Origin of the sequence: Veillonella parvula (assembly GCF_018366295.1) — a bacterium.
Lineage (GTDB): Bacteria > Bacillota > Negativicutes > Veillonellales > Veillonellaceae > Veillonella > Veillonella parvula_P.
Genome location: NZ_JAGZIJ010000001.1, coordinates 288,358 through 403,700 on the forward strand (window position 1 = coordinate 288,358; position 115,343 = coordinate 403,700).

The 115,343-nt window shown below is 38.2% G+C and carries 115 protein-coding genes, 1 tRNA gene and 1 other annotated feature (2 of these 117 only partly in view); of the genes, 4 read left to right on the forward strand and 112 right to left on the reverse strand.

The features are described from left to right. The 16 genes from rnr to KHY58_RS01475 form a co-directional block, all read right to left on the reverse strand. On the reverse strand, window positions 1-1,187 hold the 5' portion of the coding sequence (gene rnr, locus KHY58_RS01400) for a ribonuclease R (protein ID WP_008714023.1). Its footprint begins 1,177 nt before the window's first position; only the first 1,187 of its 2,364 coding nucleotides appear in the window; the start codon lies at window positions 1,185-1,187; its stop codon lies off the left edge, out of view. Window positions 1,188-1,245: 58 nt separating this feature from the next. Then, on the reverse strand, window positions 1,246-1,482 hold the full coding sequence (secG, locus tag KHY58_RS01405; protein ID WP_004695991.1) for a preprotein translocase subunit SecG: 237 nt from the start codon (window positions 1,480-1,482) through the stop codon (window positions 1,246-1,248). A gap of 5 nt (window positions 1,483-1,487) precedes the next feature. After that, window positions 1,488-2,162, reverse strand: a complete 675-nt coding sequence (gene sigH / locus KHY58_RS01410; RefSeq protein ID WP_004695993.1) for an RNA polymerase sporulation sigma factor SigH — start codon at window positions 2,160-2,162, stop codon at window positions 1,488-1,490. Window positions 2,163-2,235: 73 nt separating this feature from the next. Beyond that, entirely contained in the window at window positions 2,236-2,769 is a 534-nt protein-coding gene (locus KHY58_RS01415) for an NYN domain-containing protein (protein WP_004695995.1), read from the reverse strand. Window positions 2,770-2,771: 2 nt separating this feature from the next. Then, window positions 2,772-3,503, reverse strand: a complete 732-nt coding sequence (rlmB, locus tag KHY58_RS01420; RefSeq protein WP_278471620.1) for a 23S rRNA (guanosine(2251)-2'-O)-methyltransferase RlmB — start codon at window positions 3,501-3,503, stop codon at window positions 2,772-2,774. Window position 3,504: 1 nt separating this feature from the next. Then, window positions 3,505-3,981: a Mini-ribonuclease 3 gene (locus KHY58_RS01425; RefSeq protein ID WP_101928324.1), complete on the reverse strand. Its 477-nt coding sequence runs from the start codon at window positions 3,979-3,981 to the stop codon at window positions 3,505-3,507. Further along, on the reverse strand, window positions 3,971-5,419 hold the full coding sequence (gene cysS, locus KHY58_RS01430) for a cysteine--tRNA ligase (RefSeq protein ID WP_004696001.1): 1,449 nt from the start codon (window positions 5,417-5,419) through the stop codon (window positions 3,971-3,973). Before cysS ends, KHY58_RS01425 begins: the two co-directional genes overlap by 11 nt. Before the next feature lie 49 nt (window positions 5,420-5,468). Then, window positions 5,469-5,675 (reverse strand) — a binding site (T-box leader). Between the two features lie 239 nt (window positions 5,676-5,914). Further along, on the reverse strand, window positions 5,915-6,868 hold the full coding sequence (locus tag KHY58_RS01435; protein ID WP_230949586.1) for a bile acid:sodium symporter family protein: 954 nt from the start codon (window positions 6,866-6,868) through the stop codon (window positions 5,915-5,917). A 136-nt stretch (window positions 6,869-7,004) separates the two neighbouring features. After that, on the reverse strand, window positions 7,005-8,474 hold the full coding sequence (gltX, locus tag KHY58_RS01440; protein ID WP_008714033.1) for a glutamate--tRNA ligase: 1,470 nt from the start codon (window positions 8,472-8,474) through the stop codon (window positions 7,005-7,007). 2 nt (window positions 8,475-8,476) lie between these two features. Continuing rightward, window positions 8,477-9,652 (reverse strand): 2-C-methyl-D-erythritol 4-phosphate cytidylyltransferase, encoded by a 1,176-nt coding sequence (ispD, locus tag KHY58_RS01445; protein WP_008714035.1) that lies wholly within the window; start codon window positions 9,650-9,652, stop codon window positions 8,477-8,479. After that, window positions 9,636-10,787, reverse strand: coding sequence for a PIN/TRAM domain-containing protein (locus KHY58_RS01450; protein WP_004696009.1), 1,152 nt, complete (start codon window positions 10,785-10,787; stop codon window positions 9,636-9,638). Before KHY58_RS01450 ends, ispD begins: the two co-directional genes overlap by 17 nt. Window positions 10,788-10,802: 15 nt before the next feature. Further along, window positions 10,803-12,176 (reverse strand): DNA repair protein RadA, encoded by a 1,374-nt coding sequence (radA, locus tag KHY58_RS01455; protein ID WP_278471622.1) that lies wholly within the window; start codon window positions 12,174-12,176, stop codon window positions 10,803-10,805. Between the two features lie 163 nt (window positions 12,177-12,339). Beyond that, entirely contained in the window at window positions 12,340-14,787 is a 2,448-nt protein-coding gene (locus KHY58_RS01460; protein ID WP_278471624.1) for an ATP-dependent Clp protease ATP-binding subunit, read from the reverse strand. Window positions 14,788-15,021: 234 nt separating this feature from the next. Then, window positions 15,022-16,083 carry a protein arginine kinase gene (locus KHY58_RS01465; protein WP_205112456.1) on the reverse strand — a complete coding sequence of 354 codons (1,062 nt, stop codon included), beginning with the start codon at window positions 16,081-16,083 and terminating at the stop codon, window positions 15,022-15,024. A gap of 9 nt (window positions 16,084-16,092) precedes the next feature. Further along, window positions 16,093-16,632 (reverse strand): UvrB/UvrC motif-containing protein, encoded by a 540-nt coding sequence (locus tag KHY58_RS01470; protein WP_038125381.1) that lies wholly within the window; start codon window positions 16,630-16,632, stop codon window positions 16,093-16,095. 6 nt (window positions 16,633-16,638) lie between these two features. Beyond that, the gene (locus KHY58_RS01475) at window positions 16,639-17,118 is read right to left on the reverse strand and encodes a CtsR family transcriptional regulator (RefSeq protein ID WP_004696020.1); all 480 of its coding nucleotides are present in this window, start codon (window positions 17,116-17,118) and stop codon (window positions 16,639-16,641) included. 213 nt (window positions 17,119-17,331) lie between these two features. On the opposite strand from KHY58_RS01475, the gene KHY58_RS01480 reads away from it, so the two are divergent. After that, window positions 17,332-17,838: an S-adenosylmethionine decarboxylase family protein gene (locus KHY58_RS01480; protein ID WP_004696023.1), complete on the forward strand. Its 507-nt coding sequence runs from the start codon at window positions 17,332-17,334 to the stop codon at window positions 17,836-17,838. Between the two features lie 80 nt (window positions 17,839-17,918). Here the strand turns inward: KHY58_RS01480 and KHY58_RS01485 are convergent, their stop codons facing one another. The 32 genes from KHY58_RS01485 to recG form a co-directional block, all read right to left on the reverse strand. Further along, a complete protein-coding gene (locus tag KHY58_RS01485) occupies window positions 17,919-18,602 on the reverse strand; it encodes an HAD hydrolase-like protein (RefSeq protein WP_004696982.1) in 684 nt (227 codons plus the stop codon). 1 nt (window position 18,603) lies between these two features. Then, window positions 18,604-19,029, reverse strand: coding sequence for a Fe-S cluster assembly sulfur transfer protein SufU (gene sufU / locus KHY58_RS01490; RefSeq protein ID WP_278471628.1), 426 nt, complete (start codon window positions 19,027-19,029; stop codon window positions 18,604-18,606). 14 nt (window positions 19,030-19,043) lie between these two features. After that, window positions 19,044-20,273 carry a SufS family cysteine desulfurase gene (locus KHY58_RS01495; protein ID WP_118091277.1) on the reverse strand — a complete coding sequence of 410 codons (1,230 nt, stop codon included), beginning with the start codon at window positions 20,271-20,273 and terminating at the stop codon, window positions 19,044-19,046. Window positions 20,274-20,285: 12 nt separating this feature from the next. Beyond that, on the reverse strand, window positions 20,286-21,332 hold the full coding sequence (locus KHY58_RS01500) for a SufB/SufD family protein (RefSeq protein WP_004696032.1): 1,047 nt from the start codon (window positions 21,330-21,332) through the stop codon (window positions 20,286-20,288). A gap of 9 nt (window positions 21,333-21,341) precedes the next feature. Then, the gene (gene sufB / locus KHY58_RS01505; RefSeq protein WP_004696034.1) at window positions 21,342-22,751 is read right to left on the reverse strand and encodes a Fe-S cluster assembly protein SufB; all 1,410 of its coding nucleotides are present in this window, start codon (window positions 22,749-22,751) and stop codon (window positions 21,342-21,344) included. Window positions 22,752-22,759: 8 nt separating this feature from the next. After that, window positions 22,760-23,503 carry a Fe-S cluster assembly ATPase SufC gene (sufC, locus tag KHY58_RS01510; RefSeq protein WP_004696035.1) on the reverse strand — a complete coding sequence of 248 codons (744 nt, stop codon included), beginning with the start codon at window positions 23,501-23,503 and terminating at the stop codon, window positions 22,760-22,762. A 294-nt stretch (window positions 23,504-23,797) separates the two neighbouring features. Beyond that, entirely contained in the window at window positions 23,798-25,054 is a 1,257-nt protein-coding gene (locus KHY58_RS01515; protein WP_004696038.1) for a diaminopimelate decarboxylase family protein, read from the reverse strand. A gap of 63 nt (window positions 25,055-25,117) precedes the next feature. Continuing rightward, complete coding sequence (locus KHY58_RS01520) at window positions 25,118-25,534, reverse strand: DoxX family protein (protein WP_004696040.1); 417 nt, start codon at window positions 25,532-25,534, stop codon at window positions 25,118-25,120. A 333-nt stretch (window positions 25,535-25,867) separates the two neighbouring features. Next, entirely contained in the window at window positions 25,868-27,493 is a 1,626-nt protein-coding gene (gene groL, locus KHY58_RS01525) for a chaperonin GroEL (RefSeq protein ID WP_278471632.1), read from the reverse strand. Window positions 27,494-27,605: 112 nt separating this feature from the next. Then, window positions 27,606-27,887: a co-chaperone GroES gene (groES, locus tag KHY58_RS01530; protein ID WP_118091279.1), complete on the reverse strand. Its 282-nt coding sequence runs from the start codon at window positions 27,885-27,887 to the stop codon at window positions 27,606-27,608. 131 nt (window positions 27,888-28,018) lie between these two features. Next, entirely contained in the window at window positions 28,019-28,597 is a 579-nt protein-coding gene (locus KHY58_RS01535) for an ANTAR domain-containing response regulator (RefSeq protein WP_004696048.1), read from the reverse strand. Further along, on the reverse strand, window positions 28,598-29,989 hold the full coding sequence (locus KHY58_RS01540) for a sensor histidine kinase (RefSeq protein ID WP_118091280.1): 1,392 nt from the start codon (window positions 29,987-29,989) through the stop codon (window positions 28,598-28,600). Between the two features lie 2 nt (window positions 29,990-29,991). Next, a complete protein-coding gene (gene tsaD / locus KHY58_RS01545; protein ID WP_118091281.1) occupies window positions 29,992-31,023 on the reverse strand; it encodes a tRNA (adenosine(37)-N6)-threonylcarbamoyltransferase complex transferase subunit TsaD in 1,032 nt (343 codons plus the stop codon). Further along, a complete protein-coding gene (gene rimI, locus KHY58_RS01550) occupies window positions 31,020-31,469 on the reverse strand; it encodes a ribosomal protein S18-alanine N-acetyltransferase (RefSeq protein ID WP_278471635.1) in 450 nt (149 codons plus the stop codon). Before rimI ends, tsaD begins: the two co-directional genes overlap by 4 nt. Continuing rightward, a complete protein-coding gene (gene tsaB, locus KHY58_RS01555) occupies window positions 31,469-32,227 on the reverse strand; it encodes a tRNA (adenosine(37)-N6)-threonylcarbamoyltransferase complex dimerization subunit type 1 TsaB (RefSeq protein ID WP_105086741.1) in 759 nt (252 codons plus the stop codon). Before tsaB ends, rimI begins: the two co-directional genes overlap by 1 nt. Further along, window positions 32,211-32,705, reverse strand: a complete 495-nt coding sequence (gene tsaE, locus KHY58_RS01560) for a tRNA (adenosine(37)-N6)-threonylcarbamoyltransferase complex ATPase subunit type 1 TsaE (protein ID WP_195395084.1) — start codon at window positions 32,703-32,705, stop codon at window positions 32,211-32,213. Before tsaE ends, tsaB begins: the two co-directional genes overlap by 17 nt. Then, the gene (gene thiL / locus KHY58_RS01565; protein ID WP_278471637.1) at window positions 32,695-33,675 is read right to left on the reverse strand and encodes a thiamine-phosphate kinase; all 981 of its coding nucleotides are present in this window, start codon (window positions 33,673-33,675) and stop codon (window positions 32,695-32,697) included. The genes tsaE and thiL overlap by 11 nt, the downstream gene beginning before the upstream one ends. A gap of 112 nt (window positions 33,676-33,787) precedes the next feature. Next, window positions 33,788-34,348 (reverse strand): GerMN domain-containing protein, encoded by a 561-nt coding sequence (locus KHY58_RS01570; RefSeq protein ID WP_105086743.1) that lies wholly within the window; start codon window positions 34,346-34,348, stop codon window positions 33,788-33,790. A gap of 3 nt (window positions 34,349-34,351) precedes the next feature. Beyond that, the gene (locus tag KHY58_RS01575) at window positions 34,352-35,449 is read right to left on the reverse strand and encodes an N-acetylmuramoyl-L-alanine amidase family protein (protein ID WP_278471640.1); all 1,098 of its coding nucleotides are present in this window, start codon (window positions 35,447-35,449) and stop codon (window positions 34,352-34,354) included. 245 nt (window positions 35,450-35,694) lie between these two features. Beyond that, window positions 35,695-36,639: a ComEC/Rec2 family competence protein gene (locus tag KHY58_RS01580; protein ID WP_105086745.1), complete on the reverse strand. Its 945-nt coding sequence runs from the start codon at window positions 36,637-36,639 to the stop codon at window positions 35,695-35,697. Next, entirely contained in the window at window positions 36,636-38,213 is a 1,578-nt protein-coding gene (locus KHY58_RS01585; RefSeq protein WP_105086746.1) for an NAD(P)H-hydrate dehydratase, read from the reverse strand. Before KHY58_RS01585 ends, KHY58_RS01580 begins: the two co-directional genes overlap by 4 nt. A 1-nt stretch (window position 38,214) precedes the next feature. Beyond that, on the reverse strand, window positions 38,215-38,586 hold the full coding sequence (gene acpS / locus KHY58_RS01590; RefSeq protein ID WP_105086747.1) for a holo-ACP synthase: 372 nt from the start codon (window positions 38,584-38,586) through the stop codon (window positions 38,215-38,217). 68 nt (window positions 38,587-38,654) lie between these two features. Further along, the gene (locus tag KHY58_RS01595) at window positions 38,655-39,446 is read right to left on the reverse strand and encodes a hypothetical protein (protein WP_105086748.1); all 792 of its coding nucleotides are present in this window, start codon (window positions 39,444-39,446) and stop codon (window positions 38,655-38,657) included. 94 nt (window positions 39,447-39,540) lie between these two features. Continuing rightward, window positions 39,541-39,624, reverse strand: a tRNA-Leu gene (locus KHY58_RS01600). 54 nt (window positions 39,625-39,678) lie between these two features. Then, window positions 39,679-40,440, reverse strand: a complete 762-nt coding sequence (surE, locus tag KHY58_RS01605) for a 5'/3'-nucleotidase SurE (RefSeq protein WP_004697320.1) — start codon at window positions 40,438-40,440, stop codon at window positions 39,679-39,681. Between the two features lie 17 nt (window positions 40,441-40,457). Beyond that, window positions 40,458-41,720: a glycosyltransferase family 2 protein gene (locus KHY58_RS01610; protein ID WP_004697272.1), complete on the reverse strand. Its 1,263-nt coding sequence runs from the start codon at window positions 41,718-41,720 to the stop codon at window positions 40,458-40,460. Between the two features lie 19 nt (window positions 41,721-41,739). Next, on the reverse strand, window positions 41,740-42,411 hold the full coding sequence (gene pssA / locus KHY58_RS01615; RefSeq protein WP_039964980.1) for a CDP-diacylglycerol--serine O-phosphatidyltransferase: 672 nt from the start codon (window positions 42,409-42,411) through the stop codon (window positions 41,740-41,742). Further along, window positions 42,404-43,045, reverse strand: coding sequence for a phosphatidylserine decarboxylase family protein (locus KHY58_RS01620; RefSeq protein WP_004696080.1), 642 nt, complete (start codon window positions 43,043-43,045; stop codon window positions 42,404-42,406). Before KHY58_RS01620 ends, pssA begins: the two co-directional genes overlap by 8 nt. Window positions 43,046-43,059: 14 nt before the next feature. After that, entirely contained in the window at window positions 43,060-43,782 is a 723-nt protein-coding gene (locus tag KHY58_RS01625; protein ID WP_008714075.1) for a WecB/TagA/CpsF family glycosyltransferase, read from the reverse strand. A gap of 15 nt (window positions 43,783-43,797) precedes the next feature. Next, window positions 43,798-45,252, reverse strand: coding sequence for an IMP dehydrogenase (gene guaB, locus KHY58_RS01630; RefSeq protein ID WP_004696085.1), 1,455 nt, complete (start codon window positions 45,250-45,252; stop codon window positions 43,798-43,800). Window positions 45,253-45,328: 76 nt separating this feature from the next. After that, complete coding sequence (locus KHY58_RS01635; protein ID WP_004696087.1) at window positions 45,329-45,514, reverse strand: 4-oxalocrotonate tautomerase; 186 nt, start codon at window positions 45,512-45,514, stop codon at window positions 45,329-45,331. Between the two features lie 132 nt (window positions 45,515-45,646). After that, window positions 45,647-47,689: an ATP-dependent DNA helicase RecG gene (recG, locus tag KHY58_RS01640; RefSeq protein ID WP_278471645.1), complete on the reverse strand. Its 2,043-nt coding sequence runs from the start codon at window positions 47,687-47,689 to the stop codon at window positions 45,647-45,649. A gap of 223 nt (window positions 47,690-47,912) precedes the next feature. Here recG and rpmB point away from each other — a divergent pair, with 223 nt between their 5' ends. Then, window positions 47,913-48,101: a 50S ribosomal protein L28 gene (gene rpmB / locus KHY58_RS01645; protein WP_008601135.1), complete on the forward strand. Its 189-nt coding sequence runs from the start codon at window positions 47,913-47,915 to the stop codon at window positions 48,099-48,101. Window positions 48,102-48,186: 85 nt separating this feature from the next. Here the strand turns inward: rpmB and KHY58_RS01650 are convergent, their stop codons facing one another. The 6 genes from KHY58_RS01650 to tyrS form a co-directional block, all read right to left on the reverse strand. Further along, window positions 48,187-49,176, reverse strand: a complete 990-nt coding sequence (locus KHY58_RS01650; RefSeq protein ID WP_024061865.1) for a deoxyguanosinetriphosphate triphosphohydrolase — start codon at window positions 49,174-49,176, stop codon at window positions 48,187-48,189. Continuing rightward, the gene (locus KHY58_RS01655) at window positions 49,173-49,994 is read right to left on the reverse strand and encodes a pyruvate, water dikinase regulatory protein (RefSeq protein WP_008601139.1); all 822 of its coding nucleotides are present in this window, start codon (window positions 49,992-49,994) and stop codon (window positions 49,173-49,175) included. The genes KHY58_RS01650 and KHY58_RS01655 overlap by 4 nt, the downstream gene beginning before the upstream one ends. 10 nt (window positions 49,995-50,004) lie before the next feature. Further along, entirely contained in the window at window positions 50,005-50,634 is a 630-nt protein-coding gene (locus tag KHY58_RS01660; protein ID WP_232191990.1) for a helix-turn-helix transcriptional regulator, read from the reverse strand. Window positions 50,635-50,732: 98 nt separating this feature from the next. Beyond that, on the reverse strand, window positions 50,733-53,114 hold the full coding sequence (gene ppsA / locus KHY58_RS01665; RefSeq protein ID WP_278471651.1) for a phosphoenolpyruvate synthase: 2,382 nt from the start codon (window positions 53,112-53,114) through the stop codon (window positions 50,733-50,735). 77 nt (window positions 53,115-53,191) lie between these two features. Further along, complete coding sequence (locus KHY58_RS01670) at window positions 53,192-53,833, reverse strand: NUDIX hydrolase (RefSeq protein WP_060918885.1); 642 nt, start codon at window positions 53,831-53,833, stop codon at window positions 53,192-53,194. A gap of 234 nt (window positions 53,834-54,067) precedes the next feature. After that, window positions 54,068-55,276 carry a tyrosine--tRNA ligase gene (tyrS, locus tag KHY58_RS01675; protein ID WP_278471655.1) on the reverse strand — a complete coding sequence of 403 codons (1,209 nt, stop codon included), beginning with the start codon at window positions 55,274-55,276 and terminating at the stop codon, window positions 54,068-54,070. A gap of 157 nt (window positions 55,277-55,433) precedes the next feature. On the opposite strand from tyrS, the gene KHY58_RS01680 reads away from it, so the two are divergent. After that, window positions 55,434-57,524, forward strand: coding sequence for a transglycosylase domain-containing protein (locus tag KHY58_RS01680; RefSeq protein ID WP_278471657.1), 2,091 nt, complete (start codon window positions 55,434-55,436; stop codon window positions 57,522-57,524). Between the two features lie 153 nt (window positions 57,525-57,677). Here KHY58_RS01680 and KHY58_RS01685 read toward each other — a convergent pair whose 3' ends face one another. The 40 genes from KHY58_RS01685 to nth form a co-directional block, all read right to left on the reverse strand. Then, a complete protein-coding gene (locus tag KHY58_RS01685; protein WP_101928421.1) occupies window positions 57,678-60,056 on the reverse strand; it encodes an endonuclease MutS2 in 2,379 nt (792 codons plus the stop codon). Window positions 60,057-60,069: 13 nt separating this feature from the next. Further along, a complete protein-coding gene (locus tag KHY58_RS01690) occupies window positions 60,070-62,493 on the reverse strand; it encodes a DUF3656 domain-containing U32 family peptidase (protein ID WP_278471661.1) in 2,424 nt (807 codons plus the stop codon). An 88-nt stretch (window positions 62,494-62,581) separates the two neighbouring features. Further along, window positions 62,582-65,026, reverse strand: a complete 2,445-nt coding sequence (gene pheT / locus KHY58_RS01695; protein WP_278471664.1) for a phenylalanine--tRNA ligase subunit beta — start codon at window positions 65,024-65,026, stop codon at window positions 62,582-62,584. Window positions 65,027-65,035: 9 nt separating this feature from the next. Further along, window positions 65,036-66,058, reverse strand: a complete 1,023-nt coding sequence (gene pheS / locus KHY58_RS01700) for a phenylalanine--tRNA ligase subunit alpha (protein ID WP_008601159.1) — start codon at window positions 66,056-66,058, stop codon at window positions 65,036-65,038. A gap of 36 nt (window positions 66,059-66,094) precedes the next feature. Continuing rightward, on the reverse strand, window positions 66,095-66,559 hold the full coding sequence (locus tag KHY58_RS01705) for a PaaI family thioesterase (protein ID WP_004696117.1): 465 nt from the start codon (window positions 66,557-66,559) through the stop codon (window positions 66,095-66,097). Window positions 66,560-66,784: 225 nt separating this feature from the next. Beyond that, window positions 66,785-67,996: an ABC transporter permease gene (locus KHY58_RS01710; protein ID WP_021148250.1), complete on the reverse strand. Its 1,212-nt coding sequence runs from the start codon at window positions 67,994-67,996 to the stop codon at window positions 66,785-66,787. Then, window positions 67,989-68,711 carry an ABC transporter ATP-binding protein gene (locus KHY58_RS01715; protein WP_278471667.1) on the reverse strand — a complete coding sequence of 241 codons (723 nt, stop codon included), beginning with the start codon at window positions 68,709-68,711 and terminating at the stop codon, window positions 67,989-67,991. Before KHY58_RS01715 ends, KHY58_RS01710 begins: the two co-directional genes overlap by 8 nt. Before the next feature lie 12 nt (window positions 68,712-68,723). Beyond that, the gene (locus KHY58_RS01720) at window positions 68,724-69,806 is read right to left on the reverse strand and encodes an efflux RND transporter periplasmic adaptor subunit (protein WP_004696124.1); all 1,083 of its coding nucleotides are present in this window, start codon (window positions 69,804-69,806) and stop codon (window positions 68,724-68,726) included. A 159-nt stretch (window positions 69,807-69,965) separates the two neighbouring features. Further along, window positions 69,966-70,880 (reverse strand): ATP-dependent 6-phosphofructokinase, encoded by a 915-nt coding sequence (locus tag KHY58_RS01725; protein ID WP_278471923.1) that lies wholly within the window; start codon window positions 70,878-70,880, stop codon window positions 69,966-69,968. Beyond that, window positions 70,852-71,694 carry a shikimate kinase gene (locus KHY58_RS01730; RefSeq protein WP_004696128.1) on the reverse strand — a complete coding sequence of 281 codons (843 nt, stop codon included), beginning with the start codon at window positions 71,692-71,694 and terminating at the stop codon, window positions 70,852-70,854. Before KHY58_RS01730 ends, KHY58_RS01725 begins: the two co-directional genes overlap by 29 nt. 119 nt (window positions 71,695-71,813) lie before the next feature. After that, window positions 71,814-72,221: a hypothetical protein gene (locus KHY58_RS01735; protein WP_042986426.1), complete on the reverse strand. Its 408-nt coding sequence runs from the start codon at window positions 72,219-72,221 to the stop codon at window positions 71,814-71,816. Then, on the reverse strand, window positions 72,211-72,621 hold the full coding sequence (locus tag KHY58_RS01740; RefSeq protein ID WP_227065274.1) for a fimbrial assembly protein: 411 nt from the start codon (window positions 72,619-72,621) through the stop codon (window positions 72,211-72,213). Before KHY58_RS01740 ends, KHY58_RS01735 begins: the two co-directional genes overlap by 11 nt. Window positions 72,622-72,790: 169 nt before the next feature. Further along, a complete protein-coding gene (locus KHY58_RS01745) occupies window positions 72,791-73,645 on the reverse strand; it encodes a hypothetical protein (RefSeq protein WP_278471671.1) in 855 nt (284 codons plus the stop codon). Window positions 73,646-73,654: 9 nt separating this feature from the next. After that, window positions 73,655-74,062 carry a hypothetical protein gene (locus KHY58_RS01750; protein ID WP_021148255.1) on the reverse strand — a complete coding sequence of 136 codons (408 nt, stop codon included), beginning with the start codon at window positions 74,060-74,062 and terminating at the stop codon, window positions 73,655-73,657. Next, a complete protein-coding gene (locus tag KHY58_RS01755; RefSeq protein ID WP_278471674.1) occupies window positions 74,043-74,687 on the reverse strand; it encodes a hypothetical protein in 645 nt (214 codons plus the stop codon). Before KHY58_RS01755 ends, KHY58_RS01750 begins: the two co-directional genes overlap by 20 nt. Continuing rightward, window positions 74,684-75,040 carry a hypothetical protein gene (locus KHY58_RS01760; protein ID WP_004697191.1) on the reverse strand — a complete coding sequence of 119 codons (357 nt, stop codon included), beginning with the start codon at window positions 75,038-75,040 and terminating at the stop codon, window positions 74,684-74,686. Before KHY58_RS01760 ends, KHY58_RS01755 begins: the two co-directional genes overlap by 4 nt. 7 nt (window positions 75,041-75,047) lie before the next feature. Beyond that, complete coding sequence (locus tag KHY58_RS01765) at window positions 75,048-75,509, reverse strand: hypothetical protein (protein WP_004697487.1); 462 nt, start codon at window positions 75,507-75,509, stop codon at window positions 75,048-75,050. Further along, window positions 75,488-76,030 carry a prepilin peptidase gene (locus tag KHY58_RS01770; protein WP_004697033.1) on the reverse strand — a complete coding sequence of 181 codons (543 nt, stop codon included), beginning with the start codon at window positions 76,028-76,030 and terminating at the stop codon, window positions 75,488-75,490. The genes KHY58_RS01765 and KHY58_RS01770 overlap by 22 nt, the downstream gene beginning before the upstream one ends. Before the next feature lie 53 nt (window positions 76,031-76,083). Further along, on the reverse strand, window positions 76,084-76,530 hold the full coding sequence (locus KHY58_RS01775; protein ID WP_004697182.1) for a competence type IV pilus major pilin ComGC: 447 nt from the start codon (window positions 76,528-76,530) through the stop codon (window positions 76,084-76,086). Window positions 76,531-76,566: 36 nt separating this feature from the next. Continuing rightward, the gene (locus KHY58_RS01780; RefSeq protein WP_004697121.1) at window positions 76,567-77,742 is read right to left on the reverse strand and encodes a type II secretion system F family protein; all 1,176 of its coding nucleotides are present in this window, start codon (window positions 77,740-77,742) and stop codon (window positions 76,567-76,569) included. A gap of 8 nt (window positions 77,743-77,750) precedes the next feature. Next, entirely contained in the window at window positions 77,751-78,770 is a 1,020-nt protein-coding gene (locus KHY58_RS01785; RefSeq protein WP_004697309.1) for a type IV pilus twitching motility protein PilT, read from the reverse strand. Continuing rightward, window positions 78,754-79,764, reverse strand: coding sequence for a GspE/PulE family protein (locus KHY58_RS01790; protein WP_004697265.1), 1,011 nt, complete (start codon window positions 79,762-79,764; stop codon window positions 78,754-78,756). Before KHY58_RS01790 ends, KHY58_RS01785 begins: the two co-directional genes overlap by 17 nt. Window positions 79,765-79,952: 188 nt before the next feature. Beyond that, the gene (eno, locus tag KHY58_RS01795; protein ID WP_008601191.1) at window positions 79,953-81,236 is read right to left on the reverse strand and encodes a phosphopyruvate hydratase; all 1,284 of its coding nucleotides are present in this window, start codon (window positions 81,234-81,236) and stop codon (window positions 79,953-79,955) included. 119 nt (window positions 81,237-81,355) lie between these two features. Next, the gene (gene gpmI / locus KHY58_RS01800) at window positions 81,356-82,882 is read right to left on the reverse strand and encodes a 2,3-bisphosphoglycerate-independent phosphoglycerate mutase (protein ID WP_278471678.1); all 1,527 of its coding nucleotides are present in this window, start codon (window positions 82,880-82,882) and stop codon (window positions 81,356-81,358) included. A 13-nt stretch (window positions 82,883-82,895) separates the two neighbouring features. After that, window positions 82,896-83,666, reverse strand: coding sequence for a triose-phosphate isomerase (tpiA, locus tag KHY58_RS01805; protein ID WP_278471680.1), 771 nt, complete (start codon window positions 83,664-83,666; stop codon window positions 82,896-82,898). Between the two features lies 1 nt (window position 83,667). Then, window positions 83,668-84,846 carry a phosphoglycerate kinase gene (locus KHY58_RS01810; RefSeq protein WP_278471682.1) on the reverse strand — a complete coding sequence of 393 codons (1,179 nt, stop codon included), beginning with the start codon at window positions 84,844-84,846 and terminating at the stop codon, window positions 83,668-83,670. Window positions 84,847-84,859: 13 nt separating this feature from the next. Next, the gene (gap, locus tag KHY58_RS01815) at window positions 84,860-85,870 is read right to left on the reverse strand and encodes a type I glyceraldehyde-3-phosphate dehydrogenase (RefSeq protein WP_004697289.1); all 1,011 of its coding nucleotides are present in this window, start codon (window positions 85,868-85,870) and stop codon (window positions 84,860-84,862) included. Window positions 85,871-85,937: 67 nt separating this feature from the next. Beyond that, window positions 85,938-86,963 (reverse strand): sugar-binding transcriptional regulator, encoded by a 1,026-nt coding sequence (locus KHY58_RS01820; protein WP_008714121.1) that lies wholly within the window; start codon window positions 86,961-86,963, stop codon window positions 85,938-85,940. 266 nt (window positions 86,964-87,229) lie between these two features. After that, complete coding sequence (gene upp / locus KHY58_RS01825; RefSeq protein ID WP_008601199.1) at window positions 87,230-87,856, reverse strand: uracil phosphoribosyltransferase; 627 nt, start codon at window positions 87,854-87,856, stop codon at window positions 87,230-87,232. Window positions 87,857-88,040: 184 nt separating this feature from the next. Next, complete coding sequence (glyA, locus tag KHY58_RS01830) at window positions 88,041-89,273, reverse strand: serine hydroxymethyltransferase (RefSeq protein ID WP_004697326.1); 1,233 nt, start codon at window positions 89,271-89,273, stop codon at window positions 88,041-88,043. 46 nt (window positions 89,274-89,319) lie between these two features. Then, window positions 89,320-89,757: a ribose 5-phosphate isomerase B gene (gene rpiB, locus KHY58_RS01835; RefSeq protein WP_278471684.1), complete on the reverse strand. Its 438-nt coding sequence runs from the start codon at window positions 89,755-89,757 to the stop codon at window positions 89,320-89,322. Between the two features lie 11 nt (window positions 89,758-89,768). Then, on the reverse strand, window positions 89,769-90,215 hold the full coding sequence (locus tag KHY58_RS01840; protein ID WP_118091298.1) for a low molecular weight protein arginine phosphatase: 447 nt from the start codon (window positions 90,213-90,215) through the stop codon (window positions 89,769-89,771). Between the two features lie 112 nt (window positions 90,216-90,327). Next, a complete protein-coding gene (locus KHY58_RS01845) occupies window positions 90,328-91,359 on the reverse strand; it encodes an L-threonylcarbamoyladenylate synthase (protein ID WP_278471690.1) in 1,032 nt (343 codons plus the stop codon). 1 nt (window position 91,360) lies between these two features. Continuing rightward, entirely contained in the window at window positions 91,361-92,230 is an 870-nt protein-coding gene (prmC, locus tag KHY58_RS01850; RefSeq protein WP_278471692.1) for a peptide chain release factor N(5)-glutamine methyltransferase, read from the reverse strand. Next, the gene (prfA, locus tag KHY58_RS01855) at window positions 92,223-93,305 is read right to left on the reverse strand and encodes a peptide chain release factor 1 (protein ID WP_004697261.1); all 1,083 of its coding nucleotides are present in this window, start codon (window positions 93,303-93,305) and stop codon (window positions 92,223-92,225) included. The genes prmC and prfA overlap by 8 nt, the downstream gene beginning before the upstream one ends. A 2-nt stretch (window positions 93,306-93,307) precedes the next feature. Continuing rightward, complete coding sequence (locus tag KHY58_RS01860) at window positions 93,308-94,213, reverse strand: DUF1385 domain-containing protein (RefSeq protein ID WP_278471924.1); 906 nt, start codon at window positions 94,211-94,213, stop codon at window positions 93,308-93,310. A 57-nt stretch (window positions 94,214-94,270) separates the two neighbouring features. Then, window positions 94,271-94,468 (reverse strand): 50S ribosomal protein L31, encoded by a 198-nt coding sequence (gene rpmE / locus KHY58_RS01865; RefSeq protein ID WP_004696185.1) that lies wholly within the window; start codon window positions 94,466-94,468, stop codon window positions 94,271-94,273. A gap of 79 nt (window positions 94,469-94,547) precedes the next feature. Beyond that, window positions 94,548-94,817, reverse strand: a complete 270-nt coding sequence (locus KHY58_RS01870) for a YdbC family protein (protein ID WP_004696187.1) — start codon at window positions 94,815-94,817, stop codon at window positions 94,548-94,550. Window positions 94,818-94,921: 104 nt separating this feature from the next. Then, entirely contained in the window at window positions 94,922-96,367 is a 1,446-nt protein-coding gene (locus tag KHY58_RS01875; protein WP_278471695.1) for a hypothetical protein, read from the reverse strand. 1 nt (window position 96,368) lies between these two features. Then, window positions 96,369-97,004 carry an endonuclease III gene (gene nth / locus KHY58_RS01880; protein ID WP_118091303.1) on the reverse strand — a complete coding sequence of 212 codons (636 nt, stop codon included), beginning with the start codon at window positions 97,002-97,004 and terminating at the stop codon, window positions 96,369-96,371. A gap of 123 nt (window positions 97,005-97,127) precedes the next feature. Here nth and KHY58_RS01885 point away from each other — a divergent pair, with 123 nt between their 5' ends. Further along, window positions 97,128-97,397 carry a DUF896 domain-containing protein gene (locus KHY58_RS01885; protein ID WP_278471697.1) on the forward strand — a complete coding sequence of 90 codons (270 nt, stop codon included), beginning with the start codon at window positions 97,128-97,130 and terminating at the stop codon, window positions 97,395-97,397. 116 nt (window positions 97,398-97,513) lie between these two features. Here the strand turns inward: KHY58_RS01885 and KHY58_RS01890 are convergent, their stop codons facing one another. The 18 genes from KHY58_RS01890 to rsmH form a co-directional block, all read right to left on the reverse strand. Further along, a complete protein-coding gene (locus KHY58_RS01890) occupies window positions 97,514-98,566 on the reverse strand; it encodes an ABC transporter substrate-binding protein (RefSeq protein WP_278471698.1) in 1,053 nt (350 codons plus the stop codon). Between the two features lie 227 nt (window positions 98,567-98,793). Beyond that, window positions 98,794-99,369, reverse strand: a complete 576-nt coding sequence (locus KHY58_RS01895; RefSeq protein ID WP_278471701.1) for an ABC transporter ATP-binding protein — start codon at window positions 99,367-99,369, stop codon at window positions 98,794-98,796. Beyond that, window positions 99,369-100,373 carry an iron ABC transporter permease gene (locus KHY58_RS01900; protein WP_341458535.1) on the reverse strand — a complete coding sequence of 335 codons (1,005 nt, stop codon included), beginning with the start codon at window positions 100,371-100,373 and terminating at the stop codon, window positions 99,369-99,371. The genes KHY58_RS01895 and KHY58_RS01900 overlap by 1 nt, the downstream gene beginning before the upstream one ends. Before the next feature lie 153 nt (window positions 100,374-100,526). Beyond that, the gene (locus KHY58_RS01905; RefSeq protein ID WP_024061906.1) at window positions 100,527-101,774 is read right to left on the reverse strand and encodes an aminotransferase class I/II-fold pyridoxal phosphate-dependent enzyme; all 1,248 of its coding nucleotides are present in this window, start codon (window positions 101,772-101,774) and stop codon (window positions 100,527-100,529) included. Window positions 101,775-102,025: 251 nt separating this feature from the next. Next, window positions 102,026-102,595 carry an outer membrane beta-barrel protein gene (locus tag KHY58_RS01910; RefSeq protein WP_004696198.1) on the reverse strand — a complete coding sequence of 190 codons (570 nt, stop codon included), beginning with the start codon at window positions 102,593-102,595 and terminating at the stop codon, window positions 102,026-102,028. A gap of 80 nt (window positions 102,596-102,675) precedes the next feature. Next, entirely contained in the window at window positions 102,676-103,716 is a 1,041-nt protein-coding gene (gene ftsZ / locus KHY58_RS01915) for a cell division protein FtsZ (RefSeq protein ID WP_004697140.1), read from the reverse strand. Window positions 103,717-103,854: 138 nt separating this feature from the next. Further along, window positions 103,855-104,199, reverse strand: a complete 345-nt coding sequence (locus KHY58_RS01920; RefSeq protein ID WP_004696202.1) for a small basic family protein — start codon at window positions 104,197-104,199, stop codon at window positions 103,855-103,857. Continuing rightward, complete coding sequence (locus tag KHY58_RS01925; protein ID WP_042986433.1) at window positions 104,196-104,891, reverse strand: DUF881 domain-containing protein; 696 nt, start codon at window positions 104,889-104,891, stop codon at window positions 104,196-104,198. The genes KHY58_RS01920 and KHY58_RS01925 overlap by 4 nt, the downstream gene beginning before the upstream one ends. Then, window positions 104,892-105,773: a cell division protein FtsQ/DivIB gene (locus KHY58_RS01930; protein WP_221740944.1), complete on the reverse strand. Its 882-nt coding sequence runs from the start codon at window positions 105,771-105,773 to the stop codon at window positions 104,892-104,894. Window positions 105,774-105,801: 28 nt separating this feature from the next. Further along, window positions 105,802-106,734, reverse strand: coding sequence for a D-alanine--D-alanine ligase family protein (locus tag KHY58_RS01935; RefSeq protein WP_021148271.1), 933 nt, complete (start codon window positions 106,732-106,734; stop codon window positions 105,802-105,804). Next, the gene (murC, locus tag KHY58_RS01940) at window positions 106,731-108,113 is read right to left on the reverse strand and encodes a UDP-N-acetylmuramate--L-alanine ligase (protein WP_278471705.1); all 1,383 of its coding nucleotides are present in this window, start codon (window positions 108,111-108,113) and stop codon (window positions 106,731-106,733) included. Before murC ends, KHY58_RS01935 begins: the two co-directional genes overlap by 4 nt. A 14-nt stretch (window positions 108,114-108,127) precedes the next feature. Next, entirely contained in the window at window positions 108,128-109,237 is a 1,110-nt protein-coding gene (gene murG / locus KHY58_RS01945) for an undecaprenyldiphospho-muramoylpentapeptide beta-N-acetylglucosaminyltransferase (RefSeq protein ID WP_278471707.1), read from the reverse strand. Next, the gene (gene murD / locus KHY58_RS01950) at window positions 109,237-110,607 is read right to left on the reverse strand and encodes a UDP-N-acetylmuramoyl-L-alanine--D-glutamate ligase (RefSeq protein WP_215675555.1); all 1,371 of its coding nucleotides are present in this window, start codon (window positions 110,605-110,607) and stop codon (window positions 109,237-109,239) included. Before murD ends, murG begins: the two co-directional genes overlap by 1 nt. 83 nt (window positions 110,608-110,690) lie before the next feature. Next, a complete protein-coding gene (gene mraY / locus KHY58_RS01955) occupies window positions 110,691-111,677 on the reverse strand; it encodes a phospho-N-acetylmuramoyl-pentapeptide-transferase (RefSeq protein WP_278471709.1) in 987 nt (328 codons plus the stop codon). 56 nt (window positions 111,678-111,733) lie between these two features. Further along, a complete protein-coding gene (locus tag KHY58_RS01960; protein WP_004696219.1) occupies window positions 111,734-113,092 on the reverse strand; it encodes a UDP-N-acetylmuramoyl-tripeptide--D-alanyl-D-alanine ligase in 1,359 nt (452 codons plus the stop codon). A gap of 1 nt (window position 113,093) precedes the next feature. Further along, window positions 113,094-114,578, reverse strand: a complete 1,485-nt coding sequence (locus tag KHY58_RS01965) for a UDP-N-acetylmuramoyl-L-alanyl-D-glutamate--2,6-diaminopimelate ligase (RefSeq protein ID WP_278471713.1) — start codon at window positions 114,576-114,578, stop codon at window positions 113,094-113,096. Window positions 114,579-114,633: 55 nt separating this feature from the next. Further along, a complete protein-coding gene (gene ftsL / locus KHY58_RS01970) occupies window positions 114,634-115,038 on the reverse strand; it encodes a cell division protein FtsL (RefSeq protein ID WP_004697156.1) in 405 nt (134 codons plus the stop codon). A gap of 21 nt (window positions 115,039-115,059) precedes the next feature. After that, window positions 115,060-115,343, reverse strand: partial view of a 16S rRNA (cytosine(1402)-N(4))-methyltransferase RsmH gene (gene rsmH / locus KHY58_RS01975; RefSeq protein ID WP_278471715.1) — the end only. Its footprint extends 649 nt past the window's final position; 284 of the gene's 933 nt are visible here — the last part of the coding sequence; its start codon lies off the right edge, out of view; its stop codon occupies window positions 115,060-115,062.

The following is a 115,343-nucleotide window of genomic DNA, read 5'->3' on the forward strand; positions in this document are numbered from 1 at the left end:
ATCTTAGAAATTTCTGCTAAGTCACGAAGCATAGGAATAAAATCTACTAAATCGTCAGGAACAATGTTTTCCTCTAACGCTTTATAAACTTCTTTATAGCTGCAACGACGTCCTACATGGATAATAGACGGACGAATACGATAATTAACAACTGTACCTGAATCATCAATTTCCATCATACACGTCATAGCATAGCGATCTTCGTGGGCATTTAAACTACAAATACCATTCGATAATACCTCTGGTAACATTGGTACTACGCGGTCCACTAAGTAAACTGAAGTCCCCCGCTTGTATGCTTCATTGTCAATAGGCTGGCCTGAAGTAACATAATGACTAACATCCGCAATGTGTACGCCTAGCTCATAATTACCATTTGGTAATTTACGACCACTTACAGCATCGTCAAGATCTTTTGCATCTTCTCCATCGATAGTTACCATTTGTAAGGCTCTAAGATCCCACCGCTTCGGATCTTCATGAACAATAGTATCTATCTTCTCACTTGCCTCAATTACCTCTTTAGGGAATGCAAAAGGAATCTTATGATTAGCCATAATACAGTTGATGTCTAGGCCTACATCCCCCTTATAACCTAAAATTTCTGTTATAATTCCTTCAGGTTTTTTATTGCCTTCAGGCCATTTTGTAATTTTTACTAGTACCTTAGCTCCACTCCGAGCATCTAAAGTATCTTTTAAATCTACAAAAATATCTGTTCCAATACGTTCATCATCTGGTACAACAAAGCCGAAGTGTTGTTGTCTGTCGTAAGTACCAACTATGGTTTCATTAGCACGCTCAATAACATCAACGATGATGCCTTCACGTTTATGTTTTGTATAATCTGATGGTACAATACGAACACGTACCTTATCATTATGCATAGCAGTTCCTTTATTTTGTTCTGCTACATAAATATCTTCATCATCCAGCATAATAACAAATCCATAAGATTTACGATATCCTTTGTAGATACCTTCATATTCTTCATGCTGTTGATCTTCATATCGGTATACATCTGGTCGAGATGAAGTTAATACGCCTTCACGGGCGAGCATTTTCGCAGATCGAATAAACATTTCAAGATCTTTGCCACCTCGAATACGATTATCCATTGCTGCATCCTCAATATGGTATGCATGTGGTTGTATAGATTTATAAAAGTCCAATACCTTCTTCTTCAAGTCTGCACCCCCTTATTAGGATGAAAAAAGAAAAAGCCTGCAAAGCAGGCTTTCATCATTAGAATTGATTAATCATTGCCCCTAACACTAAGCTCAACACAGCAAAGATAATCCCCAATATAATCGTACATTTAGATAAGAAAGCATCTAAACCGCGTTGCTTACCACCAAAAGAAGAGTCTGCCGCACCAGAAACAGCACCGCCCATGCCTGCATTTTTGCTATTTTGTGCAACAACTACTACAATTAATAAAATAGATACGATTACTTCTACAATCATTAAGAAATTTGTCACGACTGTCATCCTTCCTGTGATGCTCGATGCGAGCCCAATACACGATGTTCTAAATACTTCTCTAATTTACGTTTTACCCTTTGTAGCGCATTATCAATAGATTTAACACTACGATCTGTGACCTCAGCCATTTCTTGATAGGAACGTCCATCAAGGTATCCTTCCAAGACTTCCCATTCGAGATCACTTAAAATATGACCAATATTGTGCTCAATATCATCTAGTTCCTCTTGACTGATAATGAGGTCTTCAGGATTTGTAATCTTTGTTGAAGATAGCATTTCAATCAATGTACGCTCAGAGTCCTCTGTATACACCGGTTTATTTAAGGATATATAGGAGTTCAAAGGCGCATGTTTTTGTCTTGTAGCCGATTTAATAGCTGTAATAATTTGTCTAGTTATACAAAGTTCTGCAAAAGCTCTAAAAGACGCTAATTTATCATGTTTAAAATCTCGCGTCGCCTTATAGAGTCCAATCATCCCTTCTTGGATGATATCCTCTCGGTCGGCACCTACCAAAAAATAGGAGCGAGCCTTAGCTCTTACAAAGTTCTTATATTTATTAACAATATAATCGATTGCAAACTCATTTTGCTCTTCCTGAGCTATGACCACAACTTGCTCATCGGTCATTTCCTTGAAATTGTAATCGGACTTGCGTGTATGAATCATTTTCATAAGCTCCTCCTTACAATTGAGCGAGAAAAACCAATATATTTATTATACTGGAACGGTATATGATTTTCAACTATCAATGACCTCGACGCAATTTCTCAAGCTTTTCAGCAACTTCAGGAGATAATAAACCTCCCACTTCATTACGACGCACTGAAAATTGATCACGTCTATGTTCATGAGCATATTGAAGTCGTTCTTCTTCCTTAGCTATACGAATCATATTTTGCAACTCACGAGCAGGAATGCGCAACCCGCCAGAGCCTAGAATTTGATTCTGTTCTGCCCCATCGGAGGTTACAACATATACATTAGTATATTTGCCTTTACGTAAAAATACCTCTCGTTCAATAAAGGAATCCGCCGTTTCTCCATCCTCAGTATACACTTCGATAAATCCACTTGTAATAGATTCAATGGAACCTCCAGATTTTGTATACTTACCATCAAATACAAGGATTACTTCGTAACCCTTAAATTTACCATAGTTCAACAATCTATCTCGAAGCTCCATTCTCGCATGTTCTAAAGACTCATGAGCCAATTTTTTCAAATGAGTCCAAGCAAAAATAACATTATAGCCGTCTACAATTAAAATATCTTTTAGCATAGTTATTTCGCCTGGCGTTGACGTACCGCCTCATACATAAGAACTGCAGCTGCAACAGATGCATTCAATGAATTCAAATTTCCATACATAGGAATTGTTACAAGGAAATCACAAGCTTCTTTTACAACGCGACTAATCCCCTTACCTTCATTACCAATGACTATAACCGTAGGAATTGTCATATCTGCTTCATACAAGGTACGATCACCTTCCATATGAGCCCCCATTACCCAAAATCCTTGTTTTTGAAGTTGTTTAATGGTTTGCACTACATTGCCAATTTGTACAAGTGGAATTTGTTCAATAGCTCCAGCAGATGTCTTTGCAACAGTAGCATTAATAGGCGCATTATGTCGTTTAGGAATGAGTACAGTCGTAGCTCCCGCACATTCAGCAGTACGAATGATAGCTCCCATATTATGTGGGTCTTCAACCCCATCCGTTAAGATGAGTAAAGGAACCTCATGTGTCGTTTCTTGTAATACCTCGCCCAATTCTTTAAATTGAACGGCCGATACAAGAGCTATAACCCCTTGATGTGGTACCTCTAAATCGTACTTATTCATCTGTTTAACTGGTGTTGGTCTAACTTCAATACCTTGAGATTTAGCAAGATTTACAATATCAGCTAACCCTGTTTTTACCTTATCTTCACTGACCAGAATACGTTGAATAGAACGGCCACTTTTAAGGGCTTCTTTAACCGCATTGCGACCTACAATATAATTATCCATACTACATACCTCGTAGAGTTATAGAAAAGGCTTGCCCCAAGATATGCTGTAAGCGCTCATCTTGGCGCGTTTCATAAAGAAATCCTAGTACTGCTTCAAAGGCCGTACTACTGCGATATTCTTGAACAGTACTACTTTTAGGCACGTTTACATTACTATTTCTAGCACGGCGTGCAATAGCTTGTTCATCTTCTGTGAAAGTATTTTCTATTTCTAGCAATACTTTTGCCTGTGATTTAGCACAAATAAATTCAGTAACGATAGTATGTAAGATCTGTACTTTTGTAATATTCATTTGTACTACGCGTTCGCGCACATACATGGAGTATACTGCATCACCGATATAAGCTAGCATAACTGCATCGGCACTTAGGCACTCCTCTATTGTTCGTTTGCGCAAACGAAGCGGCTCTTCTTCAAGAGCCGTTAGTTTCTTTATCGCTTCATTCTTTAAGAATTGAAATTGTTTAAACTTCACGTTTTTTCCACCGTGCACCTTGAGGAGAGTCCTCAATGGTAATACCAATCTCAGCTAATCGATCGCGGATACAATCAGCTAATGCCCATTGTTTTTGCTCGCGACAAGCTTGACGTACAGAAAGAATAACTTGCATTAATTCTTCATATTCAGCAGCATTAGCACCCGTATTGCCTTCCCAAGCTTTTTCAAGAACACCAATAACATCTGTCATAAATTTGAAGATTCGTTTCACTTCAGCAATTGCCTCTTGGCAAACAACGCCTTCTCTACTTGTTACAGCTTGATAGTAGATATTAATTTCTTTTGCAAGACCGAACATACTAGAAGTTGCTAAAGCAGTGTTGAAATCATCACTCATAGCATCCTCAAATTCTTCTTCGTATGCTTTCGCTTTTTCTAATAAGCGTTGAGCTTCATCACATGAGCCTGGCTCACATTTTTCAAGGTAAAGAAGGTTTTCAATAGCTGTGCTTAACCGTTCCAAAGATTTATTAGCTTCTTCTAGACGCTCATCAGAGAAATCTAATGGGCTACGGTAATGCGTGCTCAATAAGAAGTAACGCAATGCATCAGGACTATATTGTTCTAAAATATCTTTTACCAAGAAGAAATTATTCAAGGACTTAGACATTTTTTCAGAATTAATAGTGATAAAACCATTGTGCAACCAGTAGCGCACTGCTGGATGTTGACCAGAGCAACCTTCTGATTGAGCAATTTCATTTTCATGATGAGGGAAAATCAAATCGCTACCACCACCGTGGAAGTCAAATTCTGTGCCTAAATATTTTTGGCTCATAGCAGAACATTCAATGTGCCACCCTGGACGACCATTCCCCCATGGGCTTTCCCAATAAGGTTCACCAGGTTTTGCTGCTTTCCACAAAGCAAAGTCCATAGGATTCTTCTTACGACCATCTACTTCAATACGTGCGCCTGCTTCCATATCGTCTAATGTACGACCAGATAACTCACCGTAATGTTCAAATTTCTCCACACTATAATATACATCGCCATCGAGTTCATAGGCGTAGCCCTTGTCAATCAATGTTTGAATCATAGCAATGATATCATCAATATGTGTAGATACACGTGGATAAATGTCTGCACGTTGTACACCTAACGCATCCATTACTTCAAAATAACTATCGATATAGCGGTTTGCAATGGTATCCCAAGAGACACCTTCACCATTAGAAGTGTTGATGATTTTATCATCCACATCAGTAAAGTTTTGTACATATGTTACTTTATAGCCTACATGTTTCATATAGCGACGAATTACGTCCCAAGTCACGAAAGGACGAGCATTGCCAATATGAGGATGATTGTATGGTGTGACACCACATACGTACATTTTTGCCTCACCTGGTGTTACAGGATTAAAAACCTCTTTTTGGCGCGTCATAGTATTATAAACAGTAATTTCTCTCATCGTTACCGATGCCTCCAATTTTGTAAAATAAAAAAGACCTCTCATCTCATACAGAGACGATGGTCCGCGGTTCCACTCTGTTAGGTACCAATAGCGATACCCACTCATCGCATAACGGTGCGTCGCCGGACAAACCTACCTATAATCGGAGTGTCAGCTCATGAATGCATTTCATCTACCTATCCATGAACCCTCCCACCATCGGTTCTCGCTAAAAAGTTAGTTGTAGAGTACTTCTTTCAGTCTCAGCTATTAAAATAATCTATATTCATATATAAAAATATTTTACCAATAAAGCTATAGAATGTCAATATTTACAAGAAAGATCCCCATCTTTCATAGGCAGCTATTCACATATCATAATAGGTATTTTAAATAGCTTAATTAGAAAGATGAGGATATATAATCAGAATATTAAATTACTATTATCATTCATAACAATAGCTTTTATAGTACACAAGTAATAATAATGTCATTACATCAAATCAATTAATATTAAGCATTTTCTAATTTATCTTGATCATCATGTTTACGGCAAATACCTGCAAAAATAGATCCTGTAAAGTTATGAATGATGGAGAATACTGCACCTGCTACCGCAGCTTGTGGTGTAAAGTGTTTTAGTGCTAAAGATACGGATAATGCAGAATTTTGCATAGCCACTTCAATTTGCATAGCACGACGAGAAGACACATCAATACTGAGAGCTTTACATATAAAGTATGTCACAACATAACCACTCAAATTTTGTACTAAACACGCTACAAAAATAATGAAACCAGTTTCGGCAATTTGCTTTTGGTTAACTGCAGTTACAGCTGCCAAGATAAGCAATACCGCGATAGCTGCAATGGTTGGACATACAGATTTTACAGGTTCAATTTTTGCGCCAATAAAGTAATTCAATACAATCCCCAAAATAATTGGTACTAACACGATTTTTACAATGGATATAAACATTGGCATAAATTGAATTTCAATAGAAGATGTTGCACCTGCATATAATACGACAAATAAAGGCGTTAAAATAGGTGCCAATAATGTGGATACAGTTGTTGCTGATACGGATAAGGGAACATTACCATTTGCAAGGAAGGTCATTACATTAGAAGCAGTACCACCAGGACATGCACCTAACAAGATAAAACCAATCCCAACTTCTGGAGGAAAATTAAATGCTAAGGCTACTAAGAAACCTGCCAATGGCATCCATAAGAATTGGATTACGGATACGAGAATAACCTTCATTGGTTGCTTAAATACATCAATAAAGACTTGAGCCGTTAATGTTAACCCCATCGCAAACATAACAAACTGTAGCATGTAAGCAATATATGGAGTCATCCAAGAAAATACTGCAGGTAGCATATATGCTAAAACAGCCATCAATAGTACTATCCAGGATAGATAACTATTGAATAAGTGATTAATAGAACGAATAACACTCATAAAAACACTCGCTTTCATAATAAATCAAAATTTAATACGCCGATTATTATAGCATTTCTATAGAATATTAACAACACATACAAAAGGAGTTCACATAACACTTGTTACGTGAACTCCTTTGATTAATTGATCAAATTTATTTTGTTAATGCACCTACATTATCTAAACGATGTAAGCACTTTTCTTTACCAAGTAATGTAACAATATTATTCAAATCCGGACCATGCATTTGACCTGTTAAAGCTACACGGATTGGCATAAATACGAATTTACCTTTTAAAGAGGTTTCTTTCATTACGGCCTTGATTGTTGCTTTTACAACTTCAGGTGTAATTTCATCAAGTTCAGCCAATGCATTCCGGAAAGCGCCGAGAACTGTTGGAGCTGTTTCTTCATTCAATACAGCACGCAACTCCTCTTCATGACCCTCTTCAAGGAATACTGTTTCGCCCATAAACAATCCTACATGATCTTTAATTTGAGCACCATAGCTAATATGATCACGGAATGTAGAGCATAATAATGTCAACCAATCAATATCAGCTTGATTCAAGCTATCTGGAGCTAAACCAACCTCTTTCAAATGCGGTAAACAAAGGTGGAATAACTCTTCATCACTCAAATTCTTCATGTAGTGGAAATTTATATGGTTCAATTTATCAATATCAAACACAGCAGGATTTTTCGCTACCCGATCCATAGAGAAAGCCTGAATTAATTCATCTTGTGTGAAGAATTCTTCTTCACCTTCAGGAGCCCAACCAAGAAGTGCCAAAAAGTTTACAAGTGCTTCTGGCAAGTACCCTAATTGTTTGTATTGTTCAACAGAAGTAGCACCATGACGTTTAGACATTTTCTTGTAGTCTTTACCAAGAATCAAGGAAATATGACCAAACTTAGGGACCTCCCAACCTAAAGCTTCATAAATAGCCATTTGACGAGGTGTATTAGATAAATGTTCCTCTGCACGAATAACGTGAGTGATCCCCATCATATGATCGTCCATTACTACAGCAAAGTTATATACAGGAATGCCATCAGATTTTACAATTACAAAATCACCAACGCCATTAGATTCAAAGGATACATGCCCACGTACCATATCATCAAAAGCGTATGTTTTATTCAACGGTACACGCAAACGAATTGTAGGTTTACGACCTTCAGCAATGTATTTAGCCTTTGTCTCTTCATCTAAGTGTTCACAATGACCGTTGTATTTTGGTGTTTCCCCACGATCCATTTGATCTTGACGCACCGCATCTAACTCTTCAGGTGTGCAATAACACTCATAAGCTTTACCTTCATCCAATAAGCGTTGTGTTACTTCTTTATATAAATCAAGACGTTCTGTTTGACGGTAAGGACCATTATTACCACCCACATCAATGCCTTCATCCCAGTTCATGCCAAGCCATTGTAAGGAAGCTTTAATATTCTCTTCACTTTCACGTGTAGAACGAGCTAAATCTGTATCTTCAATACGCAATACAAATGTGCCTTTTTCCTTACGTGCTAATAACCAGTTAAATAAAGCAGAACGAGCACCACCAATATGGAATGGACCCGTAGGGCTTGGAGCAAAACGAACTTTCATGGAACTCATGATTAAATCTCTCCTTCATATACAGAAACGACAGCTTGTGCAGCAATGCCTTCACGGCGCCCAATAGCCCCTAGCATTTCATTTGTTGTCGCTTTAATACTAATGCGATCTAATGGTATCTCTAATATAGACTGTAAATTAGCCTTCATCATATCGATGTGAGGTTTTAATTTAGGTGTCTCAGAAATAACCATAATATCAATATTATAGGCTTGTAACCCACGTTCTTTCAATAAGAAATTTACTTTTTCTAGTAAAAGCATGCTAGAAATCCCTTTATACTGGTCATCTTCAGGTGGAAAATAGTATCCAATATCCCGTAAACCAGCGGCGCCTAGCATGGCATCCATCAAGGCATGAATGAGAACATCCGCATCGGAGTGTCCATCAGGGCCAAGGCCAGATTCGATATGAACACCACCTAAGATACAAGGACGACCTGCTTTTAATTGATGAATATCATAACCAAATCCAACGCGCATACGCTTATCCTCAATTCCTAAATATCGTTTTGCTACTGCAATATCATTAGGAGTGGTCACCTTAATATTACAATAGTCTCCACTTACTATATGTACAGGCTGCCCTAAATGCTCAACGAGGGACACATCATCAGTGCCTAAATATTTTTCATCATAAGCCTTTTGATGGGCCTCTTTAAATAGATCTTTTTGAAAGCCTTGTGGCGTTTGAATTTGGTATAATTCACTGCGTTTTAATGTTTCTATTACAGTATGCTCTGTATCAACTCGTTTAATCGTATCCGTAGCAGGGACACCTACAGTAGCAGCTCCATATTCTATTGCGGCCCTAACAACAGAATCAAACAGTTTCGTTGATGCTAATGGACGCGCTCCATCATGAACTAGCACAATATTACTATCTTCTGATACAGCTTTGAGCCCATAAGCCACAGAATCTTGACGTTCTCTTCCACCAAGCACTATCTTTACAGGAATATGCAAATCCAACCCTTGAATATGGTTAGACATATATTCTTGTTCGCCTTCAGCTACAACAAGAATAATTTCTTTTAAACCTTCAATCTTTTCTACATTCTGTATGGTACGTTGAATAATAGAATATCCCCCTAAAGGAATAAATATCTTATTTTCTTTATATCCCATACGGCGACCAGCACCTGCAGCGAGAACGATACAACTAATTGCCTTGCCCATTTTGTCCTCCATCTACACGAGCAAAAATCATCCGTCCTGCACTCGTTTGTAATATGGATGTAACCATAACCTCTACATTTTGACCAACATAAGGCTTACCATCCTCTACGACAATCATCGTGCCATCGTCGAGATAAGCCACACCTTGGTGTACTTCCTTACCTTCTTTCATGATTTGAACGCGAATCCATTCTCCAGCGATTAGAGCAGGTTTTAATACATTTGCCAATTCATTGAGGTTAAGCACTTCAATCCCCTGTACACGAGCCACCTTATTCAAGTTAAAGTCATTAGTCATCAATTTCCATTGCTTATCTAAAGCAAGTCGCATAAGTTTTGAATCAACCTCTACAAGATCATCATAATCATCTTCAACAACTTCTATAGCTACCTTATTGGCATCTTGCATATCCTTCAAAATATCAAGGCCACGTCGGCCACGGTTGCGTTTCGTAGCATCCGCAGAGTCAGAAATTACCTGTAACTCATTTAATACAAATAGTGGCACCATAAGAGGGCCTTCAATGAAGCCCGTAGCACATAGTTCTTTGATACGACCGTCAATGATAACTGAAGTATCTAGTAATTTTGGCGTACTAGAGGATTTATCTAATTTATGAGTTGAAAACATTTTAAAACGACTTGTTTTTTTAGTGCTATCTCCTCCCCATTGTTGTACGTAATTATTGTACATTTCGGGGCCTTTACGAGCCATGATTTTAAGTCCACTATATCCAAAAATAGCACTCAAAATTATAGGAATATAAGGTCCTATAATAGGTACTTGATTGAATGCAACACCAATTAGATTTGCAATAATAAGGCCGAATAATAAACCGATGGTACCTGCAATCAATTCTTGATTTGGAATATGAGTAAGAATACGCTCTAATCTTTTAGCAATTACTAAACCTTGTTTCAGAATAAATGATGAAATCAGATAACCAATAACAAGGCCTAATAGAGTACCTACGATTAATACTGCAATACGTGCAATTGTTAATGACATGTCCCCAAAAGATTCAAATTGAGAAACCAAATATGGGTCAATAATAGGTGCTAAGCTATCCATTCCCACGTAGGCTGCTGTACCTACTAAAATGGCTATTACATAGCGTAAAATCCGATAAATCATGAAATCACCCCCTAATTATGAAAATACGAGCTGCATCGCCTCTTGTATAGATTTGACACCTCTAATTTTGATAGAACTATCATTATCCTTGATTTGTTTATAGTTGCCTTCAGGAATAATAAACTTTTTAAAACCTAATTTCTTGGCTTCATTTATACGCTGTTCAATGCGAGGAATACTGCGAACATTACCAGTTAAGCCTACTTCACCTAAAATTACCATATCTGTTGGAACGATTCGATTTTTCAGATTTGACACAATGGCAACCGCCATAGATAAATCACAAGCAGGTTCATTTACCTTGAGACCACCGATGACATTTACATACACGTCTTTATTACCTAATGTAAAGCCACAGCGTTTTTCTAAGACTGCTAATAATACAATTAATCGGTTAAGATCATAACCAATCGCCGTACGTCTAGGCATACCAAAGGCCGTAGTAACGACCAAGCTTTGTACCTCTACTAAGATGGGCCGAACCCCTTCGAGGTAAATCATAACAGCACTGCCACTTTCTTCATCGGAACGCTCTGCCAAGAGAGAAGCAGATGGATTGGACAATTCCTGTAACCCTTCCTCTACCATGGCAAAAATGCCTGTTTCTGATGTAGAACCAAAACGGTTTTTAATGGACCGTAATATACGGAATTGATAAGAACGCTCCCCTTCAAAGTAAAGCACTACATCTACCATATGCTCTAACATACGAGGCCCTGCAATATTGCCTTCCTTTGTTACATGACCAATGATTACAGTAGGTATATTTCGTTCTTTACAGAAGCGAAGTAGACGAGATGTGCATTCACGAACTTGACTAACACTGCCTGGCGCAGCATCTATATCTCCAGTATACATAGTTTGTATAGAGTCAATGACTAGTAAGGAAGGAGTCATTGCTTCAGCTTGCTCCAATATATGATCTAGATCAGTATCTGCAATAACTTGTAACCGTTCACTATTAATATGCAGTCGTTCTGCTCGAAGTTTAAGTTGTAACTGAGACTCTTCACCAGATGCATAAAGAACTGCTCCTACTGTATCGGCTACCTTCTGGGATACTTGTAGTAACAGAGTAGATTTACCAATACCAGGATCACCACCTAAAAGCATTAGAGCACCAGGCACTATGCCACCACCTAATACACGGTCAATTTCACCAAAGGTTGTAGATACGCGTGCAATAGAAGAAATTTCGATATCTGGCAAGGCGGTAGGTTTCGCCGTTTGATTTCCAACACCTCGAGAAGGTGTTCGACTATGTTTAGTTTCTTTAATGATTTCTTCAACTAATGTATTCCATTCTCCACATTGTGGACAACGGCCCATCCACTTAGAGGATTCAGCCCCACAATTTTGACAAAAGAATACAGATTTTGCTTTTGCCATAACACCTCAATACATTTAAAAAGAAAGGTCATGAATGATAACCATTCATGACCTTTTATGCATAATTTTACTACATGGTTAACTATCATCATTTTATAGTATACCATTTAACTTATATTTTTTATATGAAAGGTAGTCATTAACTGTATAATTTGTATTTTTATCATATTGATACAACAAGATCGTTATCCTTTGCATCTGCTTTAATAATTTTACCTTCTTTTGCATCTCCTTTCAAAATAAGATCGGACACTGGGTCCTCAATTAAACGTTGAATAGCACGTTTTAATGGTCGAGCCCCCATTGTGAAATCAGAGCCCTCCTTAACGAGTAATTTCATAGCCTCAGGAGTTATTTCTAATTGTAAATCACGTTCTCCAAGGCGTTTTGTGACATCACTCATTAAAATGGTTACAATTTCTTTTAAGTCCTCTCCTGTTAATGGATGGAATACAATCATTTCATCAATACGGTTTAAAAACTCAGGTCTAAAATGACGTTTCACCGCATCCATTACTGACTTCTTAGCCTCTTTGAACTCAATTTCTTTATTTTCATCTACATTGAAATCAGATTTTTTAGCCGCTAAAAAACCAAGTTCTGGAGAGTTTTTATGTAAAGCTTTAGCACCTAAGTTACTTGTCATAATAATAACTGTATTTCTGAAATCTACAGTTCTTCCTTGACTATCAGTAAGACGACCATCATCAAGAACTTGTAACAAAATATTAAAGAAATCTACATGTGCCTTTTCCACTTCATCGAGGAGGATAACGCTATATGGTTTACGACGTACCGCATCTGTTAATTGGCCACCTTCTTCATAGCCTACATAACCTGGAGGAGCACCGACTAAGCGAGACACAGTATGTTTTTCCATATATTCAGACATATCAAGTCGAATCATAGCAGATTCATCGCCGAACAAGGAGGATGCAAGCGCTCTTGCTAGCTCAGTTTTCCCTACACCAGTTGGCCCAAGGAACAAGAATGAACCAATAGGCCGTTTTGGGTCTTTTAATCCAGCCCTTGCACGGCGTACAGCTTTAGCTACAGCAGTAACAGCCTCATCTTGACCTACTACGCGTTTATGAAGTTCTTCTTCCAAATGTAGTAAGGTTGCAGACTCTTCTTCTGCAATTTTAGCCACTGGAATGCCTGTCCATTGCGCTACTACAGCAGCTATGTCTTCTTCTGTTACTATTAACTTTTGATCGCTTTTTTCTTTAGCAATAGATTTTTTATCACCAATTTCTTTTAATAGTGATTGTTCTTCATCGCGAAGCTTTGCAGCCTTTTCGAAATCTTGAGACGTAACAGCCGCTTCTTTTTCTTTCTTAACTGTATTGAGACGATCCTCTAATGCTTTAACATCAGGTGCTGCAGAAAATACTTTCATACGAACCTTAGATGCAGCTTCATCGACTACATCGATAGCCTTATCAGGCAAGAATCGATCTGTAATATATCGGCTAGATAAAGACACAGCTGCTGTTAATGCCTCATCTGTAATCTTAGCCTTATGGAAAGCTTCATACCGATCTCTTAAGCCCTTTAAAATTTCAAGAGCATCCTCTTCGTTAGGCTCTCCTACTTGAACGGGTTGAAAACGACGCTCTAAAGCAGCATCTTTTTCTATATGTTTCTTATATTCATCAAGTGTTGTGGCACCGATAACTTGGAATTCACCTCGTGCCAAAGCTGGCTTTAAGATATTAGCTGCATCCATAGCACCTTCAGTAGCACCTGCCCCAACCAATGTATGAATTTCATCTATAAAGATAATCATATCATCATGTTGTTGTACTTCATCGATAGCTTTTTTTAACCGTTCTTCAAATTCACCACGGTACTTAGCACCCGCTAACATAGAGCCAATACTAAGAGATATAATGCGTTTATTACGCAAAATCTCCGGTACATTACCAGTCACAATGCGCTGTGCCAAGCCTTCGGCAATAGCTGTTTTACCTACACCTGGTTCACCGATAAGAACAGGATTATTTTTAGTTCTACGACTGAGAATTTGAATGACTCGTTGAATCTCCGTATCGCGACCAATAACGGGATCAATCTTACCTTGTTTAGCAGACTCATTAAGGTCAGTTGCAAAATCTGACAGCTCACCTAAATCATTATTGCTATTTATTCCCTCTTGACCACCATTATTGCTACCTTTATTCGAGCCAAGAATACTACGAATTGCTTCTACTACGTCATTACTACGTATATTCATAGCTCGTAAAATAGCAACTGCAACACCGCTACCATCGCTAAGTAGGCCCAATAGAATATGCTCAGTACCAACGTAGTTGTGATTCATGTGATTTGCTACTTGAATGGCAAGCTCAAGCACATGCTTAACGCGAGGTGTCATATATATTGACGTTGCCTTTTTATTACCACGTCCTACATGTTCTTCTACAGCTTCAAAAATATCTTCTGTAACAAGGCCAAGCTCTTCTAAAGCTTTAGCTGCTACACCATTTTTAACCTTTGTAAGGCCGATGAGTACGTGTTCAGTACCGACATAGTCATGTCCTAACTCCAAAGCAGCCTCTTGAGCTAACGAAAGAACACGCTGTGCATCGTCTGTAAACCGTTGCATCATAATATCACCTCATCTATCTATGTAAATTGTAATTATTTCTTTTCAAATATATGTAAACAATGGTGAAATAACCATTGGAATATCAAAAATATTATTAAACTCTATTAATCTATTATGCTATCTAGTATTAATATTTACTATTTTTTACAAATCTCTTAACAGTAAACTAAGAAAATTATATAAATCAATCTATACAAAATAAATAATCATGCATTAATTATTTATGTACTTATATTAATTTGAAATTTTTTGACGTATCACCTTTGCACGATAACTGTCGCGATCGGTATCTGTCAAATTTTCACTACCTAAGTATTTAGAGAGGAAGTTTGGTCTAGTTATAGCAACAAGCTCATTAAAAGTATCTTTACCCCAGAATGGTAAAATTTCTAAATCTACACCTAATTGAATGTCACTAAGCTTACTAAGTGCCTCTTTACCGCTTACACGTCGTGCATATTGTAAAATTCCATAGGATCGCCAAAGTATATCTTCCAAACCTTCTTTATCGTTGTGTAATAAAGATTGCCGAGACTTTCGTTCTTCTGCAATAATTCCTTCTACAATTTTAATCAATTGCTCAATAGTTGCTTCTTCACTAATACCCATCGTTCGTTGATTAGAAATCTGGTAAATACAACCTAAAGCTTCGGAACCTTCCCCATACAACCCTCGTACAGAGTAACCTAATTGTATTATGTTACGAATGAGTCTCGTAATACGACCAGATAACGTCAATGCGGGTAAATGTAACATAACAGAGGCTCGTAAACCTGTACCCACATTAGTGGGGCAAGCAGTTAAATAACCAAATCGCTCATCAAAGGCATAAGGGGATTTTGCTTCAATAGCTTTATCAATTTGAACCGCATGATTATAAGCTTGTTGCAATTTAAGTCCTGGAGCCATAGATTGAATACGTAAATGATCTTCTTCATTTACCATAATTGCGATAGAAGCATCATCAGATACGATCAAATTACGATACGGTAATTGTTCCTCTAAAGCAGGACTCATTAAATGCTTTTCAACTAAGACAGCACGTTCACGTTGACTTAATTGCTCAAGGCTAATATTTGTATATTGGTGCTCATCAGCCTTTTTTAATATTGGCAATAGGCCTCGAGAGATTTTATTCACTTTTTCTAAGGAAACTGTATCTTCACGATTCGTAAACAATATATCATCAAAATTTCTCGCCAATCGTATACGGCTTGAAATTACAATGTGGTCTGTCGCCTCTGTATCCTGACACAGCCACTGACTTAGCGGAGAGTCCAATATAGTATCTAACATAAGAACCTCCTATTCGTTATCACCATCAATGATAACTTCTAGATTTTTAATTTTATCTCTCAAAATTGCAGCTTCTTCAAAGTTTTCAGCTTGAATAGCTGTATCTAATTGACGGCGCAATTGCTTTACTTCATACTTTGCTTTAAAAACATTAGTACCACGACTAGGTATAGTCCCTTCATACTCAGAACTACCTTGTATTCGTTCTAATAATGGATTTATTTCACTATTAAAAGTCTCATAACATTGACCACAGCCAAACTTACCTACCCGATTGAATTCATCATAAGTAATACCACACTGAGGGCATCTCTTAGATTGATGAGCTTTTAATAAGTTATCTGGATACACCATATTCTTAAAAAAATCATTAGTAAAAAAGTTATTATCCCACATATCATTCATAAAAGAACTATAAGGAGATAATTTCCCAGCTTGTTGTAACTCGGTGGCACAACTACTGCAAAGATGTTGCTCAGTCTTTTGATTATTTATGATATTAGTCATATGGATAGTAGCTTCATTTTTATGGCAATGATCACATAACACAAATCATCACTCCTTCCGCAAAGTGTCCACCATTGATGCATATAATTGACGAACAGCATCATTACGTTCTTCTACGTCTACATTTTCAATTAATGTAGCAAAAGAATTATGCATCAATTGAGCTTCACGACGGGTAATCTTTTCAGATTGTAATAATTGAAATAATGATTGATCTACATCTCGCATATCAATTAATCGTTCTACCGTATTTGGACCTTCATAAATCCGATAAGTTGTAACAGCAGGTAAAGAATCTGAACTTTCTGGGTTAATTTTTTTGATTCGAATATATCCACCCAAGCCACGTCTTGACTCAACATCGAAACCGCGCTCATTAGAAAAACGCGTACTTAATACGTAACTAATTTGGGATGGCGCACAATCTAATTCATCAGCCAATTCATTACGCTTTAAAATTAGCTTTTCTTGTTCTTCACGCATACGGTCTAATATAAATTTTTCTATTTTATCAGCTATCATACTCATAAAAAACACCCCTTTAAAGTTTATTTACTATAGTTTTGACTATTTGTTCTTTAGCATAACTCTATTATATTTGACTTTTTGACCTTAGTCAATATAAAAGTCAAATTTTATAAAAATAACGTTTGACTTTTAATGTATTCTCATATAATTGGACTTAATCCTTAAATCTATGTATAATAAATGAGATATTATTTTCTGAAGGAAGGTGTTGTTATGGCAGAAGCATTAGGACAAGAACTGTTAATTGATTTATATTCCTGCGATGAAGACGCAATTTCATCCGCTACAGCTGTACAGGAAAGTGTAGCAACCGCATTTGACTTAGCTGAACTTGATGTAGATGAAATCAGTTGTCAAGTTATGGACGAGGAAATCGCCCTCCTTTCTGTCGCACCAGGTTTTCACTTTACATTGCACACATATCCTGCACTTGGTTATGTAGCAGTTGATTTATATTCCTTCGAGCAAACATTACCGCTTACATTAATTATGAAAGCCTTACGTAAATCTTTTAGAGCTGAAAAAGTAAAGGCAACAAGTGTGCAACGTGGCGACTTTGGTAACGAACGAGATATGAAGCCACGTCGCAAAACTAAGATTACTACACTTGGTCGTGTTTCTCGTACACGTATCCAACTCAAACAAACAGGGGGCAAGTTGAAAAAACAAAGTGCTAAGGTTATCAAAACATTAGCTAAAAAGAGTGGCCTAAAAAAATAACATAAAATGAAGATGCAAAAAAGCTAGAGGATTTCCTCTAGCTTTTTATTTGGGTTGATATGTAATTCTATTTATATAGCTTATCTACGAACCATCATTTCTTCAAGATTGAGAACATCAGCAATTTCATCAACATCATCACAAATATATTCGGCATCCGCTTCTTTTAACTCAGATTCCGTACCGTAACCATAGGTAACACCGATGGAGATACAGCCAAGTTCATTAGCTGCTTCTACATCGTACTTACGATCTCCAACCATGAATGTCAATCGACGACCATTTTCATCAGTTAATGGGTTACCACATAGCGTGAGAGCTTTTTCAAGAATTTCTTTTTTGTGTAACAATCCCGCTTCGTAATTAGCGCCAACAATAACATCAAAGTATGGTGTCAATTCAAAGTGATCAAGAATATCTTTAGCATAATGTTCTGGTTTTGCAGTAGCTACAGCTATAGTATATTGTTCAGTTTTGCATTTAGCTAATAAGTCTACAATATTCGGATATACTTTATTTTCAAATTTACCGATGGTACCATAACGTTCACGGAATTTAAAGTATGTTTCTTCCGCTTGCTCAAAGGTCAAACCACAATGTTCTTGGAAAGCATCTACCAATGGTGGTCCTAAGAACAATTGTAATGTTTCTTCATCAGGTACAGTATAACCGAAATGTTCCAATGCAAATTTAATGCTTTTAAGAATACCTTCTTGAGAGTCAGTTAAGGTTCCATCTAAATCAAATAATATCGTTTTCTTCATATTATTTCTTTAAAGCCTCTTTCAATGTATGCCATGCAAGAACTGCACATTTTACACGTGCTGGCATATTAGAAATATTTTGTAGAGCCATAGCATCTTCTAATTCTTCTAACTCATTTTCATCGGTAATCTCTTTTTTAATCATACCCAAGAAAATTTCTACTAAACGAAGCGCTTCCTCAACAGATTTGCCCTTAATGATATCAATCATCATAGATGCAGATGCTTGGCTAATAGCACAGCCAGAACCTGTATATGCAGCATCTTTAATGATACCATCTACTACATTGATTTGTAATGTTAGATCATCACCACAACTAGGGTTATGTCCATGTTCAGAATTTGTAAATTCAGATAATTCATGCTTATTACGTTTATCTTGGTTATGTTCCAAAATAAGTTCCGTATATAATTGATCCATTTCCATTAGTGGTAATTCTCCTAATCTTTAAAACCCATTACTGAACGAACAGTCTTTAATACTTCAAGGAATGCGTCTAAATCTTCCTTGCGAGTGTATAAGTACATACTTAAACGAGTAGATGCAGATACATTGTAGAACGCACCTAATGGTTGTGCACAATGGTGACCGGAACGAACGCAGATCCCCTTAGAATCCAAAATTGTAGCTACGTCATGAGGATGTACATCATCTACAGTGAACGCAATAACGCCATGTTTTTCCTTAGGATTTTGAGAACCAATAACATGGACATGTGGCAATTCAACAATCTTAGGAAGAATATAAGCTACTAACTCCTCTTCATAGGCTTCTATAGCATCCATTCCAAAGGATTCCAAATAATCAATAGCTGCATGCAAGGAAACGGCACCATCAGCATTTGGAGTACCTGCCTCAAACTTATATGGAAGCTCATTGAATGTAGCAGTTTGTTCTTTTACATACTCAATCATATCGCCACCCAATAGGAATGGAGGCATAGTTTCTAATAAATCACGTTTACCGTATAGTACACCAATCCCTTGAGATGCACACATTTTATGGCCAGAGAATACGAAGAAATCGCAATCCAATGCTTGTACGTCAATTTTTTTATGAGGTGTAGATTGAGCACCGTCTAGAACAACAATAGCACCTACAGAGCGAGCCTTCTCAGTTAATTCTTTTACTGGGAATTCCATACCAAGCACGTTACTAACATGAGCGAAAGCAACAATTTTAGTCTTTTCATCAATTTTATTGATTTCACCATCTTTTAAGTGCCCATGTTCATCAAGATACATGTATTCTAAGGTTGCCCCCGTCTGTTCTGCCACATATTGCCATGTTACAAGATTCGCATGATGTTCAGCAACAGTAATGACAATCTTGTCACCTTTTTTCACATTATGAAGGCCATAGCTGTGGGCAATCAAGTTCATTGACTCCGTACTATTACGTGTAAATATAACCTCTTCTCGTTCGCGAGCATTGATAAATTCAACTACGCGATCCCGTGCATTTTCATAGTCTTCAGATGCTTCAATGGCTAAAATATGAGAACCACGATGTGGGTTACCATTACGTTGTGTCATATGTTCCACAACACGGTCAATTACGGACTGTGGAATTTGAGCAGTAGCACCGCTATCTAAATAGATAACACGATGCCCATTATGCTCTTTATGTAATATAGGAAAGTCTTTGTATGCTTCTGCAATTGGTCTCATAAAAACGCCTCTTTAAATTTTATTACGTACAGCTGCTAACGCTGCTTCTTCAATCGTTTCATCACCAATGCGATCAATAATAGGTCGAATCATAGATTCAACAATGATATGTTTTGCCTCTACCTCACTAAAGCCACGGCTCATGATATAGAACAATTTATTATGATCAATTTGGCCTGCACTTGCTGCATGATTACCAACTACATTATCTTCTTTACACAATAAAAGTGGTAACGAAACAGATTTTACAGTTGGATCTAACAATAAGCAAGTATCCTCTTCCGCACCTTCAGAAGCTGTTGCTCCATTAAGGAAATCAAGGGTCCCTCTGAAGGATTTTTTAGAATTGCCACTAAGAGCACCTAAGGTATGAATATCACTAAATGATTTTTTACCACCATGACTCATAACCATAGAAATATCAAATTTTTGCTCTTTATTACCAAGATAAGCAATGTCATGAACCATACGGGATTCTTGACCTACTAAATCATGATAGTAATTCAAGATGTTTTCACTGCCACCAATTTCAATATTGATGTATTCTACATCTGCTTTTTCTTCTAATTTAGTGTATCGATGCTCGATATGTTGTACATGTTCAGGCAAAAGATTTACCTTTTTTACTACAACCTTACCAGCTTCTTTCACATCGTATTCGTTTAAATAGCTAACATTTGTCAATGCATCGCCAGAACCAGTTACATAGAATTGTACTTCTAGTTCAGCACCTTCACCAACGATAAATTGGAAACGGTTTGCCACACGAGCATTAGCATCAATGCGGATGCCTACAACTTCTTTCGCCTTAGGAGGCACATTGATAGCATAGCCTTCCGCTTTTTCAACTAATACATGAACAGCTTCTTTATTAGCACCTTCATAATTACCATCTAGTAATGCTGTACCAACAGGTAATGGTGAAAGTATATCTTTATTAGCTTCCACAGCGATGGATTGTACCGCTGTATCTTCTCCAGCTAGAGAGCTTACAGTATGATTAACGCGCAACCATCTGAATGTCGGTCTAGGGAGTTCATTAAATAGTAATTCGCTCATAATTCCTCCTTAACCGATAGAACCTTCTAATTCAAGATTGATTAGATTGTTCATTTCTACTGCATATTCAAGTGGCAATTCTTTAGAGATTGGCTCTACGAAGCCACGAACGAGCATCGCACGAGCTTCTTCTTCACTAATACCACGAGTCATAAGATAGAAAATTGCTTCGTCGGAAATACGACCGATTTTAGCTTCATGACCTAAATCCACATTGTCATTTTCTACGATAATAGCCGGAATTGTATCAGATTGAGACTCAGCATCAAGCATCAAGGATTCACAAGAAACTGTTGCTTTGGAATGTTCAGCTTTAGGGCCAATCTTCAAAAGGCCACGATAAATTGCAGCGCCACCGGATTTAGAAATGGATTTAGAGTTTACATTACTTGTTGTATATGGTGCATTATGTACCACTTTACAACCTGTATCGAGGAATTGTCCTTCACCTGCGAATGTTACACCTGTAAATTCAGCATGTGCACCTTCACCATTGAGAATACTCATTGGGTACAAACAAGAAACTTTGGAGCCAAAGGAACCAGATACCCACTCAATTGTACCATTTTTACCTACTACACAACGTTTTGTGTTAAGGTTGTACATGTTTTTAGACCAGTTTTCAATTGTAGAATAACGCAATGTAGCATTATCTTTAACGAACAGTTCAACAGCGCCTGCATGAAGGTTAGACACATCATACTTAGGAGCAGAACAACCTTCGATAAAGTGCAATTTAGCCCCTTCTTCTACGATAATCATCGTATGTTCGAACTGACCAGCACCTGGTGCATTCAAACGGAAGTAAGATTGCAATGGAATCTCTACTTGTACACCTGCAGGAACGTATACGAAGGAACCACCAGACCAAACGGCACCGTGAAGAGCAGCCCATTTATGGTCTGTAGGTGGAATTAATGTCATCCAGTATTTTTTTACGATTTCTTCATGTTCATGTAATGCTGTTTCGATATCAGTATAGATAACACCTTGCTTAACAAGATCTTCTTGAATACTGTGGTAAACAACTTCAGAATCATATTGAGCACCAACACCAGCTAGAGATGTTTTTTCCGCTTCTGGAATACCTAAGCGGTCAAAAGTACTTTTAATTTCTTCTGGAACTTCATCCCAGTTTTCTTTCATATCTACTTTAGGCTTAACATATGTATGAATATTTGCCATATCTAAGCCCGAGATATCAGGAATCCAATTCGGAATGCCCATGCGATTATAGATTTCCAAAGACTTTAAGCGGAAATCGAGCATCCATTCTGGTTCATTTTTATTAGACCAAATCTCACGGATAATATCTTCTGTTAAACCGGCATCAGAGATATAAGAATATTCAAATTCGTTCTTTATATCATAGACGCCACGGTCCATATCCGCGACTTGGGTTTTCTTTCTTTCTTCCATTATGCCTCCTATGCTAATGCTTTGTATGCGTCATAACCTTTTTCTTCGATTTCACGTACAAGAGAAGCATCACCAGTTTTAACAATCTTGCCATTGATCAACACATGAACATAGTCTGGTTTTAGTTTTTGTAAAATTTGGTTATGATGAGTAATGATTAATACAGCATTTTCTTCGTTATGGAAACGTTGTACACCTTCAGATACGATACGAACCGCATCTACGTCAAGGCCAGAATCAGTTTCATCAAGAATAGCCAATTTAGGATTCAAAATGGACATTTGAAGAATTTCATTCTTCTTGCGTTCACCACCAGAGAAGCCTTCATTTACATAACGTTGCGCATAAGATAAATCAAAGGATAATTCATCCATTTTTTCTTTCAATTCTTTTTTGAAAGATAATGCACGTACATTTTCACCAGTAATTGTGGATTTAGCTGTACGAATGAAGTTTTCTACAGTAATACCAGGAATAGAAATTGGATTTTGGAAGGACATAAAAATACCCGCTTTTGCACGATCGTTTACTGCATCTTCCGTAATATCCTTACCATCAAAAATGATAGAACCACTATCTACTGTATATGTAGAATTACCCATGATTGCATTAGCAAGTGTAGATTTACCAGCACCATTTGTCCCCATCACAACATGAATTTCACCTTTATTAATTGTTAAATCAATACCTTTCAAGATTTGTTTCTCTTCAACAGATACCTTTAAATCTTTTATCTGAAGTAATTCAGCCAAAATGTTCACTCCTTTTATTTGTATGTAACCATAAGAAACATACACTCATTATATATAAAACGTATATACTGACACATATAAAAAGGCGGTACGCACTAACGTGAATACCGCCGTAATTCTCGCCAACTTAGCAAGTATGTGCATAACAATCTACACTCATTATACATTCTTATCTAAATGATAGCAAGATATTCCTACTAAAATATACAGGAATTAAAAGAATATCAAGTATTACATATATTGATAGGTTTTTATTAATATTAATTCTCATCCTATTCGATTCTCAATATTAAATTATAGATTTGAAAAATCAAGAGTTCCAAATAAATCATCATATGTTTCAGCACGACGAATTTGTGTAACAGAGCCATCTTTATGTAGCAATAACTCTGCAGAACGTAATTTACCATTATAATTGAAACCCATAGAATGTCCATGTGCACCAGCATCGTGAATGATGACACGATCTCCAATATCAATTTTTGGCAGCTCTCGTTGAATAGCAAATTTATCATTATTTTCACATAAGGAGCCTGTTACATCATATACATGATCCTTGGGAGCATTTTCTTTCCCCATTACGGTAATATGATGATAAGAGCCATACAACGCCGGACGCATAAGATTTGCCATACAAGCATCTAAACCGATGTAATGACGATAAATATCTTTTTTATGAATAGCAGTAGAAACAAGGTAACCAAATGGACCTGTTACCATACGCCCACATTCATAAGCCAATGCTACATCATTAAGTCCATTAGCTACTAAAATCCGATTATACGCTTCTTCTACACCCTTGCTTAATACGCGGAAGTCTACTGGTGTTTGTTCTGGTTTATAAGCTACACCTACACCTCCACCTAAATCAATAAATTCAATAGTGATACCAAGTTCTTTTTTAATATCTACAGCAAGATTAAAGCAAAGCTCTGCTGTACCAACTAAACCGTCAATATCAAGTTCGTTAGAAACAACCATTGTATGAATACCAAAGTGTTTTACACCTTTAGCTTGTAATTGTTTATACGCTTCAAATATTTGTTCGCGTGTCATACCATATTTAGCTTCTTCAGGAAGACCAATAATTGTATTGCCCCCTTCCTTTAAAGAACCCGGATTATAACGCACGCAGAATGTATCTGGCAAAGAGCCATGATTTTTTTCTAAATATTCGATATGTGTAATATCATCAAGATTGATGATTGCACCCATTTCAAGTGCCTTTTTATACTCCACATACGGTGTGTCATTAGATGTGAACATAATATCATGGCCCGTAATACCCACTTTTTCACATAAAAGTAGTTCCGCTAAGGAAGAACAGTCTGCGCCAACCCCAAGCTTTTGTAACAAACGCATGATATACGGATTTGGAGTTGCTTTAACTGCAAAATATTGCTTAAATCCCTTATTCCAAGAGAATGCATTGATGAAAGATTTCATATTCTCAATAATTCCTTCTTCATCATAAATATGGAATGGAGTTGGATACTGAGCAATAATATTTTCTAATTGTTCTGACGTGAATGGAACTGTTTTTTTGTTCATGATAACCTTTCTACATAAATAAAAGACTCATCAGCCGATGAGTCTTTTATTCTAATTTCCTAATTATTTAAATAAAGCTTTATCTAAACTAAAGCGACCAGCACCAGCAAAGAATAACATAAGTGCACCAAAGCCTAATTGAGATGGGTAGTCCCAGCTAAAGAAACTACCATTCAAACTCACAATAGTCGCAGTTGCTAAAGTACCTACAACTAGAATAGCACCAATACGTGTAAATAATCCTACTGCAATGAGAATACCACCAATCATTTCTGCAAGTGCTGCCATAGTGCCTAGCATCTCATAACCACCGGATACGCCTAAAGGTGCTAACATAGTCCCTACTTTGTAGAGCCCTTCAGCTCCGCTAAGCCATTTTAAATAACCATGATAAAACATGGAAATGCCCAATGCAAGGCGATAAATCAATAAGCCAAAGTTTACATAATTAGGTTTACTTTTAAAAATAAAGTTCAACATAGTGATCCTTCTTTCAATTCAAATATAACAAATCGAATAAATTCGATACATTAATTATACTATTAGAGAATAACTATGTCAATAAGACTCACTATTAAATTCTATAGAATTATATCATACATTGTATACAAAATCAATTTTATCGATGTAATCAACATAATCTAGTCACTTTAAATCTGGTCAGCTTGAATATAATAATATCTTATTTAAAATATTACACCCTTACAATAGATTAATTTATCAGTAAAAAATAATCCTAATGAATATGAAAAATGTAATTCACAATTCATTAGGATTATTATATTTCTTATAAAATTAATTCTAAGCAGCTGATTACATCATACCGCCCATACCACCCATTGGAGGCATTGCAGGAACTGCTGCATTTTCATCTACCTTATCAGCTACGATTGTTTCAGTAGTTAATACAAGAGATGCGATAGATGCGGCATTTTGAAGAGCAGAACGAGTAACTTTTGCAGGGTCAACAATACCAGCTTTAACCATATCGATGTATTCTTCAGTCAAGGCATTAAAACCTACACCAGCTTCAGTATTTTTAACTTTTTCTACTACTACAGAACCTTCGAGACCTGCGTTGTATGCGATTTGACGAAGTGGTTCTTCTACAGCGCGTTTTACAAGGTTAATACCAGTTTGAACGTCACCAGTAGCTTCCAATGTATTCAATGCAGGGATGATATCGATAAATGTAGTACCACCACCAGCTACAATACCTTCTTCAACAGCTGCACGAGTTGCATTCAATGCATCTTCAATGCGAAGTTTCTTATCTTTCAGTTCAACTTCTGTAGCAGCACCTACTTCGATAACTGCAACACCACCGGACAATTTAGCTAGACGTTCTTGTAATTTTTCACGGTCGAAATCAGAAGATGTTTCTTCAACTTGTGCACGGATTTGGTTAACGCGTTTAGCAATTACATCTTTATCACCTGCGCCATCGATGATTGTAGTTTCATCTTTAGTGATGCGAACTTGACGAGCTGTACCAAGATCTTCAAGCTCTACAGAATCAAGCTTACGACCCATATCTTCAGTAATAACAGTACCGCCTGTTAAGATAGCGATATCTTCAAGCATAGCTTTACGACGATCACCAAAGCCAGGAGCTTTAACGGCTACAGCTTTGAATGTACCACGCAAACGGTTTACTACTAATGTAGCCAATGCTTCCCCTTCTACCTCTTCAGCGATAATAAGAAGTTCTTTGCCTACTTTTACTACTTTTTCAAGTGTTGGCAACATGTCTGCGATGGCACTGATTTTACGATCAGTGATCAAGATATATGGGTTATCCATAACGGCTTCCATACGATCAGGGTCAGTTACCATATAAGGGGAAATGTAACCACGATCAAATTGCATACCTTCTACTACATTTAATGCAGTTTGCAAACCTTTGGATTCTTCAACAGTAATAACACCGTCATTACCAACCTTTTCCATAGCTTCAGCAATTAAACCACCGATTTCTTCATCAGCAGCGGATACGCTTGCAACTTGAGCAATTTCAGCTTTACCAGAAACTTTGATAGAGCGTTTTTTAATTTCTTCAACCAAAGTTTTTACTGCTGTTTCAATGCCTTTTTTCAAAATCATTGGGTTTGCACCGGCTGCTACATTGCGCATACCTTCTTGAATCATAGCTTGCGCCAATACTGTTGCGGTAGTAGTACCATCACCTGCTACGTCGTTAGTTTTAGTAGCAACTTCTTTTACTAATTGAGCCCCCATGTTTTCAAATGGATCTGGAAGTTCAATATCGCGAGCAATGGTTACACCATCATTTGTAATTGTTGGGGAACCAAATTTTTTATCCAACACAACATTACGACCTTTTGGACCTAATGTAACTTTTACAGCATTTGCTAATTGATCGACGCCACGGCCTAAAGCGCGACGAGCTTCTTCATTAAACAAGATTTCTTTTGCCATATGTATTACCTCCTAAATAGTAACACTATCCAATGTAACGAAATATATGTGCCCTTAAGCAATATAAAATGTATCATCAGTTTTTATAGTCATATAGACTATAAATCAGCGATTATAATACTGCTAAAATATCGCGTTCGCTAATAATCAAATGAATAGCGCCATCGATTTCTAATTCGCTACCAGCATATTTTGCAAACATAACAGTGTCGCCAACTTTAACTTCTGGAGCTACACGTTGACCATTGTCATATACTTTACCAGCACCTACAGCTACAACTACACCTTCTTGAGGCTTTTCTTTAGCTGTATCAGGAAGGAAAATACCACTTTTAGTTTTTTCTTCTTTTGCTTCTAGACGGATAAGAACGCGGTCAGCTAATGGTTTTAACATATAATGTCACTCCTTTTTACTAGTTAATCTCCATAATTTATTAGCACTCTAACTCATTGAGTGCTAATCACAAGTATTATTATAACCGAAGTTAAAATAATTGCAAGTACTAATTTTGATTTTTTGACTTTTTAGATATTATTTGACTTATTAGACTGTTTAATGATGAGATTACATGTTTCTATAATAGATATTTGTTTATTCATACTTAAAGTGCGGATCCGATTATACGCTTCCACTTCAGATATAGAATATAGTTCCATTAATATACCAGTTCCCTTTTGAATGATTTTACGATCTTCTAATGACTGTTCTAGCTCAGCCATCTTTTCTCGCAACTGAGCATCACTTTTATAGCGACCTAAAGCCATCTCTAAGGTAGGAACTAACTGTTCCTCCCGTACTGGTTTAATTAAATAGCCATATACACCAGAATCTCGAGCCTTATCGATTAAATCTTGCTGGCTATAACTTGTTAATAATACTACAGGTGCTTCATGGTGAAAGCCAATTTGACGTGCCGCCTCAATACCATCTAATTCTGGCATCTTAACATCCATCAATATAATATCTGGCTTATGTTTTTTACAAAGTGCTAAAGCTTCAACACCATTTGTACCTTCTGCAACGACTTCATGACCACAAGACTCAATAATATCTCGTAAATCCATACGTATTAGGGATTCATCATCCACGATTAAAACGCGCATTTATGCCTCCTTTTTCATATATATCGTCACCAATACACCTGTTCCAGTATTTTCTATGGATAAACTTCCTTTTAATTCATGAGTAACTAAATTATTAATAATTGTTAAACCTAACCGTTTATTAGAAGAAACAGAGAAATCACTAGGCAATCCTTTTCCGTTATCTGTAAAAGCCAGTTTAATTGTACTACCTGCATCAGTAACTGCTAGATGAACATTTCCACGATTCCCGTCTAACCCATGTTCTAAGCTATTCGTAATCAATTCATTAATTATAAGAGATACATAACTCGCCATATGAGAAGAAATTAGCATATCTTCACCACTGTAAGTAAAAGTAACCTCTTGGTCTTGTCGCACCATACTCATACGCAACAAACGACATAATTCATCATAAATTGATCGTATACCAATATAATCCTCATCGTAATGAGACACTATATCGTGAACTAGAGCCATGCTCTCAATGCGATTAATCCCCTCTTGGAGTGCTTGCTTTACATCTGGCAAGCTAGAGCGTCTCGCCTCCATACGCAATAACCCTGCTACAGTTTGTAAGTTATTTTTTACACGATGATGAACCTCTTTGATAATGGAATTTTTAACCAATAATTCTTGTTGCTGTTTACTTTCACGAGTACAATCATGAAGAACTAAAAAGCACCTCGTTTCATTGCGCCCCATAGCAATAGGAATCATGTGCTGACGAATTACCATATCTTGATAGATTTCTTCATTTGTACGTATACTTCTATCTAATAATACCTGCTGTATAGCGGACATCTTTAAGGTACTGCTAAAAATTGATGAACCTACCAAGCGACGATCAAAGCCTAATACATCTACTAACTTCATAGCTGCATCGTTAGCATACAGTATTTTATAAGTGTCGTCGAAAATAATTAAACCATCAAAATAGGACATGGGTTCGTAAGACAATATTTGTTCATCAGTAGCCGTCAGCATAAGACGTTGCATCGTATCAGACAAAAAATATTCTTGCTCATATTGTTCTGCCTTAATAGATGGTGATAATGTAAAAGATATACCCCCAATAATACGACCTCCGTTGTCTACGATAGGAAAGACATATTGACGCTGTTTGTCATCTAACCCGATAAGTGGTTGACCATCTTTCATCATAGCATGCCACGTATGACTGCCTTTTAATTGACATGTAGTAATCCCTTGATCACTGCGTTCTATGCATAGCATATCTGCACATTGTTGTGATTTCTCACCTTGTCCTGTCTCTAGTAGGGGTGTAAAAATCTGTATCCTTTGACGAGTTAAAGACTCGCCAAAGGATATGAGTTTACTAATATGCTCAAGTAATGAGGTTTGTAATGGTCCTAATGGTGTTCTATTTAAAATATCTTGACCAATATCCACGATTAATCCTCTTTCCAAGATACGTATCCAATTTCAACACTGGGCTTTGCATTCAATGTTAAATCGCAAAATTTTCCGGCCTGCGCCATATAATAAGCTCGGCATCCAATCATGGCCGCATTGTCAGTAGACAAAATTTTATGTGGTTTGTAATAAGTAAAGCCTTCTTCTACACACATAGCTTCTAAAGCCTTTTGTAATCCTTTATTAGCTGATACACCGCCAGCAATAGTAATACGACTTTCACCTAAAGTATGTGCGGCATCTTTCGTCTTTTCTACTAACACATCTACGATGGCCTTCTGGAATGATGCGGCCACATCAGCTTGATTAATAGGCTCATTCTTTTGTTGCTTACTATTTAAATAGTTTAAAACTGCGGATTTCAAACCACTAAAGCTAAATTCAAAATTACCTGGTTCACTTAAAGCCTTTGGAAATTCAATAGCCTCTGGATTCCCTTCAACGGCAAGGGCATCGATATGAGGGCCCCCTGGATAAGGGAATCCCATAACCCGTGCAATCTTATCAAAAGCCTCGCCAGCTGCGTCATCTCGTGTTTGACCAAGAACATCAAATTCTTCATATCCTTTTACATGTACTAACATGGTATGACCACCAGATACAACGAGACTTAAAAACGGAGGCTCCAGTTCTGGATTAGCTAAAAAGTTAGCAAAAATATGACCTTCCATATGGTGCACTGGCACCAAGGGAATCCCTGTAGCAAAGGATAACCCTTTTGCAGCAGCTACACCAACTAATAAAGCCCCTACAAGACCTGGCCCATACGTAACACCAATATGATTGATATCTTGTAAAGTCACATTTGCATCACGTAATGCTTGGTCTATTACGGGTATCACTTGTTCTATATGATGACGTGATGCAATTTCAGGTACAACGCCACCAAATTTTCTATGTATTGGCACTTGGCTTGAAATAACATTAGACAAAACAGTGCGCCCGTCCTTAAGGACAGAAGCAGAGGTTTCGTCACAGCTACTTTCCAAGGCTAATGTGTATATACTCATTCTATTTCCTCTGAAACGAGAGACATAATATAAGCATCTTCCATAGGCTCTGAATAATAATCTTTACGAATTCCTTTTACAGAAAATCCTAAATTTCTATACATAGCCAATGCTGCAAGATTAGATATGCGCACCTCTAAGAAAATTTCTTTCATACCTCTCATAAGACATTCATCTATTAATTGTTTTGTAAGTTTTGATCCGTATCCCTTACCTCGTGCGGAAGGAATAATGGCGATATTCGTAATTTGACCTTCATCGTATACAAGCCAAGCACCTGCATATCCAACAATTTTGTTCTCCTCACAAATTACCATATATAATTTATTTGATGCCCCTTCTAACTCAACGAGAACAGATTCTAAACTCCAAGGAACAGAAAAAGACTGTTGTTCAATAGTATAGATAGCTTGAGCATCATCTATTGTAGCCAAACGAATCTCCATTATTCGACTCCTGCTGCCTCAGTAACTACAACTGTAGGATTTTGTTTCAACATTTCAGGATTATTTTTATGGCGTTCTTCCCATAACACTTCTGCTTCTGATCGTCGAATATAATAAGGAACCATATCCATAGGGTCAGAACTCTCTTCAGAGCCTACCAATCTACGGCCAGCTAGTAATAGAGAACTAGCTTTTGGAATACGTTGCGATATATCTAAAATCGTTAAATTTGTATCACTTTCATCTAGTAGCTTCTCTATTCGCTTAACGCCATCCCCAAGGAACACTACATATTCTTCAGAGGCTCGGAGTCGATCTAATAAATCATTAGCAGCAATGACAAAAGGCTCCTCTTTGCAGACCAATTCATTACCATCATATTTGTAGATACCTGCATAGACATGTTTTTTCTGAGCATCGATAACGGTACAAATCGTGCGGTCCGTATAAGCTACATTACGAGCTAAACTGTCCATGGTCATTACGCCATATAAAGGAATTTGTAAGGCATAAGCCATAGCTTTAGCTGTCCCCATACCAATACGTAAGCCTGTAAAAGAACCAGGTCCAATGCTAACCATAATACCTTTTAATTCACTTTTTTCAACTTGAGAAGCTCGTAATAGCATATCAATATGAGGTACCAACTGCTCAGAATGAGTCAATCCAGCTTGAATGGTCAATTCCCCAATTAGGCAACTTTCATCTATTAAAGCCACACTCGACACGAGAGAGCTCGTCTCAATTCCCAACCACATATGGGCCTCCTATTTCTACTAAATCACCCGTTGTAAGGTAATCACTAGTTAATGTAATGGAACGGCTTGTATCATCAATACGTGTTAAATGAATCCATAGCGTTTCATCAGGCAATTCATGAGGGAATTTATCTGCCCATTCTACAATGGATACGCAGTCTTCTGTATATTCATAAAATCCAATATTTTCCAGTTCACTAATATCTTCCAAGCGATATACGTCAAAATGATATAAATGAGTTCGATTCACATCATAGGTATTCATTATGGCAAAGGTAGGACTTGTAATTTCTTCAGTAACCCCAAAGCCCTTTGCAATGCCTTGCGACAAATGTGTTTTTCCTGTCCCCAAGTCACCAACTAGTGCTATACAAAGAGGATGCCCATTATGTTTAACCCATTCGCCTAATAATTGGCCAAATTGTTGTGTGTCTTCTACTGTATGAGTCTTTAAATGAACCTGTACCTTATCCTTCATGAAAATGATTATATCCTTTCGCTTCTATGGTCTTAATCGTTTTATCAAGTGTTACCATTTGAACCCGAGGAGGGCCAGATAAAACTTCCCCAATCAACGTAATGCCTGCTAGCTTTTCCAATTCCGAAAGTAGTGATTTTGGCGCTGTAAAGACTAACTGAAAGTCTTCTCCACCATACAAAGCATAATCTACTGGATTAGTTTGTAAATGCTTAGCTAATGCGTAAGTCTCCTCGTGTAAAGGGATTGCTTGTTCTTCAAATACAATGGAAACATTACTAGCTACAGCGATTTCATTCAATTCACTACCTAGTCCATCGCTAATATCATTCATACTATGAATACCAAGTCGTCGCAATTTTTGCCCCAATTCAATCTGTGGTTCAGGACGTTGATGCCCCACTTTGGTCATATCATAGCCTACTAAATTATAAGATAATGCTCCTAAACCTGTAGCTGCATAACCTACATAGTTTGTAACACCTACAACATCTCCTACTTTCGCACCACTTCGCATAACCGCAGTGCCTTTAGGAACCTCTCCGATAATTGTTACAGTCCAAACCATGGGGCCTTCCGTACGTACCGTATCTCCACCCAATATATTGAGTTGATATCTCATACATTGATCTTTAATTCCCCTATAAATTTCATCAAGAATGACTGTATTAACATGGTCTGGTGCGGCTACAGATAATACAATTTGTCTAGGAATGCCACCCATAGCCGCAACATCACTTAAATTAGCCGTCATAAGGCGATACCCTACATCATAGGGCATCATATAGTGAAAGCTAAAATGAACACCTTCCACCATTGTGTCAGTGCTTATCAATTGCTCTGTATTTTGATCTGCTTTATAAATAGCACAATCATCACCAATACCGTACACTACAGTATTAGGATTATAAATCGTGTTATCTTGAATTTGACGAATGAAATTAAATTCCCCTACATCTTTTAATTGCATCTGATCACCTAATTTCCGATTATTACTTATTGTATTGTAACATATATAAAAGACAACAAAAATAGCAGATAGTTGATATATCAACTATCTGCTATAAATGTCCTTAAAAGAATTATTTTTTAATTAGATTCGTCATTCTCTTAACAGGTTCTTTAGTATCAAAGGAACCTACAGTTGGCACCTTTTTACCATTATTGACGAATAGAACACCATTAATATTATCAAAGGATGTCAATGTATTTACAATAGCAGCCATTTGTAACTTAACAGTTAAGTCTCCGCCATTACCCTTTACGAATGCATCATTTACTTCAACAGAAGCAATACCATCTTTTACAGTAACAGATGTAATTTCAATATCCTTAGAGAAGACTGGATATTTTTGTGCTCTATCAACATTTAACATCGCTAAAAGAGCTGCTTTAGGCGTAACTTTATTCGCCTCTATCTCAACGGTAGTTTGTTTTACCCCAGAACCATCCTCCGTAGGAACAAAGAAGGCCATCTTAACCTTTTCTTGAGATACTTTACTTGTTTCTGCATCCTTATTGACTTTCGTCTCTTGCGTAGGTTCACTTTTACCTGTTGTAGGAGCTTGTTCATGTGTACAACCCACTACAAATGCCAGCATACCTACACAGAGAATCGATAGAACTTGTTTACGTAATTTCATCGATTAACCTCCAAAGTAATTAGCAATACCATTTGCAATGCGGTTAGCAAAGTCTTCTTGAGTTTGAGGAGATTGTAGCACACGTTCCTCATTAGGGTTAGAGATAAAACCAAGCTCTACAAGAATTGCAGGCATATTAGAATGTCTCAACACGTATAAGTTACCCTCTTGAATGCCACGATCACCATTGAAACCAGGTGTGTTAGCAATTTGAGATTGTACCTTTTGTGCTAATCGAGCATCGTTACCAGTTTTGCTATAGTAATATGTTGCAATACCACCAACGCTAGGATTATTAAATGCGTTGATATGAACGCTCACAAGAACATCAGAATTACTACGGTTAGCCACGTTAACACGAGCCCCCAATTCATCAACACCGCTTGCATTAGGGCCATATACATCTACATCGGTAGTACGAGTCATAAGCACTTTAGCACCACGATTTTCTAAAGATTTTTTCAAATACATGGAAATCGGTAGTGTAATGTTTTTCTCTTGTACACCGTGAGGTCCAATAGCACCAGAATCACTACCACCATGTCCTGGGTCAATAGTAATTGTTTTGCCAGATAAACCACCGCTAGTAGAGTATTTGCCAGATCCTGTAGGTACATTTTTTGCTGGATGCGCAGATTGAGATGGCTTTTTACCATAGTAAGCAGGCTTAGCTACAGCACCTTTTTTCTGAACATCAACAACGATACGATACGGTTTCTTATTAACCGTATCCTTTTTCAAGGAAAAAACCTTTACATCACTAGTATCAATAGATGAAGGTGTCTTGATTGTTACTTTAACGTCTCTGCCATCTTGTGAAAGTTTAGCAGAGCTAGCAATAGCTGAGTCCATAGAAATGTTCTCTTTAGCCGTCTTTAGCTTTGTATTCTTTAAAGTAACAGTCGTAGTTTTCCCATCTTTGCTAATTGATGCAGATGCCTTTATAGGTGCCGATAAGTCCATAACAATACGAACATATGGTACAGGTGCATCTGTTCTAGTCACCCATCGAGCATCTTCCAAATTAGCTGCCTTTGCTTGAGTCAATAATAAAGGTATCGCCATCAAGACTGCAAGGCACATTAAAAATAGTTTACGCAATACATTCACTCCAATCTAACTGACATACATAGTGTCCAAACCATAGAGATGAGTCGATGATATTTTTATCTATCAAAATCTCATCGTTCCAATCTATCCATAAACTAATGTTAGATTATAAATAGATTATTTCATACAAACATGAAGATTAGTATGCCGATTACACATATTACTATATAAAGACCTTATACAGAATACACAAAAAACAGTTTCATAAAAATAATTTTTTGTATAAGTAATCAAAACTAACGTTCAGTTGTAATTTGCCATTTATTCCCATCCGTACTAATATGAATACGTCCCATCGTATCTGTACGGTAAATAGCAATATTATTTTCCTGCAAGCGTCGTAATGTCACATCGTGAGGATGACCATACTTATTATACATGCCATTTGAAATTAATGCACTTTCAGGCTTAATAGATTTCAAAAAATCTTCAGAGCTACTTGTACGTGAACCGTGATGACCTACCTTAAGAATACGAGCAAACAATCTGGAATTCTGCTCTTTTATAAGTTTTTTCTCTTCTTGCCATTCAGCATCACCCGTGAAGAGCATAGAAAATTTACCAAAGATTAATTTACCTACAATAGAATTATTATTAAGATCTGTCTCCCCTTTTTTATCAGTTAAAGGTTCAACCCAAGGAGCATATACTACAAAGACAGCACCATGTCCAAAATCAACTACATCTCCATTTCTCAAAGTAGTTCGTTGAATTTTATTTTTCTCAATCCACTTTTCATAAGTTTTGTACATATTATTATCAACGGCAATACCATCATCATATACATGTTCAATAGGCATAGCCTTTGCAATAGCATAGAAACCACCCATATGATCAGCATGAGGATGCGTGATAATAATATTTTTTAGCTTTGTTACACCCATAGTTTTAAGTTGAGCTACAATATTTTCACGATGTTCTATGTCACCAGTATCGATCATGCTATACTCATCGCCTACCTTAAGTAATATAGCATCCCCCTGACCAATATCTAGCATATATACATCTAGCTTACCTTCAGGGGTAGTCGTTTTAGTATCGATTGAGTAAGTCCCATTAGCGTTAGTAGTTACTCGATTTGCTGCGTTTGCTACATCATTATTTGTGCAGCCTGCAATGGCGAAGATAGGAATACATAATACCAACAAGAAAGCTATAAAGCGTTGTATTCTATTTGTCATTCATAATCTCCCAATAATTCACTAACCACGAAGCCTAAAGAAGCACTGACATCACTCGGAGTATAACCCCAACTCTTTGTTTCATTCAGAATATCTGCACTACGACTATGTACATAAACACCGAGAATAGCACTATCTTGTAGTGAATAACCCTGACTTATAAAACCAGCAATTACACCAGTCAGCACATCTCCCATACCGCCAGTACCCATGCCCGCATTACCGATAGTATTTACATACACCGTTCCATCAGGGAATGCCACAATTGAAGGAATTCCTTTTAGTACAAGAATAACTTGATGAGCCTTAGCAAATTCTCTAGCCAACGTGATATAATGACGCTCAATCCATTTAATAGGTAAATCAATAAGTCTACTAAATTCACCTAAATGCGGTGTCATAACACAATATGGAAGTTCTCTTTCCACTGTATATGCAGACTCAATATCACCATCTCGCAAAGCATCTTTATTAACACAACCAACATGTCCCACTGCATACAAAGCATCAGCATCTAGTACTAATGCTCCTTCGTAAGCATCTAAGATATGATCCACTAAATCACAGATTTCACGGGTGCGACCTAAACCAGGTCCCATAGCAACAACTTGACGACAATCAAAAAGTTCTTTATTAGTCTCTGTGGAAGTAACCATCACCTCAGGTATGACACGGCTTTGTACAATCTGTTTAATTATTTTGGGTACAGCTAATGTTACTTTACCAGCACCACTATGAACTGCCGCTTCAGCAGCCAAAATAGGGGCTCCTATCATATCATTTGAACCACCAATAATTAAAGTGTTTCCATTGACACCTTTATGCGCCATTGGAGTACGATAGTTGATAATTTTTTCTGCTAAATCAGAATCAATGGTTATAGTTCTAACACGTTCACCCAGTACCTGCTGCCAAGGAGCACCCAATGGAGCAACCACAGCGGTTCCTCCTACAGCCTTTCCGGGATATAATAACAAACCTTGTTTGATAGCTCCAAAAGTAACAGTATAATCATAGGTCAGTGTGCCTTCTGCTACATGACCAGTAGTAGCATCCAAACCTGCAGGTACATCAATAGCCCACAAATCAAAATTATACTGACTACGCATAGTATCAATATCATTCAATATATCGATGGTCACCTCTCTTAACCTTCCAGTAAAGCCCGTTCCCATGATGCCTTCCACAGCGATGGCTACGTTGGACCAATCATTGAATTCATCATACATATCGATGCTACAGCCCATAGCTTTGCAGCGCTCAATTTGCACTGCAAAAAGATCACTACACTTGTTTATATCTCCTACTAGTACAATTTGTGCTGGTACGCCTTGCTCCATCAAATGGCGAGCCGCTACAAGGCCATCTGCCCCATTATTACCCGTACCACATATAAATAAAACAAAACTATTTATGGAACGGCCATTATTCAGGGAAAATAAATCGTACTCTCCCCATAAGGCATCTACGATACCACGTCCAGCATTTTCCATGAGGATTTCTAAAGAAATTCCTAATTGCTTAGGAACCTCTCGATCTATAAATCGAGCATCTTCTGTAGTTAAAATATTCATCTTATGCTCCTTCAAGTATAACTGTACTCATTGCATAATCCTTGCAATGACTAATCGATACATGAATATCAGTATAACCTGATGTTTCGTAAATATCTTTGAAAGTATCTTGTAAACGAATTAAGGGTGCGCCCCATTCATCATGATAAATCTCTATATCTTGCCATGATCCATACCTCATCCCTATACCTAAAGCTTTAATAAAAGCCTCTTTTGCAGCATATATACCTGCAAAGGATTCGTAGCATCCTTTATTCCGACTTTTACAATATTCAATCTCATGAATCGTATAAACGCGCACTTTAAATGAACTTGATTTCTCTATAGCTTGACGTATACGGTCAATCTCTATAATATCATTCCCTAATTTCATAATAGCTCCTAAAATACTCTAATACTATTATTATACACTCATAAAGGGGATTAAAACATAAGTAGTATCTAGACATTTACCGAAAATGGTAGGCTAGACAAACTATAAATTTCAACTTTACCTTTGCGATTGACCGCCATATACATTTGACCATTTCGACAATCCATGTCTTCTACTTCCATTCCAGAAGCATAAGGGCTAATATTTTTAACAACTCCCTCTTCATCGACGTATACAAAGGTTGTCAACGTCGTAAATAAAGTATTTCCATTAGTTGCGTAAGCACCGTTATTATTTAAGTTTGTATGATTAGCATCAATTTTATAAGAACGAATACGATTAAAATTGGAGTCGTAATAATTAATTGTCCGTTCAGAGTTTGTTAAAGGCACAATTGATACATATTCATTGCGTACTTTATCATATGCAAAATTAAAAACTTTCTCTTTTAGTTTAATCGGTGCTTCAACAATCATGCTATCCGCTTCAATAGGAGTAAGGTTATATCCATTTACAACAGCATTTGTTGTATAGTAACGATTATTGACAGAATTATAAGTTAAGGTATTCATATGACCTAATAAACTTTTATAACTATACTCATATTTTGCAACAACAGTAAAAGTTTTTGGATTAATTTCATAAATAATTTGCTTCGTATTATCTGAATTAATACAAGCTAAAGCAAAAACGTCTTTTTTGGAATTATAACAAAATCCTTGGCACTGATTTACAGATCCATCTAATGGTATTTCTGCCAAGCGAGATAATGGCAATGGCATCTGTACAGCGCTAACCTGTTGAGTAAGTTTAGGAATATCAAAAATATTTGTAATATAATCAATTATACCTTGATCCATACTGTCACCTCACGAAATTAATAATGTATATTATAGTATATAAATTCATAAATATAAAAATAGGCGGTAAGACAAAAGTCTTACCGCCTAATGTTGGTGCCGGAGGTGGGACTTGAACCCACACGGTGTTACCCGCTTGATTTTGAGTCAAGTGCGTCTGCCATTCCGCCACTCCGGCGTATCGGAACATTTGTTATTATACAGACATCCCTAAGCAATGTCAACATATTTTTTATATTTCATCTAAAATATTTTGAACCCTTTTCATATCCGTATCACATTGTTGTTTCCATGTAAGTGCGACACCTGTAATATAGCCCTTACGGGCAAATTCTACATCTGTAGGAACACTTTCAGCACCATAGTCTAGCTCGCCAGCTAACCAATAATAATCCTGTCCTCTTGAATTAATGCGAGCTTCGATAATATTACTGTAGGTTTGTAAGCCTTGGCTCACCATTTTAAAATGATCCCAATCACATGTGCCACGTAATGGGAAGTTCACATTTAGTAAACCGCTAAACTGACCCGCCACATAAATTTTCTCAATCAATTCATGTATAAATGGATGCATCTCGTCTCCCCGTTCAACAGAATATCTCTCAACAGATAATGCTAAACCGGGAATACCGTAAAAACCACTTTCCATAGCTGCCGAAACAGTGCCGGAATACAATACATCAGAGCCTAAATTAAATCCATGATTAATTCCAGAAATTACAAGATCTGGCATATCATCAGTCAATAAATAACTGAGACCGAACTTCATGCAATCGGACGGCGTTCCCGTTAGAGCATAAAGGCGAGGATTTTCATCCTCGCCATTGCAAGCATCTAATTTCAATGGAACCTCGGTCGTCAATGCATGGGATTTAGCACTTTGCTCATTAGCAGGTGCTACAACGGTAATTCTATAATATTGACTTAAATACGATGCAAGATGACGTAAACCATCTGCTAAAATGCCATCGTCATTACACATTAAAATATGCATAGTCACTCCTACAGATTCTATTTTTCATTCTTATTCATATTGCCCATACGTGTTAATTTAACATCATCTAAGCCCACAGCTCTCGTATGGACTGTATGAGACCATACCTTATTATGACGGCGGAACCACCCTAAAATATTTACTGGAATCCAAGAGTAAACAAATAATGGATATAGTAAATAGTAGAACCAAATCTTTGGTGGTACCTTGATTTTCAACAATACAATTAATGGGAATAGATATTGACCAACACCTATAATTGTCCATACAGACATAGGCATAATTTGATACAAAATATTTGTATAAATTGGAGTATACGCATTGATGTAGGATAACACCAAGTATACGGTTGTCAACAATAAGAAATAAGGTTGACTCACTTGGAATATACCATCCAAAATCATAATATTCCCTGTTTTGATACCAATAGCAAATAATTTAGGAATATATCGACCCGCACAGTCAAATTGCCCCTGAGCCCATCGTAAACGTTGTCTGCAAGAAGCCATCATAGTCGTAACCTTTTCATCGTATACGATAGCATCATGCCCCCAACAAGTACGGATACCATGAGTCAATAGTTTCATGGAAAATTCCATATCTTCGGTTAAGCTATTGCAATCCCAACCGTATTCGCGAATAATAGATGTACGAATACACATGCCTGTACCACCTAAAGCCGTAGATAATCCAAGACGATATTTTGCTAAATGCCACATATGGTTAACCATCCAAAAGGCGATAGAGAACGTACCGGCTACCCAAGAGTCAGTTGGATTTTTAGAGTTCAAGTAACCTTGAATTACAGACTCACCTTTTTCAAGATGATCATTCATTTCTAACATAAATTGAGGATGTACTAAATTATCGGCATCAAAAATCAGGAATGCATCATATTTCCGATCCATTTGTTCTACCCGATCAAACATCCACCCCATGGCATAACCTTTACCTATTTCTTGTTTATTTTCACGTACATGTACATTAGCGCCAGCAGCACTTGCTACTTCCGCAGTCTTATCTGTACAGTTATCGGCAACTACAAAAATATCGTATAGATCATCAGGATAATCTAGGCCACGTAAGTTTTTAACTAACTCACCAACAACAGCTTCCTCATTATGAGCGCATACAACGATGGCAAAGGAATTTTTAGGGGTATAATTTTTATGTACTCGCGATCGCCACATACCTACGACAGCGAGTATAAAATAATAAACCGTATAAATTACGATTATTACCTGCATAGGAATCAGTAATAGATCCAGTAGGTAATTCATACTATTCTCCTCCACACATCTATTTACGCACTATATTTAAAGCCCCGTTAATAAGCCCAAACATTACATAGCCAGCAAAAATCATAACGGCCCATGTATGCCAATCATACACGAGACAAGCTATAACAAATATGGCTGTGAGTACAATAGAAAGTTTATTGATATAAATCTCACTTTTACCTTTAAAATCGGGATATTTAACTTCACTAACCATAAGGAGACCTATACCAATCATACAAACTACCAACACAAATTGAGGTACCGATACGCCACACAATACGTAAGTCGCCGCTAAACATCCAGCGGCTGGAATTGGTAAACCTTCAAAATAGCCATGAACTTCGTCAGTTTTAATATTAAATCGCGCTAAACGAAATGCACCAAGCACTGCAAAAGCTAATAGTGGCACATATGCAATCCATCCTAAACCATTTAATTCTTTCATATAAAGCATATAGGCAGGCGCTACACCAAATCCCACTACATCAGACAGAGAATCAAGTTCCCGGCCCATTGGTCCTGCAACGTTTAAAGCTCTTGCTACACGACCATCTAACCCATCTGCTACTAGAGACAATAATATACATATAGCTGCGCAGAAGGTATTATTTGTAGCAGACAACGTAATACCAAGAACACCAAATGCTAAATTTGCACTAGTAAATAAATTTGGAATAATAGATTTATTCATGTCGTAACCTCCCGATAACAGTATCACCGCCTGTAATATGTTGACCTTTTTCCACGAACAACTCTACATCCTTATCCATATAGAGCTCAGTACAGGAACCGAACTTAATCATCCCGTACAACTGACCGCGTTCAAGTACACTATCTAGGTCTGTCCAAGATACGATACGTCTTGCTAAAAGGCCCGCAATTTGCGTTACTAATACGGAAGTACGATCATTTTCAATACAAATAGTATGACGTTCATTTTCAAAACCTACATCATCTTTGAATGCTGGTAGGAAACTACCCATCGTATAGTGACGGTACGTAATTTTACCATCAATAGGCGCACGATTAGCATGCACGTCAAAAACAGATAAGAAAATAGTTACTTTTTTACACTCTTTATGTAAGTAAATATCTTCGTATACATCAGAAATATCCATGATTTTACCGTCCGCTGGGGATAAAATCAAATCTGGATCTTGAGGGATTACACGTTTAGGATTTCTAAAGAAATTGACGAAAAATAATGCCAGAATAAATGAAATAATCGCAATTACATAATGTCCTAAATATCCTAACACCACAGTGATAATGAGCATAGCTCCTATCAGAGGAAACCCTTCCTTAATTATTGGTCCTGTAGGCACGATTCAACACTCCTCTATTTATTTCTAATAACGGTCCACATAAACTTTGGAATAGCCAACATACGGCCAATCCGTTGAGGTTCTAAATATAATCGATACAACCATTCAAGTCGATTTCGTTGCATCCATTCTGGGGCCCGAGGAATATTACCTGCCAAGACATCAAAGGAACCACCAATTCCAATGGCAACTACGCCATCGAGGTGACTCAACTTTTCTGCAATCCATTGTTCTTGCTTTGGCACACCTAAGGCAACAAATACCAATTTTGCCTTAGATTCAGCTATAGATTTAATGATTTCTTGTTCCTCTGCACTATCAAAGAATCCGTCATGAATTCCTGCTATATTTAATGCACCTACCTGAGCAGATACATTACCAATCGCTCGTTGAGCAACACCAGGTGCCGCCCCCAAGCAGTATACAGGAATTTGATGAGTCGCCGCAACTTTAAACAATTCCATAGTTACGTCTACACCTGTTACGCGTTCAGGCACATGTTCTCCTTGACGCTCTGCAGCCCACAAAATGCCAGCCCCATCGGGAACGACGAGACTAGCATTATTCAATATGGAGTGCAATGTAGGATTTTCATTAGCCAACATAACCATTTCTGCATTAGCCGTTGCTACTAAATGTAGCCCCGGCTGTTCAGTTAATTGTAAAATACGTTGGACTGCCTCATCCATTGTGACACAATCGATAGGCACAGATAAAACAGAAATACGTTTATTCAATGTAATACTCCATTATCAACCACTATAATTTGGTGCTTCAACGGTAATGCTTACATCATGCGGATGACTTTCTTTCAAACCAGCCGCTGTAATTTGAATGAATTGAGTGTTTTCAATCATTTCTTGGATGTTATGACATCCACAATACCCCATACTTGCACGCAAACCACCAACCATTTGGAAAATTGTATCGGCCAGCATACCTTTATATGGTACACGACCTTCTATACCTTCAGGAACTAATTTCTTAGCTTCTGTTTGGAAATATCGATCTTTACTACCGAGTTTCATAGCCCCTAGACTACCCATGCCTCGATATACTTTATAAGAACGGCCTTGATAAATCACTGTTTCTCCAGGGCTTTCATCAGTACCCGCTAAAATATTACCCATCATAACTACATTAGCACCAGCCGCAATAGCTTTAGCAATATCTCCAGAATATTTAATCCCCCCATCAGCAATGATAGGAACTCCATAGCGACGCCCCACTTGAGCAGACTCATAGACTGCTGTGATTTGAGGTACCCCAATGCCAGCAATGACACGAGTTGTACAAATAGAACCAGGTCCTATACCAACCTTAACTGCATCAGCTCCGGCTTCGATAAGAGCCTCAGTGCCTGCTGCAGTTGCCACATTACCTGCAATTACAGGAATGTGAGGATACGCTTGTTTAATGTCCTTCAACGTACGAAGAACACCTGCAGAATGCCCATGGGCAGTATCAACAATAATTACGTCAGCTTTAGCAGATACAAGCGCATCAAGTCTATCATACAAATCTTGAGAAACACCTACTGCAGCACCAACTAATAATCGGCCACTACCATCCTTTGCTGCATTTGGATATTTAGTCGCTTTTTCAATATCTTTAATCGTAATTAAGCCTTTTAAGTTACCGTCGCCATCTACAAGAGGTAATTTTTCAATACGATGTTCGCTTAAGATAGCTTTCGCCGCTTCAAGAGATGTACCTTCCGGTGCAGTAACTAGGGAATCTTTTGTCATACATTCCCCAATTTGTCGGCTTAAATCAGTTTCAAAACGCATATCGCGATTTGTAATGATCCCTACTAGTTTACCATGTTCTGTGATAGGTACACCAGAAATTTTATATTTTTCCATAAGTTCTGCTGCATCGGATAGTAAATTTTGAGGGCTTAAGAAAATAGGATCAACGATAACACCGTGTTCAGAGCGTTTTACCTTGTCAACTTCATGAGCTTGCTCTTCAATAGACATATTTTTGTGGATAACGCCAAGACCTCCTTCACGAGCCATAGCAATCGCCATCCGTGATTCAGTAACCGTATCCATCCCAGAACTAATCATAGGAATATTTAATGTAATGTCACGAGTTAATTGAGTTTTTAACTCTACTTGATTAGGCAGTATATCAGAAGCTGCTGGTATTAATAATACATCATCAAAAGTTAGTCCACGCATACCGAATTTATCGTCTCTCATATTTCTTTCCTTTCCGTATAATAAAACAAAACTACGACCCGCCTAGTCCCTATGGACTAGGCGGTCAGTCGTAGCCTTAGCGTTCAGACCGCAAAATGCCGCCTTCCATATAATCGTCTTTTTTCATATCTACGAAGATAACTTTTACTGCATCAGCAGGAACATTTACGATATCAACCGCAGCTTTTGTAATTGCTTCACCTAATTGTTTCTTTTGTTCTTTTGTACGCCCTTCGACGAGCTCTACATGAATAATTGGCATATTAACCTCCATAGATGAAAAAATGAAATAAATTGTTTGTTCTATTATACGGTATGAAGGACATATAAACAAGGAAAAAAGCCAGATAAAATCTAATATTATCGATGCTTATATACTTATTAATCCTACCTCTTAATTATACAATATTCTTAGAAATTTTTCACCAAATCTTTTTTCTAATTCTTCTTTCATGATAGATTCTAATTTTTCTATTCCGAATTGATTTGCAAAATCTAGTACATCTTTACGAGCCTCTACTAAAATTTCAATATCTTTGATAATATTAGCAACACGCAAATCAGGTAGTCCTGATTGAGCTAATCCAAACAATTGACCTGAACCGCGAAGCAATAAATCTTGCTCTGCAAGCTCAAATCCATCCTGGATTTGTTCCATCAACTTTAAACGCTCTTGACTTACATCATTTTTAGAATCACTAACAAGAATACAATAGGACTGATGAGCGCCACGACCTACACGGCCCCGCAGCTGATGTAGCTGAGACAGACCAAATCGTTCTGCCCCTTCAACGCACATAATGGTCGCATTTGGCACATTAACCCCCACTTCGATAACTGTTGTAGAAACAAGTAATGAAATTTCACCCCTATGGAAGGCATTCATCACTTCATCTTTTTCACTCGGTTTCATACGACCGTGAACGAGGCCCACTTCATAGGCCTTATAAAAGTACTCTTTTAATTCTAGATACAATTCCTCAGCGGCTTGCAAGTCTAATTTTTCGGATTCTTCTACAAGAGGGCACACCACATAGACCTGACGCCCTTCCGCCATTTCCTTACCAAAGAAAGTGCGTAATCTCTCTTTATAAGAACTATCTACAGCATATGTTTTAACAGGTTTTCGCCCTGGTGGCATTTCTTTAATTAAAGATACTGCTAAATCTCCATATACGGATAATGTCATGGTACGAGGGATTGGTGTAGCCGTCATGATAAGTACATGAGGATATGTTCCCTTCTGTTGCAATCTCGCCCGTTGATCTACACCAAAGCGATGTTGCTCATCAATGATAACAAGGCCTAAATTATGGAAATTAACCCCCTCTTGGATAAGAGCATGCGTTCCAATGATCATTTGGATTCTGCCATCTGCTAAGCCCTCATAGATGCATTCTTTCTCTTTTTTCGTAGAGGAGCCAGTTAATAGTTCTATAGTAATACCTAAATTAGCACATACAGTTCGTATCCCTTCGTAATGTTGAGCCGCTAGAATCTCCGTAGGGGCCATCAATGCCCCCTGATACCCATTTTCAATGGCTTTTAATAAACTCAAGGTAGCCACAATAGTTTTACCAGAGCCTACATCTCCTTGCAACAAACGTTGCATAGGTCGTTCATCTTCCATATCAATACGAATATCCTCTAACGCTCGTTGTTGATCACCTGTTAAGGAAAACGGTAAATTCTCTATACACTGAGCCATTAGTTCCCCATTTGGTCCCATTTTAGGCCCTCTATGGCATTGTTCTTTATTTCGCAACAAAGCTAGGCCAGCTTGCATGACGAACAACTCTTCATAGGCCAATTGATAACGAGCCTTTTCATAGAGCTCTGAGGAGTCTGGGAAATGCATCATCTTAAAAGCATCATAGCGACTCATATAATGATGATCTTCACGAACCTCCACAGGTAAAATATCTGGTAATTCATGGTTAGCTGCGAACCAATTGCGTACAGTTGAACGAACCACAAACTGAGATACCCTATCAGCAAGCGCATAAATAGGAACAATACCTCGATCTGGTTCACCACCATCTCCTAAATTTTCCATTTGCGGTGTATTCATTTGCATGGAACCATATTGAAACTCAGCCTTACCATATGCATATATACACTGTCCTTTTTTGTAAAAGTTCTTTTTATACCCTTGATTGAACAAAACAATCTTCAAAGGTCCTGTGCCATCTGCAATGACTACCTCTAAAATAGACAATCGAGGGCGAGGTCGTTTCTCTTGTACAGCAATAACAGTACCTACCACACCACCTGTCATACCTGATTTTAAATCACCAATTCTATAAATCGTACGCCGGTCTTCATAGGTTCTGGGAAAGTAAGTCAATAAGGATGTAACATTGGTAATTCCCAATTTATGCAATTGTTTCTCACGACCAGGACCAATTCCCTTTATAGTCGTCAATCGTTCATCCATAAGAACTCCTTTAAATATACGATAAACACATGAGATATATCCAATTTTTGTATATCCTTGTGTAAAAGTCCATTTATATCTTAGAATATGATATATAGTATACCTTATATTGTAGTATATTTCATAAAAAGAGCAATATGTACGACAAAAATACTTGCTTTAAGCTATTCTTTATGATAATATACTTTTGTTATGTTATAGATTAAGCTTGGAGGTGGAAACTATGGCAAACCTTTGCGAAGTATGTGGTAAATCCACATCTAGCGGTATGAACGTGAGTCATTCTCACATTCGCACAAGAAAAACTTGGAAACCGAACATTCAAAGAGTACGGGCGGTTGTAGACGGTGCTACAAAAAAAGTAAACGTATGCACTCGCTGCCTTCGTTCTAATAAAGTTACACGCGCGTAAAATAAAAAGTACATGTACTCTTTGGGGTTCTAGAGCCCCAAAAAAAGCAGTTAGTTCAAAATGAACTAACTGCTTTTTTTGTTATTTATAATGTAATATTGGGAATATAATATTGCTTAAATAACTTAATAGCATATTGATCTGTTAAGCCTGCTACATAATCAACTACATCACGTGTAGAGTAAAACGCTTTACCTGTTTCACAGCCTTCCATATCATTAGGGTGTTCCATGAAGTGAGTAAATAGATTTTTCACCACATGGGATGCCTTTTTGCGATCTGGAATTAAAGCTGGTGCCAAATATACATGTTTAAACATAAATTGACGGAATAGATTCATCGTCATTTCCACATCAGCAGACATAGATATAGCTGGCTTATCCAAGGATTCGCGTACCATATCCTCTACCATTGCAGTAATCATACTGGATGGAGTCATACCAAAATGTTCGCGCACTTCAAAAGGCAACGCCTCTGCCGTCAACATACCTGCTCGCTGTGCATCATCAAAATCATGGCACAAATACGCAATACGGTCTACAATACGAATAATTTGACCTTCTAAGGTCACAGGAATTGTAGCCCCTGTATGACCTACGATGCCATCTCGAACAACGGTGGTTAAATTGAGACCTTGATGATCACCATGTCTTTCTAATACTTCAACCATGCGCAAACTTTGCTCATTATGATTAAAGTGCCCCACCATATCTCGCAATGCATATTCACCTACATGACCAAATGGTGTATGCCCCACATCATGGCCCATGGCAATAGCTTCCACAAGATCCTCATTTAAACGTAATGCACGAGCTACAGTACGACCGATTTGACCTACCTCAAGGGTATGAGTCATGCGTGTCCGATAATGGTCACCTGGCGCAATATATACCTGTGTCTTATGCTTTAACCGTCTAAAACATTTACTATGAATGATGCGATCCCGATCGCGTTGAAACGCGGTTCTAAGCGGATCAGGCTTTTCTTCTATATCACGGATTGCATCGCGGCTTTTAGCTGCATAGGGAGACAGAAGCAAAGCCTCCCTCTCCTCTATTTGTTCACGTATATTCATTTACCCTCCGACGCGCGATTTTTATCAATCAATTGCATAACAAGGGAAGCCGTTTCTTCAATGGATTTATTAGAAACATCTAACACTTGGCAGTGCAAACGACGCATAATAGCCTTTGCATAATCCAATTCAGATTGAATACGCTCAATAGATGCATAATTTGCTTCGTCTTCAAGACCGATAGCGCGTAAACGTTCACTACGAATATTATTTAATTTGTATGGATCTATAATAAGGCCCACGATTTTTTTTGCCGGAATCTTGAACAATTCCTCTGGCAACGGTACCTCTGGAACTAGTGGCAAATTTGCGGCTTTAATCTTTTTGTACGCCAAGAACATGGACAATGGTGTCTTACTAGTTCTAGATACACCAATAATAACTATGTCGGCCTTTTCAAAACCAGATGGATTTTTACCATCGTCATATTTCACGGCAAACTCAATAGCTTCAACCTTTTTAAAATACTCTTGGTCGAGTTTATGAACCATACCTGCTGTCATACGCGGTTTAGTAGTCGCGATAGTACCAACTGCATCGAGAACAGGCCCCATGATATCCACAGCCGGAATATTATATTCAGCCACCTTCTCATGCAAATACTTACGTAAAGACGCAGACACAATGGTATGGCAAATAACATGATTCCCACGTTTTGCGTCGTCTATGACCTCATCAATTTGGCTTTCACTATCAATATAGGGAACACGAACGATTTCAATTTGCTCCTTATCATATTGACTCGCCGTAGCTCTCGCTACAGCCTCAGCAGTTTCCCCCAGGGAATCCGATATTGCATAAATAATTTTTTCTGCCATTCTATCAACCTCAGTGTATGCTACATTCTAAAAATACTTTTGCTACCGTCGTTTTTGATACACGGCCCACAACCTTTAAACGTTTCTTGTTACCTATATCCTCACGAACGACGACAGGTAAACAATCTACTTCATAATCTATCATTTTCTGTGCAGCCTCTACCAAAGTATCGGTAGGCTCCACCGATATAACCTTGCTTACAGGGGTCATAATCATAGATATAGGCATGGTATGCGAATCTGTTTGTCCCATAGAGGCGCGTAATAAATCTTTTCGAGATACCACACCTACTAGGTATGAGCCATCACACACTAATATGGTGCCTACATCCTCTGTAAATAATGTGACAATTGTATCATACAAACTCGTATCCCCATTGACCACAACTGCTTGAGATAATACATCGCTTACCAGAAATGACTTCAATCGCTCAGCCGTTTGTGTTTCTTTTGAAAGTCCAACATAGTAATAGCCTACGTTTGGACGTGCATCTAACACACCTAACATGGTCAATACAGATAAATCTGAGCGCAACGCAGATCTTGTGACCTCTAAGTGTTCAGCAATAGCACTACCTGTTACAGGACCTTCTTCGCGAACGATTTGAGCAATTTGTTCTTGTCGTTTTGACAGTTTCACACGGTAACCCCCTTTCATCTCTGTTTGTATTATATCCTAAGTTACCATTCAGAAAAAGAGGAGACCCACAGGCCTCCTCTTTCACTATAACTATATTATTACCAAATTAGTTCGTCAGATTCTTGACGACCACGACCAGTCATAGCATCGAGCATAATTCGTTGTTCGATTTGAGCCACCATTTTCTTAGTATTAACTACTGCATCAGGATTAACAGAAATGGAGTCGATACCGCTCTTCACAAGGAATTCGCAAAGTTCAGGGTATACGCTTGGCGCTTGGCCACAGATAGATACAGTCTTACCATCTTTATGAGCCACTTCAATGAGGTGACGAATTGCTCTGCGAACTGCTAAATTACGTTCATCATAGATATGTTGAACTGTTTCGTTATCGCGATCACAACCAAGTACAAGCATAGTCAAATCGTTAGAACCGATAGAATAACCATCTACGTATTTATTAAATTGATCAGCTAAGATAATATTGGATGGAATCTCAGCCATAAGCCATACTTTAAAGTCTTTGCTGCGTGCAAGACCTTCTTGAGCCATTAAGTTAGTTACTAATTCAGCTTCTTCCACAGTACGGCAGAATGGAATCATAACTTGTAGATTTTTGAAACCAAATTCGTTACGTACTTTTTTGATTGCTTCTAATTCTAATTTGAAAGCAGGTGTGTACTTAGGATCATAGTAGCGAGATGCGCCACGCCAGCCAAGTAATGCACTAGATTCATGTGGTTCATATTTATCGCCACCTTTAAGGTCACGGTATTCGCTAGATTTGAAGTCGCTCAAACGAACTACTACTTGGCGAGGGGCTAATGCTTGGCATACTTTACGCATACCTTCCGCCAATGTATTTACAGCGAAGTCACTGCGCCCTGTTTCGATAAGGTGCAATGGATGTTCATGAATAAAGGTTGTCCAAATGAACTCTTCGCGCATGAGACCAATGCCATCACATGGTAGTACACCATATTTTTGAGCCAAATCAGGATCACCTAAGTTCATATAAATCTTAGTGCCTGTTACAGGTACATATTCAGCTGCTACCCCTGTAGAAACTTGAGCTTCAGGCTTTTTAACGATATCTTCTAATACGCCATCGTATACAATACCATTTGTAGCATCAACGGTAATCATTTGACCATCTTTAATAGAGGTAGTCGCTTCATGACTACGGCTCTTAGTACCTACGATACAAGGAATGCCAAGCTCACGGCTAACGATAGACGCATGACAAGTCATACCACCAGCGTCAGTAACAATTGCTTTTGCTTTCTTCATGGCTGGCACCCAATCAGGAGCTGTCATAGCTGTAACAAGGATTTCGCCTTCTTTGAACTCATCGATATCCTCAGGATTGATGATAACATGAGCTTTACCTGCTGTATTACCAGGGGATGCTGGCAAACCTTTTACAATAATATCGCGATTACCTGCATCTAATGTGCTAGCTTTTTCGGACGTTTCTGATTTTTCTTTGCGGGACCAAACTGTTTCTGGACGAGCTTGCAAGATCCAAATCTTGTCATTGCGTTCATCTACGCCCCATTCCATATCCATGTAGCAACCATAATGCTTTTCAATTGCTTTTGCATATTCTGCAAGTTCCAAAACTTGAGCATCTGTAATAACTTGTTGTTTTGCTTCGTCAGCTGGAACCACTTCTTCAACACAGTCACCATCGGCTTTACGAACAAGGCGAACATGTTTATCGTTAATCATACGGTCCGTAATTTCCATCTTTTCTTTATCCACACGGAAATTATCTGGTGTAACCGTACCTTGTACAACATATTCACCAAGACCCCAAGAGCCTTCAATAAGAATATTGTTATCATTACCTGTTACAAGATCAACAGTAAACATTACGCCAGCTGCTTTAGAGAATACCATCATTTGAACTGCAGCACTCAATGCTACTGTCATATGATCGAAGCCTTGTTTTACACGATAATATGTTGCACGATCTGTGAATGTAGATGCGTAGCATTCTTTTACTTTTTCGATAATTACGTCAGCACCGCGTACATTTAAATACGTATCTTGTTGGCCTGCGAAGCTTGCATCTGGCAAATCTTCTGCTGTTGCACTAGAACGAACAGCTACAAATGGATTTTCTTCGTTCACTTTTTTACCAAGTTCTTCATAAGCATGACGGATAGCATCTGCCAAGTCTTTTGGCATTTCTTCCTGACAAATCATGCGGCGAATCTTAGCACACACTTCGCGCAATAATGCAGAATTTTCTACATCATCTAAAGCATCAAGCTCAGCCCGGATTTTATCTTCCAAACCTGTAGCTTTCATAAACTCACGATAACCATGAGCAGTTGTTGCAAAGCCATAAGGTACAGGTACATTAGTGGAGGATGTCAATTCCCCTAATGAAGAAGACTTGCCACCTACTAAATTAATATCTTCACGTTGTAATTCATCAAACCAAAGTACGTATGCTGTTTCGCGATTCATGTGAGAACCTCCTAGATTAATTAGTGCAACACATTAAACCTTTTACACATAAATAGTATACCTTAATTTGTAATCTGTCAATTTTTATAGGCATTATTATGTAAATGAACTTCCTTATATATATCTAAAAAATTCTTCAACACTCGTCCTGTTAGTCCCCATATAGTGTATTGTTTATAGGGATAGAAATAGACGGAATAGTTTTGTCTAATTTTCCAGTCGATATTATATCCTTCTAATAGATGAAATGGAAAATCTTTTAACGGCTTAGTTCCAATGTCTAGGTGACCTACGGTCGGTTCCATATCTAATAGATATTGTAAGGGAACTGTAAATACCTCACCTACTTCATCGGAATTTGGTTTTAAATCACTTGTATGTAGGCGCACGACGACCGCATATAGTTTTACACCAATAGCAGATACTAAACAGTCTAAATTTCCTAGCAGTTCAATTTGATCTAAGTCTATACCAAGTTCCTCAGAGCATTCACGCATGGCTGCATGAGCACCACTTTTATCATTAGGTTCACAGTGCCCACCAGGGAAACTGATTTCACCGGGTTGACGTCGCAATGTATTACTACGCACGGTAAACACCACATGATCTTCTCCATCGATTTCTAATAGAGGCACGGCTACTGCCGCCGTAATAACATCAATATCTGTAAGAACAGTATGTTCTCGTTGTGATAAAAGGTTACTTAATTTCTTGTCCATAAATGGTCCTCACACAAGTTATAATCTATTTTATACAATATTTGTAAAAATCTTTTATGTATCAAATTTGTATTTTATTTTTATATTTATATTGTCTTTGTATATTCATTATACATTAACTTATAAGTCAATTTCTTGCTTCACAAACAACAGATTCAGTAGATAGATAATCTTATAAACAAAATAGACAGAAAAAACTGTGATGAGAAATCTAAACCTCATCACAGTTTTTTATTAGTTAAATTTAATTTTTACAAATTTACGTTTCCCAACTTGAACGATCATGCCATCTTCTAGCTTAAGGTTTTCTTCCGTATATTTTTCACCATTTACTTTGAAAGCACCTGCTTTAATGGATCGACGGGCTTCACCATTGGACGCAGTTAAACCAGCATCTGTACAGAATTGTGGGACAAAGATTGGTTCTGTTGGTGCAACCATAACGTACTCAGGAATATCTGTAGGCATGGCGCGTTGTTGGAACACCCGTTTAAACTCTTCTTCCGCTTCGAGAGCAGCTTCTTCACCATGATACAAGCGAACAATGGTACGAGCCAATTGCATTTTAGCATCACGTGGATGTAACTCTCCGGATTCTAGACGTTTTGCCATGTCCTCTTGCTCTTCGATAGACATATCTGTAACGAGCATGAAATAACGCATCATCAATTCATCAGGAATGGACATCGCTTTACCATACATTTCTTTAGGTTCTTCATCAATACCGATATAATTGCCCAAAGATTTACTCATTTTTTGAATGCCGTCAAGTCCTTCAAGCAATGGCATTGTAATAACAACTTGTGGCTCTTGACCTTCTAACTCTTGTAAATGACGCCCCATCAACAGGTTGAAAGTTTGGTCTGTGCCACCAAATTCAACGTCTGCATGTAATGCAACAGAATCGTGACCTTGCATCAATGGGTACATGAACTCATGCACGCCAATAGGACGACCTTCTTTAAAGCGTTTGCTGAAATCATCGCGTTCCATCATACGGGCAACTGTATAGGAGCTAGCCAAACGAAGTACGTCAGCAAAGTTCATAGATTCTAACCATTCGCTATTGTCACGAACGATTGTTTTTTCAGGATCTAATACCTTGAAGATTTGTGTTTTATAAGTTTCAGCATTTTTCAATACTTCTTCTTTTGTTAATGGTGGACGGGTAACACTTTTACCAGTAGGATCACCAATACGAGCAGTAAAGCCACCGATGACGATCACTACTTGATGACCAAATTCTTGGAATAAACGCAACTTGCGAAGAGGTACAGTATGCCCTAAATGAATATCTGGAGCCGTTGGATCCAAACCTAGTTTTACAACTAGTGGTTTATTTTCCTTAATGGACTTCTCTATTTTTTTTACAAGATCTTGTTCGTTAATTAAATCCGCTACACCATGTTTAATTTGGCGCACTTGTTCTTGAGCACTAATCATGATAATCCTCCTAGAAATACTATTGTTTAAGTATACCATTATCTAAAAACTTTCACAATTATATATAGTATTGGATTTAAACCATTTATGATATAATATTTATAACTGCGTAATAGAATTTACGTTATATTTACTAAAAGAAAAAAGAGGTGACTCTATGAGTAGTAACTCAAATACGAGAACCAATCGCCGCTCAAATGGCAATGGTTCTACACCGAAGAAAACAAATCCTAAGCGTCTATTTTGGATTTGTACACTTCTCTTTATACTCATCGTAGCCGGTGGTGGCTGTGGTTTCATAAGTGCCACATTATCAAATCTACCGGATGTATCCAATGTACGCCCTTCTGCATCGTCTCAGATTTATGACGTGCATGGCAATCTCATTACTACGGTTCACTCCACAGAAAATAGATTACCAGTACCTCTAAAGGATGTACCAAAAGATTTACAGAATGCCTTTGTGGCTACAGAAGATTCTCGGTTCTATACGCATCATGGTATTGACCCAATTGGTATTTTACGTGCCGTATGGGTAAACATTGTACATAGCGGCGTATCTGAAGGTGGTTCCACAATTACTCAACAGTTAGCTCGTAATGCATTCTTATCTCAAGATAGAACATTAAAACGTAAAATTTCCGAAGCTTTATTAGCCCTTAAAATTGAACAACATTACACCAAGGATGAAATCCTTGAAATGTATATGAACCAAATCTACTTTGGTCAAGGTGCTTACGGTGTACAATCTGCATCTCATGTATATTTTGGTAAGGATGCTAGTGAGTTAACACTTGCACAAGCGGCTCTCATTGCTGGTTTACCACAAAGCCCTAACTATTACTCCCCATTTAATGATTTGGAGGCTAGTAAAAAACGTCAAGCCGTCGTATTGGGCCAAATGGTAAAATATGGTTATATTACACAAGAGCAAGCTGACGAAGCTCGCCAAGCAGATTTAGGTTTGATAGCTAAACAAGAACAAGCTCATGAGAAATCTAATGCATCTTACTTCATTAACTATGTTATTTCTCAAATTTCTGAAAAGTACGGCGATGATGCCATCTATAAAGATGGATTAAAAATCTATACTACTCTCGATATGGATGCGCAAAATGCTGCAGTTGCAGCAATGCAAAACTTACCTAATTACTACACTGATAAAAATGGATTATCTCAACCACAAGGTGCTATAGTAGCTATGAACCCTCACAATGGTTACATTGTAGCCATGGTCGGTGGTCGCGGTGACGACGCTTTCAACCGCGCTACACAAGCAGAACGTCAACCTGGTTCCACTATGAAACCTTTCGTTTACTTAGCAGCTATTCAATCAGGTAAAACTCCTGGTTCTATAGTTGAGGACAGTCCTGTTACTTTCGGTAATTGGAGTCCTAAAAACTATGAAAACGACTACGAAGGTAATATTACATACCGCTACGCATTACAACATTCTCGCAACGTAGCAGCTGTAAAAGTTGCCGATGAAATAGGTATGACTAAAGTTATTAATCTTGCTAAAGAAATGGGTATCTCTACTCTAACTGATCAAGATTACAACTTATCGACAGCACTTGGCGGTTTAACTCATGGTGTTACACCTCTTGACATGGTACAGGCTTACGGTGTACTTGCTAATGGCGGTATCAAGGTTCAACCTACAGCCATCCTTAAAATTGTAGATCGCAACGGCCAAGTTGTAGAAGAAAACTCTATCCAAGAAAAGCGCGTTATTGATGAAAAAGATGCGGCCATCATGACTAATATGCTAGAATCTGTTATAAATGGTGGTACTGGCGGTAATGCAGCCATTGGTCGTCCTGCAGCAGGTAAAACAGGTACCACTGATGACTCCAAAGATGCTTGGTTCATAGGTTACACTCCAGATTTAGTAGCTGCTGTTTGGATTGGTGATGACTACGGCACTGAAACATTACACGGTATTACGGGTGGTAGTACACCTGCTGTTATGTGGGGTCAATTCATGGCTAATGCTCTTGCCAATACTCCAGCATCTGACTTCCCTGTCCCAGCTAGCGCACAATCAGCAATCTCTGAAGGTTACGTCAATCCTGCAAAAGCACAACCTAAAAAAGAAGATAAAAAGGACGAAAAAGCAGATAAGAAAGACGATACAGGCAAAACTACAGATGAAAAAATAAAAAGTAATGACAAGCCTCAAAAAGAAGAGGTTACAGAACAAAAATCAAATTCATCGAAAAATAAAAAGTCTAAAAAGGAACGCTAATTCAACAGTAGTTTCTAAAAGGGCGGAACTCAGTGTTCCGCCCTTTCTTTTTATACATATTTACTATCCAAATATTATCTATACAAAAAGGTAGCAAGCCCTAGGAGCTTACTACCTTTTTTTTCCATATACAATATTTTGAAAATTATATTTTTATTTAAGAACTACATTTGTAGCCCCTGCACCACCTTCATCATAACCGGCTGTTTCAAAGTGCGCTACATGAGGCAAGGTACGTAAATATTGGTGAACGCCTTCACGTAATGCACCTGTACCCTTACCATGAATAATACGCACTTGATTAACACCACCAAGCAAAGCTTGGTCAATAAATCTACCTACAGAAACGGTCGCTTCATCTACTGTTTGGCCAAGAATATTGATTTCAGTACGAACCTCTTTTTGACGTTGTACGGCGGAGCCACCCATACGTTTTCTTGTTTTAGGCATGGCTACTTTTTGTTCACGAGCTAGTTTATTGCCTTCTTCACGTGTAGTTGATTGTAATTCGCTAACCTTAACGGTAGCTGTTAGTCCATTAATATCAACATTTACACGGTTACCATTGATAGATAACACAGTCCCCAACGAACGCAAGGACGTAACATAAACAGCTTGGCCAACCTTAATAGCATCTGCGGTTAACAACTTACGATCATCATCCACTGCAGCTTCTGGTACATGAACACTAGAAATCCCCTTACGTGCTGCATTAATAGCCGATTGAAGCCTATCCTTATTTGTTTCAGAGAATTGCGCTTTCAATTGCTTGATAATCGCTTCCCCTTCAACGCGTAAACTACGTTTCATGGATTCTGCATCGGCCTGAGCTTTGGCTAAGATTTGTTTACGTTTTTCATTAAACTGTTTCTTTTCCTTCTCTAATTGGCCACGCATACGACGTGTTTCATCAAGTTCTTTCTTTAACGCTCTTTCACGTTCAGAGGCTTTACGGAGTTGTTCGTTTAAGTCGGAAAGAACTTCTTCCATTTCATGACTACCAAATTGAGATTTATACTCTGTTGCGCGTTCTACAATGTCCTTTGGTAAGCCTAAACGTGCAGCAATGCTTAACGCATGGCTACTGCCGGCTACGCCGATATGGAGCCGATATGTAGGTTTTAAGGTGCGCTCATCAAACTCTACATGACCATTTTCAATACCTTCCGTATGGTAAGCATAATTTTTAAGCTCATTATAATGGGTACTCACCATCATAAGGGCACCTTTTTTACGGAAGAACTCAAGAATAGATACAGCTAATGCGCTACCTTCTTCTGGATCAGTACCAGACCCAAGTTCATCCAGTAAAACCAAGTCGTTAGGACCACAATGTTTGATGATGGAAATAACTTGTGTCATATGAGCAGAGAACGTACTAAGGCTGGCCTCAATACTTTGCTCGTCTCCAATGTCGGCAAAGATATTATGGAATACTGGTAACATAGAACCGTGATCAGCAGGGATAAATAGGCCACATTGATTCATCAAGCTCAACAGGCCCAATGTTTTAAGGGAAACTGTTTTACCACCTGTGTTAGAACCAGTAATTAGTAAAATACGGTACGATGTACCTAATTGAATATTTGTAGGCACTACCATATTTGGTGGAATTAATGGGTGACGAGCTCTCATGAGATTAACGGTTCTGTCAGTACTTAAGATTGCCGGTACCCCCTTGTAAGAAATAGCAAGACTTGCCTTACCATATACAAATTCGATATGGGATACCTTTTCACAAGCATCCATCAAATCATTGCTATGTTGTTTTACAAGAGCCGATAACTCGCGGTAAATACGCAAGACCTCTTGCTCTTCACCAATCAAAGCCTCTTGTAATTCATTATTTAGATTCACCAAACGCATCGGTTCAATGTAAAGTGTTTGACCCGTTGCAGAACGGTCGTGAATAAGGCCATCAAAGTATTGACGATACTCTTGTTTTACAGGAATTACGTAACGATTATTACGCTGCGTAATGATGGTTTCTTGGAAATACTTTTGATTATCCTTGTCGTGCAAAATAGCTTGAATATCATTTTTAATCTTTTCACGAGTCTTGATAATCGTATTTCTAAGGCTCGCCAATTTAGGAGACGCTGTATCAAGCAATTCCCCCTTTTCATCAAAGACGCGTTTAAAACGGTTTTCAATGCGATCTGTATTCGGCATATCCTGTACCCATAGGGATAGCAATGGATAATCCATATATTTCGTTCTAAAGAACTTTGTCATGCGCTTATAAGCACCAATGGTCAAATAAATGTCCCACAAAGCTTCACGTGTAAGAACAAAGTCTTTGCGACTCTTCTTGCAAGATTCACGAATATCGCGTGTACCGCCTAACGGCTGTTCTACCTCTGTTTGCAAAGAACGCATGGCTTCTGCCGTCTCATCAAGGTTCTCTTGAATAGCTTTAGCATCCGTCATTGGCTCAATATTCATAGCCAATTCTTTAGCGATAGTAGAACTACAATGCTGTTGTAATTGTTCTTTTATATGGTGAAAGTCTAATACATCTTCGTTAAACAATGTACTACCTCTTTTATAAAATACCTCTAAAATAGTGGCCCCTTGTAATAGGTGTATCATCTTTACCTATACTCTTAGGCGGAGCCTCTTTTGTTCCATTTTGAATGGATACATAATCTGCTACAATGTTACGCAATCGATGTGGATCCATATGACGCCCATCGATGCGCAAGATATGTAGACCTTTACGATGTAACTCGGGCACGTAAGCACGCATATCCATTTCATGGCTGTTCATAATGTGCATACGGCAATATGGATCAGTACGAAGTGGGAACACTTCCCCTTTGCGGTCCTTTAATGCGTAATCTTCTATTACGCACGGCATAGGACAATTTTCCTTTTTACCAGTACCAACAAAGCTAGCGATGGCACAATACTCAGAAATCATCATTTCTGTATAACCGTGTACCATTACCTCTAATGGCAAATGAGCAGATTTTTGTAAGTTTACTAGTTGTGCCAAGGTCAACTCTAAGGATGGAGCTATACTACTCATATTAAAATCTTGCCATACTTGTAGTGCAGAGCCATTGAATATGTTAAGACCTGTATCAGCTTCAATAGCACCTGAATACCCTAACTCACGAAGCCATAATAGAGCTTGTGGCATATGAATAGAAATACTATCTGGTTTAGACTCAACTATGGCCTTAAGCGTATTCATGTACGCGTCTACCTCATCATCTTTAACGACGCGAGGCGTAGCAAATACACAAAGCACATTATGCTCTTTACAAAGTTTGGCTACCTGCTCGTAGATGCTAATTTCATAAGGCTTACGTTGCAAACGGTCACCACCAAAGATAATCTTCTTAGCACCACCTTCGATTGCTGCTTTTACACCATCGAGTTCATCAACGCGAGCACTCACCATAGGCTCTGTGTATTGAACCTTACTTTTAGCTACTAACGATGACATATTTCGGGGTTCTACAGCACGTTCTGCCCAAGCTGCTTCATGGTCTGTAATCAACAAGTTTTCTAGCGCCTCTACAGCATCGCGACGCAGTGCATTTAAAACACTAGCGGGCCACATGTACGGTCCATCAGGAATAGACATAGAGCCTAGTGTAAATAATGTATTCCCTAATCTACCTACTTGATCTCTAACCTTCTCTAATGTAGTCGGTTTATTGTTAGCATAAACAGGTTCAAACTCATTAGATACTGTCACAGTACAACCATCGTTTAATATAAAGGTAAGATCTGTACAAGGCTGTTCTCGGTCTGTATTAATAGATAGATAACCATGTACCTCTAATTTAGCACTAAAATCTTGTAGTCCGCGTTGCTTTTGAGCTTTAGGACCTGATGCAAGGAATACTTGACCCGCAGCAAAGCCTTCATCAGGTTTACCTACAATATGCTTTTCATCCACTAGAGACCAGTTCTGATCGATTTGATAGTACGTAATACTACCAGAACTTTGCATGACCTTTAAGAGTGATCCTTTTTCAATCGGTTCTGTTAAGAATAAATGAACTTGACCCTTTTTGACCTCTGCTTTGCCTATCAATTTCCCTTGATTATTTGGGGCCACCACGGTCATCATTGATTTTCCTACATGGTCTGTTAAATAATCCGTAGAGAATCCACGATTAAATCCGGATGCTAATGCATCAGCATCAGTAGAATCTATATGAGCCGTATCTAAAATATGACGATAGGTCCCAATAACTTGACGCACGTAGGAAACCTTTTTCATACGCCCTTCTACCTTAAAGGACGTAACACCGGCCGCCACAAGTTCATTCATATATTCACTATAGTTAAGATCCTTTGGACTTAATAGATAGGCTTCGTGTTTTGGCAACAAGCTAGTACCTGAAGAATCCAATAGCTCATAAGGCAACCGACAAGGCTGTGCACAAGCACCACGGTTACCACTGCGACCACCGATGAAAGAACTCATTAAGCATTGACCAGAATAACATACGCACAACGCACCGTGTACAAAAACTTCGATTTCAGCTGTACAGTTCTTGCAAATATGTTCAATTTCAGCGAGGCTCAATTCACGAGCTAAAACGACACGTGTAAAACCGAGACTTTCATAAAAACGAACCGCATCGAGCGTAGCTGCAGTCATTTGTGTACTGCCATGTAAGTGTAATTTAGGAGCCACTCGCTGCGCCAATTTAGCCACTGCTAAATCTTGAACGATGATAGCATCCACGCCGATGCGCTCTAAGTCCTTTAAATATGCCTCAAGAACAGATAATTCGGAGTCACCTATGAGGATATTTACCGTTACATACACAGACACATCTAGAATATGGGCCAAGCGAATAGCCTCGGTTAATTCCTCAATTCCAAAGTTTGCTGCATGAGCTCGGGCATTAAAACCTTTACCACCAAGATAAATGGCATCAGCCCCAGATTCTAAAGCGGCTATGAAATTTTCCATCGTACCGGCAGGAGCCAATAATTCCATGGACAGTCCTTTCTACCTAACTAAAGGCATAACTATAGTACTAAAAGGGTTTACCATACGGTAAACCCTTTCAATATACTGCTTAAAATTAACGTAATCTGCAGTTAATTTCTGCTAATGCATCGATAATAGCTTGAATATTACCGTCAATATCCTCATCATTCAACGTACCTTCCATAGAGCGGAATTGTAAGTTGTATGCGAGACTGCGGTAACCTGCTTCGATATGTTCACCTTCATAAACATCAAAGATAGACGCACTTTCTAAATATTCTCCACCATGTTCTTTAATGATGGATAAAATTTTACTACTAGATACGGACACAGGTGCAACGATGGCAAGGTCACGGCTAGTGCCTGGGAATTTACTGAAGGATGTATAACGGAACGGTGGAATCGTTAAGGATAACACTGCTTCTAAATCAATTTCAAACATATATACTTTGCCAGGTAAGTCAAAGTTTTTGCTCACTTGTGGATGTAATTCACCATATTGAGCAATCATTTTACCATCAACTACGTATTGAGCACTCACACCTGGGTGAAAGTATGGCTCAGTGCCACGATTAATTTCATAGCTTGTAACGCCTAGTTCAGCTAACAACGCATCTACAATACCTTTTACATCATAGAAATCTGTAGTGCGTTCTGCTTGATTCCAACCAGCTTGGTTTGCTTTCCCCATCAAAATACCACAAGCCATAGGGCGTTCATGAGGTACTTCTGTTAAAGGTAAATCTTTTGGTTCATACACATTAGCCGTTTCAAATAACCAAAGATCCTTATTTTGTTGTGCAATATTGCGTTTTGCTGCTTCGATAACAGCCGGCACCAATGTAGTACGCATATAAGGGAATTCTTCGGAAATAGGGTTCAAGATTGGAATGGCTGTATAACGGCTATCCCCTTCAGAAAGCATCATATTAGTAAGGCCATCTTTATGCATGAAGCTAAACGTAATGATTTGAGTCATACCCAATTTAGCCAAAGCATGTATAACCTCTTTAATAAGAGCTTTCTTAGGTGTCATACCACCAGAGGACAATACGGCTACAGGAATTGTCGGAGTAATATTATCGTAATTGTAAATACGAGCTATTTCTTCAGCGATATCAGGCATCACTGTTACATCACCGCGCCATGTTGGAACAAGGGCAGACAACTTGTCGCCGTCTTCGGTTACAACGAACTCAAGGGCTGTCAAAATACGAACCATTTCGTCTTTTTCAATGTTTGTACCCAAGTAATCATTGATTTGTGCTGCTGTGAAAGTAACTGTATGTTGTTCTACAGGATTTTTATATACATCGATAACGCCTACATCAACTTTACAAGTAGGGCAAATTTGTTGCAATAATTGCGCCGCTCTGTCGATAGCATAGGCGGTGTATTTATGATTTACACCACGTTCAAAACGGCCAGATGCTTCAGAGCGCATGCCAAGAGCTTTAGCAGTGCGTCGAATAGATGGACCATTAAATACAGCAGCTTCAAACATAACTGTGGTCGTTTCGTTTGTCACTTCACTATCAAAGCCACCCATGATACCTGCTACACCTACTGGACGTTCAGCATCAGCAATGATAAGCATGGAGTCATTCAATTCGCGTTCAGAACCATCAAGTGTAACAAGCACTTCACCATTTTTAGCACGTCTCGCCACTAATTTATGACCTTTTACATGATCATAATCATAGGCATGCATAGGTTGACCAAGTTCTAACATAACATAATTTGTTACGTCTACTACATTATTAATAGGACGAATGCCGCTATTACGTAAACGGTTTTGCATCCACAATGGGGATGGCTCAACCTTAACATCAGTTACTACACGAGCTGTAAAACGCGTACAAAGATCATCAGCTTCGATAGATACAGATGCTTTGCCTTCAATGGATTCGCCATTCTCGTTAACCATAATAACAGGGAATAAAGCTTTTTGATTTGTCATGACTCCAAATTCACGGGACAAACCAACCATGGAGAAGCAATCAGCTCTGTTAGCGGTGAGTTCAAATTCATATACTGTATCATTTAAACCCAAAACGTCTTTTACATCAAGACCAATTGGTGTTCCTTCAGGGAAAATGTAAATTCCTTGAGCTTCTTCTGGCAATACTAAGTCGCTAGAGATACCAAATTCTGCAACGGAACAGAACATGCCTTCAGAAACAACGCCACGCAATTTACCTTTTTTAATTTCTGTACCATCTGCTAAGCGAGATTTATGATACGCTACAGGCACGATTTGACCTACTGCAACATTAGTAGCAGCCGTTACGATTTGTTTTGTAACAGGTTCGCCTTCTTCTGTAAGGCATTCAACTTGGCATACTTGTAATTTATCTGCATCTGGATGTTTTGTAATCTCCACGATTTTACCAGTATAAATTTTCTTAATGCCATTATCCATAGCAATGACATCTTCTACAGGAATACCAGCTTGTGTTAATTCATCGGCCAATTCTTGAGCAGGACGATTCATATCCACAGGCACGTATTCGTTCATCCACTGTAAACTTGCTTTCATGAGTTCCTCCTAAAATTGTTCCAAGAATCGTACATCATCTTCAAAGAATAGACGTAAATCGTTAATGCCATATAAAAGCATAGCAATACGTTCTACACCCATGCCAAAGGCGAAGCCTTTAACCTTTTCAGGATCGTACCCATTAATACGCAATACATCGGGATGAACCATACCGCAGCCCAAAATTTCAAGCCAGCCTGTATGAGAACATACGCGGCAACCTTCACCACCACACATTACACAAGAAATATCTACCTCTGCAGATGGTTCTGTGAATGGGAAGAAGCTTGTACGGAAACGTACCTTTGTGTCATCACCATACATGTGACGTAAGAAGGACTCTAATGTGCCTTTTAAGTCAGCAAATGTAATATGCTCATCGATGATGAGGCCTTCCACTTGATGGAATACAGGGGAATGAGTCGCATCATAGTCCCAACGGTAAACCTTACCAGGCGCAATCATACGGATTGGGCTATTAGGTTCATGACGTTGCATTGTACGAGCTTGTACTGGAGATGTATGCGTGCGCAATAAGAAGTTTTCTGTAATATAGAAGGAATCTTGCATATCACGTGCAGGATGATCTTTAGGCAAGTTTAAGCATTCAAAGTTATAGTAATCTTGCTCTACTTCTGGACCTTCTTCAACGGTATACCCCATTTTCATGAAGAAGTCTTCAATCATTTCATTAACCTTTGTTAATGGATGGATATGACCAGCTTTTTGTGCACGGCCAGGCAATGTAATATCTATGCGCTCTTTTTCTAAACGAGCATTTAACTCTGCAGTTTCCATACGAGCTTTAACTGTATCAATTTCAGCCTCTAACGCTTCACGAACAGCATTAACGAGGGCGCCAGCCTTCGGACGTTCTTCTGGAGATAATTTACCAAGACCTTTTAGTAAAGCCGTTACCTCGCCTTTTTTACCTAAATATTTAACACGTATATCTTGCAACGCTTGTTGATCAGCAGCGTCTTTGATGGCATCAAGGGCTTCTGCCTTAATACGTTGTAATTCTTGTTCCATTCAAGCATCCTCCTATTTGTAAAAGTCTAACTTATATTATACCAAATCAGGGTTGTCTTCTTCAATAAAACGCCATGGTAAATCAGGTAATGGCTTCTCTTCTAGTACAAAAAATGTACCCCGTGCCAAGTGAACAAGTTCACCTAATTCATTATAAATACGAGCGGTAGCAACCATAGTAGTTTTACCATTGTGCTCTACATTGGCTACACCACGCAATACAGCACCGCCTTTAACAGCTTTCACATAGTTACCATTAAGATCAATGGTGCTAACAGATTTTCCCAATGTAAAACAAGCAGTCCCCATCACACTATCTGCTAAGCCAATACATACGGCACCATGCAAATCCCCTCTAAAATTGCAGTAATCTGTTTCATTTGTTTGCAATGTCATTTCCGCATGACCTGGTTCCACTGCTGTAATCTCAGAATCTTTCACCCAAGAAAATGGGTTTTGATCTCGTAATTCGTTGAAATATTCTAACAATGTTGTAGCCATAAGGTTCTCCATTCTATATACATACCCATAGATTAACTAATCTAAATACTAAGTCTATTACATTACCTGTATGAAAATCTTTATAGTTATATGTCAAAATTCAATACAAACATATAAAAATGGTGCGTTACATCATACATATTGTATCATGCAACGCACCATATGCGAATAACTCTATCTAATTATATGGTATGTTCTTAAGAAAACACATTTATAAATTCAAAACTATTCATAATGCAATGCATCGATTGGATTGAGCTTAGCCGCTTTACGGGCTGGGTATATACCAAAAATCAAACCAATAGCCATGGAAAAGGCAAAGGACATTATGATTGTTGGAACAGATACAATTGTACTCATTCCAGATACCATTCCGATTACTTTTGAGGCTCCTATACCGAAAGCAATACCAATAAAGCCCCCCATCAAACTTATTACAACAGCTTCTATTAAGAATTGTGTAACAATTACGCTATACGTAGCCCCCAAAGCTTTACGCACGCCAATTTCTCGAGTCCGTTCCGTTACAGATACAAGCATGATGTTCATAATACCAATACCACCTACAACGAGTGAAATCGCAGCTACAGCCCCTAGGAATAACGTAAATGTTCCCGTCGTCTGAGCCACTGTTTCCATAATAGATTTCATATTTTGAATATTAAAATCATCCAAATTTGTATCTTTTATATTATGACGAACACGCAACAAATTCTCTATATCTGCCTGCAAACGGTCAATGCCCCCATCATCCTTAGCCACAACATACACCCTGCGAAGATAGTCAATGCCCTCTACGCGCTCCATTGATGTTGTATATGGAATTAACACCGTATCGTCTTGGTCATTACCCATGGTTCCGTTCCCTTTACTTTTGAGAACACCAATGACACGGAATGGAATATTTTTAACACGGATTTCCTTGCCTACAGGATCTTCATCAGCAAACAAATTTTTTACTACCGTTTGTCCCACAACCGCTACACGTTCTCGGTTCTGAACATTTTTATCGGAGAAAAATCGACCAGATGTCATAGTCCAATTATTTACGTCCTGAAAGTTAGAATTAACCCCCGCAACAGATGTAGTCCAGTTTTTATTTTGATAAATCACCACATAAGAGCCATTTGTCATAGGACTGGCGGCTTTTACACCTTCTAACTTAGCAATAGCTTCATAGTCAGATATTTTCAACGATTTCATGGACCCCTGCGAAGATCTAGCACCTGGCGTCCGCGGCGCCCCTGGCAGAACTACCAACAAGTTAGAGCCTAAGCTAGAAATAGAATTCTCAATATCTTGCTTCACCCCATTACCGATAGATACCAAGGCAATAACAGCTGCTACACCGATAATGATACCTAACATGGTCAAGAGGGAGCGCAATTTATTAGCAATCAAGGAAGCCCATGCCATTAGAAAACTTTCTTTATACATTAGGCACCTCCTTTATAGGAGTCATATTAGAATTGATCGAATCCTCTACGATTATCCCATCTTTCAAGACTACATTACGACTCGCGTACGTAGCAATATCCGGTTCATGTGTAACTAGAAGAATCGTACGGCCTTCATTATGAAGGCCTCGAAAGATGTTCATAACATCGATGGTTGACTTAGAGTCAAGATTCCCTGTCGGTTCATCAGCCATGATAATAGCAGGATTATTTGCCAATGCACGAGCAATCGCCACACGTTGACGTTGCCCACCAGACAACTCGGATGGCAAATGGTCCATACGCTCGCCCAAGCCGACAGACTGTAATAATTGAGTGGCCCGTTCAATGCGCATCTTTTTATTTACACCGGCATAAATCATAGGAAGCGCTACATTTTCTAGGGCTGTCAATTTTGTCAACAAATTAAAGCTTTGAAATACAAAACCGATCTGTTTATTACGCACATACGCAAGCTCATCATCAGATAAGGTAGCAACCTCGTTTCCATTGAGTCGATAAGAACCAGTTGTAGGTCGGTCCAAACATCCAAGAATATTCATAAAGGTTGATTTACCTGAGCCAGATGGTCCCATAATGGATACAAATTCACCCTTATTGACAACTAAATCAATGCCATGTAGAACAGGTACTGATAATTTGCCATTCACATAGGTTTTTGTAATTCCTTGTATGTCAATTACTGTTTGGTTCATAAGCACCTACCCTTAGAATGGTCCAGCTACATTATTTTTTGGTGCATTCACATCACCGCTTACGATAATTTCATCACCTTCAGATAAACCTTTTAAGATTTGAACATTAGTATCCCCAGTTACACCTGTAGAGACAGCGGTTCGTACTGGTTGACCATCTTTTATAACATATACATACTCACCTTGTTTGTCCGTACGTACAGCAGTAAGAGGAACTACCAATGTATTTTTAATATCTTCACCAAAGATTGTGGCACGAGCCGTCATAGTTGGTAAGAAATTACCTGCAATATTTTCAGGAATTTGAACCTTAACAGTATAGTACACAACGCTACTACTTGTTGTTCCCATATTACCTTTTGTACCTTTTGCAATTTCAGAAACGTAACCGGTGAAAGTTTCACCTGGCTTAGAATCTACAGTAAACTCTACCTTTGCACCTTGTTTGATATTGCCAATATCGGTTTCGTCTACAGTAAGATAAATCTCTAAATTTTTTAAATCTGCAATGGTAGCAATGATCATTTGTGTGGAAATACCAGTACTAATAGTTTGACCGGCTTTTAGCGGTGTACCAACAACAGTCCCAGACATTGGAGCTGTAATAGTAGCATCACTTAAATCTGCGGCAGCACGTTCATAAGTAGATTTAGCACGTTCATAAGATGTTACAGAATCATCATATGTTTGTTGTGCAATAGCATCTTGAGCCGCCAAGGATTTATAACGATTCATATCAAGTTCTGCTTTGGCTAACGCTGCACGAGCATCATCAACAGATGCTTGTAATTGACGTGTATCAATATAAGCGATAACTTGACCGGCCGTAACTTGATCATTCTCTTTAACTAAAACTTTTTCAAGTTTACCAGCAACATTTGTAGAAACATCTACATAATTTACAGGGTTAATAGTACCTGTGGCACTGATACTAGTTTTTACATCACCCTTTTCAACCTTGCCAGTAGTATATAACGTTTGTGCTTGATTTGCATTTAGACTATCCATGTAGTAATATGTGCCGCCACCAAGAACACAAAGAACAACAGCACCTGTTACTATACGTTTACGATGCTTTTGTAAGAACTCTTTCATTATGATCTCCTTTTTTTAAGATGAAGATATATTAAAAAGACATTTATTCTATATCAACACATATAGTATTTTTAAATTATACAGCACCAATTGCTTTTACGCAATATAATTTCATTAATGAATAAATTATGATATATAAAAAATGGCCCTTACGGGCCATTAACTACTCAATATTGACAATAATCTATAATCCTTCTCATCGATTGGAAATTCAAGACATTCTGCCTCTTCATAAGATAGTGCACGGATATGACCATCTATATAACCTACTAATCGGTTAGCGACACCACTCATCAATAAATTAATACAGACTTCACTCATGCGAGCCGCTAAAATAGCATCAAATGCCGATGGACCACCGCCACGTTGTAAGTAGCCTAACACAGTTAGGCTAGGATCAAATTCTGTATGCTCCTTGATAAAAGCTTTCACCTCACCGCTGTTATAGGCACCTTCTGCAACGAGGATAACACTATATTCTTTACCCCGAATTTGTGTTTCCTTTAAATGACGACAAACCGCATGTAAAGGCATGGGATTTTCAGGAACCAAAACTATTTCTGCCCCACAAGCTAGGCCTGCCTTTAATGCAATATGTCCAGCTTTGCGCCCCATAACCTCCACAATAGCTACACGTTCATGGGAGTTTGATGTATCACGAATACGCCCAACCGCATCAACTACCGTATTAAGAGCCGTATCATAGCCTATCGTATATTGTGTACCACCCATGTCATTATCTATCGTACATGGAATGGTCATAGTAGACATACCAAGTTTAGATAAACTTGTAGCACCACGCATGGAGCCATCACCACCGATAACAACCAAATGGTCAATGTCATAAGTTTTCAAAATATCATAAGCTTTGCGTTGAATTTCTTCATTCTGAAATTCTGGAAAGCGTGCCGTTTTCAGCATCGTACCACCTTGTGTTATGATGCCACCAACGTCTCGATTCGATAAGGGAAATATCTTTTCCTCAATGATACCTAAATAGCCACGTTCAATACCAAATATTTCAAAACCTTCATGTATAGCTTTTCTAGTTAGCGCTCTTATGGCGGCATTCATTCCAGGTGCGTCTCCGCCGCTTGTTAGTATTGCGATTCTTCTCATATCCATTACCCCCTTGTGGTGTACGTTGTTTGGATATACTATGTGCCTTACCTTTTTTATTCGTTTGATTAGAAGTCTTTTGTTTATACCGTTTATCATAACGAATTTTATTAGACATTGCTCTTTTTGATACTGCTTCAGAAATCTCTTTTTTCCTACTTTGTTGATTATTAAATTGTATATCTTCAGATGCTTCTTTAGCATCTACATCGTTTATATCATTGGGTTGACGTCTTGCTTTAAATTGCACATCTGAGGCATCTAATTCATCCTCAATACGCTGTATAAAATCATAGGTCCGGCCATTTGTTGTATCTAGTACAAAATCGCACTGCTTATACACGGGCTTCCACGATTGTATCATAGCATGTACAAAGGCATTCACATTACTATAGTCCATGGTAGGCCGTTTCCCAACACGGCGATTCACACGACTGACAATACGGAATTGTGCAGCTCGGATACCAATAATATAGGAATATTTTTTTAATACCTTTAAGGTGCGATGTTCAATAGGAAAATTCCCACCCACAGAAATCACTGCTTCATGGTATAAGCAAACCTTTTTTAGTACATCCATTTCGGCGCGGCGGAATGCTTTTTCTCCTATCTTTTTAAAAATCTCAGCAATGGGCAACCCAAAACGACTTTCTAATACGCGATCGGTATCTACAAATTGCCAACCCTTGCGTTCTGCAAGGTTCCGTCCAAAGTGACTTTTGCCACTTCCCATAGAACCGATGAGCATAATATTCCGTTTTATTATCATCTATTATGTGCCCCTTATCATTACATATCCTTCATTGTACTATAAAATGGTCCAAAAACAAAGACAGACTATAGACATAAAATCTATAATCTGTCTCTATACAGTACACCCGATTTTCATTAAGGTTTTATAATCGATTTAATTGCACAATGCACATAAACTACATTACCTTTACGTTCTATATCTTCTATTTCTATACGGCGTGAAGGATCCTTTTCTTCAACAGTATTTATCCAGTTAATCATACGCTCTGTACTACCTAATACTGTTAATTCTAGTATACCTTCATGCTCATCAGTACTGACAATCATTAATGGTTCTCCTTGCAAGGAATCAAAAATATTTGTATTAGAACTCGTATTAGATGTCTTGTTCCGTGTAAAAGATTCTAATAGTTTTGCTTCATTAGACACTATATAATCTGACTCAGCATTCATTTGTATATTATAATTATCTTGTTGATTTTTTAAGCTATTATTTTTGTCTTCAAAATAAATATGCCCATACATAGAAAGGCTAATGAGCATCCCCCACAACACTAGGCCCGTTAATATTCTCTCGACCTGATACGTTGTGCTCTCTTTTAGATCCGTCCATATGGAATGTATAAACACCTTTATCTGCTTTAACTGTTCCATGACACTCCATCCCTAGTAATTTTTGTTGGAGAATAGCAATAAATTTACGACACATTTCGTCACTCGTACCTATACCATCTATACTGATACGCCCATCCTTAATGCTAAGATGCTGTAGACTAATATGTTCTGACATAGCGGCATCAAGAATATAAAGGACCATTGTATTGGGTAATATATCTGTTTGATTCTTAAGGATTTTATTCTTTATTATTTTATTTCTTATTTCCATTAATTCACCATATTGTTGATGTATTTCTTGATACTGAGCATTTGCTTGCAATCGCACAAAGTCTATCTTTCGATTTTCATAGCTACGATAGCTTGACCAACAACTATATATAGTAACAAGCCCTACTATAATGTATATAAGACTTATCCCATAAAGAAGGTATCGATAGGTATGCCATAAACTATGCCATCGTAACGAGCGAGGCATTAAATTAATACATCTGTCCTTACCAGCCCAATCCAATCCATTTAAGCCCCCTTGCTGCCATACCGATAGCCATGTCCCAATCTAATTGTCCTTGCTTGCAACGATTACGACCACGACCTAAAAATAATAATGGAATATATTCAGTTTCTCCATACATGGAAATTATACCTTCCATATCTGTCCGTTCTTCATTTGTTATAGATTCTAACCCATACATCCGAATTCCCTGTATCTCATCTATACCAAAGTCTTGTAATCTCACTTCTAACTTATCCATAGCTTCAGCTACATCGCTACTAGTAATAGGTACAATACACTCTTGAATGCATATATCATTCCACCAAAGCCATAAATGCATGGCGCCTTCTTCCACAACACCTGTTACAGTACCGCTGCGCCGCATCAAGCAATAACAAATAGGAATAGGCCAAAAATCAATAACATCAACGGGTGCATAAGTATCTCGTATACCTTGCTTCAAAAGCTCTAGTGAATGCCGATCTACAGCCACCATAAACATATGATAATTGTGTCGTGGATATTCCCGGCGACAAGCATCCATTTGGAAACTATCCCCCTCAAAACTAAAGTAGTCCTCTATATTCCACTTTATAAACTCCTTCATATCAAAATCATGAGGATCATAAGGTGCTACATGCATTTGTGTATCAATATTAGCAACAATACTATAAGCCCCTTCATCTAAATTATACGTTTCTATAAATTTTGTAACGTCTTCATCAATAGGTCCTGTACGCTTCATTTCTAACGCATCAGTAATGACCATTGTTTTATTTTCTATATGAGCGGTAACACATACAATATGTTCATCAGTTATACATACTCCAGAATGTATTCTCTTTTTTCGTTTCATAGAATCACCTCAATAAGGTTTTACCTTTATAACATGCATATGTTTTTCTTTATCTACGGTCACATACATATGTACACGACTCACGATTTCACTATTTTTCAATTTTCCATAACTCATAATATGTCGCGGATTATCTGTTGATTGGTCTGCTTCAATAGTAATCTCTACATTTTCATCATCTATCACAACTAATTTATTTTGAAAGTCCCATACATTTCCTAATTTACAATAGCCCACAAACCAATGAACACCTTTCTGTGCCGCGTAATGAGCCTCTTCCAAATGCAATTCGTCTACCACATTACTTTCACATATTTGTCCTATCCGCAGCCCCATAAAAGCTAATAATAATAAAAAGGACATTGTAAGTATCGCTATATAAGTGATAAAGCCCGCGTTATGGGCTCCTACGTTCATAATCTGTCTCCTCTTTACTTGTATACCAATCATAAATAGCACTTTGTCCAACAGAGACCTCATATATGGATAATCCTCCATAACCACTTGTGTATTTTCTATCATTAACAAAACGATTATTAATATACCAACGTAAATACACGGTCCCATTAGTATCTACACTAAAAGGGTATTCTTGGGTATAGCCCACATTTCTTTTATCTGTAGTTCCTACAATTCGACTACCACTGACAGGTTGCAAGCTACCATCCGTTAATTTTCTGTATAATGCATGACGTTGTACAGTTAAGGTTGTGCGCTTTGTATCGTGAATATATAAACTTGTATTACGATCTTCTACAGTAACCTTCACAGGATTCCATATCATATGAGCCACAACCATACGCCGTGTATATCGACCATCCTCCATCATAGCTACACTATCAAGTAATTTAGCATCCCACATAACTGCATAGAATAGGATACCTAACAATAAGGTAAGGACTATGATAGAAATCATCATACTAATAAGCGTAGAATACAAAATAAAACCCATATCATTTCTATTTTTATTTCTATCTGTTATGGGATTCTGCTTGTATTCTTTATTCTTCCCAATTACCGTTTCTATATCCTCGCCCTTCAATGTATCCCCTCCAAATCAACTGATAGAGAATAGACAACAGATTGATTGTCGATGGCATCTACTGTTAATCGTTGTAAAGATACACCTTCTATCACTACAGGCTTTATATGTGTTTTATAGGTAATTTTTTCACTGGGACTCATTGTAAATTGAGAATTATATACACCAGTTTCTATTCTTCCATTCTTATAATAAGAAGCTTTAGCCACTTCTAAATACGTTATGGTATCTTGCAATATATGATCCCAATAATACGCCTTATATACCGTAAGAGTAGCCATCCAAAATATAGATAATATAATCGGTAAAATGAACATGATTATAGCGGCTGATATTAAAGCGTCACCATACATAAATCCTTCAGTGCACTTCTTCCCATCTAATTCGCCCCGTTTGTACAGATATCCATATACGATTTTTCTCACCACTTTCACGATCTTTCAAAATAATTTCTGTCCCATCATAAGGTAAGCCTAAGGCTGAAAAAGAAATAATTGTCATAGACCGTTCATTCTCAATATTTTGCGGTAATAATATGTTTACCGTATGATGATTAACATCTTCCTCTAAGGTATAACTGTCCTTATTTAAAATAAAAAGCATTCTCCCTTTACCATTAGATTTATGCCCTAACATAGACCACAGTTGAACTTTCTTGAGCATATACGCCACCTCTTGCGTAGCACCATTTAAAGTATAACGACTAGGTGTTGTCACAATAGGTAAGGCAATAGAAATGAGCAATAAGATTAAACCAATAGTAATAATCCATTCCGCCAATAAAGATCCACTTTGACGATTTATAAGTTGCACCTTAACCATTGATAAAGCACCTCCATATAGGAACCACCATGTAAGGCACACCATCCGCCAAAGCATAGAAAGGGACCAAATGGGATATATCGATTACGATAACCGGTGAGTAAGAGATAGAGAGAACCAACACAAAAAGTTACGTAAAAGAAACATATAATTTCCCATGGAGTGAGCCATATTGCAATAGCAGAAAACCATTTAATATCGCCTATGCCAAAGCCTTTATGGCTAATCAAACGAAGTCCATATGTAATAGTACCTACGCTGATAACACTTAATAAGGTTACTAACATAGATTGATCATTTATATAGCTATATATAATGCCACCTATTACAAGAACTAATGCCCCTTCATCAGGCAATATATAGTAATGCATATCGATGGTAGCACCTGCTATGATGATGAGTGAAAACACAGCATACAAAGCAATGTGAGTATAAGATATTGCTTTTGATGAAACTATAACAGGTAGCAATATAGATGCTATATATACAAAAAGTCCTATCACATAATTGGTCCCTTTCATACCTTGTCCTTTCATATAACTAACGTATGTAATTCATAATCTATACAAGTTAATTAAGGCTCATTAGGTGCTTTAACAACAACAGATTTTGAAGTCCCACCACTGACAACTTCATAAGTAATAGTGTATTCTTTTCCTTTTGCAGTCTTAACATGTTCAGTAAGATATCCTTCCTTATATAGATTTTCTACTGTTGGAGGTGTGTCGACATTCTTATCAATCATATACAATTGAGTGGCATTTTTAATAATTTGAATATCTGCTGTTTCTTTAGCGTTTCGAGCTTTATCCGCTGCAGATAAGAATTGTGGCATCGCAATAGCCGCTAATATAGCGATAACCGCTACTACAACCATTAACTCAACGAGAGTAAATCCGCCTTTTCTCGATTTTTTAAACCCTTCTCGAACACGAGAAATATGTAGTCGATCTACGACCCATTGACCGCACATTTCTAATCGATGATTCACTCCATGAATCATATGCATAACAGACTTCATAATATTCTCCTTTTAATAGTTAAGTAATAACATTGTCTATTGTCCTCCTAAGTTGGCAATGGACGTAAATAAGGGGTACATAACAGATACAACTAATACGGCAACACCGATTCCCATTATGGTTAGTAAAATTGGTTCCAATAATCGTTCTAAACGAGCAATATATTTTGAAAGTATAGATTCATAGTAGTAGCCACAGTGGTTTAACATTTTTACTAATTCACCACTCTCTTCTCCAATGGACACCATTTGCCATATAAAAGCGTTTCCTATTTGACCACTACGTAAGCTTTCTTCCAGTGAGTGTCCTGATAATAATCTTGCTTCCACTTGTTTACTACATTCAACACCATATATATTCCCCCACAAAGGGCGCGTGATATTCATGGTGTGAATGATAGAAATACCAGAATCTAATAAGAGAGCCCAAACTTTTAACATACTTGTATAATACACACAAGTACTCCATTGGTATCGGTGAGCCAACAGCCAAAGCCAACGATGTACTTTACACTTTATACTATGCTGTTTATAAGCAAATGCTAAGGAACCTATTACAACACAATGTATAGCTATTACCATTAGAGGATGCGATTTTAACCCTTGTCCTAATGCAAAAAGAGCTCGCGTCATCAAAGGTAATGTAATATGCATAGTGGTAAATACCTGTTCAAACGAAGGAATAATAAACAAAATGGTAACTAGAAAAAATATATTCATCATTAAAAGAAGAAATAAAGGGTAGGAAATAGCACTCATAACCTTTTGTTTCAGCTGCCTCTCCCAATCATAGTGACGGGATATATATTGTAAACTCTCACCCAAGGTGCCCGCTGCTTCACCACTTTCTAGTAAAGCCAAAGCAATAGGAGGACATCCTTCACTTCGTAAAGCCTGTGATAAAGTCTGACCACGCTCTATGGATTCATATAAAGCTGTATAGAGTAGTCCTCGTTTCCCCTGGCAGAGCAACTGTAAGGCTCGCCGTAACGGAACACCAGATTCAATGAGTAGACCTAATTGATAAGTCACATCTACCACCATAGTATGATTCCATTTATGTTTCTTTCTTTCATCCTGCAACGATATCCTATAAATTCTATAACCATCTCGTTTTAACCGTATTGCAATTTCTTGTTCTGAATCCCCCCACATCAAACCTTTTTCTGTTTCATTTTGATTATTTTTTACGACATATTCATAAGCCTCCATATATTCACCTACGATAATTGTTGATCAAGCAAGGTATGCAATTGTTGTTGGGCTCCATATTGTGCCTTTACATCTCGCACAGCCATTTCTAATGTTTTCATCGGTAGTTGCGTTTCTTGAATAGATATGATTTGTGGTTCCTTACGGGTCCGTATCAAATTTGCTACTGCATGGGTATTTAGCAAAATATCACGAATAGTAATGAACTTTTTATTCCATCGAAGTAAACGCTGACATATAACGGCCCGTAACACTTGAGATATTTGATTGCGTATCTCTTCTTGTTGCTCCCCAGGAAATAGAGAAATCATGCGGTGAACCGCCATCACTGCACGCTGTGTATGCATAGTTGCCATTACAAGGTGACCAGTCTCTGCCGCATGAAGTGCCGCTTCAAGGGTTTCACGATCTCGAAGTTCGCCTACCATAATGACATCCGGATCCTCTCGTAAAGCATCTCGAATACCATCTGACATAGTATTAATATCAGCACCTAATTGTCGTTGATGTATTAAAGACTTTTTAGATACAAACTCAAATTCGATAGGGTCTTCTAAGGTAATAATGTGACGCTCCATAGTCTGATTTATATAATCAATACAACAAGCTAAGGTAAAACTTTTACCACTGCCTGTAGGGCCACAAACAAGCAATAGACCATCATGTGCTTCACATAGCTTTTGTAATAACTGACCTTCACTATTATCATCTAACTTAAGTTGCTGATGACAAAGTAATCGCAATGTACCACATATGGTCTGATTAGCTCGATATAGATGAACACGGATACGCACACCACAACAGGAACAAGCCTCATCAAGAGACTGCCACTCATAGGATGCTATACCGCAACGACGCAATATATCCTCGATTAATTCTGTAGTACACATAAAGGAAGTAGCCCTTAATCCATCACCATGTCGCAAATAGATAGGCTGACCACATTGTAGATGAATATCTGTTGATGATAGTTGTATTGCATTTTCTACAATAGTTTCTAAACTTTCACTCTTACAGCATGAGTCCACAACGATGCACCTCCTCTATAGATGTAACATGCTGAGATACGGCCTTACGAGCAGACTCTTCTAATGACAATAATAAATGTGTTTCTAATTCGTCCCAATGAGCTGAATTAGCTGGTATTTCTAAGTATTCAAATAGAGCAGTCCGTCCCTGATATGATGTACCATCGAATTTTCGTACTAGCCGTTGTGCAATAGCCCCCATTAAAGTAGCCCGTATTAAGTACGGCTCTACGCCCATATCCATGAGTCGCGTTACAACGCCTATAGCTGTATTGGTATGTATAGTAGATAATACGCGATGCCCCGTTAAAGCAGACTTAACGGCTAACTCTGCGGTCTCCTTATCCCTAATTTCACCAATCATAATCGTATCTGGATCTTGCCGTAATACAGAGCGAAGACCTTTGGCAAAGGTAAATCCAATCTTTTCATTAATACCAATTTGTATAGCCCCTTTGATTTCGGCTTCTACAGGATCTTCAAGACAGATAAGCTTAGTTTCGTCTAAATTTAACATGCGAAGCATGGCATATAAAGTAGCTGTCTTACCACTGCCTGTAGGTCCACAGATAAGTAATAATCCATAAGGACGTTTTAATAATTGTTCAATGTGCTCAAAGATATCCGGCTGCATGCCTAATTCTTTTAAGTCTTTATGACTCCCTTCATTTCCCATAAGGCGACATACTAAGGTTTCTCCGTATAGGCTAGGCAATGTAGATACACGCATCGTTACAGACTTATTTTTATGACTCCAAGACCAACGCCCATCTTGTGGTAAACGCTTCTCGCTAATATCTAGAGAGCTACAAACCTTAATACGGTTGATAATGAGTTCAGCTTCTTCAAATGATACAGTCATGTAATGTTGCAGCAGTCCATCTTGTCGCAACCGAACATGAGCACCACTTTCAACGGGATCAAAGTGGATATCACTTACATGGTGTTCTAAGGCATACAAGATAATATCGTCTAATGTTACGTCTACATACATGGTCACCTCCAATACCTTGCGGTATGTTTTTACCTCACACTAGCGTATGGCGTTATAGGTTTCGACATCAGCCTCTAAATCCCTCTTTTATTTTTAAAAATCCACGAAGCGAAAACTTTTCTTTTTTTAGACATACAAAAAAGGCGCCCCAAAGGGCGCCCTTATTGGACTATTAGATATAACGTATCTTATTTTAAGTTATAAAAAACGTCATTACCTTTATATTGAGCTGTTTCGTATAACATTTCTTCAATGCGAAGTAATTGATTATATTTTGCTACACGTTCAGAACGAGCCGGTGCACCAGTCTTAATTTGACCAGCATTTACAGCTACAGCAATATCAGCAATGAATGTATCTTCAGTTTCACCAGAGCGGTGAGATACTACGCAAGTGTAACCAGCACGTTTAGCAAGTTCCATAGCATCGAAAGCTTCAGTGAGAGTACCGATTTGGTTAACTTTTACAAGAATGGAATTACCTACACCAAGCTCAATACCACGAGCCAAACGTTTTGTGTTAGTTACAAATAAATCATCACCAACAAGTTGTACGCGGTCACCAAGGCGGTCTGTCAACAATTTCCAGCCTTCCCAATCTTCTTCTGCAAGGCCATCTTCGATGGATATGATTGGATATTTGCCTACTAGGTATTCGTAAAAATCTACCATTTCAGCTGCTGTTTTAACTTTACCTTCCCCAGCAAGGTTATATTTACCACCTTCGTAGAATTCAGAAGATGCAGAATCAAGTGCCAATTTGAAATCTTTTCCTGGTTCATAACCAGCAGCTTTAATAGCTTCACAGATTACTTCTAATGCTTCTTCATTAGATGATAAGTTAGGTGCGAAACCACCTTCATCACCTACTGCAGTACTAAGGCCTTTATTGTGAAGTACGGATTTCAATGTATGGTATACTTCTGCACAGCTACGAAGAGCTTCTGCAAAAGATTTAGCGCCTACAGGCATGATCATAAATTCTTGAATGTCTACGTTATTATCAGCATGTGCGCCACCGTTCAAGATGTTCATCATAGGAACTGGCAACTCTTTTGCATTAAAGCCACCAAGGTATACAAATAATGGCAAGTCCAAAGATTCAGCTGCAGCACGAGCTACTGCCATGGATACACCAAGGATTGCATTTGCACCAAGGTTAGATTTATTATCGGTACCATCCAATTGCAACATTAAGTTATCGATTGCCACTTGTTCTGTCGCATCATAACCGATAAGTGCAGGACCGATTTTAGCATTTACATTATCGATAGCTTTTAAAACACCTTTACCGGAATAACGGGATTTATCTCCATCCCGTAATTCTACGGCTTCAAACATACCTGTGGATGCACCAGATGGAACAGCTGCTGTAGCAATAGTGCCATCTTCTAAACATACTTCAACTTCAACTGTTGGATTACCGCGGGAATCTAAAATCTCTCTTGCAATGACTTGTTCAATTACTGCCATTTCTTCACCTCATATAATCTAATGGAATAACTGCCATCTGACAGCCATTATATATATATTGAGCTAAACCTTATAGGCTTATAACTCTAATTAACTACTAATATAGTGAAAGCTCCATATTATGCTTTATGTACCAAGCTATGACCTGTCATAGCTTTTGGTTGTTGTATCCCAGCTAAGTCTAATAATGTAGGAGCAATGTCACATAATTTACCAGCTTCTAATGTAGCTGTTTTTAAACTGTCGCTCATTAAAATTAAAGGAACCAAGTTCGTTGTATGTGCCGTATGTACCTTACCTGTTTCATGATTAACCATAAGCTCTGCATTACCATGATCTGCTGTAACTAACAGATGACCTTTCTTGCTACGAATAGCCTCCACGATACGACCTAAACAAGTATCTACTGCTTGAACCGCTTTAACGGCAGCTTCAAAGCTACCAGTATGACCAACCATATCTGGATTTGCAAAATTCAAGATAATCATGTCATATGTTTCATCTTGTATCGCTTGTACAACCTTATCGGTCACTTCATAAGCACTCATTTCTGGTTGTAAATCATAGGTCGCCACTTGAGGGGATTTTACGAGAATGCGATCCTCACCTTCAAAGGGTTCCTCTTCACCGCCATTGAAGAAATATGTAACATGAGCATACTTTTCTGTTTCTGCGATGCGCAATTGGCGATAACCGCCTGCACTTAGAACTTCACCTAATGTTTCAGATAATGTATCCTTTTCATACACAATATGTACGGGCAAACCATCCTCGTATTTTGTCATAGTTGCCATATATATAGATAGTGGCTTCCGTTTAAAACCATCAAAATCAGGTAACACTAGTGCCTTTGTAAGTTCACGACCACGGTCTGGGCGGAAATTACAGAATATAACCGCATCTCCATCTTTGATAGTCCCTGTAGCATCAATCACCGTAGGAAGTACAAATTCGTCTGTCGCATCTCTATCATAGGACTGTTGCACCGCTTCACATGCAGATGTAGCTATTTCACCTTGACCATGCACAATGGCATTATATGCCAATTCAACGCGGTCCCAACGATTATCACGGTCCATTGCATAATAGCGGCCACTAACTGTAGCAATTTTGCCACAATTTAGATCAGCCATATACGTTTCTAAGTCCTTTAAATAGCCTTGTGCACATTGTGGAGCTACATCACGACCATCGAGCAAAGCATGGACATACACATGCTCGATTCCATTATCATGAGCCCCCTTGATGACTGCCTTAATATGATCTAAGGAGCAATGCACATTGCCATCTGAAACTAGGCCTATAAGATGTAAGCTTTGCTTCTTAGCTACTTCGTATAGTTCCTTCATAACAGGGCGATTATAAAACTCACCAGACTCGACATCTTTAGTAATACGAGTCAAATCTTGATACACTATGCGACCAGAGCCAAGATTTAAATGGCCAACTTCAGAATTTCCCATTTGACCTTCTGGAAGGCCTACCGCAAGCCCTGATGCTTCTAATGTTGTATGTGGATACATATCCCATAATCGATTAAAACAGAGCGGCTTCGCCTGTACTACAGCATTGGTTGTGTCTGATTTATCCCCCAAGCCAAAGCCATCTAGGATGACTAGCATTACGGGAGCCTCTAATTTAGCCATTTGTAACCTCATATTAAGCGCTTACTTGGTTTGCAGCTTTAATAATATCAATAAATTCATCGACCACAAGTGATGCACCACCTACGAGAGCACCGTCAATATTAGGCTCTCCAAGGATTTCTAGTGCATTTTCTGATTTAACGCTACCACCATACTGGATGCGTACTGCATCGGCAGTTTCATTATCATATAAAGATCGAATGTAATTGCGGATTTCTTTGCATACCTCTTCAGCTTGATCAGCCGTTGCTGTCTTGCCCGTACCGATAGCCCAAATTGGTTCGTACGCAATGATTAATTGACTGACTTGTTCTTTCGGAATATCAGCCAAAGCCCCTTTTAGTTGAGACGTAATCCAATCAAGTGTATGACCCGTTTCACGATGTTCTAAACTTTCACCAACACAGACAATAGGATTCAAATTATGATGAAATGCACTTTTAATTTTTGCATTAACGGTCTCATCTGTTTCGCCATAATATTCACGGCGCTCAGAGTGACCGATGATTACATAATTAACGCCTACTTCTGTAAGCATAAGTGGTGAAATCTCACCAGTAAACGCACCAGCATCATGATAATCCATAGTTTGTGCACCTACTTCAATAGCTGTATTTTTCGTCAATACTACAGCACGTTCGATAGCTGTAAAAGGCGGACATACAACTACATCACAGGACAATTCCATATCTTGTAACACGCCGTTAAACGCTTCGATCAGAATTGATCCAGATGCAATGGTGCCATTCATTTTCCAATTCCCTGCAATAATGGGTTTTCTCATATTATGCCTCGGACAATGCAGCAATACCCGGTAGGATTTTGCCTTCTAAGAATTCTAAAGATGCACCGCCACCTGTGGAGATGTGGCTAATTTTATCTGCTAAACCACTTTTTTCAATGGCTGCTACAGAGTCGCCACCACCAACGATAGTCATCGCATCAGATTCAGCTACAGCTTTCGCTACTGCATTTGTACCAGCTGCAAAGTTTTCCATTTCAAATACGCCCATAGGACCATTCCAAATAATAGTCTTCATTGGCGCCAATGCTTCTACATAAAGTTCGCGGGTTTTAGGCCCAATATCTAATATCATCCAGCCATCTTCGATTTGATCAACATCAGCGATTTTAGTATTAGCATCGTTGCTGAAAGCATCTGCTACTACAGCATCAATAGGTGTTAGTAATTTAGCACCTGCTACACGAGCTTCCATAACAAGGTCTGTAGCGATAACTTCTTGACCTTCTTCAAATAAGGAGCTACCAATATTGCAACCTTGCGCTTTAATGAACGCATTAGCCATACCACCGCCGATGATCATTACATCAACTTTAGGCAATAAGTTAGAAATAACGGAGATTTTATCTGTAACTTTCGCGCCACCAATAATAGCTGCCATAGGTGTTTTGGGATGTACTATAGCTGCACTTAATGCGTCAATTTCTTTTTTGAGCAAGAAACCTGCTGCCATAGGGATATAATCAGCAATACCGACTACAGATGCCGCATTACGGTGAGATACACCAAACGCATCATTGATAGCAACATCTGCAAGAGATGCCAATTGCTTAGCAAACTCAGGGTCATTTTTAGTTTCTTCATTGTGGTAACGCAAATTTTCAAGCATCAATACATCACCAGATTGTAATGCTTTTACAGCTTCTTCAACTTTAGGACCAATACAGTCATCTACGAATGCTACAGGCTTGTTGATAAGGTCAGATAAATGCTTAGCACATGGTGCCAAAGACATTTCTGGTTTGCGTTCTCCCTTAGGACGACCAAAGTGAGAAGCAAGGATAACCTTTGCCCCTTTTTCGATTAAGTAATTGATAGTAGGTAATGCACTACGAATACGAGTGTCATCAGTGATGACACCGTCTTTCATAGGAACATTAAAATCAACACGAACAAATACTATTTTATTAGCTACTTGTAAACCTTCAATTGTTTGTTTCATCAAAGCCTCCTGATTATAAGCCTTTGCTTGCTACAAATGCGGCCATGTCGATAAGACGTTCGGAGTAACCCCATTCGTTGTCATACCAAGAAACAACTTTTACCATGTTGCCATCCATAACCATTGTCAAATCAGCATCAACAATGGAGCTACGAGGATCAGAGCTGAAATCACAGGATACCAATGGTACATCAGATACACCAAGAATACCTTTTAATTCACCGGCTGCTGCTTTGCGAAATGCTTCGTTGATTTCTTCTTTAGTAGCCGGTTTTTCAAGTTCGCAAACAAGATCTGTAGCAGATACGTCTGGAGTAGGAACGCGCAATGCAAAACCATCTAATTTACCTTTTAATTGAGGCAATACTTTAGCAACAGCTTTCGCTGCACCAGTTGTTGTAGGAATGATAGACATTGCTGCAGCACGAGCACGGCGAGGGTCTTTATGACGTGCATCAAGAATTTTTTGGTCATTTGTGTAGGAATGAATTGTAGTCATCATACCGCGTTTGATACCGAATTCATCACATAATACTTTAGCAAATGGAGCCAAGCAATTTGTTGTACAAGATGCATTAGAGATAATGTGATGTTTTGCAGGATCATACATATCTTGGTTAACTCCCATAACCATAGTTAAGTCTTCGTTTTTACCAGGTGCAGAGATTAATACTTTTTTTACAGTAGGTTGATTCAAATGAACCTTTGCTTCCTCTGCATCACGGTATTTACCAGTACATTCCATAACAATTTCTACGCCTTCTTCAGACCAAGGTAATTTAGAAGCGTCGCGGTCATGGAATACACGGATTTTTTTACCATCAACGTAGATATTTTCTTCATCAAATGTTACTTCATTAGGAATTGTACCGTGTACGGAATCGTATTTTAACAATAATGCAGTACCTTCATTATCACCAGTTGCATTAATTGCCACTACATCCACATCAGGATTATTAATCGCTGCGCGAACTACACATTTACCGATACGACCAAAACCGTTAATACCAACTTTTACTGCCATTGTTAGATCCTCCTAATAACAAAAATTCTAACCAAATTCAAACTAAAATTTATAACTACTAATTCGCCTATAAGGCAGAAATTTGTAACAATTGACGCATACCTTCGGCTGCTTGCTCATCAATGATAAGTATCCCTTTCTGGCAAGCTCGCATCACACCTATAATAGCGCTCGCTTTTTCTTGTCCACCAGCTACAGCAATAACATTGGGAACCTTTACTACATCGGGAAGTGATAAACCAATATTATTGGTAGAATAAATTAACTTACCCTCAATGTCACAATATTGACCAAGTGCTTCACCTACCGCATGATTATCTACCAACTGCTTACGCACATCATCGGCAATATGGCGCTGATCCGCCATGCGCATTGCAGTACCAATACCAAATAATAGTACGTCAGTCCTACTAATGAGGTCTCCAATTTCTTTAATTTGTGGTTCACAAGTCATGAGCATATGTAATGAGTCTTGTGAAAGTCCATCAGGTAAATGGAGCATCTTATAGGAACCACTTAGTCGTTCAGCAAGCACCGAAGCAATTACATTAGCTTGGTATTCCACTACTTCACCAACGCCACCACGGGCTGGTACCACAGTAGGATTGAAAGGTAAGATAGGCATTTCTTCAGCTATTGCTGCCATGGTACTACCCCCACTGATGGCTACTACTGCATTAGGTTTCAATAGGTCTTGCAATAACTTTGCCGCTGTAAAACCTAACTTTTTAACCATCAAGGTTCCTTCTGTAGGTGTAATAACAACTCTATCGATATGAAGTGCTTCAGTCAATCGATGTTCTAGCTCGTTAATACGATCTAGCTCATTTAAAAAATTTCGTAACTTCGGAACAATTGCATGTCCCTCATCAGTGAGAAAAATCCCTGGTTTATAAATGTCTACAAGACCATTAGCACGCATTAACTCAATATGACTTCGTACGGTTCGCTCTGGAAGATCCGTTGCGGTAGCTAATGTTCTACGGCCTATAGGCTCTTCATAAACAAGGTGGTTTAGTATTTTGTATCGCTCCTTCAATACGCTAACAATTTCAGGAACAATACGTTCACATATCATTAGAAATTCGTTCATCGGGTCCCTCCTTTACCCGTTGGGATTACATGAATCGTTTTTCGTCCCATGTGAACAAAATCCGTCCCACCTAAAATAAAAAAATACTTTTACACTTGTATTGTATACCTTATGTAATTTTTATTCAACCCTAAATAAGAGAAAACGACATACGCCTTAGAATAAGAGAAAACGACATACGCCTTAGATAATTTGTTATTATTTCAAATCTAATAATATGTCGTCATGTCCCCTTATTATATTCTAATATGTCGTTTTATTGTATTTTATTTTGTACCGAAGATACGGTCACCTGCATCCCCTAAGCCAGGCAAGATGTAACCATGATCATTAAGCTTTTCATCAAGTGCTGCTACATAAATAGGAACATCTGGATGTTCTTTATTTACAGCCTCTACACCTTCGGGAGCAGCTACTAAGCACATTAATTTAATATGTTTAGCACCTTTTTCTTTTAGCAATGTAATCGCTGCGGCTGCACTACCACCAGTAGCAAGCATTGGATCAGTTACGATGAAGTCGCGTTCCCCTACGTCAGATGGTAGTTTACAGTAGTATTCTACTGGTTTCAAAGTTTCAGGATCACGGTACAAACCAATATGACCAACTTTTGCAGTTGGAATTAAACTAAGCATACCATTTACCATACCTAGACCAGCGCGAAGAATTGGAATAATACCCAGTTTTTTACCTGCAATTCGTTTGCCAGTCATTTTAGTTAGTGGTGTTTCTACCTCCACATCCTCAAGTGGTAAGTTGCGTGTAATTTCATACCCCATCAACATAGTAATTTCATCAAGTAGTTCTCTGAAATCTTTAGAGCCTGTTTGTACGTCACGCATCAATGTAACTTTGTGTTGAATCAATGGATGTGTCATAACATTAACTTTCATGACTGTCCTCCTATAAAACAATATACATATCCCATTCTAGCGATTAACTATCATATTTACTCTATCACAGATTAGAAAATCATGCCATAAAAATATTGAAAGGGATGTGCCAATGGCACACCCCTTTTACACTACCTATAAACTTATAGGACTATAAATATATATTTAATATTAATACAATCGATTAGTACAATGGATACGCTTCACAAAGTGCAGCAACACGTTTACTAGCTTCTTCATGGACCGATTTATCCTCAGGATTTTTAAGAACCACTGCAATAATATCGGCAATTTCTTCCATATCTTTCACTTGCAAACCACGTGTTGTAAGAGCTGGCGTACCAAGACGAATACCGCTTGTTACAAATGGGCTAGCTGGATCAAATGGAATTGTATTTTTATTACATGTAATACCTACTTCATCGAGTAAGTGTTCAGCTTCTTTACCAGTTAAACCAGTATTACGAACATCTACAAGCATAACATGAGTATCTGTACCGCCAGAAACAATTGTTAAGCCCTTTTCTTGTAATGCTGCAGCCAACGCTTTTGCATTGTCGATAACTTGTTGTGCATATACTTTGAACTCAGGTTGTAAAGCTTCACCAAATGCTACAGCTTTAGCAGCGATAACATGCATCAAAGGACCACCTTGGATGCCAGGGAAGATCGCTTTATCGATTGCTTTAGCATACTTTTCTTTGCAAAGAATCATACCACCACGAGGGCCACGCAATGTTTTATGAGTTGTTGTAGTAACGATATCTGCATATTCCACAGGGTTTGGATGTAAACCAGCTGCTACAAGTCCAGCAAAGTGAGCCATATCTACCATGAAAATAGCATCTACTTCGTGTGCCACTTCAGCCATTTTCTTAAAGTCAATTTGACGGCTATAAGCACTACCACCAGCGATAATCAACTTAGGTTTTGCTTCTAATACAATTTTACGAAACTCATCGTAGTCGATTTGTTGTGTTTCAGCATCTACACCATAAGGTACTACATTGAAATATGTACCAGATACGTTAACTGGAGAACCATGAGTCAAATGACCGCCGTGGGACAAGTTCATCCCCACAATAGTATCACCTGGTTGTAATAATGCGAAATACACGCCAAAGTTTGCTTGAGAACCAGAGTGAGGTTGTACATTAGCATGTTCTGCACCGAACAGACGTTTTGCACGTTCGATAGCCAATGTTTCAATAACATCAACATTTTCACAACCGCCATAATAGCGTTTGCCAGGATACCCTTCTGCATATTTGTTAGTCAATACGCTACCTTGAGCTTCCATTACAGCTTGAGAAACAAAATTTTCAGAAGCAATCATTTCTAATTTATCGCGTTGGCGTGCTAACTCTTGGTTGATAACAGCTTGAATATTAGGGTCTTGTTTTTCTAAGAAACTCATGAGTATCCTCCTCATATAGAACAACTATCTATAAAGTAATGATGTATTATTTCTCTAATGCTTTTATTTTCTCTACACGACGTGCATGACGTCCACCTTCAAACTCAGTTTCCATAAAAATGGTTACAATATCGTTAGCAAGGCCTGGTCCAATAACGCGTTCACCCATAGTAAGGATGTTCGCATCATTATGTTCACGACATGCGTGAGCAGAAAATGTATCATGACAAAGAGCAGCGCGAATGCCCGCTATCTTATTTGCTGCAATACCGATACCGATACCCGTACCACAAATCAAAATACCGCGATCTGCTTGACCAAATACAACTGCATTTGCTACAGGTACTGCAATATCAGGATAGTCGCAAGACTCAGCTGAATAACAACCAAAATCCTCTACTTCATGTCCCAATGCACTCAATACCTCTTTAACAGATTCCTTCAGATTTAATCCGCCATGATCACAACCGATTGCAACTTTCATAATTTCATCTCCTACGCCTTCTGAGGCACTGATGTAAGACCAGCCTCTACTAAGTGATAAATTTGTTCCGCACATTGATTATATACGGTTTGGTCAGATCCATATGGGTCCGTAACATCACCATCTAGACCACCCCACTCGGAAATTGTTTTAATTTTACCTTCCTCAAAGGGGAATTGGCGAAGTAGTACAGATTTGTGATCTTTCGTCATACCAAGAATAAGATCTGCTGCATTTACGAGTTCCATCGTTAAGGGTCTCGATTCATGGTTGGAAATATCTGCAATGGAACGGACAGCTACTACGGCTTGTTCAGTTGGTTTTGCTCCATAAGCGGCAAATAAACCAGCTGATACAGTTGTAACATCCTTATGTTTCTCCACTGCAAGGGCCCGTGTAATACCTTCAGCCATTGGGCTACGGCAAGTGTTACCGGTACATACAAATAAAATATTCATAATAACATCCTTACTCAATCACATTTTGTGATTACTTTATACATTATAGCAAATCTATCCAATATGTAAAGACATTTTTCTATTATCAGTGGACATCTTTATGCTAGTAAATTTACTTATAAATGATATGATGACTCGATGCTTTTTCCATTCGATTCATAATGGCAACACCAAAACCATCATCATCAACACCTTCTGCTAGGATTAGCGTAACATGATTTTCATTAAAATGTAATAGACTTTTATAAAAGTCGTGCCCCAATGCTAACGCATCTCCATGATGGCCAAAACAATGGCACATAAATCGTCCATCCTCTTTAATCAAGTTATACGTTTCATTACTTACCAAACAACCGATAGGACCTTCTATGCCTTCTGAAAGCTCTTTGAAAGTGTGTGCTACACCTTCTGGACTACCTACAACAACCGTCATAGGTGCATCAGGCGCATAATGCGTATATTTCATGCCAGGAGCCTTTGGTGTAGTGGTTGCATTAACTAAAGCAGTATCATACTCAACAGTAGACACCACACGTTCAAGCTGTGCTTTTGTAATTCCACCAGGTCTCAATATAATGACCTTATCATCATGGACTTCCACAACAGTAGACTCTACACCAATCGTACATGGACCAGCATCTAAGATATAGGAAATGCGACCATTCATATCATTATATACATCTTCTGCAGTAGTTGGACTTGGGCGCCCTGAAATATTGGCACTAGGTGCCGCTATAGGTATGCCTGCACGTTCTAATAATACTCGACATGCCTCATGATCAGGACACCGAAGCGCCACACGAGATAAACCACCTGTTGCACGATCTGGCACCAAATCAGATTTAGGCAATGTAATCGTTAATGGCCCTGGCCAGAATGCATCCATTAAAGCTTGCGCCGTAGCAGAAATTTCTGTTACTAAAGATTTTATGCTTTCACTATTAGGAACATGCAAAATGAGTGGATTATCAGAAGGCCGTCCTTTGGCAGCATAGATTTTATCCATCGCCTCTGGATCTAGACCATTTGCACCTAATCCATATACAGTTTCTGTAGGAATAGACACCAATTCACCATTGCGCAAAGCACGGGCTAAAGTATCTATATCTTGTTCTGATGGATTTGTAATGATTTTAGTATCCATATTAGCCCTCATATACAGCTGTCACTACCCGGTTATGACCACCGAGGTCAGCTATAAATTGAATATTCGAATATTGACCTGTTTCTTGCAATAAAGCACCTACCTCTTCTGCTTGGTCAAAGCCTACTTCAAACGCCACACGGCCATTAGCGTTTAAATAATTTCTACATTCTTTAGCTAAGATTCGATAAAATTGAAGCCCATCCTCTCCACCAAATAATGCAATATGAGGCTCATTTAATACATCTGGTGACAACATCTTTAAATCACCAGTTCGAATGTATGGAGGATTAGAAACAATAAGATCAAACTTCTCCTCTTTTCCATATAAAGTGGAGAACATATCTGATTCCATAAATTGTACTCGGTCAGCTAAATTAAAGGACTCACCATTTTCGCGTGCCACCAGTAAAGCATCTGTGGAGATATCTAAACCAACACCACTAGCATTTGGCAAATAATGTAGTAAACTTAACAATATTGTCCCAGGGCCTGTGCATACATCAAGAATACGCACATTACTATCTTTTGGATAAGTACCTAGTACATGCTCAATCAAGGTTTCCGTATCAGGTCGTGGAATCAATACCTTATCATTCACCTTAAAGGTCAACCCCATAAAGTCCTTTTCCCCAATGATAGCCGCTACACAATGCCCCTTAGCTCGTTGTTGAACGAGAGGTCTAAAGGCATCGAGCTCGTCTTGAATAAGTGGTTGGTCATAATGGGTATATAGATAAATCCGATCTTTACCTAAAACGTGAGAAAGCAGTACTTCCCCATCAAGTCGAGGTGTATCCATCTCCTTGCTTTGAAAGTACTGCTCTGTCCACTGGAGAATACGACCGATTGTCCAAATCTCCTTATGCATTTGTATTGGCCTCCTGCATTTTTGCCGCTTGGTCTGCAGCATTTAAGGCTTGAATAATTTCATCAAGATCGCCATTTAAAATAGCATCTAATTTATATAATGTTAAATTAATACGATGATCTGTGACGCGTCCTTGTGGGTAGTTATAGGTGCGAATACGTTCACTACGATCACCTGTGCCGACTTGACTCTTACGATCTGCAGCCATACTAGAAATGGCCTCTTGTTCAGCTTGATCCTGTAACTTAGCACGCAATACACGCATAGCTTTTTCACGGTTTTGTAATTGAGATCGTTGATCTTGACACGCTACAACGATACCAGATGGTAAGTGTGTAATACGAACAGCAGACTCAGTTTTATTGATATGCTGACCACCGGCACCACTCGCACGATATGTATCAATTTTTAAATCTTTTTCATTAACTTCAATATCAACATCTTCCATCTCTGGCAATACGGCTACTGTAACTGTAGATGTATGTACACGGCCTTGTGTTTCTGTAGCCGGTACACGTTGTACACGATGTACACCAGATTCAAATTTCATCTTAGAGTATACATTTTCACCATCCACAGAGAAAATAACCTCTTTAAATCCACCAAGCTCTGGTTCATTAGCATCGATAATCTCACAACGCCAGCCTTGGCTTTCCGCATATTTTGTGTACATGCGGAACAAGTCGCCTGCGAATAATGCAGCTTCATCACCGCCAGCGCCCCCGCGAATCTCAATGATAATATTTTTATCATCATTAGGATCCTTAGGCAATAATAGAACTTGCAACTTTTCTTCCAATTCCTCTTTTTGAGGTTTTAACTCTTTCAATTCCTCTTGAGCCATTTCTCGGAATTCTTCGTCCATGGATTTATCTTCAATAACTTCCATAGCTTCATCAATACCAGATAAAACTTTTTTGTAAGTACGGAACGTTTCAACGGTTTCAGATAATTGAGCATGTTGACGGGTCAATTTACGCCATTCATCTTGGCGAGCAATGACCTCTGGGTCACTAATACGCTGCTCAAGATCCATAAATTTATCTTCAATAACTTGTAATTTATCAACTAACATGTTTATTCCTCTTCATATGCGTCACTCTCAGGCGGACGGACCTCTTCTAAAGCTCGTATAGCAACTTCAATTTGATCATCTTCTGGTTCACGCGTTGTCATATATTGTAACGCAAGACCTGGTTTAATAAGAGCTTTCACAAAAGAATGATCGCTACGTCCAGCAAGACGAATCACCTCGTACGCAATACCAGCTACTACAGGCATAAGGAGTACGCGGCTCACGATACGTTCCAACAAATTGGGCCAACCCAAGAAAGCAAATACAAAGATACTAACTACCATAACAATAAGTAAGAAGTTTGTACCACATCGCGCATGTAAGCGACTTTGTTGGCGAACGTTTTCTACAGTTAAAGGCAAATCTAATTCATAAGTATGAATCGTTTTATGCTCTGCCCCATGATATTGGAAAACTCGTTGAATATCCTTCGTAAGACCAATCCCCCAAATATAAAGTAAGAAAAGTACTAAACGAATGACACCTTCAATGAGATTTAATACTATATGATTATCCTGTACACCAGGAATGAATTTTACGATAAATGTAGGCAATGCCAAAAACACAGCTATCGCAAACAGTGTAGAAATGACCATGGTAATGGCGATTTCACTATTAGACATTTCTTCCTCTTCATCGCCAGCAGTCTTAGCGGAGAAGGATAAAGCCTTCATGCCTATCACTAGAGATTCATAGAGAGCTACACAGCCACGAAGAAATGGTTTTTTCAATATTGGATATGTGTCAGCAATGGACTTTGTAGCTTCTTTTTGAACTACAATAGTTCCCGCAGGCTCACGTACGGCAGTTGCCGTATAGCCAGGGCCTCTCATCATGACACCTTCGATCACAGCCTGTCCTCCGACAAACTTTTTTATACGTTCTCTGTTCACAAGATCTCCTCTCATAAACAAATATAGGCAGAGCCAACAGCCCTGCCAATACATGTTACATTACAAAACAAATTATTTGCCGTAACGTTTGTTAAATTGTTCAATACGACCACGAGCTTGAGCCGCACGTTGTTGACCAGTGAAGAACGGATGGCATTTGGAGCAAACGTCTACACGAAGGTCTTCTTTTACAGAGCCAGTTTTGAATGTGTTGCCACAACCGCAAGTTACTGTAGCTTCTTTATAGTCTGGATGAATACCTTGTTTCATTCTATACACCTCTTTCCAGCAATCAATATTATTCTTATAGATTATAGCATGACACCTGCACAAATGCAAGTAACCAATACTATTCCTTGGACGCTTGCTTTTCTTCAATAGCCTCAGCTAAAATAGCTTCCAAGTCACTTTCGTTGAGGATGTCACGCAATGCAATAAGCTCCTCTAAAGAAAGGGTAATACCTTTTTTCATGCTTGTATATTCACTATCCCAAGCACGAAGATCAAACTTAGGATTGTATTTTCCCCAACTAGTACATGTTAATTGTTTTTTCCAACCATCTTTATCTTCAGATAAAGTACCAATAACCTTGAAGATTTCAAAATTAATAACTGCCATAGGTCCTCCTTTCTTACATATTCATATGCTATGTTTCGTATCTACTATATTTAGTAGTTTATATTTTTTAGGATACGATATATTTTAAACCAAAATTATATGATTTACAATTCTTTTTTATAGTCACTATAATCTTCAATATCAATAGAAGCTGTAGGTGGCATAACTTGTGCACCTAATGAATCTACGGTCTCTTTCCAACTCCTTGTAGCCTCCGTAACAGCCTTGATATATGCCTCGTCAGCAGCCTGTACAGATTTAATTAGTTGGGCTTCATCCTTTACATCTAATACGCGACGACGTACGCTACTAAGCATATAGCCAAAGGATTCATCTGTTTGAACGAGCATGGAGATTTCTTGAATCAATGTTTGACCCGTAGTGCTGCAGAAATAGGCATACCACATATATGCTAATTCAGCATCTGGGAACATCCAGTACATATCATCTACAGGCGCTTCTGTCGTAATATCTACATCAATATAATCAGTATGACGTTTAAAAGTAAGAAAATAAGCTCCACTTTCAATAAGAGCAGTGCGACCTAATTCAGATACACGGCTATCAATGCAATAAATACCATCTTGACCTAAGGCTACGTCCGTTTGACCGCCGGGCAACAAAATAGAGCGCAAGGACAAGCCATAATTTAATACCGTAAATACTGGCAATTGCGCAAATACGCCATGAGGTAATGGAATATAATTAATTGTTTTCCACTCATCCCCTACACGTTCACGAAGACCAACACGCATTTTTTTTACATCGTATTTACCATATACGATTTCATAAGCCCCTAATGGAGTCCATTCTCGTATAGCTTCTACTCGTTTTTGGTTCAAGAAAAATTGCAACGCCATATTATTTAAGCCCAATTGATTTTGTGCCATTGTAGCAGGTAAGAATAATTGAGCAGTCCCTTCTGGAACCAAGTTATGTAATCCGTTAGCGACCTCTTCTACAATATCTTCAGAGGATTGGAACATACCAACTGTGCCTGTAAAGATATGGTCAAAATAGCTACGATGAGGCCATTGATTAATGATTTGAGCCATCGGATATAAACGTGTCAAAATGCTATAACACACGGGAGATGCCGTATACAGAACGACTTTTTTATCTTCATAAGATTGAAGAATCTCTTCAACCATGCCTGCATATTCTTCTACATAAGCATACAGAACCAGTTCTCCCGTTTTACTATGAGCTTCGATACTTTCACGAACAGGAGTTTCCCAAATAGTGCCTACATCTAGACCTTCTAAAATGCCTGTGTCACTAATAAAATCAAACAATTCCACTCTAAAGGATGGTCCATAAAGAGCTTGGAATGTATTCAAATCATATGGTACAGGACCAAAGGATTCTACTGTGGATTTTTCTGCTAACGCATATAAATCATCTGCCGTTACCCCCCACTCACGGGAGCTAGCATTACTAGAAATCAATTGATCTAGCACTTTAAAACGCATTAACTCATTTACAATATCAATTCCCTCAATACCATGATTAGCACAAAGGGCAATAAATTCTTCGTTATTTACTTTCATATTAAACCTTTCCGGCTGAAGGACATAGATGATTTAAAAAACATTCATTACACAAAGGCTTACGAGCCTTACACACTCTACGGCCATGATAGATTAACCAGTGGTGTGCAGCAGCCCAGTCCTTTTTTGGAATTGCCTTTTGTAACTTTTGTTCCATCTCTTCTGGCGTCTTAGCAATACCTAATTTTAATCGGTTAGACACGCGAAATACATGTGTATCTACCGCAATGGCTGGTGTACCAAATAAAACGGATACCACAACATTTGCTGTTTTACGCCCCACACCAGGCAATTCAACGAGTTGATCAAACTCACGAGGCACCTCTCCATGATATTGTTCAACTAAAATTTGACAAGTAGCAATTAAGTTTTTTGCCTTGGACTTATAAAGGCCGCAATCTTTAATGAGAGTCTCTAACTTAGCAACTCCAATTTCAAGCATCTTTGCAGGATGATTAAGTTCTGGGAATAGTCGTTTAGTAACAATATTAACCCGTTCATCCGTACATTGTGCAGACAAAACTACAGCAACTAATAATTCAAATTCATTTGTATACTCAAGGGCAGGTTTTGCATCAAAATAATGCTCTTGTAACAGTTTCAACTGCTCTGCCTTTATCGCTTTTGTTACACGCATACAGTTCTCCTTTCTCACCTGTGAAAGTACAGACGCGTACAACTTATATCTTACCATACGTATTCATTAAGTTCTATGTTATAATAAAACATGCTATTCTAATATAGAATACAGGAGGTGCATATGAGTCATATTAACGATACATTAAAACGAATAAATGAACTAGCTGCAAAGAAAAAATCTGGACAAAAATTAACACCAGAGGAATTAGCAGAAAAAAAAGAATTATACAAAATCTACTTAAGCTTCATTCGTGGTCAAATTACAAGCACCTTGGATTGCGTCGAATTTGTAGACCCAGAAACAGGTGAAAGAACCGCTCCTAAACGAGCTCTAGAAGATTTAGCTAAAGAAGCTGACCAAGATATTAAAGAACATAAAGATATTCACTAAGACTACAAAAGCGTACGCATGAAGGATATTTCCTAATGCGTACGCTTTTGATTTTTATTTTTACTATTTTCGCTTCTAAATAAATAAAATATATTACTAGACTAGTATCAATATTTCTATTGAGGTCCTTCTCCAGCAATAATACGTTGTGCCTCAGCATCAGATAAATCATAGCGTAAGAAAGTCTTATAGAATAATTTTGTTTCTTTCACTAAATCAATATCATTAAATAATTGAGGTTGTATGATTTGACCTGCCCATAAGATTTGTAATGCAGACTCAGCACTGTAACGATCCCAGTTGAAAGTACCTACAGGATTGCTGTAAATACGACCGTTTTGTACTGCTTTAAGGCTTGCCCATTGTGGATCATTCTTAATCGCTTCAATACCTTTGCGTGATTGTGTACCACCAATAATGATAATATCAGGGTTAGCTTTAACGATTTCTGCCATTGTTACAGTAATTTGAGAACCTTTAGTAGTGATGGCATTTTTACCACCAGCGTAACGAATCCATTCGTTGATAATTGTTTTGTCCCCATCAACCTTTAATAAGTTGTCTCCACCTACAATATGTAATACAGATGGACGGTTAGCATCATCAATACTTTTTGTTCTATCTTCAGCAAATTTAATTTTACCATCTAAGTAAGCTAGGTATTGTTTTGCCATTTCAGGGGCTTTATCACCTAATACTTCAGCTGTAACATTAATAACTTTACGCAATCCATCATAGTCTTGGAAGTTTACACGAACTGCTGGAATCCCTGCATTACGCGCCATTTCAATTTGATTCTTATTACTTGCTAATACAACTTGAGGTTTTAATTTTTGGATTTCTTCCATTTGTACATCAGTACCTTTTACAGGTGCTGGAATTTCTTTAATGCGTGGGTACACTTGAGCGAACCAAGGCAAGCCTTGAACAGAAGTTGTGGTAGACACTAATTTATCCGCACCACCAAGCATCAATACAACTTGATTATTGGCATGCCATAAATCGGCAACCTTTGTTATATCTTTAGGAATTGTTACATCTGTTCCATCGATATCCTTTACTACACGCGTAGCAGATTGATTACCTTGTGATGCATTCTCTGTGCCACATCCAGCTAACATGAATAGAGCCGTCATAAGGGCTAATAAAAATACAATAATACGCTTCATACTTACATTCCTTTCTGACCTATTTGAGGGATAACACATACAGTACGATTAACTGTATCGCTATAGAATAAGCTTAGCTTAGTCTTATAAATCTCCTCGAGCGCTTCTAAGGTCACATCACTAACAGAATCATAAAAATCTATAGATCCATCACGACATAAACCAACACGGCTATTTAACAACAACGCCTGTTCCGGTAAATGTGTAGTGAAAATAATAGCATATCCTTAGGCGCGTAATTGATCAATTGTTTCTAAAACAATAACCTGATTACGTATATCTAAAGCAGATGTAGGTTCATCCATAAGTAATAAACGTGTATCTTGTAACAAGGCACGACCTATAGCAACTAATTGCCGTTGACCACCACTTAAATCACGGCATGGTTTGTCCTTTAACGCCGTAATACCAAGCATGTCCATAATAGAATCAGTTTTTTCAAATTCTTCTTTACCTGGAGATGAGAACATACCGGTTCGCAAGGTAGCACCAAAGGAAATATAATCTCGTACCGTATAAGCTATATCAGCCCCTATAATCTGTGGTACAAAAGCAATTAACTTAGCCCGTTCCTTGATTGATGCAGTCATTAAGTCTACACCACTACAATAAATATGTCCTTGTTGAACATGATTAAAGCACATTAAACAGCTTAATAAGGTAGATTTGCCTACCCCATTCCTACCTAGTAACGCCAATGCATCACCAGCTTTTACAGAGAAGGATAAATTACTAAAAATATTGGGTTGGTTCTTATCATAGGCAAATGATATAGAATCAACGACGAGTTCAAATGAATCCATTAGAAGTACCTCCGTTGTTTATATAATACCCATGCAAAGAACGGTGTCCCAATAAAACCACATAAAATCCCAAGTGGAATCTCTGCAGTTGTTAAGGAACGAGCAAATAAATCAGCAATCATCAAAAAAGAAGCACTCACTAAAATCGTAGCGGGAATTAATTTTTTATGATCATTACCTACTAACATTCTAGATAAATGTGGTATAACAAGACCAACCCAGCCGATAGTACCGCTAAGGCATACTGCTGCAGCTGTTAGAAGCGTAGAAATACCGATGATAACAAGTCGTTCTCGATTTACATTTACCCCTAAGCTTTGAGCCTCTTGATCAGAAAGAGACAAAATATTAAGTCTCCATCTTAAGGCTAACACTGCGATTGTGCCAATGATAATAATAGGCAATACATATAGCAAATTATCCCACGTAACCTTTGCTAAGCTTCCCAACTGCCAATAAACAATATCTTGTAACTCTGTATCAGGATCTGCAATATATTTAAGCAAACCAATTATAGCAGCCATAAATCCGGAAACGATAATACCACATAATACTAAAACGATACGCGATTGATTCTGAATCAATTTAGGCAATAACAAGGTTAAGCAAACTGCGAAAATACCACCCATAAAGGCTAGTATGGCAACACCATATAACGATAAATGCAATAATATACCTATACATGCACCTACACTTGCGCCATGTGATACACCTAATAAATCTGGAGATACTAAATCGTTACGGAATACCCCTTGGTAGGCGGCACCAGAAACGGCTAATGCAATACCTACAGCAATAGCCCCTAATACGCGAGGTAATCTAATTTCCATTACTACATTATACATAGATGCATCCCATGTTATAGGTAGTACTAGAAATTTGGAAGATAAGATATTCATCACTTCATTTATGGGAATAAAGAAACGACCTATCACGAGAGAGGCCAAAAAAATACCAATGCATATAACTAAAGTTATAAACATTGTTCTTACATATTGTTGCATAAAATACCTCAACAAACAAAAACTTCATATATGCTACCTTTAACTATACAAGATTTTACATATTAAGAATAATTAGTTTTAATAATATATTACATAAAAAAAGCCACTTGATATATGGATCAAGCAGCTTTTAGTATAAGTCTTACTTATCTATTATAATTTGCCAAGACGTTTCATAGCGGTATAAATTTTTCCTGCAAGTCCTGTCATTTGTTTTTTAGGAATACCACAGGCAGCTATACGAATACCATTTGCTAATGCAATTATATAAATATGTTCTTTCTTCAACTCTTCACAGATAGCATTTGCAGAGTCTGTAGGGATTGTAATAAAAAAACCACCACGGTAAGGTAACATGGGAAGTCCTACTTGTGCTGCTTCTTGTTTAAAGATATCAGCACGATCGCGAATTAATTGATAATAGCAATTGCGTTCAGCTTCATATTCCTTAAACTTAGCTGGATCAGCCACAATATTAGCCATTGTACGCATTGCGGGGCGACAAATATTGGACCATGTAGCACGACTTGTAGATTTGTTAACTTCGAAAAACTCATCAGCTATTTCTTCATCGTCAGAGATTCCAATCATCGCACCAACGCGCTGACCATACATAGTAAATCCTTTAGATAAGCTATAACACACACAGGTGAGAATTTCTTTTGGCAAATGACTAAATTTATTGAAGAACGCACGTACCTCATCTTTTTCACCAGAGTAATCAAGATATGCTACATCAATACCAATAATCACATTATTTCGACCAATAGCAACTAAATCCTTCAAAAAATTAAGGATAGAATCCCAATCTTTATCCTCAATAGAGTAGCCGGTTGGGTTATTACCAGGTGTATTAAAGATAACAACCACATTTGTTTGTTTAGCCGCCAATTCGTTTACACGATTTTGGAATGCCTCATGATTAAAGTTATTATGTTCATCAAATAAGGAATACGTAACTAGTGTACGTCCAGTATCACTACAAATAACACGGTATGCACCCCAGTACCAATCCGCTGTTAATACTTCATCACCAGGCTCCGTATAGTTATGAATCAAATGATGAATACCACCAGTGCCACCTGCGGTAGCAATGCTACGAATATGACCTTCTGGGCGGAAATTTCCAAAACATTCTTTTTCTGCAGCACACAAAAAATCTGGAATACCCGCAATTGGTGCATAACCAACATGTTCAGAATCCGAAAGACTCAAATATTCTTCTTTAACGGTCTTAAGAAAAACTAAGTTTCCCTCTTCATCATGAATAGCACCCAACGTACCATTTACAACATTCTCACGGCCATTTTCTTTAGCATCAGCTTGAGCTTGACCAGCAGTTACGAAGATCACGTCTTTTAATTTTTTTCCTTTTGCATGCTTTGCAGCAACACTTGTCATAACTAGCACCATCCTATCTGAAATGAATATTACATATTTATCATACCTAAACTAATTTAAATATACAACGTATATTCAGTAAATATATTGTATACATAGAAGATTTAACTAACTATTAGTAACTCAACACTTATTAAATATATATATAGAATATATTAAGTACCTTATTTAGGAAAAATAATTAACAAATATACAATAAAACAGTAAATATATAAAAAAAAGACCACTCAAAAGAGTGGTCATCATCATCCTTAGAAGGAATAGCCTACACCAGCGTGTAAACCTTTTGCAGTTTTATCATTGCTATCTACACTATATTTATCATAGCCATAGTATACATTCAAATCTACATCAGGGCGTACTTCATATTGAGCACCTACTTGATAAGTTTGCTTAATATCATTACCCCAACCAGCCTTAGCAAAGCCGTTTACTTTATTAGTCAAAGGTACATGACCGATAACACCAGCTTGGAAACCAAGTTCAGTATCATTTGTACGAATCGCAGTACCTGCACCATATAAATTTACATTTGGATGTACTTTATAAACCAATGCTAATTGATGATCTTTAATATCACCATTTTTTGCATTTAATTTATCGTAAGAGTATTGTAATGCGGCTTTATTGGAAAGGTCGTGTTGTAAAGAAACACCGAAACCATCATTACTATTGCCGCCACCGTTAGATACGTGTTGTTTAAAAGCATAATCAGCTTGTACCTTAGTGGATCCATCACTAATTTTCGTTACAGGAGCTGCAGCAAATGCACTACCGGCTACAACTGTAGCTGCTAAAGTTAATAATACTAATTTCTTCATTTTTACCTCCTATACACATACCAACGGTATGTCTTAATAAGTTACTAATCAATAGGTATAGTAATTATACAATCTATAAATTAGCGTTTCATGAATACAGGGATATCAGGGATACCACTGTTAGTATTTGTAGTGGATGCCGGACGGGATGTAGTTGTTGTTTTACCGAATTCAGGTACATTCTTAGTATTTGAATTAAAACCAGTTGCCACAACAGTAATTTGAACTGTATCGCCTAAGCTTTCATCGATAACGGAACCGAAGATAATATTTGCATCAGGATCCGCCGCTTCAGAAATAATTTCGGCAGCTTCATTAATTTCAAACAAGCTTAAGTTAGCACTACCAGAAATATTGAGTAAGATGCCTTTTGCACCATCGATAGATGTTTCCAACAATGGGCTATTAATAGCCATTTTAGCTGCGTCAGCAGCGCGGTTTTCACCTTCGCCAACGCCAATCCCCATCAATGCTTCGCCTTGTTCAGTCATGATAGTTTTAACATCTGCAAAATCAAGATTGATCAAGCCAGGAACTTGAATCAAGTCTGAAATGCCCTTGATACCTTGGCGAAGTACATCATCAGCTGTACGGAATGCATCGCTTAAGGAACATTTTTTATCTACAACTTGCAACAATTTATCATTAGGAATAACGATAATAGTATCTACTTTTTGAGTCAAGAATTCAATGCCTTTTTCCGCTTGTGCACGACGGCGTTTACCTTCAAAAGCGAACGGTTTAGTAACGACACCGACTGTCAATGCACCGATTTCTTTAGCACATTCTGCAACGATAGGAGCAGCACCTGTACCAGTACCACCACCCATACCAGCAGTTACGAATACCATATCAGCACCTTCAAGAGCTTTTATAATTTCTTCGCGGCTTTCTTGAGCAGCCTCTTCACCGATTTGTGGATTTGCGCCTGCACCAAGACCTTTTGTAACCTTCTCGCCAATTTGGATCGTTACATCCGCTTTAGATAATTCAAGCACTTGGCTTTCAGTATTAGCGGATAAAAATTGAACACCTTTAAGATCGCTATCTACCATGCGATTAACAGCGTTATTACCGCCGCCACCAACACCGATAACTTTAATATTTGCAAAATCAGACATTGAACTTCCTCCTCTTATCGTTATCTATCGTATCAATATACGTCCCAATGTATCGATTTATATACTGACAATCTTATAACAATTACATTTATTTTACACTAAAATTTAAAAACTTTCCACTATATAGAATGTGATTTATTAGAATCGCTTAGTCATAATAATCTTACGTATAGCTCCTACATTAATAAATACATGCAATCCAAAGCCAATAAGAGCTACGTAATATAGGTTAATTCCTATGAGGTCACCTACATATACAAGAATAACAGCTAACACAACATTTGAAAAGAACCCAAGCACAAAATTACTAAGATCAAAGGTTCGTTCCAATGCAGCTCGGCTACCACCAAATACAGCATCTAGTGCAGCCAGAACAGCGACTGATGTGTAATTTGCATAACTTATAGGTATATGAAATGGTGAAAGCCACCCTAATGTAGTACCTACAATTAGACCAACAATGGCAAAGATATAAATATTCATTCTTTACCTCCTGTTTCATTAGGCTTTATATGCTCTTCTCTGAAGGTTCCTGTAAAAGCTGGAATAGCTAATTCATTTTCTTCCTTTATGGTTACCTTTATGCCCCAGTGTTTCAAGGAATCTACCACACCGCCTCGCATGGTGAGCGCAGAATTTAATGTTTTTGGATCACCAATCGCTTTAACTGTAAAAGGAGCCCCAAAAACCTTACCATTCACAGTAATAGTTGGACCAGAGCATCGTATTTCAGAAGTTCCTATGAGACGTTGATCATTGATAGCTATCGCCTCAGCCCCACCAGCTCGTAATTCATTAACAATACGTAAAATATCTTCATCATGAATTACATATAAATTAGGATTTTCACCACTTTGAATTGGCTTTAAGCTATCCTCGATTAATACACTAACACCCGTACCTTTAACATTTGTTAAAGCAGCTTTCATCATCAACTGTTCGTCTGCTTTAACATTGCCAGTAGCACCAGACTGTTTAAGCTCTTCTATTTGTTTTAACAATGCATCACGTTCACTTTGGGCCTCTCGCAATTGTACAGCTAAATCACCAGCTCGTTGTAAACGGATATTTTCTTCTATATTATCTTGAGTCATCTTATATTGGGTGACAACCATGAAACCCAATATACAGCTGACTAAGGCTATTGCCCACCGTTCGTGTCTCACGACAATCATCTACCTTTTATCTTCAACATGACCTTGCTTATCTTGTTTTTTATCATCCTTCTTAGTAGATGAATCTTCTGTATTCTTTGTTCCAGGCTGATGCTTTTTAACTTCCGGTATTACATCAGTTTTTATATATGGCGATGAAACATTAACATCTATATATTGTACATTACTATGTGTTGTCTTAATATCTTGTAACATGGACTGAGTTAACTCGGCTTTTTTAGGTAAGTCTTTACTATCCCCTAATCTAATTTGCACCCCCGATACGGTATAAGCCATTATTGCATCAGGATCTCCTATATTGACTTCTGCAATATTCTTGAAGGTGCTCTCATCAAGAGAGTTCAAGTATTCAAGAGCCGCCAAAATGGGCTTATCCACAACGGTATCACCTAACAAAATATTTCCCGCCTTAACGCCTGATATCATTGGTACCGACGTATCTTGTATTGCAGGCTCTGATGCAATCACTTGACCTTTACTGTCAAGTGTTAAATAACCAAACTGAGCTGGTACAACTGCAACAGCCTTGCGTTCTATGACACGTACAACCATTGTAAATGGTAATTGATAACTAATTTGGGCCTCTTCAACCCGTAAGTCTTTCGCCAATCTAGTTTTTAATTTCTCTGTACTAATTTGCAATATATTTACAGGTTCATGAATATCCCCTGCTACCATTACATCTTGTACAGTTACCTTATCCGATCCTACAATTTTTAAGGATCCAAAAGGAATAGGTAGTGTAAACAATCCCACCAACACGAGAGTAACTGCACCACCGATTTTTAACACTCGTTTTCTAAATACAGCCCGTTCATCTTGAACAGGTGTAGAAGACTGCATCTCCCCAGAGTTGGATGGATGGTATTGCTTATCATCCATAGATAACTCCTTATGTTCTATTCAGCCCTTAAAATTTCCCTATACTAGCTGTTAATAGAATCTTTTCACATAATGTTGGAAAGTCAATTCCCATTTCTTTAGCTGCCTTTGGTACTAAAGACGTTGCCGTCATACCTGGCACAGTATTGTATTCTAGAACATACATATTATCTGCATGATCTGTCATAATATCAACACGAATAACCCCACTGCCTTGTACTTCGCGATACACAAGTTCCCCTATGCGTTGCATTTCAGCAGTCATTTCTTCACTAATAGGCGCAGGTACTAAATATTCTGTAGCACCTACAGTATATTTACTGGTATAGTCATACTCACCAGAATGTGGACGGATTTCAATTACTGACAATGCCTTCCCGTCAAGAACGGATACTGTAAATTCGCGACCATCAAGAAATTGCTCTACTACAAGAATCGGATCATATTTTAGCGCTTCTGTAACAGCAGCCTCCAATTGTGCCTCATCACGAACGATGGTAACGCCAATACTAGAGCCTTGAGTAGCAGATTTCACCACTACAGGAATCGTAAACTGTTTACGAATATGTCCTATAATGGCTTCTGCAGATTCTAAATTACCATTAAAGGATTCAGAAGTAGCTGTTGGAATATTAGCCCCTTTGAAAACATCTTTGCTTACTTTTTTATTCATTCCTACCGCATGAGCCATGATGCCCGATCCAGTATATGGAATTTCTGCCATTTCAAGTAAGCCTTGTAATGCACCATCTTCACCATAACGACCGTGAATTGCATTAAATACAATCTCTCCACCTAAGGATTCAATGTCTTTTAAAACAGTACGAGGATTAAGTTCTAATGTTTGGGCATTATACCCCTTGCTTTCGAGTGCTTCCGCAATAGCAGCGCCAGTACGGCGAGATACTTCAGCCTCTTTGGAAGGGCCACCCATCAATACGATTATTTTTTTATCTTTCATTGTAAGCCTTCCTCCAATATAGCTAATAATTTTGGTCCATATTGATTAATAGAACCGGCCCCCATTGTGATAACCAGATCGTTAGGTCGCACAATTTTTGCCAATACAGCCGGTATATCATCAACAGATGGTACATAATGTACAACCTTATGTGTAGCAGCTTCAACAGCATCAGGAATAGTACGTCCATCGATACCTGCAATCGGATCTTCACCAGAACTGTAAATATCTGTCATATATATTTCATCAGCACTTGTAAAAGCAGTGGCAAATTCATCTTTCAACAAGCTTGTACGTGTATACCGATGCGGTTGAAACACACAAATAACGCGATGTTTTTCAAGCTCTTTTGCTGCTCTTAAGGTCGCTTTAATTTCTGTTGGATGATGTGCATAATCATCGACAACCCAGACGCCAGCAACATGACCTTTTGTTTCAAAACGTCGTTTTGCACCGATAAATTTACCTAACGCTTTTGTAATAAAGCGATTTTCTACACCGCAACATTCATGAGCCACAATAAAGGCTGCCAATGAGTTTAATACATTATGTTCTCCAGGCACGCGCAAGCTGATACGGCTTATATTAATACCTTTATGATATATATCATATACCAAGGAAGAGTCCACATAATGAATATTTTTTGCTACATAATCATTATTATCCTCTAAGCCATACGTAATAAAAGTACGTTTTACGCGGCTCATAATATAACGAATATTTTCATTATCACCACATACGATAGCCTTGCCCGCTTCTGGTAACGTTTCGACGAACTCACAGAAAGCGTTTAACAAGTTATCCATAGTCTTATAATGATCCATATGATCATCTTCAATATTAGTTATAACGATAGTATGTGGACGCAATTTTAAAAATGAACCATCGCTCTCATCCGCTTCCACAACGGAAAAATGTCCTTTCCCAAGACAACTGCTACCTTTGAGATAATCTACTTCGCCACCGATAATTACCGTAGGGTCCGCATTAGCCTCCACTAAAATTTGTCCAATCATTGAAGTTGTAGATGTTTTACCATGCGCACCAGCTACTGCGATACCATCTGTTACATCTAATACAGCCTTTACAATATCAGAACGATGTAAAATGGTAATCCCTTGCTCTTTAGCGGCAACAATTTCAGGATTGTCTTCACGAATCGCTGTAGAACGAACTATGGCATCAACACCATTTACATATTCTTTATTATGACCGATATGCACCGTGGCACCCATATCTCTAAACTTAGAAATCACTGCAGATTCAGCAATATCTGAACCAGATACATCATAACCTTTTTGAATCAAAATATTCGCTATCGCACGCATACCAGATCCACCAATACCGATAAGGTGAATTTTGTGAATACCGTCTAACATAAAACCTCTCCTTGTTACTTTGCAATAGATAAAGCTAATTTTGCAATATCATGAGCCGCATTCGGTTTCCCCAATTGCAATGCTCGGTCTCCCATTTGTGCCAACAAATCACGGTTGGCCATAAACATCTCGATTTCCCCTATTAAATCGTGAGCACTCAACATTTTATCTACAATCATATGCGCCGCCCCTTCTTGTACAAAGATACGTGCATTATAGGTTTGATGATCTTCCGCTGCGTATGGATACGGTATCAATACGGATGGAATACCGCGAACTGCTAATTCTGCAAGACCTATAGCACCAGATCTAAATACTGCTAAATCGGCTGCTGCTAGTGCTTTTGGCATATCATGTAAATACGGCAAAATCAAAGATGAACTACCTAAACCATCCCCACCGGTAATACCCAATTGGGATAAAACAGATTCATATTCTCCGTTTCCCGTAATATGGATTAATTTAATACCTTTCACACCTTGGAAGTGTTTATGTACATCTATCATAGCATTGTTAATAGTTCTCGCCCCTCGAGAACCTCCAGCTATGAGTACTGTAAAAGTATCATCACTTAAGTTGAAATAGTTACGTCCCTCTGTTCTCGAATCAACTAGCACATCTGGACGAACAGGATTCCCTGTATAGACTACGCGCTTTGCTTTAGAAAACGATGCTTCTGCATCCTTATAGCCTAGGGCTACCACATCAACAAAACGGCTCAGAATTTTATTAGTAATACCTGCTATGACATTCTGTTCTTGAATTATAGTAGGAATATTATGTAATGCTGCAGCCAAGAGAACAGGGCCACATACATAACCACCAGTACCAATAACCACATCAGGTTTAAACTTGCAGACTATAGCATTAGCTTTTACAATGCCTAAAGCAGTTTTACCTAATGTAACTAATGTACCTAACGATAATTGACGCTGCAAGCCTTGCACAGGAATCGTAGTAAACTCTATCCCCTCTTTAGGAACTAATGTAGCCTCGAGACCTTGCTTGGTACCAACATATAACACCTTTGCATCAGGATTTTGTTTCATAATTTCCTTATATATAGTTATTGCTGGATATATATGTCCACCAGTGCCACCACCTGAAATAATAACACGTTTCATTAATGGTGTCCTCCCTCTTGCAACATATGAACACAACGTTTAAAGTCATCTCCACGCTCTTCAAAACAGCTGTACCAATCAAAGCTTGAGCAAGCCGGAGATAATAGCACAATATCGCCAGTCTCTGCCAATTTATAGCCTTGTTCTACGGCTTCTTTCATGGATAAAGCACGATAAATCGGCTTCACACCAGCCTCTTTTGCAGCCGTCTCAAAACGATCTGCTGCTTCCCCCATGAAAATAACAGCTTTAGTCTTCTCCTTAACTAACTCCATGAAGTCTTCTAAAGGCGTCATTTTATCATGACCACCAGCTAATAGAATAACTTGTTGATCAAAGGATTCTAATGCTTTAACCACAGAATCTACATTAGTCGCTTTAGAATCATTATAAAATGTAATACCATCAATCGTCTTAACGCGTTCTAAACGATGTTCAACGCCATGGAACTCACTAATAATACGATGAATTGTTTCTACAGGTACGCCCAATGCATGAGATAAAGCAATAACGGTCAATATGTTTTCAATATTATGACTGCCTGGAATATGAATATCTTCATTTCCAATAACAAAATTTGCTACCCCATCTTTAGCAATATAACATTGCCCATCAGCATAATAAGCGCCATTCTCTACGGCTTTTTTTTGACTAATTTTTAGAATATGACTAGGCGAACGATGTTCCATATCAGCTACAACGGGATCATCTATATTCAACACTAAATAATCTGTACTTAATTGATTTTCAAAGATGCGTTCCTTCGCAGCAATATAGTTTTCCATCGTCTTATGACGAGCTAAGTGATCTGGAGTAATATTGAGCATAATAGCCCCAATAGGCCTAAAATGCTTGATTGTCTCTAATTGATAACTAGATAATTCAGCTACTAAAAAACCATCTGCAGGCATAGAATATGCCACTTCACTAAGGGAATCACCAATATTTCCACCGACGTGAACTGGTTTTCCAGAGCCTTCTAGTACTTTAGTTAATAAGGTTGTTGTCGTAGTCTTACCATTTGTACCAGTAACAGCTACGATAGGTGATTTAGATACTTCATAAGCTAATTCTACTTCACTGACCACGTCAATACCATGGGCCTGTGCTGCTTTTACAATCGGAATATCTAAAGAAATACCTGGAGAAATAACGATACGATCCACGCCATCTAGCAAGGATTCATCTTGACGTCCTGTAATAATATTTACCCCTGCCGCAACGAGTCGTTTCTCCTCAGCCGTAGGCAGTGTCATAGGCTTATAATCATTTAACACAACATGCGCACCCACTTGGGCTAATACCCAAGATGCACCTATACCGCTAGCTCCAGCGCCAAGAACAAGTATATGTTTATCTCCATATTCCATCTATATCACCTAAATTATTTATAAAATTAATGTATCCTATCTAATAAGCATACCATTATTTACAACTTCCGTTAAGTATTATCTTATAAAGTTATAGTCGCTAAAAGTACACCAATAATGGCTAAAACAGCGCCACCAAACCAGAAACGATTAACAACTGTTTGTTCTGCCCATCCGGAAAGTTCAAAATGGTGATGAATAGGACTCATCTTAAATACACGCACACCACGTGTTTTGAAAGAAATAACTTGAATAATAACAGATAATGCTTCCATAACAAAAATGCCACCAATCACCACAAGTAGCAATTCTGTTTTAGTTAAAATAGCCATTGCTGCAAAGGCACCACCTAATGCCAAAGAGCCTGTATCCCCCATGAATACTTTTGCAGGGTTCACATTATATACCAAAAAGCCAAGACATACAGCTGCTATTACAGCGCCGAAGTACGCAACACTTTCAGCACCAATAGAATTTGTCATCGATGCAGCCATCAAACCAATAACAGAGAATGCTATCGCCGCCACTGCTGATGTACCACCAGCAAGACCATCAAGACCATCTGTTAAATTTACTGCATTTGTAGCTCCTACAATAATCAAAAATGCCAATACATAATAACCCCATCCCAATTGTAATTGTATATCTACAACAGGAATCCATAATGTGGTAGGAACAACCATAATCTCAGTAATGCAATAACAGAATACAGCAGCCAATATAAATTGTCCAAGTAATTTTTGCTTCGCTGTTAATCCAAGATTGCGTTTTTTTACAGCTTTTACAAAATCATCAAAAAAACCTAATAAACAATGACCCAGTGTTAAAAATAATAACATTCCTGTGCCCACACTCCATGGTGCAAACAATGCCACGCCAATAACAAGGGCCACCATCATGAAAGCACCACCCATTGTTGGCGTACCGGCTTTTGCTTGATGACTTTCAGGGCCTTCTTCACGAATACTTTGTTGTGCGTGCAAAGAACGCAACATAGGAATAGCAATTTTACCTAGCACTACCGTAATGATGAAAGTCGCTACGAAGGCTAATAGAATGTGATTTATCATATGAATCCTCTACTTATTAATAAATAGGACGGCTAGATATAACTAGCCGTTACCTATTATTCTCGATCCTTTAATTCTTCAACAACGCGCTCCATTCGTAAACCACGGGAACCTTTCACAAGGATAACATCCCCTTTTTCACGAATATCACTATATGCGTTGGCCATTTCTAAATGGCTGTTACAACGGAATGTAGTTAAACCCGCTTTTTTTGCTTCCTTTGCAATGAAGGCAGCAGCATCACCAAAGGTGAATACAACACTATAACCCTCTTCAGCAAGCAAATGGCCGATTTCACGATGTGCTTCTTCAGAGAAGTCGCCGAGCTCGAGCATATCGCCTAGCATCGCAATTTTACGCTTACCTTCTAATTGGCCAAGTGCTTTAATAGCTTCTGCCATGGATGAAGGGTTTGCATTATAAGCATCATTTAAGATAACAATATCTTCAAATGGAACGATTTCTTGACGCATTGGAGTTCCACTAAACTCACTCAAACCTTTGCGAATTGTGTTAGATTTAATGCCTAGCACTCGGCCTGCAACAATAGCCGCCAATGCATCATATACATTGTGTTCACCAATCATAGGCAAGAAGATATCAAAAACTTCATCATAACACTTACAAGTGAACTTAATACCGTCTTTTTTATAGCGCAAATGGCTACCAATACAAGTAGCATTCCGTTCAATACCATAGGTAATTGTTTTACCCTTAGCTAAACGATCCATAGCTTTTACATATGGATCATCTTCATTAAGGATAGCCACGCTGTTTTCAGGCAAGCAACGAATCAATTCACCTTTCGCTTCGGCAATGGCTTCTCGAGAACCTAAAAGCTCGATGTGACTAGTACCAACATTAGTAATAATCCCCATCGTTGGTTCTGCAATCAAGGCCAGTTCTTCAATTTGTCCGAGCCCACGCATACCCATTTCAACAACACAGGCTTCATGCTCAGCAGTTAAGCGCAATAGTGTTTTTGGTAAGCCAATTTCATTATTAAAATTTTTCTCAGTTTTTAATACATTAAATTCTGTGCCAAGTACGGCTGCCACCATTTCCTTTGTCGTAGTCTTACCAGAGGAACCAGTAATAGCAACTACAGGAATATCAAAGCGGCGACGATGATATCGTGCTAAGTTTTGATATGCTACCAAAGTATTGTCTACCTCGATGCAAGCAATACCTTCTACAGAACGTCCTTTTTCAACGATAGCCCCTGTAGCACCTTTTTCGATAGCCGCATTGATAAAATCATGGCCATCAAAGGTATCACCTTTTAAGGCTACAAATAAAAAGCCTGATTCAATAGTTCTTGTATCAGTAGACACATCTAAAAACTTAATATTATCGGTATGTGCACTCGTCCCCTTTGTGGCCTCCAGTACTTGAGACAATGTAAATTCTGCCATATTAGATCTCCTTGAGGGCTGCTCGCGCCTCTTCACGATCATCAAAATGGATCGTTTTATCCTTTAAGATTTGGTAATCCTCATGCCCCTTACCTGCAATGAGTACAATATCCCCAGATTTTGCATGTTGTATTGCATGTTGAATCGCTTCTCGACGATCAACGATAACTTCATAGTGAGTTCCTTCTCGAAGGCCGTCTTTAACGCCGACTTCCACATCTTTAACAATTTGTACAGGATCCTCTGTACGCGGATTATCAGATGTAACATACACAACATCACCGTATTGTGCCGCAATGCGTCCCATAATAGGACGTTTGGTTGCATCTCGGTCACCGCCACAGCCAAAGACTACAATAATACGATTTTCTTGAATAGCCTTTGCTGTTTGTAAAATATTTTCTAACCCATCTGGTGTATGTGCATAGTCTACAACAACAGCAAATGGTTGACCTTCTTCAATCAATTCAAAACGACCAGGTACAGCACTAAATGTTTTCAACGCTTTATCGATGTCTTCCATGGAAATACCTTCTAATAAGCAGGCACCAATAGCTGCTAATGTATTATACACATTAAACAAGCCAGTCGTATTCATTGCAACTGTATAGTCATGACCATCATAAGATACCGTGTAACGGCTAGACTTTGGCGTCATATCAACGTCATGAGCATTCAATGTGCCGCTACCATCAATACTATAGGTAATGATAGGGGCTGTAGTTTTTTCAACAACCCGATGTCCATAGGCATCATCAATATTGATGACAGCACCCTTACCAGATTTTACTTGGTTTGGTTTGCTAACCTGTTCAAATAGTTTACATTTAGCTGCCAAGTAATTTTCAAATGTTTTGTGAAAGTCTAAATGATCTTGTGTAAGATTTGTGAATACAGCCGTATCATACTCAACACCAGATACGCGTCCTAAAGCCAACGCATGAGAAGATACTTCCATTACACAATGTGTAACCCCCTCTTCTACCATTTGATGCAAAATATGTTGTAAATCTACTACGTCAGGGGTCGTGTTATGAATCGGATATGATGTATCACCAATCATGATATGAACAGTACCAATCACACCGACCTTATGACCTTGAGCTTTCAAAATATGACGAATCATATGAGTTGTAGTCGTTTTACCATTAGTACCAGTGACACCAATCATGCGCATGGAATTGGCTGGATAATCAAAAAAGTATGGCACACAGGCCATCATAGCCGCACGTGTATCTTCAACAGTAATAACACAAACATCACTATTTACCTCAACAGGTTTAGATACTAATACGGCTACTGCCCCAGCCTCAACAGCTTTATTAACATAGTCATGTCCATCGACAGTAGCACCATCTAAAGCAATAAATAAACTACCTGCTTTTACAGCACGAGAATCAGCGGTTACATCTAAAATTTCAACAGCTGTATTACCTTCTACATGCGGTGCATGTAAGGTTTTTACTATATCTTGTAAGTGTTTCATATATAATCTCCTTTACACGCAAAGGAAAGCAGCCCAATACGAGCTGCTTCGCCTGCTAGTCTATAATTTGCTGTTTCTCTTGTACATTACGTTCAGTAACAGCGCTTTTTGTGCTATAAACAAAAGAATCAGGCAAAACCATTCCTAGTTGTTCTTCTGCGATTTGTTGGATACGTACAGGAGACTTCAAGGAAGCCACTTCAACGTCTAATGCATCGTTATCTTTTGTTAATTGTACTACAGCTTGCTGTGTTTTAACTACCTCATAGCCCAACTTTGTACTGTATGCATTCATAACCATCATAATAAGTAAGCATGCAACTAATGCAGCAATGCCATATACAACTTGCCACATCATAGGGCTTAAATCTAAAGCTACGTTTGCACTACGTCTTCTCCCTTGTGCAATAACCAACATATCACCTTTTACTTGGCCCACAACAGCCTTTCTCGCTAACATAACACTTAACCCCTTCCAAATCTACAACTTTACTGCTACGCGCAATTTAGCGCTTCTAGCTCTCGGATTAACTTCAATCTCCCCTATACTTGGCTCTATAGCCTTATTCTTTGCCTTTACAACTGCCTTGTGATTACAAACACACACAGGCAATTGTGGAGGACATATACATGCAGTACTTAACTCTTTAAAAGTTTGCTTTGTAATTCGATCTTCCAAGGAGTGGAATGTAATAACTCCAATCTTTCCCTTTGGTTTTAACATCGATACAGCATCTACAAAACTATCATGCAAGATTGCTAATT

Coding starts and splice junctions, on each gene's coding strand:
- sigH (WP_004695993.1), bottom strand. CDS start 2,162: ATGAAAATGATTCATACACGCAAGTCCGATTACAATTTCAAGGAAATG.
- KHY58_RS01415 (WP_004695995.1), bottom strand. CDS start 2,769: ATGCTAAAAGATATTTTAATTGTAGACGGCTATAATGTTATTTTTGCT.
- rlmB (WP_278471620.1), bottom strand. CDS start 3,503: ATGGATAATTATATTGTAGGTCGCAATGCGGTTAAAGAAGCCCTTAAA.
- cysS (WP_004696001.1), bottom strand. CDS start 5,419: ATGAGAGAAATTACTGTTTATAATACTATGACGCGCCAAAAAGAGGTT.
- KHY58_RS01435 (WP_230949586.1), bottom strand. CDS start 6,868: ATGAGTGTTATTCGTTCTATTAATCACTTATTCAATAGTTATCTATCC.
- gltX (WP_008714033.1), bottom strand. CDS start 8,474: ATGAGTTCCATGAAAGTTCGTTTTGCTCCAAGCCCTACGGGTCCATTC.
- ispD (WP_008714035.1), bottom strand. CDS start 9,652: ATGGGCAAGGCAATTAGTTGTATCGTTCTCGCTGCAGGTGCTGGTCGC.
- KHY58_RS01450 (WP_004696009.1), bottom strand. CDS start 10,787: ATGATTTATCGGATTTTACGCTATGTAATAGCCATTTTAGTAGGTACA.
- radA (WP_278471622.1), bottom strand. CDS start 12,176: ATGGCAAAAGCAAAATCTGTATTCTTTTGTCAAAATTGTGGGGCTGAA.
- KHY58_RS01460 (WP_278471624.1), bottom strand. CDS start 14,787: ATGATGCAACGGTTTACAGACGATGCACAGCGTGTTCTTTCGTTAGCT.
- KHY58_RS01465 (WP_205112456.1), bottom strand. CDS start 16,083: ATGTTAGATACTATATTGGACTCTCCGCTAAGTCAGTGGCTGTGTCAG.
- KHY58_RS01475 (WP_004696020.1), bottom strand. CDS start 17,118: ATGAGTATGATAGCTGATAAAATAGAAAAATTTATATTAGACCGTATG.
- KHY58_RS01480 (WP_004696023.1), top strand. CDS start 17,332: ATGGCAGAAGCATTAGGACAAGAACTGTTAATTGATTTATATTCCTGC.
- KHY58_RS01485 (WP_004696982.1), bottom strand. CDS start 18,602: ATGAAGAAAACGATATTATTTGATTTAGATGGAACCTTAACTGACTCT.
- sufU (WP_278471628.1), bottom strand. CDS start 19,029: ATGGAAATGGATCAATTATATACGGAACTTATTTTGGAACATAACCAA.
- KHY58_RS01495 (WP_118091277.1), bottom strand. CDS start 20,273: ATGAGACCAATTGCAGAAGCATACAAAGACTTTCCTATATTACATAAA.
- KHY58_RS01500 (WP_004696032.1), bottom strand. CDS start 21,332: ATGAGCGAATTACTATTTAATGAACTCCCTAGACCGACATTCAGATGG.
- sufB (WP_004696034.1), bottom strand. CDS start 22,751: ATGGAAGAAAGAAAGAAAACCCAAGTCGCGGATATGGACCGTGGCGTC.
- KHY58_RS01515 (WP_004696038.1), bottom strand. CDS start 25,054: ATGAACAAAAAAACAGTTCCATTCACGTCAGAACAATTAGAAAATATT.
- KHY58_RS01520 (WP_004696040.1), bottom strand. CDS start 25,534: ATGTTGAACTTTATTTTTAAAAGTAAACCTAATTATGTAAACTTTGGC.
- groL (WP_278471632.1), bottom strand. CDS start 27,493: ATGGCAAAAGAAATCTTGTTTAATGAAGAAGCTCGTCGCGCTTTAGGC.
- groES (WP_118091279.1), bottom strand. CDS start 27,887: ATGTTAAAACCATTAGCTGACCGCGTTCTTATCCGTCTAGAAGCAAAA.
- KHY58_RS01535 (WP_004696048.1), bottom strand. CDS start 28,597: ATGCGCGTTTTAATCGTGGATGATGAATCCCTAATACGTATGGATTTA.
- tsaD (WP_118091281.1), bottom strand. CDS start 31,023: ATGAGTATATACACATTAGCCTTGGAAAGTAGCTGTGACGAAACCTCT.
- rimI (WP_278471635.1), bottom strand. CDS start 31,469: ATGGAGATTCGTTTGGCTACAATAGATGATGCTCAAGCTATCTATACT.
- tsaB (WP_105086741.1), bottom strand. CDS start 32,227: ATGTGGTTGGGAATTGAGACGAGCTCTCTCGTGTCGAGTGTGGCTTTA.
- tsaE (WP_195395084.1), bottom strand. CDS start 32,705: ATGAAGGATAAGGTACAGGTTCATTTAAAGACTCATACAGTAGAAGAC.
- thiL (WP_278471637.1), bottom strand. CDS start 33,675: ATGCAATTAAAAGATGTAGGGGAATTTAATTTCATTCGTCAAATTCAA.
- KHY58_RS01570 (WP_105086743.1), bottom strand. CDS start 34,348: ATGAAATTACGTAAACAAGTTCTATCGATTCTCTGTGTAGGTATGCTG.
- KHY58_RS01580 (WP_105086745.1), bottom strand. CDS start 36,639: ATGACAAATAGAATACAACGCTTTATAGCTTTCTTGTTGGTATTATGT.
- KHY58_RS01585 (WP_105086746.1), bottom strand. CDS start 38,213: ATGAATATTTTAACTACAGAAGATGCTCGATTTATAGATCGAGAGGTT.
- acpS (WP_105086747.1), bottom strand. CDS start 38,586: ATGAAATTAGGGAATGATATTATAGAGATTGACCGTATACGTCAAGCT.
- KHY58_RS01595 (WP_105086748.1), bottom strand. CDS start 39,446: ATGGATCAAGGTATAATTGATTATATTACAAATATTTTTGATATTCCT.
- surE (WP_004697320.1), bottom strand. CDS start 40,440: ATGCATATTTTAATGTGTAATGACGATGGCATTTTAGCAGATGGTTTA.
- KHY58_RS01610 (WP_004697272.1), bottom strand. CDS start 41,720: ATGAATTACCTACTGGATCTATTACTGATTCCTATGCAGGTAATAATC.
- pssA (WP_039964980.1), bottom strand. CDS start 42,411: ATGAATAAATCTATTATTCCAAATTTATTTACTAGTGCAAATTTAGCA.
- guaB (WP_004696085.1), bottom strand. CDS start 45,252: ATGAGAGACGATAAATTCGGTATGCGTGGACTAACTTTTGATGATGTA.
- KHY58_RS01635 (WP_004696087.1), bottom strand. CDS start 45,514: ATGCCAATTATTCATGTAGAGCTCGTCGAAGGGCGTACAAAAGAACAA.
- recG (WP_278471645.1), bottom strand. CDS start 47,689: ATGGATGAACGATTGACGACTATAAAGGGAATTGGTCCTGGTCGTGAG.
- rpmB (WP_008601135.1), top strand. CDS start 47,913: ATGGCAAACCTTTGCGAAGTATGTGGTAAATCCACATCTAGCGGTATG.
- KHY58_RS01650 (WP_024061865.1), bottom strand. CDS start 49,176: ATGAATATACGTGAACAAATAGAGGAGAGGGAGGCTTTGCTTCTGTCT.
- KHY58_RS01655 (WP_008601139.1), bottom strand. CDS start 49,994: ATGGCAGAAAAAATTATTTATGCAATATCGGATTCCCTGGGGGAAACT.
- ppsA (WP_278471651.1), bottom strand. CDS start 53,114: ATGAATCGCGAAACAGCATACGTACTTTGGTTTGATGAATTACAACGT.
- KHY58_RS01670 (WP_060918885.1), bottom strand. CDS start 53,833: ATGGACAAGAAATTAAGTAACCTTTTATCACAACGAGAACATACTGTT.
- tyrS (WP_278471655.1), bottom strand. CDS start 55,276: ATGATTAGTGCTCAAGAACAAGTGCGCCAAATTAAACATGGTGTAGCG.
- KHY58_RS01680 (WP_278471657.1), top strand. CDS start 55,434: ATGAGTAGTAACTCAAATACGAGAACCAATCGCCGCTCAAATGGCAAT.
- KHY58_RS01690 (WP_278471661.1), bottom strand. CDS start 62,493: ATGGAATTATTGGCTCCTGCCGGTACGATGGAAAATTTCATAGCCGCT.
- pheT (WP_278471664.1), bottom strand. CDS start 65,026: ATGAAAGCAAGTTTACAGTGGATGAACGAATACGTGCCTGTGGATATG.
- pheS (WP_008601159.1), bottom strand. CDS start 66,058: ATGGAACAAGAATTACAACGTATTAAGGCAGAAGCCCTTGATGCCATC.
- KHY58_RS01705 (WP_004696117.1), bottom strand. CDS start 66,559: ATGGCTACAACATTGTTAGAATATTTCAACGAATTACGAGATCAAAAC.
- KHY58_RS01710 (WP_021148250.1), bottom strand. CDS start 67,996: ATGTATAAAGAAAGTTTTCTAATGGCATGGGCTTCCTTGATTGCTAAT.
- KHY58_RS01715 (WP_278471667.1), bottom strand. CDS start 68,711: ATGAACCAAACAGTAATTGACATACAAGGAATTACAAAAACCTATGTG.
- KHY58_RS01720 (WP_004696124.1), bottom strand. CDS start 69,806: ATGAAAGAGTTCTTACAAAAGCATCGTAAACGTATAGTAACAGGTGCT.
- KHY58_RS01725 (WP_278471923.1), bottom strand. CDS start 70,880: ATGAATGCCGCCATAAGAGCGCTAACTAGAAAAGCTATACATGAAGGT.
- KHY58_RS01730 (WP_004696128.1), bottom strand. CDS start 71,694: ATGATAATAAAACGGAATATTATGCTCATCGGTTCTATGGGAAGTGGC.
- KHY58_RS01735 (WP_042986426.1), bottom strand. CDS start 72,221: ATGCTCATTAGCCTTTCTATGTATGGGCATATTTATTTTGAAGACAAA.
- KHY58_RS01745 (WP_278471671.1), bottom strand. CDS start 73,645: ATGAAACGAAAAAAGAGAATACATTCTGGAGTATGTATAACTGATGAA.
- KHY58_RS01750 (WP_021148255.1), bottom strand. CDS start 74,062: ATGAACGTAGGAGCCCATAACGCGGGCTTTATCACTTATATAGCGATA.
- KHY58_RS01760 (WP_004697191.1), bottom strand. CDS start 75,040: ATGTATGGTGACGCTTTAATATCAGCCGCTATAATCATGTTCATTTTA.
- KHY58_RS01765 (WP_004697487.1), bottom strand. CDS start 75,509: ATGGTTAAGGTGCAACTTATAAATCGTCAAAGTGGATCTTTATTGGCG.
- KHY58_RS01770 (WP_004697033.1), bottom strand. CDS start 76,030: ATGAAAGGGACCAATTATGTGATAGGACTTTTTGTATATATAGCATCT.
- KHY58_RS01775 (WP_004697182.1), bottom strand. CDS start 76,530: ATGAAGTCTGTTATGCATATGATTCATGGAGTGAATCATCGATTAGAA.
- KHY58_RS01780 (WP_004697121.1), bottom strand. CDS start 77,742: ATGGAGGCTTATGAATATGTCGTAAAAAATAATCAAAATGAAACAGAA.
- KHY58_RS01790 (WP_004697265.1), bottom strand. CDS start 79,764: ATGTATGTAGACGTAACATTAGACGATATTATCTTGTATGCCTTAGAA.
- eno (WP_008601191.1), bottom strand. CDS start 81,236: ATGGCAGTAATTGAACAAGTCATTGCAAGAGAGATTTTAGATTCCCGC.
- gpmI (WP_278471678.1), bottom strand. CDS start 82,882: ATGGCTAAATTAGAGGCTCCCGTAATGCTAGTCATCCTAGATGGCTTT.
- tpiA (WP_278471680.1), bottom strand. CDS start 83,666: ATGAGAAAACCCATTATTGCAGGGAATTGGAAAATGAATGGCACCATT.
- KHY58_RS01810 (WP_278471682.1), bottom strand. CDS start 84,846: ATGAAACAAACAATTGAAGGTTTACAAGTAGCTAATAAAATAGTATTT.
- gap (WP_004697289.1), bottom strand. CDS start 85,870: ATGGCAGTAAAAGTTGGTATTAACGGTTTTGGTCGTATCGGTAAATGT.
- KHY58_RS01820 (WP_008714121.1), bottom strand. CDS start 86,963: ATGAACGAATTTCTAATGATATGTGAACGTATTGTTCCTGAAATTGTT.
- upp (WP_008601199.1), bottom strand. CDS start 87,856: ATGAAAGTTAATGTTATGACACATCCATTGATTCAACACAAAGTTACA.
- glyA (WP_004697326.1), bottom strand. CDS start 89,273: ATGAGTTTCTTAGAAAAACAAGACCCTAATATTCAAGCTGTTATCAAC.
- rpiB (WP_278471684.1), bottom strand. CDS start 89,757: ATGAAAGTTGCAATCGGTTGTGATCATGGCGGATTAAATCTGAAGGAA.
- KHY58_RS01840 (WP_118091298.1), bottom strand. CDS start 90,215: ATGAATATTTTATTTGTATGTACCGGTAACACTTGCCGTAGCCCAATG.
- KHY58_RS01845 (WP_278471690.1), bottom strand. CDS start 91,359: ATGGATACTAAAATCATTACAAATCCATCAGAACAAGATATAGATACT.
- prmC (WP_278471692.1), bottom strand. CDS start 92,230: ATGCATAAGGAGATTTGGACAATCGGTCGTATTCTCCAGTGGACAGAG.
- prfA (WP_004697261.1), bottom strand. CDS start 93,305: ATGTTAGTTGATAAATTACAAGTTATTGAAGATAAATTTATGGATCTT.
- KHY58_RS01860 (WP_278471924.1), bottom strand. CDS start 94,213: ATGAGAGGAGATCTTGTGAACAGAGAACGTATAAAAAAGTTTGTCGGA.
- rpmE (WP_004696185.1), bottom strand. CDS start 94,468: ATGAAACAAGGTATTCATCCAGACTATAAAGAAGCTACAGTAACTTGC.
- KHY58_RS01870 (WP_004696187.1), bottom strand. CDS start 94,817: ATGGCAGTTATTAATTTTGAAATCTTCAAGGTTATTGGTACTTTATCT.
- KHY58_RS01875 (WP_278471695.1), bottom strand. CDS start 96,367: ATGAAAGTAAATAACGAAGAATTTATTGCCCTTTGTGCTAATCATGGT.
- nth (WP_118091303.1), bottom strand. CDS start 97,004: ATGCGTGTAACAAAAGCGATAAAGGCAGAGCAGTTGAAACTGTTACAA.
- KHY58_RS01885 (WP_278471697.1), top strand. CDS start 97,128: ATGAGTCATATTAACGATACATTAAAACGAATAAATGAACTAGCTGCA.
- KHY58_RS01890 (WP_278471698.1), bottom strand. CDS start 98,566: ATGAAGCGTATTATTGTATTTTTATTAGCCCTTATGACGGCTCTATTC.
- KHY58_RS01895 (WP_278471701.1), bottom strand. CDS start 99,369: ATGGATTCATTTGAACTCGTCGTTGATTCTATATCATTTGCCTATGAT.
- KHY58_RS01900 (WP_341458535.1), bottom strand. CDS start 100,373: ATGCAACAATATGTAAGAACAATGTTTATAACTTTAGTTATATGCATT.
- KHY58_RS01905 (WP_024061906.1), bottom strand. CDS start 101,774: ATGACAAGTGTTGCTGCAAAGCATGCAAAAGGAAAAAAATTAAAAGAC.
- KHY58_RS01910 (WP_004696198.1), bottom strand. CDS start 102,595: ATGAAGAAATTAGTATTATTAACTTTAGCAGCTACAGTTGTAGCCGGT.
- ftsZ (WP_004697140.1), bottom strand. CDS start 103,716: ATGTCTGATTTTGCAAATATTAAAGTTATCGGTGTTGGTGGCGGCGGT.
- KHY58_RS01920 (WP_004696202.1), bottom strand. CDS start 104,199: ATGAATATTTATATCTTTGCCATTGTTGGTCTAATTGTAGGTACTACA.
- KHY58_RS01925 (WP_042986433.1), bottom strand. CDS start 104,891: ATGATTGTCGTGAGACACGAACGGTGGGCAATAGCCTTAGTCAGCTGT.
- KHY58_RS01930 (WP_221740944.1), bottom strand. CDS start 105,773: ATGGATGATAAGCAATACCATCCATCCAACTCTGGGGAGATGCAGTCT.
- KHY58_RS01935 (WP_021148271.1), bottom strand. CDS start 106,734: ATGAAAGATAAAAAAATAATCGTATTGATGGGTGGCCCTTCCAAAGAG.
- murC (WP_278471705.1), bottom strand. CDS start 108,113: ATGTTAGACGGTATTCACAAAATTCACCTTATCGGTATTGGTGGATCT.
- murG (WP_278471707.1), bottom strand. CDS start 109,237: ATGAAACGTGTTATTATTTCAGGTGGTGGCACTGGTGGACATATATAT.
- murD (WP_215675555.1), bottom strand. CDS start 110,607: ATGGAATATGGAGATAAACATATACTTGTTCTTGGCGCTGGAGCTAGC.
- mraY (WP_278471709.1), bottom strand. CDS start 111,677: ATGATAAATCACATTCTATTAGCCTTCGTAGCGACTTTCATCATTACG.
- KHY58_RS01960 (WP_004696219.1), bottom strand. CDS start 113,092: ATGGCAGAATTTACATTGTCTCAAGTACTGGAGGCCACAAAGGGGACG.
- KHY58_RS01965 (WP_278471713.1), bottom strand. CDS start 114,578: ATGAAACACTTACAAGATATAGTAAAAACCTTACATGCACCGCATGTA.
- ftsL (WP_004697156.1), bottom strand. CDS start 115,038: ATGTTAGCGAGAAAGGCTGTTGTGGGCCAAGTAAAAGGTGATATGTTG.